Source organism: Nitrospirota bacterium (assembly GCA_016219645.1).
Classification (GTDB): Bacteria; Nitrospirota; Nitrospiria; order Nitrospirales; family Nitrospiraceae; genus Palsa-1315.
In genome coordinates, this window is the sequence record JACRLR010000052.1 from 1 (window position 1) to 115,343 (window position 115,343).

100 protein-coding genes and 1 pseudogene (1 of these 101 running past the window's edge) are annotated in these 115,343 nt (G+C 56.6%); 39 read left to right on the top strand and 62 right to left on the bottom strand.

What is annotated here, in order from left to right:
• Positions 1-206: 206 nt before the first annotated feature.
• Positions 207-1,001, top strand: a complete 795-nt coding sequence (locus HZB34_15000) for a hypothetical protein (GenBank protein ID MBI5317266.1) — start codon at positions 207-209, stop codon at positions 999-1,001.
• Between the two features lie 37 nt (positions 1,002-1,038).
• Here the strand turns inward: HZB34_15000 and HZB34_15005 are convergent, their stop codons facing one another.
• Complete coding sequence (locus tag HZB34_15005) at positions 1,039-1,617, bottom strand: hypothetical protein (protein MBI5317267.1); 579 nt, start codon at positions 1,615-1,617, stop codon at positions 1,039-1,041.
• A 141-nt stretch (positions 1,618-1,758) separates the two neighbouring features.
• Here HZB34_15005 and HZB34_15010 point away from each other — a divergent pair, with 141 nt between their 5' ends.
• Complete coding sequence (locus HZB34_15010; GenBank protein MBI5317268.1) at positions 1,759-2,217, top strand: hypothetical protein; 459 nt, start codon at positions 1,759-1,761, stop codon at positions 2,215-2,217.
• A 13-nt stretch (positions 2,218-2,230) separates the two neighbouring features.
• Here HZB34_15010 and HZB34_15015 read toward each other — a convergent pair whose 3' ends face one another.
• Positions 2,231-2,503, bottom strand: coding sequence for a DUF2007 domain-containing protein (locus HZB34_15015; GenBank protein MBI5317269.1), 273 nt, complete (start codon positions 2,501-2,503; stop codon positions 2,231-2,233).
• A 50-nt stretch (positions 2,504-2,553) separates the two neighbouring features.
• Positions 2,554-2,838: a hypothetical protein gene (locus HZB34_15020; protein MBI5317270.1), complete on the bottom strand. Its 285-nt coding sequence runs from the start codon at positions 2,836-2,838 to the stop codon at positions 2,554-2,556.
• Between the two features lie 69 nt (positions 2,839-2,907).
• On the opposite strand from HZB34_15020, the gene HZB34_15025 reads away from it, so the two are divergent.
• Entirely contained in the window at positions 2,908-3,651 is a 744-nt protein-coding gene (locus tag HZB34_15025) for an iron-containing redox enzyme family protein (protein ID MBI5317271.1), read from the top strand.
• Positions 3,648-4,544 carry an SUMF1/EgtB/PvdO family nonheme iron enzyme gene (locus tag HZB34_15030; protein MBI5317272.1) on the top strand — a complete coding sequence of 299 codons (897 nt, stop codon included), beginning with the start codon at positions 3,648-3,650 and terminating at the stop codon, positions 4,542-4,544. The genes HZB34_15025 and HZB34_15030 overlap by 4 nt, the downstream gene beginning before the upstream one ends.
• Before the next feature lie 149 nt (positions 4,545-4,693).
• On the opposite strand, the gene HZB34_15035 is transcribed toward HZB34_15030, so the two are convergent.
• The 7 genes from HZB34_15035 to HZB34_15065 form a co-directional block, all read right to left on the bottom strand.
• Positions 4,694-6,100, bottom strand: coding sequence for an HlyD family type I secretion periplasmic adaptor subunit (locus tag HZB34_15035; protein MBI5317273.1), 1,407 nt, complete (start codon positions 6,098-6,100; stop codon positions 4,694-4,696).
• 53 nt (positions 6,101-6,153) lie between these two features.
• Positions 6,154-8,352 (bottom strand): type I secretion system permease/ATPase, encoded by a 2,199-nt coding sequence (locus HZB34_15040; GenBank protein ID MBI5317274.1) that lies wholly within the window; start codon positions 8,350-8,352, stop codon positions 6,154-6,156.
• 296 nt (positions 8,353-8,648) lie between these two features.
• Positions 8,649-19,103: a putative Ig domain-containing protein gene (locus HZB34_15045; protein ID MBI5317275.1), complete on the bottom strand. Its 10,455-nt coding sequence runs from the start codon at positions 19,101-19,103 to the stop codon at positions 8,649-8,651.
• 39 nt (positions 19,104-19,142) lie between these two features.
• Positions 19,143-19,835, bottom strand: coding sequence for a hypothetical protein (locus HZB34_15050; GenBank protein MBI5317276.1), 693 nt, complete (start codon positions 19,833-19,835; stop codon positions 19,143-19,145).
• Between the two features lie 113 nt (positions 19,836-19,948).
• A complete protein-coding gene (locus HZB34_15055) occupies positions 19,949-20,278 on the bottom strand; it encodes a hypothetical protein (GenBank protein MBI5317277.1) in 330 nt (109 codons plus the stop codon).
• A gap of 241 nt (positions 20,279-20,519) precedes the next feature.
• Positions 20,520-21,554 carry an ankyrin repeat domain-containing protein gene (locus HZB34_15060; GenBank protein MBI5317278.1) on the bottom strand — a complete coding sequence of 345 codons (1,035 nt, stop codon included), beginning with the start codon at positions 21,552-21,554 and terminating at the stop codon, positions 20,520-20,522.
• A 416-nt stretch (positions 21,555-21,970) separates the two neighbouring features.
• Positions 21,971-22,426 (bottom strand): hypothetical protein, encoded by a 456-nt coding sequence (locus HZB34_15065; protein MBI5317279.1) that lies wholly within the window; start codon positions 22,424-22,426, stop codon positions 21,971-21,973.
• 521 nt (positions 22,427-22,947) lie between these two features.
• On the opposite strand from HZB34_15065, the gene HZB34_15070 reads away from it, so the two are divergent.
• On the top strand, positions 22,948-23,286 hold the full coding sequence (locus HZB34_15070; protein ID MBI5317280.1) for a hypothetical protein: 339 nt from the start codon (positions 22,948-22,950) through the stop codon (positions 23,284-23,286).
• Positions 23,267-23,797: a hypothetical protein gene (locus HZB34_15075; protein ID MBI5317281.1), complete on the top strand. Its 531-nt coding sequence runs from the start codon at positions 23,267-23,269 to the stop codon at positions 23,795-23,797. Before HZB34_15070 ends, HZB34_15075 begins: the two co-directional genes overlap by 20 nt.
• A 76-nt stretch (positions 23,798-23,873) precedes the next feature.
• Here the strand turns inward: HZB34_15075 and aroC are convergent, their stop codons facing one another.
• The 6 genes from aroC to HZB34_15105 form a co-directional block, all read right to left on the bottom strand.
• Positions 23,874-25,037, bottom strand: a complete 1,164-nt coding sequence (gene aroC, locus HZB34_15080; protein ID MBI5317282.1) for a chorismate synthase — start codon at positions 25,035-25,037, stop codon at positions 23,874-23,876.
• A gap of 218 nt (positions 25,038-25,255) precedes the next feature.
• Positions 25,256-27,019 (bottom strand): aspartate--tRNA ligase, encoded by a 1,764-nt coding sequence (gene aspS, locus HZB34_15085; protein MBI5317283.1) that lies wholly within the window; start codon positions 27,017-27,019, stop codon positions 25,256-25,258.
• Positions 27,016-27,837, bottom strand: a complete 822-nt coding sequence (locus HZB34_15090) for an rRNA pseudouridine synthase (GenBank protein MBI5317284.1) — start codon at positions 27,835-27,837, stop codon at positions 27,016-27,018. The genes aspS and HZB34_15090 overlap by 4 nt, the downstream gene beginning before the upstream one ends.
• 105 nt (positions 27,838-27,942) lie before the next feature.
• Positions 27,943-29,502 carry a glutamine-hydrolyzing GMP synthase gene (gene guaA, locus HZB34_15095; protein MBI5317285.1) on the bottom strand — a complete coding sequence of 520 codons (1,560 nt, stop codon included), beginning with the start codon at positions 29,500-29,502 and terminating at the stop codon, positions 27,943-27,945.
• A 94-nt stretch (positions 29,503-29,596) separates the two neighbouring features.
• Positions 29,597-31,063 carry an IMP dehydrogenase gene (gene guaB, locus HZB34_15100; protein ID MBI5317286.1) on the bottom strand — a complete coding sequence of 489 codons (1,467 nt, stop codon included), beginning with the start codon at positions 31,061-31,063 and terminating at the stop codon, positions 29,597-29,599.
• A gap of 124 nt (positions 31,064-31,187) precedes the next feature.
• Positions 31,188-34,157 carry an SMP-30/gluconolactonase/LRE family protein gene (locus tag HZB34_15105; GenBank protein MBI5317287.1) on the bottom strand — a complete coding sequence of 990 codons (2,970 nt, stop codon included), beginning with the start codon at positions 34,155-34,157 and terminating at the stop codon, positions 31,188-31,190.
• A gap of 514 nt (positions 34,158-34,671) precedes the next feature.
• On the opposite strand from HZB34_15105, the gene HZB34_15110 reads away from it, so the two are divergent.
• The gene (locus HZB34_15110) at positions 34,672-35,478 is read left to right on the top strand and encodes a hypothetical protein (protein ID MBI5317288.1); all 807 of its coding nucleotides are present in this window, start codon (positions 34,672-34,674) and stop codon (positions 35,476-35,478) included.
• Between the two features lie 365 nt (positions 35,479-35,843).
• On the opposite strand, the gene scpB is transcribed toward HZB34_15110, so the two are convergent.
• From scpB to HZB34_15125, 3 genes are all read right to left on the bottom strand, one after another.
• Positions 35,844-36,614, bottom strand: a complete 771-nt coding sequence (scpB, locus tag HZB34_15115; protein MBI5317289.1) for an SMC-Scp complex subunit ScpB — start codon at positions 36,612-36,614, stop codon at positions 35,844-35,846.
• An 8-nt stretch (positions 36,615-36,622) separates the two neighbouring features.
• A complete protein-coding gene (locus tag HZB34_15120) occupies positions 36,623-37,423 on the bottom strand; it encodes a segregation/condensation protein A (protein MBI5317290.1) in 801 nt (266 codons plus the stop codon).
• A 77-nt stretch (positions 37,424-37,500) separates the two neighbouring features.
• The gene (locus tag HZB34_15125) at positions 37,501-38,559 is read right to left on the bottom strand and encodes a pentapeptide repeat-containing protein (GenBank protein MBI5317291.1); all 1,059 of its coding nucleotides are present in this window, start codon (positions 38,557-38,559) and stop codon (positions 37,501-37,503) included.
• Positions 38,560-38,819: 260 nt separating this feature from the next.
• On the opposite strand from HZB34_15125, the gene HZB34_15130 reads away from it, so the two are divergent.
• The gene (locus HZB34_15130; GenBank protein ID MBI5317292.1) at positions 38,820-39,464 is read left to right on the top strand and encodes a hypothetical protein; all 645 of its coding nucleotides are present in this window, start codon (positions 38,820-38,822) and stop codon (positions 39,462-39,464) included.
• A 122-nt stretch (positions 39,465-39,586) separates the two neighbouring features.
• Here the strand turns inward: HZB34_15130 and HZB34_15135 are convergent, their stop codons facing one another.
• Both HZB34_15135 and HZB34_15140 read right to left on the bottom strand, forming a co-directional pair.
• Positions 39,587-40,042: a hypothetical protein gene (locus tag HZB34_15135; GenBank protein MBI5317293.1), complete on the bottom strand. Its 456-nt coding sequence runs from the start codon at positions 40,040-40,042 to the stop codon at positions 39,587-39,589.
• A gap of 124 nt (positions 40,043-40,166) precedes the next feature.
• Positions 40,167-40,643 carry a hypothetical protein gene (locus tag HZB34_15140; GenBank protein ID MBI5317294.1) on the bottom strand — a complete coding sequence of 159 codons (477 nt, stop codon included), beginning with the start codon at positions 40,641-40,643 and terminating at the stop codon, positions 40,167-40,169.
• 236 nt (positions 40,644-40,879) lie between these two features.
• Here HZB34_15140 and HZB34_15145 point away from each other — a divergent pair, with 236 nt between their 5' ends.
• The 3 genes from HZB34_15145 (at position 40,880) to HZB34_15155 (ending at position 43,539) form a co-directional block, all read left to right on the top strand.
• Entirely contained in the window at positions 40,880-41,251 is a 372-nt protein-coding gene (locus HZB34_15145) for a hypothetical protein (GenBank protein ID MBI5317295.1), read from the top strand.
• Positions 41,252-41,434: 183 nt separating this feature from the next.
• Positions 41,435-42,925 (top strand): hypothetical protein, encoded by a 1,491-nt coding sequence (locus HZB34_15150; protein MBI5317296.1) that lies wholly within the window; start codon positions 41,435-41,437, stop codon positions 42,923-42,925.
• A gap of 215 nt (positions 42,926-43,140) precedes the next feature.
• Positions 43,141-43,539: a hypothetical protein gene (locus tag HZB34_15155; protein MBI5317297.1), complete on the top strand. Its 399-nt coding sequence runs from the start codon at positions 43,141-43,143 to the stop codon at positions 43,537-43,539.
• Positions 43,540-43,835: 296 nt separating this feature from the next.
• Here HZB34_15155 and HZB34_15160 read toward each other — a convergent pair whose 3' ends face one another.
• The 5 genes from HZB34_15160 to recG all read right to left on the bottom strand — a co-directional run bounded on the left by HZB34_15160 (position 43,836) and on the right by recG (position 50,989).
• Positions 43,836-44,510, bottom strand: coding sequence for a formylglycine-generating enzyme family protein (locus HZB34_15160; protein MBI5317298.1), 675 nt, complete (start codon positions 44,508-44,510; stop codon positions 43,836-43,838).
• Between the two features lie 1,444 nt (positions 44,511-45,954).
• On the bottom strand, positions 45,955-46,743 hold the full coding sequence (locus tag HZB34_15165) for a DsbA family protein (protein MBI5317299.1): 789 nt from the start codon (positions 46,741-46,743) through the stop codon (positions 45,955-45,957).
• A gap of 57 nt (positions 46,744-46,800) precedes the next feature.
• A complete protein-coding gene (locus tag HZB34_15170) occupies positions 46,801-47,748 on the bottom strand; it encodes a Ppx/GppA family phosphatase (protein MBI5317300.1) in 948 nt (315 codons plus the stop codon).
• Positions 47,745-48,068: a hypothetical protein gene (locus HZB34_15175; GenBank protein ID MBI5317301.1), complete on the bottom strand. Its 324-nt coding sequence runs from the start codon at positions 48,066-48,068 to the stop codon at positions 47,745-47,747. The genes HZB34_15170 and HZB34_15175 overlap by 4 nt, the downstream gene beginning before the upstream one ends.
• Before the next feature lie 314 nt (positions 48,069-48,382).
• Positions 48,383-50,989 carry an ATP-dependent DNA helicase RecG gene (gene recG, locus HZB34_15180; protein ID MBI5317302.1) on the bottom strand — a complete coding sequence of 869 codons (2,607 nt, stop codon included), beginning with the start codon at positions 50,987-50,989 and terminating at the stop codon, positions 48,383-48,385.
• A 196-nt stretch (positions 50,990-51,185) separates the two neighbouring features.
• Between recG and HZB34_15185 the strand changes: the two genes are divergently transcribed.
• Positions 51,186-52,616, top strand: coding sequence for a hypothetical protein (locus HZB34_15185; GenBank protein MBI5317303.1), 1,431 nt, complete (start codon positions 51,186-51,188; stop codon positions 52,614-52,616).
• Between the two features lie 4 nt (positions 52,617-52,620).
• Here HZB34_15185 and HZB34_15190 read toward each other — a convergent pair whose 3' ends face one another.
• The 22 genes and pseudogenes from HZB34_15190 to HZB34_15295 form a co-directional block, all read right to left on the bottom strand.
• Complete coding sequence (locus tag HZB34_15190; protein MBI5317304.1) at positions 52,621-53,571, bottom strand: hypothetical protein; 951 nt, start codon at positions 53,569-53,571, stop codon at positions 52,621-52,623.
• Positions 53,572-54,214: 643 nt separating this feature from the next.
• The gene (locus HZB34_15195; GenBank protein ID MBI5317305.1) at positions 54,215-55,282 is read right to left on the bottom strand and encodes a methyltransferase; all 1,068 of its coding nucleotides are present in this window, start codon (positions 55,280-55,282) and stop codon (positions 54,215-54,217) included.
• On the bottom strand, positions 55,282-55,716 hold the full coding sequence (locus tag HZB34_15200; protein ID MBI5317306.1) for a hypothetical protein: 435 nt from the start codon (positions 55,714-55,716) through the stop codon (positions 55,282-55,284). Before HZB34_15200 ends, HZB34_15195 begins: the two co-directional genes overlap by 1 nt.
• Positions 55,713-56,537, bottom strand: coding sequence for a tetratricopeptide repeat protein (locus tag HZB34_15205; protein MBI5317307.1), 825 nt, complete (start codon positions 56,535-56,537; stop codon positions 55,713-55,715). The genes HZB34_15200 and HZB34_15205 overlap by 4 nt, the downstream gene beginning before the upstream one ends.
• Positions 56,534-57,136, bottom strand: coding sequence for a hypothetical protein (locus tag HZB34_15210; protein MBI5317308.1), 603 nt, complete (start codon positions 57,134-57,136; stop codon positions 56,534-56,536). Before HZB34_15210 ends, HZB34_15205 begins: the two co-directional genes overlap by 4 nt.
• Before the next feature lie 36 nt (positions 57,137-57,172).
• Complete coding sequence (locus HZB34_15215) at positions 57,173-57,412, bottom strand: hypothetical protein (protein MBI5317309.1); 240 nt, start codon at positions 57,410-57,412, stop codon at positions 57,173-57,175.
• Positions 57,413-57,682: 270 nt separating this feature from the next.
• A complete protein-coding gene (locus tag HZB34_15220; GenBank protein ID MBI5317310.1) occupies positions 57,683-58,213 on the bottom strand; it encodes a TlpA family protein disulfide reductase in 531 nt (176 codons plus the stop codon).
• Positions 58,214-58,596: 383 nt separating this feature from the next.
• Positions 58,597-58,914, bottom strand: a complete 318-nt coding sequence (locus HZB34_15225; GenBank protein ID MBI5317311.1) for a PilZ domain-containing protein — start codon at positions 58,912-58,914, stop codon at positions 58,597-58,599.
• 63 nt (positions 58,915-58,977) lie between these two features.
• Positions 58,978-60,450 carry an amidophosphoribosyltransferase gene (locus HZB34_15230; GenBank protein MBI5317312.1) on the bottom strand — a complete coding sequence of 491 codons (1,473 nt, stop codon included), beginning with the start codon at positions 60,448-60,450 and terminating at the stop codon, positions 58,978-58,980.
• 27 nt (positions 60,451-60,477) lie between these two features.
• Positions 60,478-62,745, bottom strand: a complete 2,268-nt coding sequence (gene purL / locus HZB34_15235) for a phosphoribosylformylglycinamidine synthase subunit PurL (protein MBI5317313.1) — start codon at positions 62,743-62,745, stop codon at positions 60,478-60,480.
• Positions 62,746-62,763: 18 nt separating this feature from the next.
• Complete coding sequence (locus HZB34_15240) at positions 62,764-63,129, bottom strand: hypothetical protein (protein ID MBI5317314.1); 366 nt, start codon at positions 63,127-63,129, stop codon at positions 62,764-62,766.
• On the bottom strand, positions 63,126-63,461 hold the full coding sequence (locus HZB34_15245; GenBank protein MBI5317315.1) for a hypothetical protein: 336 nt from the start codon (positions 63,459-63,461) through the stop codon (positions 63,126-63,128). Before HZB34_15245 ends, HZB34_15240 begins: the two co-directional genes overlap by 4 nt.
• 221 nt (positions 63,462-63,682) lie before the next feature.
• Positions 63,683-64,591: pseudogene (locus tag HZB34_15250) on the bottom strand (restriction endonuclease).
• Between the two features lie 265 nt (positions 64,592-64,856).
• A complete protein-coding gene (gene purQ / locus HZB34_15255) occupies positions 64,857-65,579 on the bottom strand; it encodes a phosphoribosylformylglycinamidine synthase subunit PurQ (GenBank protein MBI5317316.1) in 723 nt (240 codons plus the stop codon).
• Positions 65,580-65,703: 124 nt separating this feature from the next.
• A complete protein-coding gene (gene purS, locus HZB34_15260) occupies positions 65,704-65,946 on the bottom strand; it encodes a phosphoribosylformylglycinamidine synthase subunit PurS (GenBank protein MBI5317317.1) in 243 nt (80 codons plus the stop codon).
• 225 nt (positions 65,947-66,171) lie between these two features.
• Complete coding sequence (locus tag HZB34_15265; protein MBI5317318.1) at positions 66,172-66,396, bottom strand: hypothetical protein; 225 nt, start codon at positions 66,394-66,396, stop codon at positions 66,172-66,174.
• Between the two features lie 403 nt (positions 66,397-66,799).
• Complete coding sequence (locus HZB34_15270; GenBank protein ID MBI5317319.1) at positions 66,800-67,504, bottom strand: phosphoribosylaminoimidazolesuccinocarboxamide synthase; 705 nt, start codon at positions 67,502-67,504, stop codon at positions 66,800-66,802.
• Positions 67,505-67,681: 177 nt separating this feature from the next.
• On the bottom strand, positions 67,682-68,473 hold the full coding sequence (locus HZB34_15275; GenBank protein MBI5317320.1) for a chlorite dismutase family protein: 792 nt from the start codon (positions 68,471-68,473) through the stop codon (positions 67,682-67,684).
• Positions 68,470-69,798, bottom strand: a complete 1,329-nt coding sequence (locus tag HZB34_15280) for an adenylosuccinate lyase (protein MBI5317321.1) — start codon at positions 69,796-69,798, stop codon at positions 68,470-68,472. The genes HZB34_15275 and HZB34_15280 overlap by 4 nt, the downstream gene beginning before the upstream one ends.
• Entirely contained in the window at positions 69,795-70,250 is a 456-nt protein-coding gene (gene nusB, locus HZB34_15285; protein MBI5317322.1) for a transcription antitermination factor NusB, read from the bottom strand. Before nusB ends, HZB34_15280 begins: the two co-directional genes overlap by 4 nt.
• 48 nt (positions 70,251-70,298) lie before the next feature.
• Positions 70,299-70,829, bottom strand: a complete 531-nt coding sequence (locus HZB34_15290) for a 6,7-dimethyl-8-ribityllumazine synthase (GenBank protein ID MBI5317323.1) — start codon at positions 70,827-70,829, stop codon at positions 70,299-70,301.
• 137 nt (positions 70,830-70,966) lie between these two features.
• Positions 70,967-72,175, bottom strand: coding sequence for a bifunctional 3,4-dihydroxy-2-butanone-4-phosphate synthase/GTP cyclohydrolase II (locus HZB34_15295; GenBank protein ID MBI5317324.1), 1,209 nt, complete (start codon positions 72,173-72,175; stop codon positions 70,967-70,969).
• Positions 72,176-72,352: 177 nt separating this feature from the next.
• On the opposite strand from HZB34_15295, the gene HZB34_15300 reads away from it, so the two are divergent.
• The 6 genes from HZB34_15300 to HZB34_15325 all read left to right on the top strand — a co-directional run bounded on the left by HZB34_15300 (position 72,353) and on the right by HZB34_15325 (position 77,208).
• On the top strand, positions 72,353-73,363 hold the full coding sequence (locus tag HZB34_15300; protein MBI5317325.1) for an RNA polymerase factor sigma-32: 1,011 nt from the start codon (positions 72,353-72,355) through the stop codon (positions 73,361-73,363).
• 270 nt (positions 73,364-73,633) lie between these two features.
• Positions 73,634-73,942: a co-chaperone GroES gene (locus tag HZB34_15305; protein MBI5317326.1), complete on the top strand. Its 309-nt coding sequence runs from the start codon at positions 73,634-73,636 to the stop codon at positions 73,940-73,942.
• A 46-nt stretch (positions 73,943-73,988) separates the two neighbouring features.
• A complete protein-coding gene (groL, locus tag HZB34_15310) occupies positions 73,989-75,623 on the top strand; it encodes a chaperonin GroEL (GenBank protein ID MBI5317327.1) in 1,635 nt (544 codons plus the stop codon).
• A gap of 132 nt (positions 75,624-75,755) precedes the next feature.
• A complete protein-coding gene (locus HZB34_15315; GenBank protein ID MBI5317328.1) occupies positions 75,756-76,112 on the top strand; it encodes a hypothetical protein in 357 nt (118 codons plus the stop codon).
• 539 nt (positions 76,113-76,651) lie between these two features.
• Positions 76,652-76,873 carry a type II toxin-antitoxin system HicB family antitoxin gene (locus HZB34_15320; protein MBI5317329.1) on the top strand — a complete coding sequence of 74 codons (222 nt, stop codon included), beginning with the start codon at positions 76,652-76,654 and terminating at the stop codon, positions 76,871-76,873.
• Complete coding sequence (locus tag HZB34_15325) at positions 76,870-77,208, top strand: type II toxin-antitoxin system HicA family toxin (GenBank protein ID MBI5317330.1); 339 nt, start codon at positions 76,870-76,872, stop codon at positions 77,206-77,208. Before HZB34_15320 ends, HZB34_15325 begins: the two co-directional genes overlap by 4 nt.
• A gap of 362 nt (positions 77,209-77,570) precedes the next feature.
• On the opposite strand, the gene HZB34_15330 is transcribed toward HZB34_15325, so the two are convergent.
• Positions 77,571-79,094 carry a sigma 54-interacting transcriptional regulator gene (locus tag HZB34_15330; protein ID MBI5317331.1) on the bottom strand — a complete coding sequence of 508 codons (1,524 nt, stop codon included), beginning with the start codon at positions 79,092-79,094 and terminating at the stop codon, positions 77,571-77,573.
• 1,374 nt (positions 79,095-80,468) lie between these two features.
• Between HZB34_15330 and HZB34_15335 the strand changes: the two genes are divergently transcribed.
• Together HZB34_15335 and HZB34_15340 are read left to right on the top strand one after the other, a co-directional pair.
• Positions 80,469-81,425: a hypothetical protein gene (locus HZB34_15335; GenBank protein ID MBI5317332.1), complete on the top strand. Its 957-nt coding sequence runs from the start codon at positions 80,469-80,471 to the stop codon at positions 81,423-81,425.
• A gap of 67 nt (positions 81,426-81,492) precedes the next feature.
• Complete coding sequence (locus tag HZB34_15340) at positions 81,493-81,939, top strand: response regulator (GenBank protein ID MBI5317333.1); 447 nt, start codon at positions 81,493-81,495, stop codon at positions 81,937-81,939.
• A 12-nt stretch (positions 81,940-81,951) separates the two neighbouring features.
• Here HZB34_15340 and HZB34_15345 read toward each other — a convergent pair whose 3' ends face one another.
• A complete protein-coding gene (locus HZB34_15345) occupies positions 81,952-83,694 on the bottom strand; it encodes a hypothetical protein (GenBank protein ID MBI5317334.1) in 1,743 nt (580 codons plus the stop codon).
• Positions 83,695-83,759: 65 nt separating this feature from the next.
• Here HZB34_15345 and HZB34_15350 point away from each other — a divergent pair, with 65 nt between their 5' ends.
• Both HZB34_15350 and HZB34_15355 read left to right on the top strand, forming a co-directional pair.
• Entirely contained in the window at positions 83,760-86,045 is a 2,286-nt protein-coding gene (locus HZB34_15350) for a hypothetical protein (protein MBI5317335.1), read from the top strand.
• Positions 86,046-86,223: 178 nt separating this feature from the next.
• Positions 86,224-87,336, top strand: coding sequence for an agmatinase family protein (locus tag HZB34_15355; protein MBI5317336.1), 1,113 nt, complete (start codon positions 86,224-86,226; stop codon positions 87,334-87,336).
• A gap of 37 nt (positions 87,337-87,373) precedes the next feature.
• Here HZB34_15355 and HZB34_15360 read toward each other — a convergent pair whose 3' ends face one another.
• The 9 genes from HZB34_15360 to HZB34_15400 form a co-directional block, all read right to left on the bottom strand.
• The gene (locus HZB34_15360) at positions 87,374-88,141 is read right to left on the bottom strand and encodes a DUF3365 domain-containing protein (protein MBI5317337.1); all 768 of its coding nucleotides are present in this window, start codon (positions 88,139-88,141) and stop codon (positions 87,374-87,376) included.
• The gene (locus tag HZB34_15365) at positions 88,138-89,208 is read right to left on the bottom strand and encodes a transporter substrate-binding domain-containing protein (protein ID MBI5317338.1); all 1,071 of its coding nucleotides are present in this window, start codon (positions 89,206-89,208) and stop codon (positions 88,138-88,140) included. The genes HZB34_15360 and HZB34_15365 overlap by 4 nt, the downstream gene beginning before the upstream one ends.
• Before the next feature lie 5 nt (positions 89,209-89,213).
• Complete coding sequence (locus HZB34_15370) at positions 89,214-89,870, bottom strand: hypothetical protein (GenBank protein ID MBI5317339.1); 657 nt, start codon at positions 89,868-89,870, stop codon at positions 89,214-89,216.
• Between the two features lie 231 nt (positions 89,871-90,101).
• Positions 90,102-91,538, bottom strand: a complete 1,437-nt coding sequence (locus HZB34_15375) for an amino acid permease (protein ID MBI5317340.1) — start codon at positions 91,536-91,538, stop codon at positions 90,102-90,104.
• A gap of 200 nt (positions 91,539-91,738) precedes the next feature.
• Complete coding sequence (gene glnA, locus HZB34_15380) at positions 91,739-93,148, bottom strand: type I glutamate--ammonia ligase (GenBank protein ID MBI5317341.1); 1,410 nt, start codon at positions 93,146-93,148, stop codon at positions 91,739-91,741.
• Between the two features lie 29 nt (positions 93,149-93,177).
• Positions 93,178-95,931: a [protein-PII] uridylyltransferase gene (glnD, locus tag HZB34_15385; protein MBI5317342.1), complete on the bottom strand. Its 2,754-nt coding sequence runs from the start codon at positions 95,929-95,931 to the stop codon at positions 93,178-93,180.
• A gap of 89 nt (positions 95,932-96,020) precedes the next feature.
• Positions 96,021-96,359 (bottom strand): P-II family nitrogen regulator, encoded by a 339-nt coding sequence (locus HZB34_15390; GenBank protein ID MBI5317343.1) that lies wholly within the window; start codon positions 96,357-96,359, stop codon positions 96,021-96,023.
• A gap of 99 nt (positions 96,360-96,458) precedes the next feature.
• Positions 96,459-97,811 carry an ammonium transporter gene (locus HZB34_15395; protein MBI5317344.1) on the bottom strand — a complete coding sequence of 451 codons (1,353 nt, stop codon included), beginning with the start codon at positions 97,809-97,811 and terminating at the stop codon, positions 96,459-96,461.
• A gap of 398 nt (positions 97,812-98,209) precedes the next feature.
• A complete protein-coding gene (locus HZB34_15400) occupies positions 98,210-99,556 on the bottom strand; it encodes an outer membrane beta-barrel protein (protein ID MBI5317345.1) in 1,347 nt (448 codons plus the stop codon).
• A 548-nt stretch (positions 99,557-100,104) separates the two neighbouring features.
• On the opposite strand from HZB34_15400, the gene HZB34_15405 reads away from it, so the two are divergent.
• From HZB34_15405 to HZB34_15485, 17 genes are all read left to right on the top strand, one after another.
• Positions 100,105-101,154 (top strand): hypothetical protein, encoded by a 1,050-nt coding sequence (locus HZB34_15405; GenBank protein MBI5317346.1) that lies wholly within the window; start codon positions 100,105-100,107, stop codon positions 101,152-101,154.
• 128 nt (positions 101,155-101,282) lie between these two features.
• Complete coding sequence (locus tag HZB34_15410) at positions 101,283-101,600, top strand: DUF4258 domain-containing protein (protein MBI5317347.1); 318 nt, start codon at positions 101,283-101,285, stop codon at positions 101,598-101,600.
• The gene (locus HZB34_15415; GenBank protein ID MBI5317348.1) at positions 101,600-101,830 is read left to right on the top strand and encodes a YgiT-type zinc finger protein; all 231 of its coding nucleotides are present in this window, start codon (positions 101,600-101,602) and stop codon (positions 101,828-101,830) included. Before HZB34_15410 ends, HZB34_15415 begins: the two co-directional genes overlap by 1 nt.
• Positions 101,831-101,838: 8 nt before the next feature.
• Complete coding sequence (locus tag HZB34_15420; protein ID MBI5317349.1) at positions 101,839-102,708, top strand: hypothetical protein; 870 nt, start codon at positions 101,839-101,841, stop codon at positions 102,706-102,708.
• Positions 102,709-103,056: 348 nt separating this feature from the next.
• Positions 103,057-103,245, top strand: coding sequence for a hypothetical protein (locus HZB34_15425; protein ID MBI5317350.1), 189 nt, complete (start codon positions 103,057-103,059; stop codon positions 103,243-103,245).
• Between the two features lie 129 nt (positions 103,246-103,374).
• Positions 103,375-104,769, top strand: a complete 1,395-nt coding sequence (locus HZB34_15430; GenBank protein MBI5317351.1) for a PAS domain-containing protein — start codon at positions 103,375-103,377, stop codon at positions 104,767-104,769.
• Positions 104,766-106,124: a sigma-54-dependent Fis family transcriptional regulator gene (locus HZB34_15435; GenBank protein ID MBI5317352.1), complete on the top strand. Its 1,359-nt coding sequence runs from the start codon at positions 104,766-104,768 to the stop codon at positions 106,122-106,124. The genes HZB34_15430 and HZB34_15435 overlap by 4 nt, the downstream gene beginning before the upstream one ends.
• A gap of 612 nt (positions 106,125-106,736) precedes the next feature.
• Positions 106,737-107,351 (top strand): 2-oxoglutarate:ferredoxin oxidoreductase, encoded by a 615-nt coding sequence (locus tag HZB34_15440; GenBank protein MBI5317353.1) that lies wholly within the window; start codon positions 106,737-106,739, stop codon positions 107,349-107,351.
• Between the two features lie 51 nt (positions 107,352-107,402).
• A complete protein-coding gene (locus tag HZB34_15445; GenBank protein MBI5317354.1) occupies positions 107,403-107,726 on the top strand; it encodes a hypothetical protein in 324 nt (107 codons plus the stop codon).
• The gene (locus tag HZB34_15450; protein MBI5317355.1) at positions 107,701-107,973 is read left to right on the top strand and encodes a hypothetical protein; all 273 of its coding nucleotides are present in this window, start codon (positions 107,701-107,703) and stop codon (positions 107,971-107,973) included. Before HZB34_15445 ends, HZB34_15450 begins: the two co-directional genes overlap by 26 nt.
• Positions 107,974-108,167: 194 nt before the next feature.
• Entirely contained in the window at positions 108,168-108,452 is a 285-nt protein-coding gene (locus HZB34_15455) for a hypothetical protein (GenBank protein MBI5317356.1), read from the top strand.
• A 16-nt stretch (positions 108,453-108,468) separates the two neighbouring features.
• Complete coding sequence (locus HZB34_15460) at positions 108,469-109,950, top strand: hypothetical protein (protein ID MBI5317357.1); 1,482 nt, start codon at positions 108,469-108,471, stop codon at positions 109,948-109,950.
• A complete protein-coding gene (locus HZB34_15465; protein MBI5317358.1) occupies positions 109,937-110,515 on the top strand; it encodes a carbon monoxide dehydrogenase in 579 nt (192 codons plus the stop codon). The genes HZB34_15460 and HZB34_15465 overlap by 14 nt, the downstream gene beginning before the upstream one ends.
• Before the next feature lie 371 nt (positions 110,516-110,886).
• Complete coding sequence (locus HZB34_15470) at positions 110,887-111,276, top strand: hypothetical protein (protein MBI5317359.1); 390 nt, start codon at positions 110,887-110,889, stop codon at positions 111,274-111,276.
• Positions 111,277-111,294: 18 nt separating this feature from the next.
• On the top strand, positions 111,295-111,447 hold the full coding sequence (locus HZB34_15475; protein ID MBI5317360.1) for a hypothetical protein: 153 nt from the start codon (positions 111,295-111,297) through the stop codon (positions 111,445-111,447).
• A 94-nt stretch (positions 111,448-111,541) separates the two neighbouring features.
• Positions 111,542-111,844, top strand: a complete 303-nt coding sequence (locus HZB34_15480) for a hypothetical protein (protein MBI5317361.1) — start codon at positions 111,542-111,544, stop codon at positions 111,842-111,844.
• A gap of 345 nt (positions 111,845-112,189) precedes the next feature.
• Entirely contained in the window at positions 112,190-112,432 is a 243-nt protein-coding gene (locus HZB34_15485; GenBank protein MBI5317362.1) for a DUF2934 domain-containing protein, read from the top strand.
• Here the strand turns inward: HZB34_15485 and HZB34_15490 are convergent.
• The 3 genes from HZB34_15490 to ureG all read right to left on the bottom strand — a co-directional run.
• A complete protein-coding gene (locus HZB34_15490; protein ID MBI5317363.1) occupies positions 112,417-114,189 on the bottom strand; it encodes an NAD+ synthase in 1,773 nt (590 codons plus the stop codon). The two genes, HZB34_15485 and HZB34_15490, sit on opposite strands and share 16 nt — an antisense overlap.
• Before the next feature lie 157 nt (positions 114,190-114,346).
• Positions 114,347-115,216, bottom strand: coding sequence for an urease accessory protein UreD (locus HZB34_15495; protein MBI5317364.1), 870 nt, complete (start codon positions 115,214-115,216; stop codon positions 114,347-114,349).
• A gap of 112 nt (positions 115,217-115,328) precedes the next feature.
• Positions 115,329-115,343: the 3' portion of an urease accessory protein UreG gene (gene ureG, locus HZB34_15500; protein ID MBI5317365.1), read on the bottom strand. 642 nt of this gene lie beyond the right edge of the window; the window shows 15 of its 657 coding nt (coding positions 643-657); its start codon lies beyond the right edge, outside the window — the gene reads right to left on this strand; the stop codon is at positions 115,329-115,331.

A 115,343-nucleotide genomic window follows, 5' to 3' on the forward strand; every position in this document is an offset into this window, starting at 1 on the left:
ATCCGATGTGAAATGTTGCCACTGCTCGGTCCACGGTGCTAGCGTCGTCATGGGTGTAAGCCTCCTTGAGTGGAATGGGTTCGCCTCATCAGCGCCCAGCTTACACCCTTCGTCTTTTACACAATGAAGGTTACATCACCCGATCGTCGTGTCTTGACAGGAGGGGGCGACGCCGATACGATGCCGCGACCAGGTGGAGAGAAACTGTGCTCCTGCGTCTTCTTGTTCCTACCACTTTTTCACTGCTGCTGATTTTCCTAGCAACCACCGGCATCTGGCCTCAGCCTGCCACGGTCTATGCAGGACCCTATTTCGATGATGGATATCTTGGGCTCACACAAACAGAGCTCCATCAAAAGCTCGGTATCCCGCAAGCCGTGCGCGATCGGAAATCGGCGCTGCGCATTTTCACCTACTACGCCATTACCGATTGGAAAAACTATTTCCAGAAGCTTGTCTCGCCGGAAAATGGCGAGGATGTCTATACCTTTACCCGCAACGGAATCGATGTCCGATACTCTTTCACGTACGTCGCCGACCCCAACGATGAACGCGAGGATCGAACGTTATTCGTTCAACTCGTCGATATTGAATTCTCCCCTGCGGTCTCCCTCGCCCAGGTCCCTGCGCTTGTCCCAGAATTTCGCCCGTCCGAGGATCCTGCGTCCCCCTCTTTCCGGTCGAATATCTGGCTCTTGCTGTTTAAGGGCGCAGCGTCATCACAGGCTCGTTTTATTGTGAAAGAGGCAAACAAGGACAAGCTGGAATGGACCCTGGCCTACCAACTATTCTCGTTACAAGGCCTGCCGGACCCACTCACGACCAAAGCGCTGGTCGATCGAGTAGAAATCAGCACGCAAAGTATCGACCTCGTGAAGCAACGGCAGCGACATACCCATGACCCTATTCTGAATCCCTACTCACAGGAATTCTCCCAGCACAAGCTCACGCCTCAGCAGCCCAAGGCGAAGAAGATACCTATTCCCGAGTACGCTGAGTAGTCACGGAAGTTTCCGAAGGGAGGGAGGCTACGGGGATTTACTGCGCCTGCTTCAAACGTTCTTCCTGCTTGCCTTGAATCGCAGCGGCTTTGGTTTTCATCACGTTCGCCGGCCCATCATCGGAGATGTACAGCAAGACGGGCGTCCCGATCGCGAGCATGAGCAAACACCACGTGGCCAGAAGACGGACCATCTGGCCTTTACTCAGCTTCATCGCAGCAAGCAGGACGACCGCCGCAAGACCGGCGTAGGTCAAAATCTGCGACTGTGTGCGAGAGAGCCCGGAGATATTGGGCGCACCGCCGATCGCCATGTCTCTCAGCTGCCTTCCCCAATTCGTGATGCGATCATGTATGGCACCAGCCGTTGAAGTCCTCTGGGGAGCAGTCGGTGTCAGATCGGTTGTTTTGACCTTCGCACGATATCGTTCAGGAATCGTGTTCAAATCGTCTGTGATGACCGGCGTTCCCTGTTCATCGATATAGGAATACATCGTGGTCGCCAATGTTTCCATTGGAAAAGCCAGTGGCATGACAAAGCCACTCCCCATGGCCAAGAGCCACATCACAAGAATCCATCGCCGTTGACAATGTCCCTGCTTCAATCCAGAAATCATATGACTTCACTGCTCCTTCTCATTCGACAGTGCTGATACGTACCCAGTATAGCGCATTTGATTTATCTCGCTGATTAATAAGGAGAAACCGGATGTGTTGCTTGACTCCTCTCAATTCACGTTGCTACGATAGACGACGTCATGCCTCACTCCACCGTGGTTACCCATGAATCGATGAGCGCCGCTCCAACTGATGTGGCAGAACCGGTTCCCTTCATCCGTCGCCGTCCTGTCAGGCTCATCATCTATACCGGACTCGGGCTGTTTGCGCTCATCATGGTAGTCTGGCCGCTCATCACACAACTCGGAGACCCGAATTTTCAGAAACATATTGCGGAACATCGCGTGATGGTCGGCATGTCAAAGGAGCAGGTCCTCGAGGCGTGGGGAGGACCACAAACGATCAATACGACCTTCACCAAAGAAGGCCTACGTCGTGAAGAGTGGATTTTTGAGGATTGGGAAAGTGCCGCAGTGGTGAAACACCGCTATCTGTACTTTGAAGAGGGCAACCTCATCGGCGGATGGTTCCAGGGATCAGACGAACGGCTCCCCGCCCAGTCTCCATCAAACCCGCATACCCCAAAACCGCGGAGCTAGGGCGCGATGACAGCTACAATGAGACATCACGCACCTCCAGCCGTAATCGGCTCAGCAACATGTTTGCGTTGACCTGATCGCGCTCGTCCACCATCACACTCGAGTTGAGAATGGGGAGTCCAGGATAGAGGCTACTCATATGCTCGTTCTGAACCACGTAGGGAATACCGCTCCCCTCCAATAAGCTGGTGATCATCGCCAGCTCCCCCATGCTCTGTGGCTCAGTGAGACGAATCATCGGCATGTCGTACCCTCCAGGATCAAACCGACCACCAGTACGTGCCATTTCTCATTTCGTTGCTTTTTCTCCGCATCCCTTTTAGACTCATCCATCAGTTATGGCGTTTCTGTAATTTGTACACGGCGCTCTTTACCGGGACCGCCTGAAACGGTCAATACGCGTTTCCATTCTCGGACCTGATACACCGCCCAAGCAGGAGACTGGCCTTTGAAATAGGCGTCGGGGTCTTCCCCGGTGGCATTGAGAAAGATCGGCTCAGTGAAGCCTTCTTCCAACACATAGTCGAGGAGACAATCCGTCACAAAGCCAGACCCTCGCAGGGATACTTCGGCTAGCATCGACAAAATGTCTTCTGGATTTTGAACCGTCACAGGATTCATTGACAGATCTCCACGCCCTTGAATTGTAACGAGCCTCGTACCAGGAAGGCAACAGACATGATGCGCCGCATGACGAAAAGCCGATTCCAAGAAGAACTCTTGCGCATCATGGACCGCAAGCACCACTGGGCTTGGCCGGCATTCGCTGACGGGACGGTCACTGTCGATCAACTTGCACGACACTTTCAACAAGAATACGGCGTGTACGTACGTGACTTCCCCGTTTTCCTCGCTCACATTTACGGACAGAATCCCCCTGCGCCTGTTCGCCGCATGCTCGCCGAAAACATCTACGAAGAAGACACGGGCGGTCTCTCGTTGGGAAAGTCGCACCCGGAATTGTTCCTGACCATGATGGCAGGACTTGGTTTGCCTGCTCGTGACTTCGAGAACGTGCGCCTCCTCCCAGCCGGCCGACGTTACCGCGCCTGGGTGGACCGCGCCTCGAAGAACGGCGACTGGGTCATCGGAGCAGCGGCCCTCACCGTCTTCGTGGAAGGCAGCGTGAAGGACCGCGCTGAAATCGCCGACCCCTCCAAGCCCAAGACCGGAGAGGAAATCGAAGCCATCGTCCAACGTCATTCACTGGTGAAGTACCACGGCCTGTCCCCCGATTCCATGGATCTGATTCGCGCACATCAGATGGTCGAATCCGGCCATCGCCACGACGCCTACACCATGGTGGTGAATTACGCCACAACACAAACCCAACAACAGGCAGTACTCCGTTGCCTCAAGAAGTGCCTGACCCTCTGGCAGGCCTATCGCGACGCAGTTGCCAAAGCCTGTGGTTTAAAAAAATCTTCAAGGTGAATCAGCTCGGTACCGCTGCACCACTCTCACTTTTCTTGTCCCTCTTTCTAGCCATCAGCGATCAGCCATCAGCTCTCAGCTCACCTCTGCCGGACGACATGGCGCTGGTTCCTGCAGGAGAATTCCTGATGGGGAGCCCGGCCGGCAGCGACGGCCTTCCCGACGAACAGCCACAACGTCTCGTCTACACCGGAGCCTTTCGGATCGACCGCTACGAAGCCACGAACGATGCCTATGCGCGATTTGTCCAGGCGACCGGGCATCGCGCGCCGGCGAACGCGAACCCTGCCTCCACATTGTGGGAGAACAATGTACCGATCTCCGGCATCGGCTCCCATCCGGTCGTCAATGTCAGTTGGGAAGATGCCGTGGCCTACTGCGCCTGGCTGGGCAAACGTCTGCCGACCGAGGCGGAATGGGAAAAGGCTGCCCGCGGTATCGATGGCCGCTACCCCTGGGGAAACGAATGGGACTTCACGAAGGCCAACAGCGCCAGCTATTGGGCGGGAAGAACCATTGACTTCCAAAGCGGAGCCGACTGGGATGGTTTCTGGATTAAGGGTGGAGGCGCGAAGATTTCAAGAGAGAAGGGCATAAAGGGAGAAGTGCTCACGATGCCGGTTGGAAGCTTTCCCGAATCGGTGAGCCCCTATGGCCTCCACGACATGGCAGGCAACGTCGCGGAATGGGTACAGGATTGGTATAATCCGAACTACTACAAAGAAGCTCCCCTCTCAGACCCTCAAGGACCTCTACGCGGCGCGATCAAGGCGATGCGCGGCGGCTCCTGGCTCAAGCCTGCCATCAGTCTCCGCACGAGCGACCGCGACTGGGGCACGATGGATAGTCGTCCAAGCGGGACTGGCTTTCGCTGTGCCAAAGACGCGTATTAGCACAGGGCACTCGATAGCCTGCAGCTGATGCGAAGCCAGTCTGTCTGGTCTGTCTGGTCTGTCTGGTTCGTTTGGTTTCTTTCGTTCTTCGAGCCGAACCAACTAAACAAACGAGATAGACCGGACAGACAAGACAGACCGGCAACCTGCTATCGCTCTCTCAGACTTTCCTGTACCGACTTCAGCAACGGACTCAGCAGATATTCAATGACGCGCCGTTTACCGGTTTTGATTTCCACTGTCACCGCCATCCCTGGGGAGAGAGGCACCTGCTTGCCCTCCACCTGGATTGTCGCCCGGTCCATGCTCACTCGCGTTGGATAGACCAAGCCGACTTTTTCGATCGGGGCCGCATCGTCTGAAATGCTCAGGACCTTGCCTGGTATGGTCCCATAGAGGGTGAAGGTAAACGTTTCCACTTTCACCTCCACCACCTGCCCTGCCTTCACGAATCCGACATCTTTATTGTCGACCTGCGCTTCGACTTCGACCGGATGATCCTGCGGGACCACGATGAGCAGCGCCTGCGCCGGCGTGACGACGCCGCCCACTGTATGGACAGCCACTTGCTGCACGACCCCATCAATCGGGGCTGCCAGCCGCTGAAAGTCCGCCTTCTGTCCAGCCTTCGTCACCTCCTGCGCCAGCGACGCCACCTTGGTCTCCGTCGTCGAGAGCTCCATCTGTTTGGATTGCTGGAACTCGGACACAAGGACCTGATAGTTTTTTTGGGTTTCCGCGAGCGCGGATTGATCTTGCAGGAGCTTCTTGCGCTGCCCCGCCAATTCCTGCGTTTTGTCGATCCGCTGCTCCTCAGCTTGCAAAAAATCCATCCTCGACGCCGCCTGCTGGTCGAGGAGTTTTTTGTAGGTCTCTACCCGCTCAGTCTCTATAGGAACCGTCGCTTCCAACCGGCGAATATTCTCACGCGTCTGCGCAATCCCCGCCTTGCGCTGGTCAATCAGGTGTTGTGCCGAGGCAGCCCGGGCCTGGTATTCGGCCAGCTGATCTCTCAAGACCTGTCGTTGCAAGTTCACGTACTCAGGATTTCCATCGGTAGGAGATTCGAAGCCGGAGCTACCGGCAATGAGCGCACGGAGCCGCGCCGCGTCAACCTTCGCCGCCCGATATTCGTTGGCAACCCGATCGCGATCGGCCCGGTTCAACGTTGGATCCAGCTCGATCAGCACGTCTCCGCGCTTAACCGATTGTCCATTCTGCACATGAATCGCCGCGATCACCCCCGCCTCATAGGGCTGAATGACCTTTGAATAGCCGCTCGGAATGATCTTGCCCTGCGCCGTGGCGACAATATCGATCCGCCCGAATGTCGCCCACAACACTCCAGCGGTGAAGACCGCCAGGATGGTCCAGAGGATTGCACGCCCGATGGGCGAGGGCGGCGCCTGCTGAATTTCCAGCACAGCAGGCAGGAACTCCGGGGCGGACGAGGGGGTCAGGCACCCTGCACCCAAGGTGCCTGACCCCCTTTCCGCCTCGGCCTGCCACGCTGCCTTCCATACCATCCAATGCCGCGCGAATGTGCCGAATGCCATACCCCTTCCTCTGCCTCTCTACTCCTAACCCTTCACCCCTCACTCCTTACGCTTCACGTTTCACGCTTCACTGCCGCATAGCCATCCTGATGGGACTGCAAGCGCGCATAAAACCCCTTCACGCGCAGCAACTCTTCGTGAGAACCCTGCTCGACAATTTCGCCCTTTTCCACCACGTAAATCCGATGCGCCGGCCGAACTGTGGTGAGTCGGTGGGCGATGATAAATACGGTCCGCCCCCTGCTGATCTGTGCCATGTTTTGCTGGATGATCGCCTCGGATTCATAGTCCAGCGCGCTTGTCGCTTCATCGAAGATCAGAATACGCGGATTTGCGACCAACGCTCGGGCAATCGCGATCCGCTGCCGTTGCCCGCCGGACAGCGAGCAGCCATGCTCGCCCACCAGGGTATCATAGCCTTCAGGTAACTCGAGGATGAATTCGTGCGCGCCAGCCAGCTTGGCCGCCTGGATCACCTGCTCCATCGCCAGACCTGGATCGGTCAGCGCAATGTTGTCGCGCACGGAGCTGTTGAAGAGAAAGTTTTCCTGAAGCACCACGCCCACCTGCCGGCGAAGCCAGGCCGGGTCCACCTGCGCAAGGTCCACCCCGTCCACCAGAATACGTCCCCGCTCCGGCACATAGAGCCGTTGAATCAACTTAGCGATGGTACTTTTGCCGGAGCCTGACCGACCGACAAGCCCGATCACCTGGCCTGGCGACACAGCGAACGATACTTTGCGGAGCGCTTCCGAACTACTGGGCCGATAACGAAAAGTCACGTCCTCGAACACAATCTGTCCGTTGACTTGGGGAAGCATGGTCCTGGTTGGACTGTAGGTAGGCTCCGGCTGCGTATTGAGGATATCCCCCAACCGCTGCACAGAGATGCCGACTTGTTGAAACTCCTGCCAGAGATTCACGAGGCGCAGCAACGGACCCGTCACTTGAGCCGAAAGCATCGTAAAGGCAATCAGTTGCCCGATCGTCAGATCCCCATTGATCACTCGATAGGCCCCCAGCCAGAGTACGGAAACGGTAGTGACCTTCTGAATGAATGTCGCGGTCTGGCCGGCCACGTTCATCAGATTGGCGGCGCGAAAGCTTGCCTTCACATACCCCGCCAGCTGTTCCTCCCATTTCCGTAACAAGGGCGGCTCCACCGCCAGAGCTTTTACCGTCTGAATTCCACTGACCGCCTCCACCAAAAACGACTGGTTCTCCGCGCCACGATTGAACTTTTCATTCAGCCTGGCTCGGATCGCCGGTGTGATAACCACAGATAACAGAGCGTAGAGCGGCAACGAGCCCATCACGACCAGCGTGAGGATGGGGCTGTAGAACCACATGACGGCGAGAAAGACGACGGTAAAGAACAGGTCGAGCACCACCGTCACGGAATGGCTCGTCAAGAATTGGCGGATATGCTCCAGTTCACGAACCCGAGCCACCGTGTCGCCCACCCGGCGCGCCTCGAAGTAGGCCAACGGGAGCGCCAGGACATGGCGGAACAACTGCGCACCGAGCCCGACATCGATCCGGTTCGTCGTATGAGAGAAGAGATAGGTCCGCAGCCCACCCAAGACCGCATCGAAGAGCGCCAGGGCGATCATGCCGACCGCCAACACATAGAGCGTGGTGAACCCCTTATGGACCAGCACCTTGTCGATGACGACTTGGGTGAACAGCGGTGTCAGGAGCGCAAAGAGCTGCAAGAAGAACGACGCGACCAGCACCTCGCCCAAAAACTTTCGGTACTTGACGAGTGCTGGGATAAACCAGGTGAAGTCGAACTTGAGGTCTTGCAAACGTAGATTCGCCCTCTTGGTAAAGAGCAGCAACTCTCCCGTCCAAGCCGATTCGAACTGTTCGCGAGAGAGCACGAGCGGGCGAGCTTCCACCGGATCCTGGACCAGCGCCTTGTCACCTTCGATTTTCGCCAAGACGACATAGCGCCCATCAGTGCGCTTGGCGATCGCCGGAAAGGGCGTCCCAGGCAGCTTGGCCCACCGGCTCTTCAGCACACCGGCTTTGAGACCGATGTGTTTGGCAGCGCGGAGAAGTTCGGTGTCTGAGATCAGCTGGTTGGATTGCGCAAACTGATGGCGCAGCTGCGAGCCGTCCGCCGGCAGGTCGTAGAACCGGGCCAGGATCAACAGGCAGATCAGGCCCGTATCCGTAACTCCCGCGGCAGCAGATGGCGGTGCTGAATCAGAAGGAGAAGGAGGAAGCCTCGCTATGTCGGCCTGCATCGCATTATCTCAGTGCACGTGGGGTCAGGCACCATTTGCGCGAAGCGCCCTGCGGGTCGTTCCGACAAATGGTGCCTGACCCCATCCTCCCCTCCCGCATACTCGATAGCAGCAAATTCGCGATTGACTCGCAGGCTCTCCTTGCGGACCTTCTTTGAGGTTTCAGCGAGCCGCGTCGCCCTCTTCATGTGTCGTGTGACCTTCGTTTGCTTCACGCCCTTCCTCTCACGCCTGACGTTTCGCATCTTCCGTTTCACACCTAACCCCTCACCCCTGACGCCTTACGATCTTCCAAATTACTGCCAGCTCCCTGCCAGTACCGTCTGCACATCTTGCGGCTGTTGATCGATGGCTTGATCCCACGTGAGGCCCGATTGCGCAGAGAAGGCCGCCATCGCCTGAATCAACTGATCGACCTGCGTACTGAGCAAGGTCTGCCCATTGCCGGCTTGAATGGTCTCGGTCCGATTCGTCGTGCCGACGTACCAGTTCTGCACCGTTACAACATCTGTCGAGTCGTGGATCGCCAGTCGCAGATTGTTCGCCTGCCGGCTGATGACCAGATCCAGCGGATTGATGCCGGTATCATAGAGCAGCTTGTCGGCTGTCCCACTGTTGTCCTGGACCAGATCCTGTCCGTCGCCTCGGCCAAACAGGAACGTATCGTTCCCGCTGCCGCCGTTGACTGTATCGTTGCCCAACCCGCCACGGAGCTGATCGTCTCCTCCGGCGCCGCTCAGCACATTGTTGGCGCTGTTGCCGGTGATCGTATTGTTCAGACTGTTGCCGGTGCCGTTGACGGCGCCGAGACCGGCCAACGTCAGATGCTCCACGTTCGCACCCAAGGAATGAGTGAGCAGGCTTTGGACCGTATCGATACCTCCATTGGCCACTTCGACCACTGCGTCGCCGGCTCCAATAATATAGGTGTCATTGCCGGCTCCCCCGGTCAGGGTATTACCGCCCAAGTTGAGGAGGCCGTTCAGCACATTATCCAATACGTTACCCGTGGCACTTGCGCTACTCAACCCCAGGAGGGTCAGATTCTCCACGTTAGCGCCGAGGCTGTGCGTGACGGTACTGATCACCGCGTCTGTGCCTTCCCCAGCCCCTTCCACCACCGTGTCGCTGCTCCCAACGACATAGGTATCATTGCCGGCTCCGCCCGTCAGGACATTCGCCGCGCTGTTACCGGTGAGCACATTATCCTGATCATTTCCGGTGCCGTTAATGGCAGCTGACCCCGTCAACACAAGATTCTCGACATTCGGACTGAGGGTGTAGCTGACCGAACTGGTGACCGAATCGAGCGTCCCCTCGCCGGTTTGTTCGATCACCGTATCGCCGGGATTGTCCACCAGATACAGATCGTCCCCCGCCCCACCACTCATCTGATCGGCCCCGGCCTTGCCGTCGAGCAGGTTGGCCCCGCTGTTACCCGTCAGCACATTGGATAACGCATTGCCGATGCCCGCGCTCGGCCCGGTCCCCGTCAGAGTCAGGTTCTCGAGATTGGCGCCCAGCGTATAGAGCAGCAGATTAGTCTGCACCGTATCTGTGCCTTCGTTGGCCAATTCGGTCACGCCATCGCCGGTCGCATCGACAACGTAGGTATCGTCGCCGCTGCCACCGGTCATCGTATCGGTCCCGGTGCCGCCGTCGAGCAGGTCGTTTCTGGCTCCACCGGTCAGGGTATCGCTGCCGGCCAGTCCGAACAGTTGATCGTTGCCGACCCCGCCCGCAAGCACATCGTTGCCAGCAGTCCCGGTCAGGACCTGATCCTGACTGCTCACCGTCAGGGCAAAGACATCCGACGCGCTGAGCGCGCCGGTGTCGGTCGCGGTGACACGCACGTCGATGGTGCCGGCGTCACCGGTGCCCGGCGTCCCGCTGAACGTGCGCGTCGTGGCGTCAAAACTCAGCCAGGATGGAAGTGCGCTCCCATCGGCCAGTACGGCGTTGTACGTCAGTACGTCACCGGCATCGACGTCCGCAAACGTCTCAGCCGCCATGACGAACTGAAACGCCGTCCCGGAGGTCGCCTGCTGATCGGCAACCGGAACCGCGACCGTCGGCGCCTCGTTCACATTGGTCACGGTCAGGGTGAACTGATCTGACACGGCAAGATTGCCGGTATCCGTGGCCGTCACACGCACATCGAGATTGCCCACCTGCGCATCGTCCGGGGTCCCGCTGAACGTGCGCGTGGCGGCATCGAACGTCAGCCATGCCGGCAGCGCGGTGCCGTTCGCCAAGGTTGCACTATAAGTCAGCACATCGCCCGCATCTTGATCGGCGAAGGCATTGGCCGGGACGACAATACTGAACGGCGCGACTTCTGGGACCGTTTGATCCGCGAGCGCGTTCGCCACCGTCGGGGCATGATTGACTGGACCGCCCAGCAGTGCCGCCAAACTCGCCGTACTCCCATCGGCAAAGGCTAGGGTCTCGACGACCAGCGAGCCGTTCGCCCCGGTCGGATCGAAGTTCGTGAGCACGAGCTGGTCAGTTCCGCTACTGCCGACCTGAATGGTCAGGGTACGGGCAGCTTGGTCCTGGGTGAAGGTCAGATCACTTTGGGCAATGCCTACCCCGAACTGAATCCGGTTGCCTTCGCTGATCACCGCGACATCCTCGATCGTATCGATGCCGTCGCCGATCTTGAAGAGATAGGTGTCGTGACCAGCGCCACCACGCAGCACATCGTCGCCGGATCGAATCACTTGAGAGTCCCTGTTGATTCCGCTGCCACCCCAGAGCGTGTCGTCCCCATTCATTCCACTCAGCACATTGTCTTCACTGTTGCCAATGAGCACATTGTTCAACTCATTCCCCGTTCCGACAACAGGCCCAGGCAGATAAAACACCGGGTTTTCTTGAAGAGTGAGGTTCTCCACATGCTCTCCTAACACATAGTTCACTGTGCTCTGCACCGTATCTGTGCCTTCCCCAGCAAACTCCGCCACGGTTTGTTGTTGGCTATGGAGTATGTAGGTGTCGTTGCCACTGCCTCCGATGAAGAGATCGTCGGCTCGCCGCGGGACATTCTCACGGAATTCCGAGCCACCACCTAAGAACAGCCACTGTCCTTCAACGCCGCCCACGGCGAAGACGACGTTTCCTCCATCCGCCATGAGCACATCATCGCCCGCCCCGCCGATCAAGATGTCGCTGCCGGTCCGAAAGACGAAAAACTCTTCCGCGGATCGAAAGACTCCACCCACCAACACATCGTTCCCGTCACCTCCATCGAGAATGTTATTTCTGGTATTCCCAACGATGAGATTGTCCAACTCATTGCCGGTTCCATGCACAGGACTTGGGATCACAGAGCTGGCGCTCTGAGCGAGAATCAAATTTTCGACGTGGGCGCCCAACGAATAATCCACCAAGCTTTCGACGGTATCGATCCCCTCCCCAGCCGCTTCGACGACCGACTCACTCGCAGAATCCACAAGATAGGTATCGTCGCCTGCAAGCCCTCTGAAAATGTCGCCGGGGAAACCGCTTATCACATCATTCAGGATCGTACCCGTGGCAAAACTCAAGTTGGACGGCGACCATGCAAGATTCCACTGAGTCCCGTCTGTGAATCGGACGACAGCCTGAGTCGTTTCGAGCCCCACCGATGGGTAATTCGTCGAAAGGGACAACGTCAACTTGTCTCCGGTACTGAACACATAAAGGTCGATCAATTGATAATCCGGATAGTGGCGGCTGATCACGACATCGGCAGGAGAGAGATCTGCGGCAATTTGAATGACGTCGATATCACTGCCATTATTGTCAAGGGTGACAAAATCGGTGCCTGATCCACGGCCAAATAACACCGTGTCCTGGCCGGCGCCGAGCAACAGCGAGTCGTTTCCTGCCCCACCGTCGAACACATTGGTCCCTTGAAAATCTCGCAATACGTCATTTCCAGATCCACCGGTCAACTGATCGTTTCCGATCACAGGCGGGACAAACGGCGATTGGGAAATGGCGTCGCCGTAGATGACATCATCTCCGAGCCCGCCCGCTAACGTATCGTTGCCCGCGTTACCCACCAACGTGTCATTTCCCACCCCACCGATAAGGTTGTCATTGCCTGTGCTTCCGTTGGTCGTGCCTCCCGCGACTACTGCCCGCGCGCGCAATTCGGCCGCATCCCACAGCGTGCCATCGACGAAGCGAACTTGTTTGAAGCCCCATTCCGACGGACCATAAAAGTTGGCCAAGGCCAGCTCGTCTGTCGTCCCAGCAATGTTCAACACCAAATCTTCCCCACGGTGGAACACGGCGAGATCGCTTGGTGTCAAACCGGTCTTAATCTGCACGGTGTCCACTGCGCCCGTTTGAGTCGTGTCGGCCACGACATCCTGACCGGAGCCTAGACCAAATACGAAGGTGTCAGCCCCTTCTTCGCCATTGAGAATGTCGTTCCCTACTCCACCATCCAACACATTTGCCGCCGCGTTCCCGAGTAGGGTGTTGTTCATGCCATTGCCGGTTCCATCAATGGTTCCAGTCCCAACCAGCGTGAGACTTTCCACGTTGGCTGATAAGACATGACTCGTCGAAGACTGGACCGTATCGATGCCTTCGTTGGCCCGCTCAACCACGATGTCACCGACGTCGTCTACGACGTATGTGTCATCGCCGGCCCCACCAATCAATGTATCGGCGCCCAGACCACCATCTAGAGCATTATTCGCTCGCCCGCCGGCGAGCGTATTATCCAGATCGTTCCCATATCCGCTCACAAATATCCCTGGCGACCCATAAGGAATGAGCGAGAAGGTCTCAAAGTCGGGCACTCGAGGATCGAGCACTGTGAGATTTTCAATATGACCCGGCAACCGATAGTCGTGCGCAGCGATCACGGTATCGATCCCCCCGGTGGCCGTTTCAACGAGCATGTCGTCGTCGCCATTCGGCCCGATCAGATAGGTGTCGTTGCCATCGCCGCCGGCCAAGATGCTGACTGATCCCTCCGCTTGCAGGACATTGTCCAAGGCATTTCCTGTTCCGGTCAGCGCGGCACTGCCGGTCAGCGTCAGGTTTTCAAGATTGGCGCCCAGCGTCGCGTTGCTGCCGGTCTGAATCGTGTCAGTACCCTCTCCGGCCAACTCTACAATCGCATCTCCCGCGCCGACCACATAGGTGTCGTTGCCTGCTCCGCCGGTCAGCACGTTGACGGCGCTGTTCCCTGTCAGAACGTTATCGAGGGAGTTGCCCGTGCCATTGATAAGCCCGCCGCCAGTCAAAGTGAGATGCTCCACATTCGCTGACAGCTGATAGCTGACTGCTGACTGCACAAGATCCGTACCTTCGTTGACAAGTTCGGTTACAACGTCGCCCGCGTCATCGACCACATAGGTGTCGTTCCCTGGGCCGCCCGCGAGTTGATCGGCTCCGGTTCCACCATCAAGCACATCGTTGCCTGCCAAACCACTGAGCTGATCGTTCCCCGCCAGCCCCAACAACTGGTCAGCAGCGCCTGTTCCGACCAGCACGTCATTCCCGCCGGTTCCATTGATCGTGGGTCTCGTGAGATTCTCAATGAAGGCGTGGTCCCAGACCGTGCCATCGGCGAAGATCACCTGTTCGATTTGCAACGGACTGGCCAAGAAATAGAACGACACGGTGAGCCGATCCGTCCCACCATTCAGGCTCAAGACGAGGTCGTTGTTATTCCGTGTGACCACCACATCCGAGGGGGCCACACCGGCCGCCATGCTGATCCTGTCCAAGCTTCCCTGAAACTCGACAATCGTATCCTGACCGGACCCTGGACCGAACAGATAGGAGTCGTTGCCCTGACCGCCACTCAGCTGGTCATTCCCGGTTCCACCATCGAGGGTATCGTCGCCTAACCCACTCTGCAACACATCGGCGCCATCACCGGAAATAATCCGATCGACCACGTTCGTTCCCTCTATCTGGTCGTCGCCGGCGGTGCCGGTAAGGTCAAACCCTCGCGCGAGCAGTTGCTCGTAGGTCAGCACGCTGCCGTCATCGAAACGAAACGTCTCGACGGTGCGAAGATCCAACACAACGTCGCGATCGAACGTATCGAGCTGCACGGCGTCGCCGTTTACGCCGACACGGATCAACAAGTCACTGATCTCAGCGTCTGACTGATCGGAAGCCAGATCGAGACGAAGATCGGACGACACAATGCCTGGGCCGAAGATGATGTCATTGTCAGCTCCTGGCGCAACGGCATCTACAATCGTATCGACACCGTCTCCGATGTTGAAGACATAGGAATCGTTCCCCTCGCCGCCCTCCATGCGGTCGTTGCCGAGTCCGCCGCGGAACCGGTCGATCACATTGGTGCCGAAGAGCACATCGTCGAAGTCGGTGCCGTCGATATCGAACCCGCGCGCGACCAGGTCGGCATACGTCAAGCTCGTACCATCTTCAAACTGAAAGAGATCGACCGCATGGAATCCCAGTGCATCACTGCCATTGGCACCGATTGTCACACCTTCGAATGCCGTGTCGGGGCGCACGAGCACCTGACCAAAGTTGGTCGTCAATGTCACGGACGACGAGGTGATGCCAGGACCGAACAGCACGCGATTGGGTTCCCCCACATCAATTGAATCACTGATACTGTCGAGCCCGTCACCGAAATTGAAGCGATAGGTATCATCCCCCGTGCCACCCAACAGCTGATCGTCACCGGCTCCACCGACCAGCACGTCATCCCCCGTCTCCCCTTCAAGACTGTCGTTCCCAGCCTCGCCGTTCAACACATCGTTGCCGTCACCCCCGCGCATGAAGTCATCACCAGTCCCACCCAAAAGCTGATCAATCCCGCCTTCCCCAAACAAGACGTCATGGCCGCTCCCGCCATTAAGCACATTGTCGATCGCTCCACCTGACAGAACGTCGTTGCCATCGAGACCATAGATCTCTCGGTAGATCTCGCCTCCGTTCAAACTATCGTTACCGGCTGTCCCCACCAGATCGTATCCCCGCGCGACGAGGTCCGCTTGAGTCAGCGTGGTCCCATCGGCAAACTCAAATGTCTCGATCCCGACCGGCACCGTGGGATGCGCCGGATCGAACCCTTGAATAATAATCGCATCCCCGGTGAACCCTACGCGCAAGACAAGCGAGCCGATGCCGACGCTGATATCGTCAGCAAGAATCCCCGCGCCAAACACCAACTTGTTAGCTTCTCCCGCCGTATCGACGATCGTTTCGACCCCATCGCCCAGGTTGAACACATAGGTATCGCTACCGGCCCCGCCATCCAAACTATCCACACCGGCGCCGCCGGTCAGTACGTCATCTCCCGCGCCGCCCTGCAGATTATCGTTGCTATCGCCGCCAAAGAGAAAATCCGCGTCCGCCCCCCCAATCAGCACATCGTTCCCGTCCTCGCCCGCCAGGAGATCGGCGCCCACGCCCCCCTCGAGCTGATCGTTCCCCTCCCCGCCGAACAAGGTGTCGTCGCCCGCGTCCCCGACCAGCAAGTCAGCACCGGCCTCGCCATCCAAATTGTCGGAGCCCGCATCGCCGAACAACCGGTCGTCCTCCGTTCCGCCAATCAACACATCGTTGCCATCCCCACCCTGGAGTTCATCCGCGCCTTGTCCCCCGTCTAACACATCTTCTCCAGCCTCGCCGAAGAGGAGATCCGCCTCGGTCCCGCCAAAGAGATGATCATTCCCGCCACTCCCTTGCAGTTCATCCATGCCGGCCCCGCCATCGAGAATATCGTCTACTCCGGGATCAGTTGAGAAATCACCCACCAGGAGATCGTCTCCTCCTCCACCAAGCAGGGTGTCCGCACCAGCCCCTCCGTAAAGTTCATCGTGATCAGCACCCCCATCAAGCCAGTCGTCACCCGGTTCGGACCCGTAGCCAAACCCGTCTCCCCACAGTCGATCATTGCCCAGTCCACCGATCAAAATATCGTCATAGCCCCCGCCGTGCAGCACATCGTTCCCGTCCCCGCCATCCAGATAATCTTGCCCATCCACGAGCGGATCCCACTCGGGAGGGGTACTAGGATTTTCTGGCAGCGAAATCTCATTGTCCCCGTTCAAGAGATCATCGCCAGTCCCGCCCAGCACAATGTCATTCCCAGCCCCCCCGGTCAGGCCGTCATTGCCGGCCCCTCCGTCAAGGTAATCATTGCCCGTTTGGCGATCCAGCCGGCCAGACACCACGACCCCTTCGCCAGAAATAGTATCATCGCCCGCACCGCCGAGCAGCACATCATTCCCCTGACCCCCAGCAATGAAATCGGCCCCCAATCCTCCATCGACATAGTCGTTGTCACTCCCGCTCTGGAGCGGATTAAACGGATTATTCGCAATGATGGCATCGTTGCCTGTTCCACCAAAAATCTGGTCGTTGCCGGTTCCACCTTGCAGTTCATCGTCGCCGTCCCCGCCATCGAGCAGATCGTCGCCCAACCAGCCCCGAAGCACATCCAGATCGCCTTCTCCATAGAGGCGGTCTCGTCCGGCGCCCCCATCAACCGTGTCATTTCCCAGTCCCCCAAAGACCTGATGGTTGTAGAACTCGGGATAGGTAATGAAGCTGATTTGATCAAACCCACCCCGTCCGTAGGCGATGTGGTTGGCCCCCACCTCGAATAGAGGCGTATTGTTGCTGTCGTCGCCCTCCCACGTGATCGTCGGCTGGCCATTGGTAAAGTCGATCGTGGGCAGGGCTGGTTGCGTCGTGTCGGGGGCGGTCGTGAGCCGGATCCCCACATCTCCGGCGGCAAAGTCAAACGCTTCGATCGTCACCGTGCCATTGATACTCAGATCGGCCCCTTGCTTCACATAGGTGATGGCACCATCGGCGCTATGCCACGTATCCTGTGGGTCAGTGGTTGTGCGGAGCCCGCCACTAAGCAGCCTGGCATTGAACGTCACGGCGCCGATTCCATCCGAGTCCATGATTGTCTCGTTGCCGTCGCCCGTGTTCCAGACATAGGTGTCGAACCCTGCGCCCCCTTCGAGGCGATCATCGCCCGTGCCGCCAACCAGAATGTCGGTGCCACCGTTGCCGATCAGATGATCCGTGCCGCCCCGGCCCTCTAACCGATTCACGCCGCTGTTGCCGGTGAGGTCGTTATTGAGATCGTTTCCGATGCCCTTAATGTTGTTGGTCCCCGTGAGTGTCAGGTGTTCGAGATTGTCCCCCGGTGAGAATGTGAAGGTCACGGAGCTTTGGACCGTATCGATGCCATTGTTCAAACCTTCGATGACCTGATCGCCGACATTGTCCACATTATACGTGTCATCGCCCGATCCCCCGATCATGGTGTCGGCGCCTGCGCCACCATCCAGTGTGTCAGCCCCAGCATTGCCCACCAGCAGATCGGCCCGAGTGCCGCCGGTGAGGGTATCGGCGCCAGCACCGCCCAGCATGAACGCGCTTCGGTTATCGATGACGGTGGCATTCATGCCACTCGTTCCCGCCTGCACATACCAGTCGCGCATTGACGGCAGCAGCAATTCCATCAGCTGGCTCTCAGTGCCAGAAAACGCATCTGTGTTGAGGTAGTCCTGAAAATACAGGCTGTAACCCTTGGCGCCAGTAATTGGATTACCTGCACCGACGACCGCCTCCGTGTCGAAGTGAATGCCGTTGCTGCCGAGCCCCGCAGTAGTCAAATCAGTGAAGAGTTCGGTGGGCGTGGCACCGGCGGCGAGGTGCTCGTCGTAATACTTCTGCATGTCGAAGGCGATCAAGGTGTTGCTGACGTTGTTCAGATTATTACCGAAGAAGCTAGTGCCCTCGCTCATAGTCAGCCCGCCGTCCTGCGCGAGTTTCCACAGGTCAGAGGTGAAGCGGGTCACCATCGCATCGGCAGCAAATAAGCCTTGCACACCTACTTGATGACGGACGAGATGGTCGAGGAAATTCCTCTGATTCGTGTCTGTGTCATTTGCAAACAAGTTTTTATCAAACAGCATCTTCAGCAAGTCAGTGAATTCGCCCGTCACCTCGTTCAGCCTCTCGCCTATCACAGCAGTCTCATTGCTTTGCAGGAACGCGGTGAGCAGGGACTGCGCATGCAGGTCGTCGCCCGAAACGCCAGACGCGCTGTTGTTGATATCGAAAAGAGTGGTGCCGATGCGGTCGGGGATGTTATAGGGTACACCGGACAGAAGTTCACCTTGCACATTGATGTTGGTCACCAAGTTGGAATTGGGAATGTCGCCATTGGCTTCACGCAGTTGTAAAAAATTGGTCAGGCCGGAGAGTTCAACTTCGGTGTGGCCATTGGCCAGAAGGTCCACTTTGAGATTGGCTGCGATATCCGGAGTGAGCACATTCAGTTTTGCTGACCTGGCAAACGGGGCTTGATCGAACGTCACCGCCTGTTGACCGAAGAACACGCCCATCAGAGCGGCCAGCCCCCCGCCTAAACTGTGCCCAGTGAAGGTGATGCTCGTCGCATTGGGATTGTCGGCCTTCACCTGTAGATAGTATTCGGCCGCTTGCAAGAGTTGAGCTGATCCAACGCCTGTTGCGAGTCCAATGTCAGCGAAAATATCTCCCGCGATGTCTTTCGCGTAGGTGCCGGCATAGGAGATGACAATGTCGGTACCTTTTCGGAAGGCAACGGCTTCAAAGCCAGCTGCACCTGTAATCTGAGGAAAGGCTGGATTGTTTGGAACATGTGCGAGCTCAGCCCATCCCTGCGGAGTTGGAAATTGGTTTGTCAGTCCACGGGTGATTTGATACGCCCGTCCTGCCATCAATGCATATTCAACTGTGGTGGCCATGGTTTTTCTCCTTGAGAAAAGGAAATCTACGGACAGAGGTTATTTCCCTTTACCATATGTGTTCTTGAGCCATTCCTGCGCTAGAGGCCACCAGTTATAGTAGAGAAGCTTCCCGTCTACTTCGGGCGCGATGAGTTTTCCAGTCGCTGTTGTTGGAATTGGACAGCCCGTAGCCCCTAAGCCCTGCTTCACCATCTCCCGCAGGATGGTTTTGTATTCGGGTTGTTCCAACTCACCGTTCAGTTTCTTGACAAGTTCCGCGGTGACGATGGACTGCGTCGTGAGGATTTTTTCCTTGCCTTTGGAGTTGACGACTAAATTGATGTCCTTGAACTCTGTCGGGAGTTCTTCCAACGTGATGCGTTTCCATGCCTTGCTCTCGTATTGGAAGAACACGTACGGCGGATTCGGTCGCCCCCATTTGATGTACGACGGGCATAAATTTGGCGCGGTCACGATGTACGGGGTACCGTTGAGAATATGCAATGCCAGCAGTTCGAAGTTGGCACGCCCGATGTCTTCGCCATATTCGCTCTTAAACTCAATGGTCGTGCTGGTATTGGGCAGGGTAAACGTAATGGTTTGTTCTTTTATCGGCGATGATTGTCCGATCTCATGCCGCCCCCCATAACTTTGTGAACGCTCGACAACCATCTTGCTGCCATCGTGCAACAGCACCTCTTCTTTCCAGCTTGGATCACCAAAACCGAATAAACCTGCGTCCGCGTTCATGGTCACCCCCAAGGTCAGGACCAGGCAACTGGTCATGCATAACCGCAACCACATATGTCGATTATTCATGCCGCGCTCCCTTTTATTCCCCGTTCTTTCTTCGTACCCCCTGCTCATGCTGAGGCTCTCGGCTTCGGCTGCCGCGCGTCACGCAGGCCGACCAATACTTGCTGAATCTGCTGATGCAATCGCGCGAGCACATCCACACTCATGGCCACGCGGGTGACGAGCGCACCGTCCAATCCTTTGGGCGTCGCTTGGCCATCCTTCGCGGTCTTGGCGATGGCCGCAAGGGCGGTGGGCTCGATGAAGCCGAAATCGACATAGGCAATCCCCTGCGCCACCCCGACGTTCGTGTAGTTCGTTGCACGCGGATGGGCCGACGACTCGCTGGGTTTCAAACGCACATTCAACGAAATGGTCTGGTCTGTTGCATCACTCATGCTGGTCGGCTCCTTGTGTGACAGGCGAGGGGGCTGGTGTGTTTTCGATACGAGCGCGTGCGAGGAGGAAATACATGAATTTCCCGTTTTTCTGATAGGAAGGAAAGCGAATATATCGAGACGTTTGGCCCCTGTCAATAATTATTTCATGAGATTCTTCGCACTCTCGGTTGCATTACGTAGTACATGGAGCCGCTGTAGGACAAGCTCCCCTTCTGAAGTCGAAACAGTGTCAGTGCGCTCACGGCTCCAGCAACGGCACCAGCGCGCTGTGGCCTTGCTGGCGCGCAAAATCCACCGGTCGGTGTCCTGTTGTGGCCTTGACCGATTTGTCCGCTCCGTGGTTAAGCAGTAACGCCACGATCTCTCGATGTCCATGCAATGCAGCGACATGCATGGCGGTCATACGGTTATTCGTCGTCGCCTGCGTCACATCCGCACCGTGGTCCAACAACAGCGTGACAATATCCCGGTGCCCATTTTCGGCCGCGATGAAAAGCGGGGTCACGCCATCCATCCTCGTCTGCTTTATGTTGGCGCCGTTGGCCAACAACAGTCCTACGGTTCCCCGATGCCCGTTCTGAGCCGCGATGAAAAGCGGGGTCGTGCCGTCGTTCTTCCTCGCCTGCTCCACGTCTGCGCCATTGGCCAGCAACAGCTCCACGGTTTCTCGATGCCCATTCTGGGTCGCGATGAAAAGCGGGGTCACGCCGTCCGTTTTCGTCTGCTCCACGCCCCCGCCGTGAGCCAGCAGCAGCGCCACAATGTTCCGATGCCCCTGTTGCGCCGCCATGTGGAGCGGGGTCGCACCGTCCGTCGTCGCCTGTGTGACCTCTGCACCATGGTCCAGCAATAGCGATACGATCTTCCGATGCCCCTGCTCGGCTGCGACGATGAGCGGGGTCGTCCCCTTCGTCGTCGCCTGTGTGACCTCCGCACCGTGGTCCAGCAACAGCGACGCGATCTCCCGATGCCCCTGCTCGGCTGCGACGTAGAGTGGGCTTTCACCATCTATCGTCGCCTGCGTCACCTCCGCACCATGGTCCAACAACAGCGCTACAATCTCCCGATGCCCCTTTTTGGCTGCGACCAGGAGCGGGGTGAAGCCGACTGGATTAGCCGCATTGACGTCAGCCTCTTTCTTGATTTGTGTGTTCACCTCACCAAGGTCCCCTGTGAACGCTGCCTTAAGCAGCACTTCGTCCACCGGCCGCATGGCCAGAAGTATCGGCATCAGTCCGAGCACCGCTATCAGCACGATCCACCGTCGTGTCATCTTGCTCTCCCGGGCTTACGGGAACAGGTCCAGCACGCTTCAGAAGAGCCAGACCTGTACCCTCTTGTCAGATTTTCCCCCATGCTGAACCAGGCTGGGTGGCACTGCTTGTCCGTAACACCTTGACGGCCCGCACGAGATCAAGGCAGCCTAACTAGACATCCTCCGGCAACTGAACAATGTCTGGCACAGGTATCTATCCTTCACCCTGCCTGCCTGTACGTACAAGTACATACGCAACTCTCATGCCGAACGGGCGCAGATTATCAGGAGCCTAAAAATCATGCTGTTAGACGAGTACGCACTTGGGGTTTTCAATTGGCGCGTGCTGGAGGTCAGATACACAATGAGGAAAACCATACAGGTGGCTAGGGTGTTGTCCTCTTCACCTGATGACTTGAGCTCCTCTGAGCGAGTTATTTTCCCCGGACGATCTTGGTGGCCATGGCTTTAAACAGCAATTCTTTTCCTTCCGTGTCCTTGACGTTGTCCGATGCCACATCGATGGTCGCGTGAACGACCACCCGCTCACCTTCACCGAGCAACGCAGGAGGATCATTCGCCTGACAACGGACCAGGTAGAGGACGTCAAGCGATCCCGTGTCATCCTCCAGAATGAACCCTTGCCCACAGATCGCTCGCCCGAAGCTGTCCAGTCCGTTATAGGTCGTCACGGTTTTCGTCTTGCCTTGGAGAATTACGGCACGGCGGTTGTTCGCCATCGGATTCACGGTAATCGATCCAATGGGAATGACCTCATCGACTGGTGCGGCGAACAGCAGTGCCGCCCAAAACCACCCACAACCGAAAAATCCCCAGACCATTCGTCCAATCCATCGATACGCTGCGCTCGGCGTGGTACGAACTCCCATGTCAGGCTCCTTTGAATGAGTCATCGTCAGGATGTGGATTTGATTGCGCCCTTGCACAGTTCCCATCCGACACTCTTCTCACCCTTAGACTTTCGCTTTTGGCTGCCGCACACCGCGCATACTGATCAGCACTTGTTGAATCGGAAACCGTATGGGGTCAGACACCGCCGCGACGGTACCGGAAGGGTGTCTGACCCCACGACAAATGGTGCCTGACCCCGTTCCAATCCTGAGCATCGATTTGGCACTCACCTTCGATTGTTCGGGTCCCGAATATACAAAGCGCTCGGCTGACTGTCAATCGATTTTGGGCTGGTAGAGGAAAATTAATTTATCGGGACAGGAGGGAAGACTGAGATGCTTCCGCGCGACGTGGAATACCAGCAATATGAGGGAGAGTCCAGACGGGGTCAGACACCACCGCGACGGTACCGGAAGGGTGTCTGACCCCACGACAGATGGTGCCTGATGCTGTTCCTGTGGCGGTTCTCCTCCCACCCAGGCTGTGCTACACTGGTCCCATGTCAGAACCGATTTCCGAACACTCGACAGCGCCACTCAAACTACTCCCGGCGTATCTGGGCACAGATTCGATTAGCGAGGCCCTCCGCACTGTGCAAGGGCAACGTGTGCTCTGGCTGGAAATCCTCATAAACGATCAGCTCGATCTTGCGCCTTGGCGATCCGATCCGGCAATGCAGCAGGCCTATCAGACGGCTTGCCGGTGGTATACGCAGTATCGTCGCGTTCTCAGTTCGCTCTTCGAGCGGGCGCCATTGCCGGTCAACTCAGGCCCGATCGACTTTAGGGACTATCGTCTGTTCGCCGAGGCGGTCTACTTTGCCTACGCTCACCGCTAAACACCTCCTCGAACTCCTGACTCAATTTGTGGATGAGACCGGCACCTCCGTTGACCTCCTTCTGGTCGGCGCCTTGACGCTGCACGCATACGGAGTTTCTGATCGTGCGACTCGTGATGTCGATGCGGAGATGGACGGCCCGATCGCGCCGCTGTTGGATTATCTGACGGCGCATCAGGTCCCGGCCGACTTGACGCAGAATTTCTCAGGATGGTCGGTGGTCGCGATGCCACCGGGCTATCGTGACCGCGCCACGGACCTCATCAATCAGGCAAACCTGCGGGTACGCGTTCTGGCGCCGATTGATTTTGTGATTGCAAAGCTGCGACGTGGAACCGACCTCGATCTGGACGATGCCTTGCTGGTGGCCCGGCACTATCGCCTGTCCGCCGACGCGATTCAATCCTCCGCTCGAGCTGCCCTTGCCGCCTCCCCGCAAGACACGGCACTGTTTCTGTTCCAGAAGACGGTCGATCTCTTCTGCAAGACCCTCTCAGCCCCAGCCCCATAATTACAGGCATAATACCCCCCGCCAGATCGTCCAGAGGTGTTCGCCTGGGAAACCGGAGTCTTTGTTCACACAGAAGCTACGCTTCGGCGGGATCGGGATCGATCTTCGTGGAGGATTTCTTTTTGCCGGCTGAGGTCGTTCGTTTCACTGAACCGGCAATCTTCGGAGTTTTCGTCGAGACATCTGCGTTCTGCGCGCGATGCAATAGCGCATGGTCCATGAGCACTAGCGCCATCATGGCTTCGGCGATCGGCGTGGCTCGAATACCGACGCAGGGATCGTGGCGGCCATTGGTCTCGACTGTCACGGCGTTGCCCTGCTTATCAATTGAACGGCGGGCCACACGGATACTTGAGGTCGGCTTAATTCCGATTGTGACGACGATATCCTGGCCGGTTGAAATGCCACCGAGAATACCACCGGCATGATTGGTCACAAAGCCTTCCGGCGTCAGCTCGTCGCCATGTTCGGAGCCACGTTGTGTGACGGAACTGAACCCGGAACCGATCTCGACGGCCTTCACGGCATTGACGCTCATCATCGCGCCGGCTAGATCACCATCCAGCTTCGCATAGACCGGCGCCCCCCACCCGACCGGTACAGACTCGGCCACCGTGGTGATCCTTGCGCCGACCGAATCGCCGGACTTACGCAACTCATCCATGAAGGATTCGAGCTTCGGTACGATGTCGGCACCAGCGGAGAAGAAGGGATTCCCTCCGATAGCCTCCCAACTTTGGAACGGCACTTCAATGGGGCCGAGCCGGCTCAGATACCCGCGAATCACGACACCATACTGCTCCCTGAGCCATTTTCTCGCAATCGCTGCGGCCGCGACTCGCACCGCCGTTTCACGCGCAGAGGCTCTTCCCCCGCCTCGATGGTCTCGAATTCCGTACTTCTGCCAATAGGTATAGTCTGCGTGACCGGGACGGAAGGTATCGATCAAATTACCGTAATCCCTGCTGCGGGCATCTTCGTTTCGAATGAGCAGCGCAATGGGAGTGCCGGTGGTCTTGCCCTCAAAGACACCGGAGAGGATTTCGACTGTATCTGATTCCTGCCGCTGCGTGACGTGACGCGACGTGCCCGGCTTGCGCCGATCGAGATCTTGCTGGATGTCACCGGCAGAGAGGGCCAGACCGGGAGGACAGCCATCCACGACACAGCCGATTGCAGGACCGTGGCTTTCGCCGAACGACGTCACCGTAAAGATTCGACCGAACGTATTGCCTGCCATGAAGCGGAGTCTCCCTATCGCAGGATGTTCAAAAAGACCAACCTTCTCACCCGCCCAACCCTGGTGCGCCGAGACGCGCCCTTTCCCAAGCGCGGCCGCAGCGAATGAAGAAGGCTTAGGTCGCGGTTAAGGTTACGTGTCGAACAGGTTCTTATTTGCTCAACCTTAGCCTCAGCCTCAATCTCCCAATAACGCTGGCGGACTTTTTCAACATCATGCTACTCGACGAGATCGAGCTTGATCCGCAACTCCTTCAACTGATCGGCACTGGCGGCAGAGGGCGCGTCGGTCAACGGGCACTGTGCCCGTTGCGTTTTGGGGAACGCGATCACGTCGCGGATCGAGCCCGCCTCTCCCAATAACATGATCAGCCGGTCGAGGCCGAACGCGATTCCGCCGTGCGGAGGCGCCCCGTAGTCGAGCGCATCGAGCAAGAACCCGAACTTCGCCTGGGCCTGCTCCTTGTTGATCCCGAGCAGGTCGAGGATGCGCAGCTGGATATCGCTCCGATGGTTCCGGATACTCCCGCCGCCGATTTCACTTCCGTTCAACACCATGTCATAGGCCTTCGCCCGGACTTTGAGCGGGTCCGATTCCAGGAACGCCACATCCTCGTCCATCGGCGCGGCAAAGGGATTGTGCATGAAAATGTATCGCTTCTCCTCCGGCGAATAGTCGAGCAGGGGGAATTCGATAACCCACAGAGGTTTCCAGGCCTTGGTATCGATCAGCTTCAGTTCTTCACCCAGCGACAATCTGATGCGGCCCAGGACATCGTGGACAATGGCGGCCTTGTCGGCGCCGAAGAGGACTAAATCGCCTGGCTTGGCCTCGGGAAGGGCCGCCGCGAAGGCCTTCGCATCCAGAAATTTTGCGATCACGGACTCCAGCTGCCCTTCCGCCGTAATCTTAAGCCAGGCGAGCCCCTTGGCGCCAAAACTCTTGGCCATCTCACCGAGCGCATCGATCTTGCTTCGCGGCGTGGCCGCTCCGCCCTTCACGATCAGCGCCTTTACGATCCCGCCCTTGGTCGCCGCTTCCTTGAACACCTTGAACTCGCTGGTCGCCGCAAAGGCGGTCACGTCATATAACGGCATATCGAAACGCAGATCCGGCTTATCCGATCCGTAGCGGCCCACCGCCTCGGCATAGGTCATACGCGGAAAGGGGGTCGGCAAGTGGACGCCCCCCGCCTCACGAAACACTGTGACGATCATCTGCTCCATCAAAGTCATCACTTGCTCGCGGTCGGCAAAGGACAGCTCCGCATCGATCTGTGTAAATTCAGGCTGCCGGTCATTGCGCAGATCCTCATCGCGGAAGCAGCGGGCGATCTGATAATAGCGATCAACCCCACTGACCATGAGGACCTGCTTGAATAGTTGGGGCGACTGAGGCAGCGCATAAAATTGACCGGGGTTCACCCGGCTCGGCACCAGATAGTCCCGCGCGCCTTCGGGTGTGCTCTTGGTCAGAATCGGCGTTTCCACTTCAAGGAAACGTTCTGCGTTCAGAAATCCACGAACGGCTTGCATGATGTCATGCCGGAGGCTCAAGAGCCGCTGCATTTTCGGGCGGCGAAGATCCAGATAGCGGTACTTCAACCGGATCGATTCCGTCACTTCTGCATCATCTTCGATGACGAAGGGCGGGGTCTTCGACTCATTCAGAATCTCGACGGCATCCACGAAGACTTCAACCTCACCGGTCGGCAGGTTGGAATTTTTCGACTCGTCAGGGCGGGCCATGACCTGGCCCGTCACCGACACGACCGACTCGCTTCGCAACTCGTGGGCGCCCTGATGGACCGCGGCATTCCGCTCGGCATTGAAGACCACCTGCGTGATCCCGGTTCGATCCCGCAGATCGATGAACATGACCATGCCATGGTCACGCCGCCGCTGGACCCAGCCGTTCAGGACGACAGTCTGCCCGACAGACGCTTTCGTGAGTTCCCCGCACCGATGCGTTCTAACCTTCATACCACCTTCGCTTTCTTGGATCGTGCCCATCCTACCCGGCTCACCCGCCTCTTCGGTCTTGGCGCCTGTTTCTCTGTATCCTCTGCCAAGGCCAGCTTCTGTTCCGCAAGCTCGCGCAGAGCATTCGCTTCACGATCCGTGAGATACCTGAACTCACCCGGCCCCAGATCGCCCAACGACAGAGGGCCCATCTTGATTCTCGTCAACTTCAACACCGGATGGCCGACCGATTCCAACATCCGCTTTACTTGGTGCTGCCGTCCCTCACGGATCGTAATCTCCAGCCAGGAGTTGAGCTTGGCCTTCTTGACCTTCTTGACGATGGCCGGACCGGTCATGCCGTCGTCCAATTGCACCCCTTGCTCCAATTGCCGGATCTGTTCATCAGTCAAGACCTGCTTGATCTTGATGAGATAGGTCTTCGGCACATGGTAGCGCGGATGGAGTAACGTCTGGGCCAAGTCGCCATGATTGGTCAGGAGCATCAACCCCTCGCTGTCGAAATCTAATCGACCGACGGGAAACACCCGCACCGAAATCCCACGGAGGTAGTCCTTCACGGTCGGCCTACCTCCCGGATCAACCAATGTCGACATCACATTCTTCGGTTTATTCAAGAGCAGATAGACGAAGGGCTGGGCGGAGCTCAGGTGCTTCCCGTCCACCTTGATGTGAACGCGATCAGGATCGACCTTGGTGCCGAGTTCCGTCACCACCTTGCCGTTGACCGTCACGCGCCCGGCGGCAATCCACTCCTCGGCTTTACGCCGCGAAGCCAATCCCGTCCCGGCAATGACTTTTTGTAGTCTCACTTCCATAGTTCGTTAGGCGTGAGGCGTCAGGTGTCAGGTGTCAGGCGACCGGAGGGCCAGTAATTCCCTCTCTATCACGCCTAACCCCTCACCCCTTACGCCTCACGTCTCCTATTCCCATTCGATCGTGGCCGGCGGCTTCGAGCTGATATCGTATACCACCCGGTTCACGCCTTTCACTTCGTTGATGATCCGGTTTGAGATCCTGCCCAGGACGTCGTTCGGGATCTTGGCCCAATCAGCCGTCATCCCATCCAGGCTCGTTACGGCGCGCAGCGCCACGACATGTTCGTAGGTCCGTTGATCGCCCATGACGCCGACGGTCCTGATCGGCAACAGCACGGCCAGTGATTGCCAGATCTCCCGGTACAAACCGGCCGCGCGGATCTCCTGGTCGAGAATGGTCTCGGCTGCTCGCAGAATCGCCAGTCGCTCCCTGGTCACAGCCCCCAGTACGCGAATGGCCAGGCCGGGCCCCGGGAAAGGCTGCCGCCAGACTATTTCGTCCGGCAGTCCCAGCTCCTTCCCCAACACCCGCACTTCATCCTTGAACAGTTCCCTCAAGGGCTCGATCAATTTCAGCTTCATCCGCGTCGGCAACCCTCCGACATTGTGGTGGGTCTTGATCGTGGCCGACGGTCCCTTGAAACTCACGCTCTCGATCACGTCGGGATAGAGGGTGCCTTGGACCAAAAATTTTGCGCCGCCTGATTTCTTTTTCGCCTCGGCCTCGAATTGTTCGATGAACTGTTTCCCGATAATTTTCCGCTTCCGCTCCGGGTTGGTCACTCCCTTGAGCTTGGCAAGAAATGAATCGGACGCGTCGAGAAGCCGCAAATTCAGATGCAGCTGTTGAGCAAAGGTCTGTTTGACCTGTTCCTTCTCTCCGCTCCGAAGCAGTCCGTTGTCGACGAAGATACAGGTCAGCTGATCGCCGATGGCCCGATGGGTCAAGGCCGCCGCCACCGATGAATCCACGCCCCCGCTCAGTGCACAGATCACCCGCTCCTTGCCCACCTGTTCGCGAATCTGCTGCACCGCGCTATCCACGTAGGACTGCATCGTCCAGGTCGGTTTGCAATTACAGATGTGGTACACGAAATTGCGGAGCAGCGTCGCTCCTTCCGGCGTATGAGCGACCTCCGGGTGAAACTGGAGGCAATAGATCCGGCGTTTGTGATCGTCACGCTTCATCGCGGCGATCGGAGAATTGGCCGTATGTGCGATCGAGCGGAAGCCCGGCGGCATCCGTTCGATACGGTCCCCGTGCGACATCCAGACAACCGTCGATCCATCTGTGCCGATGTCCTTGAAAAGGTCGCTCTGGTCATCGATCGTGAGATCGGCTCGGCCGTATTCTCGATGCTTGGATTTGGCAACCTCACCACCGGACAGATGTGTCACCAGCTGCATGCCATAGCAGATGCCGAGAATGGGAATCTGTTGATCGAAGAGTTCCTTAGGGATGGTCGGCGACTTCTTCTCGTATACGCTGGAGGGGCCACCGGAGAGTACGATGCCTTTCGGGCGATAGGCGAGGATCGTCGCCAAGGAGGCGGTGCAGGGCAGAATCTGCGAGTAGACGTGGGCTTCGCGAATGCGGCGCGCAATCAGCTGTGTGTATTGGGACCCGAAGTCGAGAACCAGGATTCTATCGTGCCAGAGTTCCATCAGAATTCGTTAGGCGTAAGGGGTGAGGGGTAAGGGGTATTGGGTCACGGAACGATCAGACTGCGTTGCTGGTCGCCTAACGTTTCACGGCGTCTTACTCCCAGTCCATCCGATAATTCGGCGCTTCCTTGGTGATGATCACATCATGCACGTGACTTTCGCGGAGGCCTGCGACCGTCTGCCGAATAAATGTGGCCTTCTGCTGTAAGTCTGAGATCGTCCTGCATCCGCAGTAGCCCATGCCGGACTTGACTCCACCGACCAATTGATAGATGACGGCTGCGAGCTTCCCTTTATAAGGCACGCGCCCTTCGATGCCTTCCGGGACCAGCTTCTGCGCCGGACGCCCGCCTTGCCCGTACCGGTCTCCACCGCCTCGCTCCATTGCGCCGATCGAGCCCATGCCGCGATACACCTTATAGGTTCTGGCTTGGTACAGCTCGGTTTCCCCCGGCGATTCTTCCGTCCCTGCCAAGAGTCCGCCGAGCATCACCGAGGAGGCGCCGGCTGCCAAGGCCTTCGTGATATCGCCGGAATGTTTGATTCCGCCGTCTGCAATGACCGGCACCCCACTGCCTGCCAGGACTTTCGCGCAATCGGCAATCGCCGTCAGCTGCGGCATCCCGGCTCCGGATACAATACGGGTCGTACAAATCGAGCCAGGCCCCACACCCACCTTCACGGCATCGACGCCGGCCCGAAGAAGGTCTTTCGCCGCTTCAGCGGTGGCAATATTCCCGGCGATCACGTCGAGCTCCGGATGACGTTTCTTGATCATCTTGACCGTATCCAGCACGGCTAGCGAATGCCCGTGGGCCGTATCGACCACAATCACATCCACCCCGGCCTTCTTGAGCAACGCCACACGATCTTCTGTATCTGGCCCCACACCGACAGCGGCACCGACACAGAGTCGGCCATGTCCGTCCTTGCAGGCATTGGGATACATGATGCGTTTTTCAATATCCTTGATGGTAATGAGCCCCATCAGTTCGAAATGCTTATTGACCACGGGAAGCTTCTCGATCCGATGCTCGTGCAGCACTTCGCGGGCCTTTTCCAGGCTCGTCCCCTCGGGCGCCGTGACGAGCTTGTCGCGCTTCATGATCTGCGAGACCTTCAAATCCATCCTGGTTTCGAACCGCAGGTCGCGATTGGTAAGAATGCCGACCAACTTTTTATCTTTCGTGACGGGAATCCCGGAGATCCGGTATTTCGCCATCAACGCATGGGCATCGCGAATCGTTTGATCGGGCGCAATGGTGATCGGGTCGAGAATCATCCCGCTCTCGGATTTTTTGACCCGGTCCACTTCGGTGGATTGACTCTCCGGCGACAAGACCCGGTGGATGATGCCGATGCCTCCTTCGCGGGCAATAGCGATGGCCAAACGAGACTCGGTGACCGTATCCATCGCCGAACTGATGATGGGGATGTTGATTTTGCTGTGGCGAGTCAGCCTTGTGCGCAGATCAGTTTCAGTCGGCAGGATTTGTGACTTGGCCGGAACCAATACCACGTCGTCGTAGGTCAATCCTAATCGCGGTTCTTTATCGAGCATGTCTTTCCTTCACGAGCAGACGGTTCATTTGGTTAGTTTGGTTCATTTGGTTAGTTTGGTTCAACGAAACAAACCAGATAAACAACAGAAGCCAGCCGCTTCTCCCGCAACGGCCTCCGGCCGCTTACGTCTTCGATGTGCCTTGCGGTTGCTCGATTTCTGCCACGGTCTCGGCGTCTTCCTGAAGCCGTTCGCTTCCCTCGTCGGCCGGCATGAACTGTTCAACTCTGGTGTTCCCGCTGTCAACGGCAAACACACTGCCTCTAGCATCCACCGCAATGCCATAGGGGAAGTTGAACTGCCCCTTTCCGTTTCCAAACCCACCCCACTGGGTGATGAAATTGCCTTCTTTGTCGAACTTCTCGATGCGGTGGTTGCCTGTATCCGTGACATACACATCGCCTGCCCCATCAACCGCAACACCCCATGGAGACCTCAACTGACCTGCCTCCTGTGCGAGAGCGCTGCTGGCATGGCCCGGTTCGGCACTGCCACCCCATTTGACCAGCAACTGAGGAAGCACATTGGTGCTGGTGTCGAACTTCTGAATCCGGTGATTCCCCATGTCGACGACATACACAAATCCATCAGTCTGGTCCACAGCCACGCCACGCGGGAAGTAGAACTGGCCATCTCCGCTCCCGAAGCTACCCCAAGACATGATGAACTCCCCGTTCATGTCGAATTTCTGCACGCGGAAGTTCGCACTGTCGACGACATACATATACCCACGCACCCGATCGACCGCGATACCCCAGGGTGAGTTGAACTGTCCTTCGCCGTTCCCGCGCGACCCGAACTTCATGAGATAGCCCCCGAGCTTCCCGTCGAATTTCTGGACGCGGTGGTTGTTCGTGTCGACGACCCAGACGTCGCCTTTGCCGTCGCACGCAATCCCGGTGGGGTTATGGAAATTCGCATTGGCCGAACCGAAATTTCCCCAGAGGATAATAAAGTTTCCCGCATTGTCGAACTTTTGTATCCGGTTGTTGCCGTTATCGACCACGAACAGCGAGCCCTGTTGATCGATGCTCAGCCCGTAGATTGGAGCCATGAACTCTCCGCCATGCAACAACGAGGCTCCCCGGCCCGTGCAGCCCCATTGAGCCACACAGAGATAGCCGGATGTGTTGATCAAAATAGTAGCCGCTGCAGGGGTAGAGACGTTTCCGCCCACATCCTTAAACCACACGTAGATCGACTTCTGCCCGTCTCCAGGGGAGAGAATGAAGGGAACCGTCGCGCCGAATTTGGTAGTTGGCGTGACGTCGACCCATCCCGGTGTCCCCGCCACCGGAGTCATGGGGGCCTCGGAAATAAAGTAGGCCCCCACTCCTGTATCGACGTCGTTCGCTGAAATCGTCACGATCACTTCCGGCGTATTTGCCATGAATGCGCCATGGTTGATCACGGCATAGGGGTTCTGGGGCGCCGTAATATCGATGAGTACCGGTGTGGCTGTCACTTCACTCGACAGCCCGCTTTCTGCGCCGGTCTCGAACACCGCGGTCACCGCATAGTAGTAGGGAGTATCGTTCGAGAGACCGGTGTGCACATAGGGATTCGGCGCGCCTTCAATCTTCGTCGCTGACTGGGTTGTGAGATTCGGAACGGTATTGAAATAGACGTTATAGGACTGGGCGCCGGGAACCTCCATCCAACTGAGGAAGGTTTCCGTATCGCCGGCTTTGACCGCCACGCTGCCGGGAGGCGGAGTCTCACTCGGCGCCTGGCTGGCCGCAGTCTCTTCTTTGCCGCGATTGAGCTCTTCATCCGTCGGCACATACTTCAGGATGCGGCTATTGCCGCTGTCGACCACATATACGGCGCCTTCTTTGTCGACCGCAATGCCATAGGGATAATTCAGCTGCCCCTCGGTCTTTCCACGGTTCCCCCAGGCACAGAGGAACGTCCCGTTGCCGTCGAATTTTTGAATGCGATGGTTTCCCGTATCAACGACATAGACGTTGCCGAGCGCATCGCAGGCAAGTCCCCAGGGAGACTTGAATTGGCCGGGACCGGACCCTTCCCGACCCCACTTAGCCAGAAAACTTCCGCGGGCATCGAATTTCTGAATGCGATTATTGCTTTCATCAGCCACGAATATATTGCCGACAAAATCGACCGCTACACCACGGGGAAAGAAGAAGGCGCCATCGAAGCTCCCGTCGCGGCCCCACTTGAGTAACGCTGTTCCATCCGAGGTGAATTTCTGGATACGTGCGTTGCTCGTGTCGGACACATACAGATTACCTTCCGTATCCGTAGCCAGCCCCCAAGGCACATCGAATTTGCCCAGATCAGCCCCGCGCCAGGCAAACCCGAACTTGCCCCAGGCCTGCATCGGGTTACCACTGAGATCGAATTTCTGAATGCGGTTATTACCGCTGTCTGCCACGTACAATACATCTCTCGGTCCGACTGCCAATCCGCGAGGATAGTAGAAGCTGCCTTCCTGTGAAGAGGGGTCTCCGCCCCATCGCGCGAGAAACTTCCCCGACTTGTCGAACTTCTGAATCGAATGGTTATCAGTATCGGCGACGTAAATATTGTTATCCTTGTCAAGCGTGATCCCCGTGGGCGAGTTGAACTCGCCGTCGTCCACACCCCCTCGACCGATGCTCAGAGCCAACAGATAAGGCGAGGGAATCGCCATAACCTCCTGAGACTCGAGACTCTCCCCCTTCTGCGTCACCACAGTGACGACGTAGTGGTAACAGGTCCCGTTGGCCAGATCGTCATGGACGAACGGGCTCTGAGCACCTTCCAGACAGTTGCCTTTTTCTTTGTTCACTCCAATGACGGATTTAAAGTCGTCGTCAGAGGCTATTGGACGTGTGAGCTCGGAGGGCTTGATCATCACGCCCTTGGTCGTTTGGAAGTAGAGGTTGTAATACATGGCTTCCGGAACGGGATCCCAGGTGATGGTGATCCTACCGTTCCCCGATTTCGCGGCCACATGAGCCGGCGGTGGGGGAAGTTCTTCCTCTGCCGCAATTGAATCGCCGGCACCCCATTCTCCCTGGGTTCCGTCGATGGTGAGATGCAATCGATCGACTCGAAACATCTCGTCGAACAGCCATGCTTTGATCATAGGGTGGTGCCTTGTGTAACTAGACCGGGTGATACGGAAGAACTTCGCCTGTTTCAACAACTTAGATTGGGAAATGGAAGTCTAGCAAAGGGGCTTGAGGGGAGTCAACGGGGGACGGGGATGGAGCCTGATGATCTTCTGTGCTCGCGGAACGCGCGGTCGCAGAATGATGGGAAGGGCAGCCTAATCGCCCTCCTGCTCGCGGAACGCGCACGATAGGAATGTGCTCGTTCGACGCGCGCAATCGAGGGTCGACTAGGCTACCCTTAATAATGACCTGGGGAATTGGACTACCGCGCGCAGTGGAAGATCAATCAGCCCCCATCCCTGAAGGGGCCACGAGCAAGCTTGGAAGGATCAATTAGATTTATGGTGGTCGCTCGATGCGCGCAGTGAAGAGCAGCGAGGGGCCCCGTTTCTGGGAGAGTATAGGAGGAAGAGAACGCAGTGAGCCAGGCCGGGCGATTTTACGCTATTCTTTGCGCTCCTTGCCTCTCTGAACTACAGTCGTCTCATGCGACTGCAATCTTCGTCATCGACATGCAAGGCAGCGATTACTTGTCCCAAGTGTGGATTTGAACAAGAGGAAGGACCGGAATGCCGACGTTGCGGAATCATCTTCTCTAAGTTCAAACCGCTGGTTCCGGCAGTCGAGGAGCCGACGATCGCCGATACTGAGACCACGACGCAGCCAGCCCCGTCCGGATCGCTCGCTCAGGTATTCCGCTTGCTTTCCTGGATCTCCCTGCCCCTCACAATCGGAATCTTACTGTTGATCCTTCGCCAGGCACCGCCACTGCCGATCCAAACCGATCCGCAGGCAGCCGATCGCGTCGCAGAAAAAATGGCTCAGCTGCAAACGGCTGTGCAATCGAATCAACCTCATGCCCTTTCGCTCAACGAAGCAGAGTTGAATCAGTGGATGCGCGAGAATCTTGCCATTGCCTCCACCCATCAAGCACAGCAGGCCGATATCCCGGTGCCAGCTGGACACGAGCCGACCGTCCAAGAAGTTCAATCGGCATTGAAAGACGTCCGTATGAACCTAATGGGCAATCAACTTCGGGCCTATGCCCTCTTTGCCCTCTATGGAAAAGAGATTTCACTGCAACTCGAAGGTACGATCACCACCGAAGGGGGCTACATCAGGCTACGACCCACTGCCGGCAAACTCGGCTCATTACCCATTCCCTCCTCGACCCTCGACAGCGTCGTCCATCAACTGTTCGACTCACCGACCAATCGAGACAAATTCCAGCTTCCGCCCCAGATTGAATCCGTCCGGGTTGAAAACAACAGCCTCGTCATCACCACACGTTAGACATGGGGTTACAGAATCAGCTTGGGGTGACCAGGTATCTCTCTTGATCACTTCTTTCACCCCTCAATCCCAGGAGCACAGGAGGAGCCAATGCCTGACTTTGCCCTACTCTGCCTCGTTGGAGGTTGAAGTCGAGGCAAAGCTGATTTGGCTAATCGCGTAAGATCGTTCTCGTCGAGGTGTGAGAGCGAAATGAAGTCAGTGTGAGGCGACTTTTTTTAGGAGTGAAGGGTAGCCTGTTGATCCTCGATTTCCCCAGAAGGAGTGGGCAGATCGTTCTTCACTGCGCGCATCGAGCGACCACCGTTTTATCGTGGGGGCTCTGCGAGCAAGAAGAACGGTCTGCCTGCTCCTTCGCTTCCTGATCAGGCCTGTTCGACCGGCTCTTGGAGCATGCTCTCGCTGCTCTCGGCATCGAAGGCTAGCTCTATCGTACCGTCTGCCAGATCATTAGACTCTTCCTCGATTGGCAAGAGGGCCTGCTCAGATTCGCCGAGTTCTTTGAATTCACGTAGCGGTGGGAGCTGACTCAAATCCTGTAATCCGAAATGCTCAAGGAAAAACTTCGTGGTTCCGTACATGATCGGCCGACCCGGGACCTCCTTGCGACCGACGATCCGAACCAGTTTCCGTTCAAGCAACGTTCTCAGGACACCGGACGTTTCGACGCCACGAATCTCTTCGATCTCAGACCGCACGAGCGGCTGCTTGTAGGCAATAATGGCGAGGGATTCGAGTGCGGAGCGAGAGAGTTTTTGTGCCACCTTGGCTTTATCCATCCGTTTCAGCCACGGTCCATACTCCTGCTTCGTCACCAGCCGATACCCGCCTGCGATCTGTACAAGCTGAATGCCTCGCCCATCCTGATCTAAATCGTGCGCGAGCATCGTCAGTGTCTGAACCACTTCAGCTTTTGAGATCTTTCCCAAGATAGACGTCAGCCGAGCGACCGGGACCGGTTCGGACGACACGAACAAGACCGCTTCGAGAATGGCCTTGAGTTCCCGCTGGTCGATGGCCTCCGCTTGGCTGTCCACTACCTCGGCACCGGCATCCTTGGACGCATCCTCCAACACCCCGTCACCCTCAACAGCAGACGGTGATCCTACCGAGGTGCTGTCTGTGTCTTGCTCCATAGTTGAGCTCATGCTCCCCTCCATTCAGCATCATCCCATTCTGCCGGGTCCGGTACGAGTGAGAACGCGCGCGACACGAGAATTGGCCCGAAATGTTCTGCCTGGAATACTCGAGCCGTTCGAAGCCTCATCAGTTCCAGCAAGGCCAAGAATGTGACAATGATGACAAGACGATGGCAGGAGCGTTCGAAGAGCTCGACAAAACTGACCGACTCCCGCCCTTCCAACATTTCCAAAATCGCGTTCATCCGCTCCCGAACCGTCAAATTATCCGGCACAATCTCCAGGAGTTGCTTCCCGGGATTGCGATCGAGGATTCCCTGCAGGGCATCCACTAAATCGAACAGACCGACCTCCTCCAGCAGACTCTCATCAGATTCCAGTTGGGACGCCTGGCTCGGCTCACGGCTGTAGATCTCACGCCAGAGCCGCTCGTGCTCATCCAACTGACGGGCTGCCTCTTTGAACTTCTTGTATTCAAGCAGTCGCCGCACTAACTCTTCACGTGGATCAGGCCCATCCTCTTCATCGGGAACCGTCTCATCGGCTGGCAGCAGCATCTTCGACTTGATTTGTAGCAAGGTGGCCGCCATCACAAGAAACTCTCCCGCAACAGTCAGATTCAGCTCTTCCATCGCTTCAATATAGGTGAGGTATTGCTGCGCGATCAGATGGATGGGAATATCGTAAATATTGATCTCGCTCTTCTTAATGAGATGGAGCAAGAGATCAAGAGGCCCTTCAAAGTTTTCGATGCGAACCTGATAGGGCAGCTCTATTTGTTCCGCAGCGTCTGAGTGGTGATCCACAGATGAGCTTATACCAGACTTGGTAAGGCGGAGCAAGCATGCATCTATTAGTAGTGGTGACCAGGGATTCGCTGCCCTTATCGTGACCTTATCACATAGACAGCTAATAGGGCGATGGCGGCCAGAAGCGTGAAGCCGACCGCGTAGGGGACCATCCGATTTTCGCTCTCTTGCGCCGCCTGTACGGTTGCTGGTTTGGCTGCTCCTGTAAACTGTGGTTTCTGGTTGAAATGGGCTTTCGAAAAGTCGTCCCGTCCCTTGAATGACGCATCAGAAAAATCCGCCGTCGATTGGAATCTGGCGCCGGGAAAGTACGTGTCTCCGTCGAAAAGGGTAAAGGTAAAAAACGCTTCGCGTTCGAAGGTCACCTCGGAGAAATCCGCCCTCCCTTGAAACCGGCTTCCGGAAAACCCGGTTCCCAGGGTGAAATAGCTGTGTGACAGATCGGCATCCTTCTCGAAAGTCACTTCCAAAAATTCCGCCAGCCCGTTGAACCTCGATTGCCGGAAGGTGACCGGCCCTTGAAAGACCGATCGATGAAATCTCGTATGCGGACCGAACATCGTGCCCTCAGCGTACAAGCCGCGCAGAAACCGCCCTTGCACAAAATAGGACTCCCGCAAGAACTGTGCGCCTGACAGAGTCACTGGCTGAAGGAATACAGATCGTGAGAGATCTACCACCTGCTCAAACCTGGTCCCGTTAAACGACACAGGACCCTGTATCACCAGCAACCCTGTTGTTGATCCGTACCTGATCGTTCCTCGTACCACCGAATTGACAATCTTCATGGAGCCGGAAATCAGACGTACCTCGAAACCTTGCAGGTCCTTCGCCCCCTCAAGCTCAGGCGGCAGCCTGCCTACAGGCAACGTATCCAAAGATAGATTGCCGCGAATGACGACCCCTGCAAGATCAATCCCCTTCCCTTCTCTGAACGCCTGCAGTACCTGTGTGGCATCCACCGCTCGCGCTTCTCGCTCTTGTTCCGTGCAATCGACGCTCAGATGCCGCACCAACCCCACCCCCGGCCCTGGATCAGATGTCTCCACCTGACAGGTCGATCCGCCGGCGCCGGACGGCAGCCAAAGAATAAGCCCTCCGATCATGATCCATACACAGACTCTCTTCATCATGTAGGCCCTTATACGGAATACCCTGGCCCAACGCAAGGCAAGGACCGGCAATTGACTGTACTACCGACCAGGATTTGCTAACCTTTTTAAACGCACGTATCAGCAAATTGGTTCATCGGTTTGGTTGGTTTATTTAGTTTATTTGGTTGGTCTGATTCATTTGACTTGTTTCGTTCCTCTGATCGGAACCAACCGGACGAACAAACCAAACCAAATTAACCAAATAAACCAGATCAACCATCCTGCTCGGAGGTTTCGTGATGCCACGTCACTTTGCCGCAACCTACATATTAATTGCGGCCCTCCTCTGTGGAATTCCAGCCTCGGTTTCAGCGGACAACGTCATCGAACTCCCGGTCCTGGCAGCCATTCGCCAAAACAATCTTGGCGTGTTTGAAATCCTTATGATCTGGTGGGACAAGAAAGCGGAACCGAATCCCGTTCAATTGCAATGGCTCTTCGGCGGCGTACGACTGGGAAATACTCATTTAGGAGCCATGGCCCAAGCCTTTGCCTACGCCGTCGAACGGACCCCCTCAATCCAGCACAGCGGGACCGTATCAGTGCAAGGGGTGGCCTATCAGCCGGCAGGCAGCGACGGGCCAAGCGCCGGCGCAGCCATGGCCGTGGGCTTCATCGCTATGTTCAAAGGAGAGCACATTCAGCGGGGCATCGCGTTGACCGGAACTTTTGAACCGGGTGGGCACATCGGCCCCGTGGGCGGCATCCCAGATAAGATTCGCGCCGCCGCGCGGGAAGGGTATCGAACCATATTAGTTCCACGCGGACAGATTCACGACCCGCGATGGAACTTGAACGAACTGAGCTTTCAACTCAATGTGACGGTAAAGGAAGTCGACACAATCGATGAGGCGTATCAACTGATGACGGGCCAAAAGATATAACAAAAATGTTCATCCGGTTTGTTTGGTTTATTTCGTTTATTCGTTTAGGGTTGTTCAACCAAACAAACTAAACAAACCAAATAACGGTCTTCATACGCTGGACGGCCTTTTTGAGCATACTGCTATTTCAACTCTCCTGTGGCTCCACTTAAAATCCCGTCGTACTCCGCCTGCGTCAACCGATGCATGCCCAATCTCAAGCGTCGGGCGAGTTCGGCCTGATCGGCTATTTGGAGCACATTGAGCAACAATGCCTGACTGGCTGCAGACGAGTAGGCTATGCGACGCACCCCCTTGATTCGCACGAATCCAAATCTGGCCTCCGTTCTGAGATCGTCTCTGAGGAATGCATCCAGCGCCGGAAAGTCCAGCGCAGGCGGCACCATCTGAAACTCGGCATAGATTCCGACCTTCAGCACATACACAAGACCTCGGGATTCAGCATCAAGATATGTCTGAAGATTTGTCCGTATCAGCTCAGTGCAGAGTCCCCAAAGGCCATGCCCGAGTTGCAGCTCTGCGCTTTCCTCCGAGGTGCGTTCGCGCAAAGCCCCGGCCACAAACAAAAAATGACTCATTGGAATTCATCACAGAGAACACATCAGGAGGGCGGCTTACATGGGAAAGGCGCCATTCGACCGAGACAGCCTACGACCGAACGACTCGACCAAGCTCTAATAGAGGCGGCATCCCCTGCAAGCGTCAGTGGGTATGATAGTCGTCTGCGTCGTCTAGCAGTCCTTCGGGTTTTTCGGGGAAACCCTCGTCTTCATCGTCCCCGTCCAGCGTCAATTCTTCTTCCACGTCTTCATCGGCCTCAACGGCAATATCTACATCCTCATCGCCCAGTTCCTCGTCGAGATCGGCATCTTTCAACATCGACGCCCCCATCAACTGCTGCGACACTGACCTCTTCGATTCCTCTTCCCCGACAGGCTTCACGGATTTCTTGTCTGAGGCTGAAACAACCGGTTTCTTCTGGGCTGCCTTGGACACCGCTGCCACGCGTTTCTTAGCAGTCTTCTTGGGGGCAGATTTCTTGATCCTCGGTTTCTTCGCGATCTTTTTGGCCGATTTCTTGGCAGCCGGTTTCTTGCCAGCCTTCTTCACTTTGGACTTTGGTTTGGCCTTCGCCTTCGCCGCATTTTTCTTTCCCGGTCGCTTTTTGTTCTTGGCCATCGAATTTCTCCTCTCTCATCTGTTAGATGTCAGACACATCCTCCATCTAGCATGAACCTAAGGGTTTTGCAACTTACACTTCTGCTCCATCCGGTCACTTCCGGCAGGTGGGAGAATCCTATAATTGGGTGACGCCGTCAAGGGCAAAACCAACGAGTGCAGCCAGAGTGCCTCTACATTCCTCAGAGACCAAAATGGTAGAATAGCCACCTGTACGATCAACCAGCAGGAGGACTATGAGCCTTCGGATTCTCATCACCATCTTCTCGCTTGGACTATTCACAGCCTGGCCAACCACCGCCATGCCCCCCTATACCGCCATCATCATCGATAGCGGGTCACCCTATTTCGTCCCGAAGTCCGCCACCGTCGCCAGCGGGGCTCCAATCAGATGGGACAATCCCACCGCGACCGAACACACCATCACTCATGTAGACTGTCTGAAAGAACCAACCGCTTGCGCCTTCGATTCCGGACTCGTCCTGCCGAACGGTAGTTTTACGGTGCCAGGACTCGCTCCAGGTCGCTACCCCTATCTCTGCCGAATCCATCCCATCATGCATGGGATCATTATCGTCACCGACCAGATTGTTCCTTCGCAGCTTTAGCCCATGGTCTGTCTGGTCTGTCCGGTCTCTCTGGCCTATTCTGTCTATCCCGTCAGACACCAGACAGACCAGAAAGACCGGGCGACAACGAGACCGACCAAAGTCCCGCTTCACATCCCTTGAGGCCTTGCGAGAATCTGACCACCCGTGTAGGCTTCGGCGCTTCAACAGATCACGTCGATCATGAAACCAGCTGTCGCCACTCACGAACCCCTCAGCCTTACTGGAGAAACACTCAATCGCCTGGCCTGGCACATCCCCGATCTCGTCGCATACCAGCACAACGCAGACGAATGGTGGTTTGCACCCCTCGATGACAACCTGCCGATCATCCGACTGAATCGCACCGGCCTGGAAATGTTACAGGCGATGAATGGCCATACAACAGTGGGCACGCTGGCGGAAAAGTATGGGCAGCTGGTCTGCGGACCCGACGGGCAGCCGGGACGGTGGCATTTGGAACGTTGGGCCCTGCCTACTTATTCCTTATGCTACTACGGCACAGAACCCCCTGGCGGGCACCGCCACAAGGCCAAGTGGGATCTGCTCCTCCAACAAATCCGGGAGGGCTGGTCGGGGCAGGAAGGGTTTGAGGGAGAGGAGCATCTTGAAGACTTTCATCAACATGCACTGACCGACAGTGGTACAGACGACGGCCACTTCGATCTGATCGAAACCACCGTTTCCCACCTCTTTCGAGAGCCGAATGACGCACTCAACGGCTTGACCTACGGCCGGCTACTCATGCGGCAATTGCGCAAGCTCGGCTGGTTCACCCCCAAACCCCATGTCATCGTAGAAGTCGGCGGCGGCCTCGGATACCTGGCCCGTGAGGCAGGCAAGGAACTCTTGCCCTTTGAGAAGCAGACCATTCGGTACATCTCCCTCGACATCACCGAGCCTTTCCTCGCGCTGCAAGTCACTCGTGCCAAGGCAGGAGGTTGGGGCGGCATCGGTACCCGTGCCAATGGCGAATGGCTGCCCTTCAAAGATCATTCGGTCGATCTTGTGATCGACAACGAGAACATGGCCGACATGACTCCGGTGAGGTTGTCCAGAAAGGAACTGCTCGAAGGAACCGGCGACAGCCCGCAGCATCAGGAAGCGTTGGATTGGATCAGACGGGTGCGGGTGCCGTTGGGCAGGGACCTGCCTGAAGATGTGATTTTCAACCTCGGTCCTTTTCGATTCGTGGCGGAACTGTGGCGGGTATTAAAGCCGGGCGGCAGGGCATTTCTTACCGAGTTCGGAATTGAAGAGGGCTGGCCGGCGCCGGTTAAACTGCCAGGCCACACGGAATACGAAGTCCAGTACAGCCACTTGCGCCTCGCCACTCGCTGGCTGGGGTTTCAAGAGCGTTACCTCTCGCTGCCACAATTCCTCGCCATCAAACCAGACAGTAAAGTGCTCTGCACCGGCGCAGCCTATACCATTCAGCGATTCTGCCGGGCCATGAACAAACCCTTCATCGTGCGAGCTTACACCGAAAAGGAACTGCAGCAGACACTCGGCGACATGCTCCAAAAACTCCATGGCTGCCATTACCACGACGTAGCAGATCCTGCCTGGTTCGGGCTCATCGACTTCAAAGTTTTGTTATTGGAAAAGCCCGGCGGGGTTCAGAAAGCCAACTTCACCGAACAAAAAGGCTATCGATGGTATTCACAGCGGTAGGACTGCTACGCAACCGTCATCGTGATATTTTAGTTCCGATCGTCTCACATCGGACACAACGCAATTACTACGATACATCCCTTCCCGTCTCTTGACCGCTGCAAAATCATCAATACCTCGAAAGGTATGATTTATGCCTATTGTGCTGTCTGCGTATCTCCCCCTAGTGATCCCTGGAAGCGCCAGGTGTCCCGTCCGGTCAGGAGGTGTGAGCCATGAACACTCATTTCAAGATTCTGGGAATTATTGCTCTTACGGTTGCGCTCGCATGGAGTCAGTCAGATACAACGCTCGCTGCTCCTACTCTCATAGGCACCAATAGCGGCACCCTCTCTCTACAAGAACGTGCCGGACCTATGGTTGCTACGAAGCCTGTCACACCTTCTGCCGGTTCATTATTCCGCGATGTGCCGTCACTCAGTGAGCGCTACTCTGTCAGGGAGATGAGATTTCTTCCGTATATCGGGGCAGGCTTTGGCGCCGGCTACACCTCTGAACTCGACCGTACACTTGCACCGAATGTACCACCTCAACACAACCTGAATCTCGGCGGTCAATTAGGGCAAAGTATGGTCCCGAATGAATTTCAACTGGGCATTCGAATCCCCTTCTAGCAGACTGCAGAAAAACTCGGTTTACACACAATATGCTGTTGGAATCTTCCATGTTGGCGCCGATGGCAACAACGCCGCAGGATGCTCAAAATGGCCAGACTTCTCACCCGCCCAACCCTGACGCGCCGAGACGCGTCTTGGCCCAGGCAAGGCCGCAGCGTCTGAAGAAGGCTGAGGTTGAGGTCAAGGTTGAGCAAAGATTCTGAGGTCCCTCATCTCAACCTTAGCCTCAGCCTTAACCTTCCAATAACGCTGGCGGACTTTTTCAGCATCCTGCTAGGGACCAGAGCCTGGAGTTACGGAGTCTTGGCGCAGCGGAACCCTGTGCCGAGGCCTCCGAACGACGGCAAACGGCTTTCCCGATCCGCACTACGCAGGTCTTTCGGACTGCTGCCCCAGGAGCCGCCACGGACCACTTTGTAGTCGCCTTTTGGCGGTCCTGTCGGGTTCCTCGCTGGACCGGTCTTGTAATAGTCCTTGCTATACCAGTCGCTGACCCACTCCCAGACATTCCCGGCCATGTCGTACACACCATAGGGACTCTTGCCAGCTTCATAAATCCCCACCGGCGTTAACACCACGTGGTTGTTCCATACTTCTTTCTTCATATTCGCGTGAAAATTCGTCGGGAGTTGATTCCCCCAGGGATAGGTCCGGCCATCCGTCCCTCGCGCCGCCTTCTCCCACTCGGCCTCTGTCGGTAGGCGCTTGCCTGCCCATCTGCAATAGGCATCTGCATCCGCCCAATCCACATTGACGACCGGACGCCTTTGGTTCACGGGTTTGTTCATGATATGCCAGTCAGCCGGTGCTTCACGGGCTGTCGCATCCAAGAACACCCCATATTTCCCTACTGACATCTGGTCCTTATCCATCCAAAAGGGATCCAGATAGACCTTGCGCACCGGCTGTTCGTCCGGGTCTCCCCCCAAACTCCCCATCGTAAACTCTCCCGCTGGCACCAGCACCATTGACGAATCCTGAACCTTGCTTGATGCAGTCTTCTCATAACTCCGTTTGTGGCTCTGTGGGATTCTCTGTTGCAGTTGAGAGTAGACCAGCTGTTGCTCGTCATCGAGGCCCAGCTTGTAGGCAATGTCCAGGGTATCCTCGGCCTGACTGACCTGCTTTGGTGAAGGGTTTGGCTCGTTGATGGCCTGCTTCGCATCGTCCAGCAAGCGCCAGACTTTGGATTTTTGCCCCCGTTGTTTGGCCAGGCTGGCCACTGAGGATTTCGCATCGAGCTCCAGCGATGTCCGGTAATGCTCTTCTGCGCAGGCCCAGGCTTTCAAGCCTCGACAGGCATCGCCAAGATAGAAGTGCACCATGGCATTCCCGGGGGTTTTTTGCAGATCGGCTTCAAAGGCTGTGCGCGCCTCCTGGTACTTCTGTTGATTCAGAAACTCCATACCAGTGGAGGGTTTCTTGGCACCCTTATCAACCGGCACCCCGGCCATCGCCGTGTTCGCATCAAGGCCGAGCAAGATGACGAGCAGGAGGGCTTTTCTCATATCCGACTCCCTTATTGAAAAATACCGGCGATTGCACCGGCTCTGCTTAATCTGACGCGAGGAATATATGCCTCACGCATTAGAAACACAACTTTGCTGGATCATGGGGCATCCCGCTAGGGTACCTTTGCAAAAATTGACAGGATATTTCCTAACCATACACCGGTAAGGTCGCCTTTCTCTCTCTCTGAATATCCGCAATCCCCATACCAGCCACGTTTTGGAAGGGCACATGTCACACAGTTCACGGCAACTCTCATGACAAGCCCTGGATTCTCCCACAGTCACAAGTCATTGCGCATTTGTATGATGAAACGATCCCATGGCGCGTAGAGAGTGCGACCCTGGTCCCATCATGTGGTGAATCAACGCCGCAGGATCAAATATGATTCAGCCTGAATCATTTCATACTCGCATTCTTGAAGTCTCGTTCTTCGTCGATCCCTTGCTCCCGGAGCAGAGACGGGATGAAGCCTGATGATCTTCTGTGCTCGCGCAACGCGCGGCCTCCGAAGGGTCGGAAGGGGAGTGGCCAGGTGCCCTTTTTGCTCGCAGAACGCGCACGATAAAGCGGTGCTCGTCCGATGCGCGCAGTAAAGGGCAGCCTTGGCCACTCCCCTAAATGGAGGTTGGGCAAATTGGTAGGCCCTCGCCAGGGCTAGTGGCACGTCTCGGGAAATCGATAGCGAAGCAATCGGAGGGTAGGGCGGGTGAACAATATCTGCCAGTGGGCGGGTGAGAAAGCCGCGCGCAGTGAAAGATCATTTAGCCCTCATCCCTGAAGATCACGAGCAAGCTTGGAGGGATTAGCTTCGCCTCATTCGACAGCCGCACGTAGGCCAACAGGGTGCCATTCCCTGAGAGGAGTTGAAGTGCCGGAAGGGCCTTCCTCAGAAGGCTCTCGTTACTTTTCCTTTTCATCGAGCAGGCGGTCAATCACCTGGCTAAAGACCGAGGCCGGTAGGGCGCCCTTCATGGCAGTCGCCGAAATCATACCATCCTTCCTGGACTTGCCGATGAAGAAGCCGGGCGTGCCGGTCACACCAGCCGCAGAGCCGGCTGTCACGTCCGTCCCGACTGATGTTGCATACTTGCCACCATCGAGGCAGGCATTGAACGCATCGAGTTCCAGCTGCATCGTCCGCGCAAAATCCCGCAGGTTATCGGGCTTTAACGCGCCCTGGTTCGTGAACATGACATCATGCATCTCCCAGAATTTCCCCTGATCTCCCGCACAGTGCGCAGCTTCCGCTGCCTTGCGGGCGTAGGGGTGGATCGAATCAATTGGAAAATCCCGGAAGAAATACCGCACCTTGCCCGTATCGATATAACTCGCCTTCAGCGCCGCAAAGGTGCCAATGAAATGTTTGCGGCAGAAGGGGCACTGGTAGTCGGAGAACTCCACGATGGTGACCGGCGCATCCTCCCTCCCGAGCGCCGGACCGTAGCCCACGCTCATCATCACAGGCCCTCGGTCTATCTGGACAGGCGGGGCAGGGCGCTGGGTGAGCTGCTTCTGAATCTCCTCTAGTTGTTTCTTGATCGCTTCCATGTCCGCCTTGAGCACATCGACGTCCTGCCGCACGGCGCCGAGGTCGCTCGTTCCGGTTTCAGCCCACCCGGCGGGGCCCGGCAAGGCGCAGGCCAAGGCAAGAAAGAGAATCACGGAGATGAATCGCCGATGCTGTATCATGTTGCCTTGTACGGGTGAAAGATGTGAAGAATATCTGTCGCCATCATCTTCTGGTCATCATCGTGACCGTTTCGCCAGCTCGATCAGCACTCCTTCTCGCAATCCTAGATCGCTCACAAGGACCGCCGACATCCCCAACGTCTCCATCACAGTATGAATGACGATCGCGCCGGCGGCAATCACGTCTTCTCGGCATTTTTCTAGGCCTGGCAGGCCGGCACGGTCGGCTTTTGTTCGGCTCAATAGCGTCTGTTCGAGTTCTTGAATCGTGCTGAGTTGCAACTGATATTTCTGGATTCTGGCCGGCTCATAGGAAGGGAGTTTTTGGGCCATGGCTGCCAGGCTGGTGATAGTGCCCGCTGTGCCGACGAAGGTTGCAGTCTGAAAGTTACCCATGACGGCGACTGCTGATTTGGTTTCTCTCGCGACCCACTCACGCGCCTGGCAGATTTCTTCACCGGTCGGAGGATCGTGGTGCAGAACCCGTTCGGAAAGACGCACGACCCCGATGTCTATGGATCGCACGACCGGACTCAGGCCAGATCGACTCAGGATGAATTCGGTGCTGCCGCCGCCGATATCGAGCGCCAGCAGGTCAGTCACGCCGGCAGGAAGACCAGAACGAATACCAAGCAACGTTCGACGTGCTTCTTCGTCACCTGTGAGAACCTCGACCTCGAAGCCCGCTTCGCGCTTTACCCGATCGAGAAATTCATCACGGTTTGTTGCGTCCCGCGCCGCACTCGTCGCGACAACCGCCACAGCATCGACAGAAGAAGCCTCGATGATCTCGCGCCATTCCCTGAGGCACTGCAGCACCCGTTCCATCGCGGCAGCGTTCAACTGCCTGGTCTGATCAACAGCCTCGCCCAGGCGAAGGATTCGCCGATCAGATCGTACTTCCTTGAGCCGTCCGTCAGGCAATAGATCGGCAATCAGCAACCGGCAGGTGAGGGTGCCGATATCAATCCCGGCGAGACGCATCCTTCGCGACGGGCCGGTCATGCCTCGCTCCTGATTTCCGCCACCTCCGACTCAAGCCTGTCGCGCGTCTCCTTGAGCTCCTGAATCTCCTTAACGAGTCGACCGACTTCCGCGTCGTACAGGACCCGCTCAGCCGATTCGCCTCCCTCGCCCAGGCTGATCGCTCGTTCGCCGACATCCCGATAGAGCTCCTGCAATTTCTCGTCGAGTTTGCGGATTTCGAGCCGGATCCGCAGCAGTTCAGTTTCCTGCAATGCACGGATCGCTGCCTGCGCCGTCCCATGACGCAACGTCGCAAACCCCGCCTTCAAATCATGCGTCAATCTTTGTAGAAGACCCATGCCCGTTGCTCATCTTTCTTCACAATCCAGTTATGACAGGGTACAGGAAAACAGTTTTCAACCACCACGAAGTCGTCGAACGGAATCATGTTGGACAATAAAGAAATCTCCGCAGGATGCTCAAAAAGACCAACCTTCTCACCCGCCCAACCCCGGCGCGCCAAGACGCGCCGTTACCGTTGGCAAGGCCGCAGCGGATGAAGAAGGCTGAGGTCGAGGTTAAGGTTAAGCGTCGAACAGGTTCTTGTTTGCTCAACCTTAGCCTCAGCCTTAACCTTCCCCAAAACCGCTGGCGGGCCTTTTTCAGCATTCTGCTAGCTGATCGACCCCAATTCCAACTTTGTTTCCCACCGCCGCAACATTGCCTCCCGCACAGCACGGTGAGCCGGTGCTTTCAGCTGCGGGTCCTGCGTTAAGAGTGCAAAGGCCTCTTGCCGCGCCTGTTGAAGCAGATCAGCATCCCGCACCAGATTCGCAACTCGAAACTCCGGGATGCCCCATTGCCGGAATCCAAAAAACTCTCCCGGGCCGCGAATACGGAGGTCTTCTTCGGCAATCACAAACCCGTCGGTCGATCGCACCAGGGCCTCCAGCCGCTCCCGGGCGGGGGATAAGGGGGTAGGGGGATGGGAGGATAGGGGTAAAGGGATAGGGGGGTAGGGGGATAGAGGGGTATTACCCCCTTGCCCCCTTACCCCCTTACCCCCTGATACCCATGAGGCCATCAGAAGACAATAGGACTGCTGCTCGCTTCGCCCAACCCGCCCGCGCAATTGGTGCAACTGCGCCAACCCGAACCGCTCAGCATGTTCGATCATCATCACCGTGGCATTGGACACATCAACCCCGACTTCCACCACAGTCGTCGAGACCAGGACCTGGATCTCTCCCCTCTTATACGATGCCATGACCCTTTCTTTCTCTTCCGACGGCATACGACCGTGGACGAGCCCGACGCGAAACTCGGCCAATTCATCCGCTTGCAACTGCTCCGCCCCTTGCATGGCCGCCTGCAGATCGGTCTTCTCCGATTCTTCGACGAGCGGATACACGACATAAGCCTGCCTTCCGCGCCGCAATTCATCTCTCAGAATCTGATAGGCCCGCCCTCGTTGGCTATCACGTAAGAGAAAGGTCCGCACCGGCTTTCGCCCCGGCGGCATCTGATCAATGACCGAGACATCCAGATCCCCGTACACCGTCATGGCCAGCGTGCGTGGGATCGGTGTCGCGGTCAGCACCAGCACATCAGGCCGATACCCCTTCTCTACGAGCGTCTTCCGTTGGAGTACACCGAACCGATGCTGTTCATCCACTACCGCCAGCCCGAGCTTCGCAAAGGTCACGCCCTGCTGAATGATCGCATGGGTTCCGATGACAATCTGTGCAGTCCCGGAGGCCACTTGCTCGCGCACGGCTTTGCGCGCTGCGACACGGCCACCTCCGCTCACGAGCACCACGGAAAGCCCGAGCGGTTCCAACAGCCCCTTCATCGTTCGATAGTGCTGCTCGGCGAGAATTTCCGTCGGCGCCATCAGTGCCGCCTGGTAGCCAGACCCGCAAGCCAGCACCATCGCTTGCACCGCCACGATGGTTTTACCGGAGCCGACATCACCCTGCACCAGGCGGTTCATCGGCCTCCGCGAGGTCATGTCAGACAGAATCTCGCGAATCACTCGCTCTTGCGCAGCAGTCAATTGAAAGGGCAGCGCCCGATCCAATTTGCCGAGGAGCGGCGTCTTCGGATTGAACGACACCTGCTTCACCTCTTCCTTCATCACCCGTTGCCGCGATGCCAGTGCGAGTTGCAGCACAAACAGCTCTTCGAACGCCAAGCGACGATGCGCAGGGGTGATACCACGATCGAGTTGTCCCCCATCAGTCCCAGGCTGAGGGAAATGCACGTCCTGAATGGCTTGTTGAATGGGCAGCAATCGATAGCGGGCGCGAAGCGGAACCGGCAACAGCTCTTGCGCTTCCGCGGCATGCGCGTCAAGCAAGCTTTTCATGAGTGCACGCATCTGCCGGGACGTCCACCCCTTGGTTTCGTGATACACCGGAACGATACGCCCCACGTGCAACGGCGCTTCAGTTGCGGCGCCTATCACTTCATATTGCGCAACCTCCATCCTCATGGCCACCCACCCCTGTGCGCCTGCCATCACCCGTCCAGTCAGCATGATGCTGGTTCCAACCGTGAAGAGTGGCTCGAGAAACGGCTGATTGAAGAATACAGCCTGGAGGCGCCCGGTTGAGTCTTCCACCACAATATCGAGGATCGTGAGGCGGCGCCTGCGGGCGTTCTTCGCCTCGCTTCGGATGATCGTGCCGCAGATCGATGCCTGCTCACCGGGCACGAGCTGCCCGATCGGGGTCATGACCGAACGATCCTCATAGCGCCACGGTACCGTCCACAGAGCATCTTCAACCGTCTCGATCCCGAACCGTTGAAGCAACAATGTGCGTTTCGGGCCGACTCCCTTCACGAAACGAATGGGCTGCTCCCACCATGACCGCGATGGAGCGGGATCTATGACAGGCTCGCGGACCGCGACAGGCTCCGGCCTATTCCACACTTGAGCAGGATCGTGAGCCGCCTTACGCAAGACCCCAAGAATAACTTTGGCTTCCCGCAGCCGACGCTGCTCATCCTCTGCCGGCAGCCGTTCCTGATCGTGAAGAAACAGCCCCCGCAATTCGAGCAACGCCGCTTCAATTGCGCGTGGATAGACGTGATCGGACAGGGCCTGCATGACCTGTGAAGAGACGAAACGATTCAAGTTCTTGACGGTGGGTAGATGGGCGAAGGCATCGCGCGTCGCAAAATCGATCGGGCGAGCGACACGGTCCAGCCATCGCTGAAACTGTTCCGGGGGGTTGGGCTCGGAAGAGCGCCGTATCACAGCGCTGGATCGTATCATAGCTTCTCTTCCTCCTCAACGAGCAGAACTGGTTCATCTGGTTTGTTTAGTTAATTTGGTTGTTTGGTTCGTCTGGTTAATTTCATTCAACCAAACAAACCAAATAACCAGATCAACCAGTCTTGCCGATTAGCTGACAATCCTATGCCGAGCCTACTCAGAGTGATAGATTGAATCTTATCTGAATAGGGCTCGTATGTACCGTCGCAACATCTTTCACATTTTGTATCCTGTCGCCTGTCTGATCGGACTGTTCATCCTCTATCAAGCCTGGTTCAAACCGACCTATCTACCCACGCCGGCACCGAGTCCGCTCAATGACATCGTGGAAACCTCACGGGAGGCGCCTCTGGAACCACGCCGTGATGGCCGAGCTGAGCTGGAACAGAAACAGGCTCGCCTGATCGATCCCAGTGTGGTTCCTAAAACGACACATCACGAACTATTGGAGACGATCCGCGACGAGATTGAAAGAGGTAACGTCAAATCCGCGGAAGCCACACTCACCAATCTCCCGGCCACTGCATTAACCGAGACCAAGACCCGCCTCTACACTGCCGTGCTATGGAACAATCTTGGCATTCAGCTGGAAAAGGCGGGCGGCACCGCAGCCTCGATGTATGCCTTCAAGAAGGCATCGTCGTTGGATGCCACTAACCCGACCATTCACCTCAACCTTGCCCATGCCTACTGGGAATTGCGTGATCCAGGCATGACGCAGGACTTCCTGGAACAGCTGGTTGCCATGGCCCCCAACGAGCCCTTCCCTCATCTGGCACTGGCCGAACTTTTTCAGGAACGGGATGAGCTCGGCGAAGCAGCTCGTCATCTCGAGCAAGCCAGTGCGCGCGCGGGCAAAGACCCTGCTGTCCAATCCTATCTGCGAACCGTCACGGCCAAAGTCCGTGGAGCCGAAAAGAGCGAAGAGCGCCTCACCAGCCGAAACAGCGCGCACTTTACCGTGAAATTCAACGGGGAAGCCGATCAAACCACTTGGGCCGCTGTGTTAGAGATTCTTGAAGAGGCCTACCGGGAGATTGGGCAAAAGTTCGGGCATTTCCCGTCAAAAACCATCGTCGTCGTCCTACACGCCAAGTCCTCATTCCAAAGCGCAACCGGCAGCCCCATATGGGCCGATGGGCTCTTCGATCCTACGCTTGGCCGCATCCAAGTTCCAACCCAGGACGCATTGGCAGACCGTGCCTGGCTCAGGCGCGTGCTGCGACACGAATTCGTACATGCCCTCCTGCACGACCAACTCGGCCCCGCCGGTAGCGCCATTCCAACCTGGCTCAATGAAGGTTTGGCCATGGAATTGTCCGGGGATCACTGGTCGGATCTCGACCAGACTATGACGCAGAACTTTACACCAATCCCTCTGCCTGCCTTAGAGGGAGCTTGGGGAGGATTGTCCAGTGACGCCGCGACCGTGGCCTATCTGGAGGCGAACTCGGCCGTGCACTATCTCATCGACCGATTCGGCATGCATCGGGTACAAGAACTCCTCACACGGCTCAAGGCGAAGCAGGCGCTTTCTACCGCCATGCAATCGCAGCTCTCGCTGTCGTACGAGCAGTTCCAGTCCATGTGGGTAGATCAACTGCGGGAGCAGGGGAAGAAAAGCTGACTCTCTAAATCTTTTCGTATTCGAATCCGCCGGGACCCTCGCTATGCCAGACCGGCAGATTCTCAGCTGCAGCGTCGTGACTACCTGCCAGATCTATCTCCTCTACAGTCGGCTCGATCGTGTCTTCCCACAAGATCTTCTGACCCCGATCATCCATCATCCGAATCCGAAATTCGATCAACTGCGAGAGCACACCCCCCTCTGTCTGATCGACAACGGCCCTACTGATCCGCTCTGGACGGGCCACGGCGCCGGCCCCGGGTGAAAAATGATCGGCCCACACAAGCTGTCCGGTTAACAAATCGATGGTGCTGAGGAAAAACTGAGGTTGACCATCGATTGCGCTTCTGGCGCGGACTTTGGTCACCGTAGCCTGTGGCGCGCCAAGATGGGCCACGACTCGACGGGTAGAACCAGAGTCTTGGTTGGGGGCATTGAGGTTCAGCAGACCTTCCCAGAGAAACCGACCAGTGGCAGCGTCATAGACCCGGAGCGTGAATTCTGAAAGTCCGTCAGCTCCTGCGCCAACTCCTCCTGCAAAAATCCGCTCACGCGGCTGGCTATCAGCTGACGCGGCATCCTCTCGCACATTCAATTCATACGTTTCATTGGAGAGGATCTCGCCGTTCTCGGCATCGTAGGTTTTAACAGTAATGATCGATGTCTCGGCATCCTCATACCCGACACCAGCTGCCACGACCTTCCTGGGTTTCGCCGGTGCAAGAGACGAGGGGTCTGCAGTCCAAGCTGTCATAGGCAGGCTGGAGCCGACCATGGCACAGGCGATCAACGCGACTGGGAAAACTTTCCTTTTTCGCCCATCGATCTGTAGCCCCTGCCATACCGGATTCACCCGCACAGACTCGCGCCACTCCCTCAATTCGTGGATCGTCGCAGAGAGCCACTTGATGATCGTCATGTGCGCTTCTCCCTTGTCTGTGCTGCAGTTTCTCATTGGCCCCCCTTTAGGGTAAATTCCCCACTATGGGGGAAACCCCTACGAAAGAGGGGGCTAAAGGGAGACGAGGGAGGAGTTCATCTGGTCTGTCTGGTCTGTCTGGTCTATCTTGTCGGTCTGATTGATTTTGGGTTGTGGTTGAACCAGGCTAACCAGATAGACCAGACAGACCGAATAGACGAGATAGACCCTCTCTGGAGTGAGGTTCGTCGCCGAGCAGGAAAGTGGTTACTTGCGTGCTGCTTCTCGACAAGGGGGAGGCGGATTTTCAGAGGCCCCCGCTAGGGGAACCGTGCCGAAGATGGAATACCCCTGCTGTTGCTGTGCGGAGCAGATGCCGGTATTATCCTGTCCATGCGACATACCTGGCTGCTCATCGTCCTGCTCGCGGGGCTCTGCTTCATCGGAGCCAATACCACCCAACTCATACCGGCGGCGACAGACACGGGCCGAATCGGATGGATGGTCTATCTAGTCGCATGTCCTGCCGCTCTCGCGGGCGTCGTGTGGTTCGGATGGGCCTGGACCGCCATGGCCTGTGTTATCTATGGAACGGTGGGATTGGCTCTCGACCTTGCTACAGTCACGAGCATCCTGACTGGACAGGGGGAGACCGGCGCTCTCTTCCTCTTCAGTGCGATCAGCGGGGTTGTGAACTTTTTCCTGATCCTGCTCGGCGGGAGCGCATTTTTCCGTTCGTCCCTGGGCAACGCGCTTCCAGTATCCCGTCCTCCCAATCCTCCGTCCCCTTCTTCATCCGCAAGACCTTGACCCGTTCAAATCCGGCATCAGTCAGCCAGGCCTTCGTCGCCGCAGCAGAATAGGTATTCCCATTCTCGGTAAACAGCAACATCGAGACCGCGAAGAGGCTGGCTTCTTCGGGAAACAGCCCGTTCCGGTCATGGAGGAAAGCATCTTGAATCAGCAGCCTGCCTCCGGGATTCAGTGCCGTCAAGACACGACGAAACAGCGCCTCGTTGTCTTTCGGTCCATAGATGTGCAGGACGTTTGAATACCAGATGACATCGTAGGTGCCGGGAATGTCTTCCATCATTATATCCAGCGGCACGTAGGAGAGTCGCGCAGCAGCCTTGTGCGTCGCGGCAATCTCCTTCGCCACGTCGAGGGCTGCGGGACGGTCGCAGACCGTGGCCCGAAGCGTGGGATTCTTGGCCAGGAAGGCCATGGCATAGGTACCGGGGCCGCCGCCAAGGTCGAGGAGGGTTCGTGCGCCATGCAGGTCGATCTGGGCTGCAACCTTCGGAGCCGTTTCCAGGGTCCGGTGATGCATGGCCCACGTGAACCGGCGACGATAGTCCGGCTCGTCCGGTTGATCGTGATCGAGCGGCAAACCGCTCTTCACCGATTCGAGCAACCGCCCCCAGTCAGCCCAATGGCTCACGATCAGCTGGAGATAGTCTCCTCGATAGGCGGGATGCTGCCCGTTCAACGCGGTGGCGCTCAACCGGCTGTTTCTATAGGTCTCGCCGTTTTTCTTCAGCAGGCCGGCCATGGCGAGATTCCGGCAGAGGATGGCCAGACCCCGCTCACTGGCTTTTACCTTGCGAGCCAGATCAGGAACCGTCCATGTGCCCGCATCGATGGCCGTGAAGAGATTCAATTCAAGAGCGGCAATGAGCACCCTCGGCAACCGGTATGCCGTAATCGCATCACGCAAGTCATTGAACGTGGCGATCCGTCGGCTCATCACGCAACGCCGATTGTCCGCACGCACCAGCGCATCAGGTCCTGTACCGCCGTCGGATTGGTCACGTCCACGCTCCGCTCGAAGCGCGCTGCGACATACTCATCGGTAATCTCGGTTTGTTCGGAGAATCCTGATTTCAGCAGAATCGCCCGATACTTGGACACCGCCGGTTGGATGTAGTACTTGGCCTGCTTCGCGATCTCATCCGTGCCGAGATCCTCCGGCGTTCCATCGGACAAGAGAGCCATCACATCGTCAATCGCCATGCCGTACTGGCACAGCAGCTGTCCGTCAGGAGTCAATTCCAGCAACCATCCGTCGGAACCAAGTTCCATCGACAAAGCCCCGCCGGCTTCGGATTCCTGCAGTTGGGGAAAGGCAGGGGTCAACGAGGCCCTGAGGGCATCCCACTCCCTCGAGGTTTCATCACTCATCTCGGTGCCTTTCGATGAGGCGGCGCCCCGCCCTGCCCCAGGAGGCCGGCACGCAGCGCCGCCAGACGTTTCGTATTCTCTTCAAGTTTCGGCAACTGATACTTGCGATCCATCTGCACCACCAGTTCGAGAAGATCCGCTGCCTCACGCAACTTGCCGAGCTCTTCGTAACATTGAACCAGCACATAACGAGCGCCGCCTGTTCTCAGCTCATCATGCGACCGCTCGGCAATGGACTGGCTGGTTTGGCAACAGGCAATAGCATCGTCATAGCGCCGCTGGAGCAAAAACGTACGGCCGATCATACGCCAGGCATCGGCCACCCCGCCCTCATTCCCCAACCGCCGCATGAGGACCAGCGATTGTTCATAGTATCCGATCGCCTGCTCATACTCTTTCGCCTCGCGCGCGACCAGGCCAAGATCCGAAAACAGCACGGCCTTGCCCGCCTCGTCGTGAGTCTTAGACATGAGGTCCAATGCTTCGAGATAGTAGGCTTTGGCGCGGTCCCATTCACCCGCATCAGCCCTCAGATTTCCCAAATTTCCCAAGGTCGTCCCAATTCCCTTCTCGTCACCAAGAATCTTTTGAAGTTCCAACACTTCTTGGTAGTGAGTCTGGGCCGCTTCCCGACGCCCACTGACCGCGCAAATATTTCCGAGATTTCCCAGGGTGGCAGCCAAGGCCCGTTGGTCCCCGGTCAGCCGATCGCATTCCAACGCTTTCGCATAGCAGGTATAGGCGTCGGTATAGAGCCCGCGGGCGAAATGTTCGTTTCCCTGGCGATTAAGCTCCTCTGAAAGGCCGTTGCGTAGCGTCATGATGAAGGCTGGAGCAGCCGGTCGACCGCCTGCTTGGCGCCGGTCAGAATCGAAACGCCGTCTCCGACCAAGAGACTATCGAAGTTATACTTGAGGAGACGACGCAGCCCTTCCCTGGCTTTCCCCACATCGGCATACTTTTCAGCCGGCAGGAGACTGACGGAGCCGGCCGGCTTCCCGATCAACGCGTCGCCGACGATCAACACACCCTTCCCCTGCTGAATGAACAACGCCGACTCGCCGGGAGACTTCTGGTCTTTCAGTTGTATCACCCAGATCCCGCCGGTCAGCAATTCCCCATCCTTGAACGTTTTGGTCGGCTTCAGATCCATCTGCGGCGCGTCAGCCTCCGGTACGTGCAGTTGGCAGCGAAACTCCTCCTGATACTTCACCGCTTCTCGCGCATGATCACGATTCGTCACAACGATGTAATCGACGGGTCCGTTACGGAGAATCACAGAACTCGCCTCCCCCGTCATTGGCGGAGGATCGATGAGAATCTTGTGCTGCCCGACCGTCAAGAAGAGGCCGTTGAAATCGAGCTGCTTCTCTTCAGAGAACCAAGACCATTGCCAGATGCCTGGGAGCAGGTTTTTCATTGCGTATCCTGAACCTCAGCCTTAACCTCAACCTTCCTAAAGAGCTGCGACCGCATCTTTGACGGTCTTTGTGACCTTGGACAGAATGCTCGCCTCATTCGGCAGATCGATGATGTCGTCTTCCGAAACCGTAATGAATTTTCGATTCGGCCCCTTCGTGAGTGAAATCAGAAACATGCTATTGGAAGGCGTGACAGGGATCACGACCTGCACGGCCGCATCAGCCCCCTTCACCACCTCTAGAAACCTCTGTTTCCCCTCTTCCATCTCGTCCATTGTCTTTCCCTCTCATTCGCGGAAGTCGGTTGCTTTCCAAACTGGGCGGAGGAGTCTCTCCAACGCGCGCATCAAACGCCCCGCATCTTTCTAGATACTCCCTCCAACCTCGCTCGTTCACTTCTCAGGGATGGGGGCTGATTGATCTTCCACTGCGCGCGTCCAACGAGGGGAGTCCGCGACCGCGCGTTGCGCGAGCACAGAAGATCAATCAGCCTCCATCCCCTCTTCTGTTCTGCGAGCAGGGAGACGGCCCGACCGCTGCTGCTCTTACATTTTATTTCCGCCAGCCAACAACTTTTCAACTTCCGCCACAATCACCTCTTCGCCGGCCAAATCCATGTTGCCGACACGCTGCCACCGGATCACACCCTGTTGATCGATTACATACACGTTGGGGATAAACTTGCCTCCGCCATATAATTTGTCCGTCAACTTGGTCGGATCAAGCAGATAGGGATAGGTCACCCTCACAGGAAAGGCGGACAAAAACTCACCGACGCTTTTCTTGGAGTCGCCTGAAGAATTCACGCCGAGCACTGCCACGTTTTTTCCCTTCATCATCTCGAAAACTTTTTGGAGCGTGGATCCCTGGATCATACAGGGTTCGCAAATATGAAAGAGTCCGAGCACCACGACTTTCCCCTTGTAGCTATCCAGACCGACAGTTTCACCGGTGATGGCCGTCAAGGCAAACGAGGGCGCCTTCTCGCCGACCTTAAACAGTCCTGCGGCAAGAACCAGTTGGGTAGCAAGAACAGGAACCAGCAGCGTCCCAAGGATGAGGACCCAACGTTTCATCACATCCTCCTTCACGCAAGAGTCAACGTCGAGCTTCAAATGTGACGTGGCACGATCATTCAACATTCACAATTCAGCATGTCACATTTCGTGAGTGGCATCCTAGCACGCTGATTTTTCATGGAGCAACTGAGGGAACAGCGGAGCTAGCAGGCTGCGGAAAAACTCAGTTTATACATAAGACACTGCTGCTGCAATTTTCACAGAATGGCGCTGATGTCACAATCGCTCAGGATGCTCAAAAAGACCGTCCAGCAAGGCCGCAGCGGATGAAGAAGGCTTAGGTCGAGGTTAAGGTTAAGCATTGAACAGGTTCTTGTTTACTCAACCTTAGCCTCAACCTTAACCTTTCAATAACGCTGGCGGACTTTTTCAGCATCCTGCTAGGGAGAGGATGAATCGTGCGGGTTGAGCATATCTTCAAGTTGCTGCTTAGACCGGCCGTCGAAACCGACAAACTCCAAGCCGAATCTGTCGCCGTGTTTCCAGCGAACCACCGCGACAGTGACCACAATAGGAGGCCGGGCGCCTGAGGCATGGATACTCAGTGAAAGACGGCTGCCGATAGCAAGGTCAGCCTGACTTTGTATTTCTGCCCCGGCAATTGTCAAATTCTTCAGCGTCACGCTTCCGGACAGCTGATCGGTCGTGAACGTAGCAGGGTAATCCACCTCGATTCTCGGTCTGGCCCTCGGCTGCATACGCGGTTTCTCGTCCATTGCACAGTGCGAAGATCTGGTTTGTCTGGGGTCCTGGGTCTTGGGTCACCGCGCTGGTTCAAATAGACCCAACTGCATTTCTTCTGCGCGGGTCAAGGGAATCGGGTAGCGTTCCGTAAAGCAGGCATTGCAATATTGGCCTGGCGCACCTGGAGAGGCGCCCAGCATGCCATCGAGGCTTAAATAGGCCAGGCTATCGGCCGTAATGTACTTTCGAATCTCTTCGGTCGTGTGGCTGGAGGCAATCAATTCCCTCCTGGTAGGCGTATCGATTCCGTAGAAGCAGGGGGAGGTGATCGGTGGAGAACTGATGCGCATATGCACTTCTTTAGCCCCGGCATTCCGAAGCATCTTGACGATCTTTCGGCTCGTCGTACCCCGAACCAGTGAGTCATCGACCACGACAACCCGTTTCCCCTCCAGAACTTCCGGCACAGCATTGAGCTTGACCTTGACACCGAAGTGGCGAATTGATTGCTCTGGTTCAATGAAGGTACGACCGACATAGTGGTTCCTGATCAGCCCGAGTTCGAACGGAATCCCCGCCCCTTCCGCATAGCCGAGCGAGGCAGGCACCCCGGAGTCCGGCACCGGAATAACGATGTCAGCCGGCACAGGCGATTCCTTCGCCAACTGTCTGCCCAACGATTTGCGCGTAGCATAGACCGTATTTGCGCCGAAAATTTTACTGTCCGGGCGAGCAAAGTATACATACTCAAAGACGCATAGGGCCGGACTCACCGGCGTAAAGGGTTTGTGACTCGTCACACCCTTGTCGTTCAGCACAACCAATTCGCCTGGCTCGACCTCGCGAACAATTTCAGCTCCGAGCAGGTCGAATGCGCAGGTTTCTGAGGCCACGAGATAGGTATCGCCTAGGCGACCGAGACAGAGCGGCCGGAACCCATGGGGGTCGCGCGCTGCAATGATCCCGTCGTCTGTCTGCAGGACGATAGAAAATGCCCCGCGGACCTGGCTCAACGCATCGATGATCCGAGCCAGCAACGTATTGGCCCTGGAATGCGCGATCAGATGGATGACGACTTCGCTGTCCGAGGTGGATTGGAAGATGGCGCCGTACGCTTCGAGCTCGTGGCGCAGCACTTGCGCGTTGATGAGGTTGCCGTTATGCGCGAGCGCGAGATTTCCGAATGCGAAATTGACCGAGAACGGCTGGATGTTCTTGAGGTCGCTCCCGCCCGCCGTGGAGTAGCGATTGTGACCGATCGCCATTGAACCGGTCAATTGCTCGAGCACCTGGGTATTATAGATATCCGCAACGAGCCCCTTCCCCTTATGAACGTAAAACTGCTCGCCATCGCCTGAGACGATACCGGACGCTTCCTGTCCTCGATGCTGCAAGGCATAGAGCCCGAGATAGGTAAGATTTGCCGCTTCCTTGTGGCCATAGATGCCGAAGACCGCACATTCGTCGTGAAACTTGTCGGGAGTAATCAGTGGTAAGGGGTGAGGGGTAAGGGGTGAGGCGACCGGAAGAACTAGTCGATCCTGACTCATAACCCCTCGCCCCTAACGCCTAACGCCTTACCCTTCACGCCTGACCTCTCCCGCTTCATTCAGCCTTCGTTCGATCGAAAAGGCCCACCGGTCGTGAAGAATATCCACCGGAAGATCGATGCGGCACCCCTCGCTCCATTGCCCTTCCTCCACATCGATGATAAAGCGGTCTCCGCCTACCGTCCCGATCTTCATCGCTGGAATACCGGAATCCCAAGCTCGATTCAATACTTGACCGGCCACCTCGGGCCTCACTGACAGGACCACCCGCGACTGGCTCTCACCAAACAAGAGCGCATCACGCCTCGATTGATCAAGGGACAATCTTACCATAGCCCCTCGCCTGCTGTCCGGGGCAGAGATACAACATTCGGCCAGTGCGACAGACAGACCGCCATCTGAACAGTCATGGGCGGACTGCACCAAGCCCTCACGAATGATGTGCAGTAGGAATTCATGAAGCGCCTTCTCTGCCTCCAAACTCAGGAAGGGGGGCGATCCCTGTTCCCGGTGATGAAGCACTTTCAGGTATTCACTGCCGCCCAGGTCCTCTTTCGTCTTGCCCAGGAGAAGAATCGCATCGCCGTCCTGCTTGAACCACTGCGTCATCGTCTTATCGGCCGATTCGATCAAACCCACCATGCCCAGCATCGGTGTCGGGTAGATCGAGAGACCATTGGTCTCATTATAGAAACTCACGTTGCCGCTGACGATAGGAATCGCGAAATGTTCGCAGGCATCCTTCATCCCCTCGATCGCCAGCACAAACTGCCACATAATCTCCGTCCGCTCGGGGTTCCCGAAGTTCAAACAGTCCGTGAGCCCGATCGGTTCCGCCCCGGAACAGGCCAGATTTCTCGCCGCTTCGGCCACCGCAAGGCGCGCCCCTTCATACGGATGCAGCAGGCAATAGCGACTGTTACAGTCCACCGTCATCGCAATGGCCTTGTTCGTTCCCTTGATCCGCACCACCGCGGCGTCGGAACCTGGCCGGACCATCGTGTTGGTCCGCACCATATGATCATACTGTTCATAGGCCCACCGTTTGCTCGCAATCGTCGGCGACTCAAGCAAGGACAACAGCGCCGCACTCGCATCCTTCACATCGGGAAGCGCATCGTAATTGAGGTTGGTCAGCATGTCCTGATAACCAGGCGGCTGATAGGGACGCTCATAGCGGGGCCCCTCATCGGCCAGTGCTTTCGCCGGGATCTCCGCCACCACGTTGCCCTGATCTCTCACACGGAGAATCCCATCGCCAGTCACCCGTCCCACCACCGCCACATCGAGGTCCCACTTCTTGCAGATCCTGACGCACTCGTCTTCCTTCCCAGCCTGCGCGACCATCAGCATACGTTCTTGCGATTCCGACAACATCAATTCATAGGGCGTCATGCCAGGCTCACGCCGAGGGACATCGGTCAGGTCCAGATCGATTCCATTGCCGGCCCGCGATGCCATTTCACAAGACGAACTGGTCAACCCTGCCGCCCCCATGTCCTGAATGCCGACGAGCAAATCGCCCGCCATCAATTCAAGACAGGCTTCCAACAACAGCTTCTCGGTAAAGGGATCGCCCACCTGCACCGTAGGCCGCTTCTGTTCCGACTGGTCGTCGAAGGAATCGGACGCCATCGTCGCGCCGTGAATCCCATCGCGGCCCGTCTTCGATCCGAAATAGATCACCGGATTGCCGACCCCGGCTGCCGTTCCCAGAAAAATCTTGTCTTTGCGCGCGATGCCGAGGCAAAACACGTTTACGAGCGGATTCTGCGAATAAATATCGTTGAAGACGATTTCGCCTCCGACCGTCGCTACCCCCATACAATTCCCGTATGCACTGATGCCGGATACCACACCCTTGAGCAGACGTCGGTTATTCGCGTTGTCGAGCTCGCCGAACCGCAGCGCATTGAGCAAGGCGATCGGACGCGCGCCCATCGTAAAGATGTCGCGCAGAATCCCCCCCACCCCCGTCGCCGCCCCCTGATAGGGCTCGATGAACGAGGGATGGTTATGCGACTCCATCTTGAAGACCACACACAGTCCGTCGCCAATATCCACCGCACCGGCATTCTCCCCTGGCCCCTGCACCACCCGCGGCCCAGTCGTCGGCAATTTCTTCAAGTGCACACGCGAACTCTTATAGGAGCAGTGCTCCGACCACATGACTGAGAACATGCCCAATTCAGTGATATTCGGCTCCCGCCCCAAAATCTCGACGATCTTCTTATACTCATCGTCCGTCAGATTATGCTGCGCGATGAGATCTTTCGTAATCACTTGGGCTTGCATGAATCATTCACTCCGACGCTAGACAGGCGCGGCACTAGTGCGTAAGAGACCGGACAGTTCCAATACTCGCTTTGACCAGACACTTGAGGCCTCAGCAACTTGCCCGCGACGAAAGGGATCTGACCAGATTTGAACCCACTGACATTGCCATCGCGCAAGCTGAACTTGCAATCCAACAAGTTCCGCTGACACTTCGACTTCAGCTTCAGCCGCCGTCCATTCGATAAAGTACTTACTCTCATCGATCAAGCTTTCCACAGCATCACGGCCGGCATCATGCGCAGCAAACGATTTAATCCGGCTCAAATTCGCCGCCAACCCACCCAAGCGAACAGGAAGGGTGTCGCGAAGATAACGTTCTTGAATGGCAGACTTATCTTTCATGCGCGACCTAGTAAAGGCCTAACGATCTCTACCACACGCTCTCTGACACCAGAATCCAGTATCTCCAGCGAGGGATTGTTCTGGCGTGGCCGAATGTTGATCAAAGACTCAAACGTGATTTGCTGCGCACTAGGAATCCCGTCCGCACCCCACACATCTTCCTGGCGACTCCCATCTTCAAGCAAGGCCGCTTCACAATCTGCATGCAATGCCCCACCACCAGCAAGAATTCTTCGCTCAAGATCAACAGCCAACTTCACGTATGTTTCAAGGCCCTGGAGCATTTCTTCCATCTGCTGTTTTGTGGCCCGAGTACGAATGATATGGATCACAGCAGCGTCTTCAACGGCCTCTCTCCGTCCCCTCGTCCCCAGGAAGAAACCAAATCTTACTCCATTTCCGTCAGATTATGCTGCACGATGAGATCATTTTTGATAGCTGCGTCTCGCCTAACTGTCTAATTCCGCATTGGGTACTACTCCCGATGCTCACTCAGCAAATGTGCCCACAGAGTTTCTTGAGTGATTTATTCCAGATCCGCACAGGGTTAGGATCAACCTTCTTCAAAGTAGTCGGAATCTACCCTGCTTACCACGTAACTGCACACCTCTGTAACGCCAATTCTGTGATCAATCATGAGCTGAGCAAGTTGTTCGCCATCGATTAAAACGATTTTCTTTTCTATCCTCCCCACATACTCCTTTGCTTCCTGAGAGAACCTAGAAGTTGTTAGAAGAACGCCTTTCCTGGCTCTATGCCCTTCTAGGCTACCTGCAAGCTCTTAAACTGTGGGCCTACCAACCGTTGATTCCCATCTTTTTGCCTGGATATAAACCACATCGAGCCCCAGTTTGTCTTCTTTGATAATCCCGTCAATACCATCGTCTCCGGAACGCCCTACAGCCTGCCCCGCGTCCTTTCTCGACCCTCCATACCCAATAGCAACAAGCAGATCTACGACTAGAGTTTCAAAGAATTTCGGAGAGCAAGTCCTAATACGGTCGAGAAGGTCCTGAGCTAACGTTTTTCGTAAACTTTGGTAGGCCACCTCAAGGGTTTCATAGGGTGTTCCGACGTTGTCTTTTTCGGCCTCATCCTCTTTCTTAGTTTGGACCCGTGTCCCTCGCGTAAATTCGACGAACTTCGGAAATTGTCGCAGAAACTTATTGTCAAGTTCGGTTGGATTCTTTTGGAGTACCTGCAGGCCTCGCTCAGAAATTCGAAATACCCCACGCGCTACTCTATCTAGAAGCCTGGCCTTACTAAGGTCCGTAATTGTCCAAGCAACTCGATTTTCGAATTTCCTAGCTGTACCACTAGGAAGAAGCTCTGCACGATCATCCTCGGTAAGACTGAACTCTTTGGCGACTAAGTTATACATCTCCCCATATGAATGATCTTTCGTGTCTCCAGCGATCCTGAGAACCGGCAAGAAAAACTTTTGATACTCAGGAACGGCCACAACTATTCGCCTTCTATAAATTTTAGTGAGGGCATGGCCAGAGCGACTTTACCGAGAGCGGTCGGGACCCTACACTTCTGATCAAGAGAGCCATGCTGCCGTGAGCGGAATTGGCCGAAGGAGCGGGGCCCCACCGAGACTCTGCCAGGAAGGAAAGCGGAAACTGACCGAGTCTGCGAGGGAATTTCCGATGGCTTCCGCCTGGCAGAGTCCGGAAGGGTCGCTCCGAGAGGCCCTGAAGCGAACGGCAGCATGGCTCTGCCCCTCACGCCCCCACCATTTTCAATCGCTTCTTATTTCCCTTCAACGCCTCCAGCATCGATAGGAAAATCAGTCTCCCGTCGACATTCCCCAGCATCTCTTCCGCACAGCGCTCCGGATGCGGCATCATGCCCAGCACATTGCCCTCGGCATTGATGATCCCTGCAATATTATCTAAGGACCCGTTCGGATTCGCCTCCGGCGTCACCTTACCCTCCGGCGTGCAATAGCGCAGCACGACCTGTGCGTTCGCCTGCATCGCAGCCAGCGTGACCGGATCGGTGTAATAGTTCCCGTCTGCGTGGGCGATTGGAATCTTCAATACCTGACCAGACTCACAGCTCCCCGTAAACGCGGTCGCCGCATTCTCTACTTTCACGTAGACATCCCTGCAGATGAAATGCAGCGAGCGGTTGCGCAACATCGCGCCGGGCAATAACCCCGCCTCCAGCAGAATCTGGAACCCGTTACAGATACCGAGCACCAACCCGCCCTTCTTCGCAAACTCCTTCACCGCTCCCATCACCGGCGAGAACCGCGCGATCGCGCCCGTCCGCAAATAGTCGCCGTAGGAAAACCCCCCCGGCAGCACAATCGCATCCAGCCCCGCGAGCAGAGTCTCCTTATGCCAGATCATCTCCACATACTGCCCCAGCACATCCTTAAAGATATGCTGGCAGTCGTGATCGCAATTACTACCCGGGAACACCACCACGCCAATCTTCATTTCACCTACCCTCACTTCGTTACAGCGAGATGGCAGGATTTGGTTTTACTGCGCGCGTCCAACGAGGGCCTTCTGAGGCCGCGCGTTGCGCGAGCACGAAACCAAGTCCTGCCGTCTCGCCATCTCACTGCAACTCGTACCGATATTCTTCAACGATCGTATTTGCCAGCAGCTTCTCACACATGGCCTTAACCTGTGCGTCCGCTTTCGCCTTGTCCGTTTCGATCACGTCCAGTTCCATATACTTCCCGACCCGCACATTGCCCGCATTCTTGAACCCCAGTGAATCAAGCGCATGCTCAATCGCCTTCCCTTGCGGGTCCAAGATGCCCTGCTTCAACGTCACATGAATTCTTGCCTTCACCACACCCTCCTTAGCTCTTCTCACACCCCTCGACAAAGGGCGGCACGAACGCTCTCATCCAGACGCATCGAACGGCCGTCACCCTTCTAAATGATCACTCTAAGCTCGCTCGTTACTGCTCAGGGATGGGGGCTGATTGATCTTCCACTGCGCGCGTCCAACGAGGGCCTTCAGAGGCCGCGCGTTGCGCGAGCACAGAAGATCATCAGCCTCCATCCCCTCTTCCTTTCACTGTTGATCTCCCTGCTCCGATGCTTTGGTCTGTCTATCCACATACCTTCTGATCCAGAAAATCCCAGCGATCGTCCCGAACCCGGCCACGATGACCGCCAAGAGCGGCCAGCGCCAGGGTGAGTCCCCCATCCGATAGGTCAATATACCGACCACCGACATGACCGCCAAAATGGAGGCCACCAACCCATACAGCATGAACAACCGCCGAAACCCCTTCACGACTCTCTCCCTACCCTTCCTTTACCAAAGGATTTGGTGCAGCCTTCGCAGGGGATGGTGGGGTTGTCCTCGACTGCGCGACCTTCTCACCCGCCCACCCTGGACGCGCCAAGACACGTCCTTTCCCCCTGCGAGGGCCTCCCTCATCTGCTACGCGCTCGCATCCTCACGCAAGAGAGTGGCCAACTGCTTCCCTCTCTATCCTTCTGAGGCCGCGCGTTGCGCGAGCAAGGAGGACCGCCCCCACGTCTCCCTCTTCCACACTCTCCCCAAAGGATTGGGAGATCCTTGAGGGGGCGGAGGGGTTGGCTTCCACTGCGCGCATCGAACGAGCACAGCTTTACCGTGCGCGTTCTGCGAGCAAAGAAGCCACCCCTCCGCTCCCTCTATCCGTTCCGTCCCCTCATCCACAGACTCTCTTCAGCACCTCCCGATACGCCTCTTCAATCTTCCCCAAATCCTTCCGAAACCGATCCTTATCCATCGACTCCTTCGTCGTCTGGTCCCAAAAACGGCAGGTATCCGGCGAAATCTCATCGGCCAGGATGAGCCGGCCGTGGTGCAGCCCGAATTCCAATTTAAAATCGACGAGGATCATCTGCCGTTCTTGGAAGAATGGACGAAGAATCGCGTTGATTTGTAGCGCAAGTCGCTTGATTTCCACCAGTTGCTCCGGCGTCGCCAGCTTGAGCAGGCGAATATGTTCATCAGCGATGAGCGGATCGCCCAGCCCATCGTTCTTGTAGTACCACTCCACGATAGCCGGCTCGATGGGATCACCCTCCTTCAACCCCAGTCGCTTCGCCAAGCTGCCTGCGACGATATTGCGGACCACGACTTCCACCGGCACGATCGTCACCTTCTTCGTGAGCAATTCCCGGTCACTCAGGCGCTCGACAAAATGCGTCGCCATGCCGGCCTGCTCCAACAACCGGAAGAGCCGTTCAGAGACCTTGTTATTGACCACGCCTTTGTCGACGATAGTCCCGCGCTTCTGAGCGTTGAAGGCCGTCGCATCGTCCTTGAAATACTGGACGACCTGATCGGGATTGTCGGTTGCAAAAAGCTTCTTGGCTTTACCTTCGTAAAGAAGCGTGCGCGTTGTCATAATCGTTCCTTCAACTGCATTACTGAACACTTCTGCTGCAATCGCCTATCTGCTGCGTGACACGTCGTTCGTGAAGCGTGAAGCGTTTTTCGTTCCGGATTCAGAGGTCTCACTCCCAGGAGACGTTTCAGGCATCTTTCGCATCTCCTCTGGCGCTTCACGAGGAACGCGGGCTATTTACTGCGCCAACACTTCGATAATTTCATCCAACGATCTGACCGTCCCCAGCAAGGTCGGATGACCGAACCGCCGGTTATACTGGAACTCTTTCACCTTCTCTAACGCCAACACCAAGCTGTGGAAATCCTCCAACTTAGACGTTTCGAAATAGGTAATGAAATCTAGATCGTCGAGTCCGCTGGAGTAATAGAGTTTCCGCTTCACTGTCTTGATGTAGGGCACCGTAACTTCCGTATGCTCCTTCATCATCGCCGCGCGCTTGTCCTGATCCAGCCCCCACCATTCTGCGTTCTTCCGGATCGGAATCACGATGACGTAGGGCTGGGGGCCCGGCTCACTGGGAGTCTTCAGTTCGTTCTTGAGACTCTCCGGCATGCCCGGCACATAGTTGGCCTTCTTCGTCAGACCGGAAAAGATCGTGCTATCGGTCAGGTGTTTGCCGAAGACACTACTCTGGAGATCCAGGAGAAATTGTTGGGTCTCGCGCAGCTCGGTCGCGTGGACGCGAAACAGCACATCGGCGCGATCGGAGAGTCCACGGAGAAGATAGACATCGATCGCCACTTTTTCTCGATGCTGCTCGACCACTCCCTTCAACGTCAGCAATTGCGTGATACGCGTTGTCTGACCCTGTTTGGCCCAATCCGCATCGAGTCGGAACGCGGCAAAGGTGCCATAGACACCCGGTTCACTCAGAAGCTTGTCGCGATCAGCCGCCCCAACGGACGGCACCATCACCACACCTACCAACATCAGCATAGCCAAGCGCATGAACATGGACGGCCTCATGGCTTCCCTCCTTTCCCAGGTTTACGTGCGCCCGATCCAAATACCCGCTGGAAAATCTTGTCAAGATGGCGCAGGTAATACTTCGGATCGAAACAGGAACGAATGTCCGTTTCCGTGAGATGCTTCGTCACAAATGGATCCCGTCCGACTAATTCCTGCAGTGCCCCGGCCCCTTTCCAGGAAGCCATGGCATTGCGCTGAACAGCCTCATAAGACTCCTTGCGTTGTGCCCCCTTCTCAATGAGCCGCAGCAGCAGTCGCTGCGAGTAGACCAGTCCCCCGGTGAGGTCGAGATTGCGCTTCATATTCGCCGGGTAGACCACCAGATGCTTGATGACATCGGTCATCCGCGCCAGCATATAATCGATCAGAATGGTGCTATCTGGCATGATCACTCGCTCGACGGAGGAATGGCTGATGTCGCGCTCATGCCACAGGGCGACGTTCTCCATCGCCGCGAAACTATTGCCTCTCACGACCCGGGCCAACCCACAAAGATTTTCCGAAGCGATCGGGTTCCGCTTGTGCGGCATGGCAGAAGATCCCTTCTGCCCCTCGGAAAAATACTCTTCCGCTTCGAGCACCTCGGTCCGTTGCAAGTGACGAATTTCGGTTGCGAACTTTTCGATGCTGGCAGCCAGCAACGCCAAGGCCGAGGCATAGGATGCATGCCGATCGCGCTGCACGATTTGATTGGAGACAGGGTCCGGTGTCAGCCCCAGCTTGGCGCAGACGTACGCTTCTATCTCAGGCCCTTGATGCGCAAATGTGCCCATCGCACCGGAGAGTTTTCCGACCGCAATCTCTCTCCGCACATACGTCAACCTCTCCCGGTGCCGGCAGGCTTCTTCGTACCAGATGGCGAGTTTGAGGCCGAACGAGATCGGTTCGCCGTGGATGCCGTGGGAGCGGCCAACCATGACCTGTCTCTTGTACTTCAGCGCCTGCCGCTTCAGAACGGCGATCAGCCCTTCAAGATCGTCGAGAATGAGGTCGAGCGCCTCGGTCATCTGCACGGCTAAGGCTGTGTCTACAATATCCGACGAGGTCAGCCCCATATGAAGGAACCGATGCTCAGGGCCGACCGATTCCACCAGGGATTCGAGGAAGGCAATCACGTCGTGCTTCGTGACCTTCTCAATCCTGGCGATCCGCTTCACATCGATCGTGGCTTTCTTCCCGATACGGGCTGCGGTGCCGCGCGGGACCTGTCCTGCTCGTTCAAATGCCGCACAGGCGGCCAGCTCGACATCGAGCCAAATCTCGTACTTGTGTTTCAGGTCCCAGATGGCTTTCATCTGGGGACGAGTGTATCGGTCAATCATCTCTTCTCGTCGCCCTTCACGCCTGACGCCTCACGTCTTTTCGCGGTCAGCGTCGATTCCTTGGTTAAGACCTGATCCAGGAGACCGTTCACGAATTTCGAGGCTTCGTCGTCGCCGAAACTTTTCGCCAATTCGATGGCTTCGTTCACCGTCACTTTCGCCGGCACATCTTCCATCCACAGCAGCTCATAGAGACCAGATCGCAGGATATTGCGGTCTACGATCGGCATGCGACTCACTTTCCAATTGGTCGCGTATTTTCCGATGAGGCCATCCAACTCTTTCCTCTTGCTCAGCACCCCTGCCACGAGTCGTTCGGCAAAGGCCTTCACCTCATCCGTTGACTTGTTCTCCTTCCAGAAGACATCCAGCCATAAACCCGGCTTGCCGTGAATATCATACTGAAACAGAATTTGGAGCGCCCGCTCCCTGGCTTGATGGCGGCTACCCACAGAAGCCTCGGTGATGAGCTGACAAGAAACCAGGCCGACAAGCAGGCATTATCGCTTCCTCCTGGCGTTCTTCACCCCTGTCGGGCTGTCACTTGCCGCCTTGTTGCCCTTGTTGCCCTTGATCCCCTCCATCACCCTCGCCATTTCGATTGCGGACTTGGCTGCGTCTCCACCACGATTAAACCTCGTCGGCTCTGCCCGCTCGATCGCCTGCTCCATAGTATGCGTCGTCAACACACCAAAGATGATCGGCACATCGGCATCCAACGCCGCCTGCCCGATCCCCCGGCTCACTTCCGCGCTGATATAGTCGAAATGCGGCGTGTCTCCCCGAATGACTGCACCCAAACAAATCACCGCATGAAACCGGCCGGACTTGGCCATCGTTCGAGCGACAAGGGGAATCTCGAATGCCCCCGGCACCCGCACCACCTCGATATCCTCAGCCTTGACCTTCTGCTTCGTCAATTCCTCAACGCAGGAACTCAGTAGCTTGCTCGTCACGGACCTATTGAACTTTGCAACGACAATCCCAACCCGCAACCCCGTCGCATCATGAGAACCCTTCCGCAATTTCATCCCTCTTTACTACTTCCTTCCCCCTTGGCACATCAATACGTAATCGGGTGGTTGGGTTGGGCTCACTGCGCGCGTCCAACGAGGGCCTTCTGAGGCCGCGCGTTGCGCGAGCAAGAGACCGACCCAACCGTCCCTTCTCACACCTTTTTCAGAATGTGCCCCATCTTCTTCTTTTTCGTTCGTAAGTACTTCACATTCGCCGCACGCGGCTGAATTTCAATCGGCACACGCTCGACCACTTGCAGCCCATAGCCTTCGATTCCGACAATCTTGCGTGGATTATTCGTGATGAGCTTGATCTGGTGGAGCCCGAGATTGACGAGAATCTGCGCCCCTACGCCGTAATCCCGCAGATCAGCTTTAAATCCCAGCTTCAGATTGGCCTCCACGGTATCGCTCCCCTGGTCTTGCAGCCCATAGGCTTTGATCTTATTGAGCAGGCCGATGCCGCGCCCTTCTTGATTGAGATAGAGCAGGACCCCACGCCCTTCCTTTTGAATCACCTCCATCGCCCTATGGAGCTGGTCGCGGCAGTCACAGCGCAGGGATCCCAGCGCATCGGCCGTCAAGCAGCCGGAATGCACCCGAACAAGCGTTGGCCCCCCGCTATCGACCTGCCCCTTCACCAAGGCAATGTGCGTAATACCGTCGATTTCGCTCTCAAACGCCACGGCTTCGAACTCGCCGAACATTGTCGGCAGCCTCGCGCTGGCCATCCGCCGCACATAGGTCTCCCGCTGCATGCGGTATTCGATGAGTGCCTTGATCGTGACCATCTTCAGTTTGTGGGCTTTGGCAAATCTGGCCAGTTCCGGCACACGAGCCATGGTGCCGTCCTCATTCATGATCTCGCAGATCACACCGGCGGGAGAAAGCCCTGCCAACCGCGCCAGATCGACAGACCCTTCCGTTTGTCCCGCACGCTTCAAGACCCCTCCCTGCTGCGCCTTGAGAGGGAAAATATGGCCAGGCCGCGCCAGATCGCCGGGCTTGGACTTCGGATCAATCGCCACATGGATCGTCGTGGCTCGATCCGCCGCAGAGATCCCGGTTGTAATGTCGTGCCGCGCATCGATGGACACGGTGAAAGCCGTGCCAAAAGTCGCCGTGTTCTCCACCGCCTGTTGCGGGAGGTGGAGTTCTTCCACCCGTTGAGGCGTCAGGGCAAGACAGATCAACCCACGGGCGTATCGGGCCATGAAATTGATGGCCTGGGGCGTCACATGGTGGGCCGCCATGACAAGGTCCCCTTCATTCTCCCGATCTTCGTCATCGACGAGAATGATGAACTTCCCCTTCTTGATGTCCTTGATGGCCTCTTCGATACTGTGAAAAGGAGTCGGCATAGTTTCCTGTCGTGAATGTCTGATCGTCTCTCTTCGAAAGATGACCAATTTATCATTTAACATTGAGTATTTGACATCCCTTTTTCACGTGTCACGGTCACCGGGGAAAATAGCCTGCCACCTCCATAGGAAATGCGGGAGAAAGGGATTATTTCGGACAGACTCCGACACCTTCTTATGATAATCTCGACCCTCATGAGTCCACGCGACCAGGACCTCGACAAAGAACCGATCGAACCGGAGATCATAGATCCCTCCGAAGAGGAGATCACTGAGATCAGTTCGCCTCCCGAGTCGTTTCACCCTGCAGCGGCGGAAGAGCATCACGCCACCGACTCCACAGCCGTGGTGCCAGTTACAGCTCTCCAGCAATATCTCGCCGAAGTCCGACGCCATCCCTACCTGTCCAAAGAAGAAGAGCTGGCCCTCTTCCATGAATATCGGATCCACGGAAACCGCGATGCCGCCGTGAAGCTCATCATGGCCAACCTTCGCGTATCCATTTCCATCGCCGCCGAGTACCTTCACACCGGCGTCGACCATATGGACCTCATTCAAGAGGGCAATGTCGGATTGATGCATGCCATCAAAAAGTTCGACCCGTCGAAGAACGTGCGTTTTTACGCCTATGCTGCCTGGTGGTCGCGAGCCTATATCCTTCGCTATTTACTGAACAACTATCGGCTGGTCAAGATCGGAACGACTCAGGATCAAAGGAAACTGTTCTACAACCTGAAAAAAGAGAAGGCCAAGCTGGAGCGGGAAGGGTTCGCCCCGGACACGAAATTGCTCGCAGACCGCTTGAACGTCCGAGAACGGGACGTCATCGAGATGGGGCAGCGGCTGGGCAATTGGGAACTCTCGCTGGATCAGCCAATCGGCGAGGACCAGGAAGGCAGCCTGTTGGATGTGCTCCCCTCCCAGCAGACTCCGGCAGACGAGCAACTCGCGCAGACCCAATTACAGACACTCTTCCGCACCAAGCTCGCCGAATTCGCCAAGACGCTCGATGAGCGGGATGAAGACATATTACGGAACCGGATTCTCTCAGAAACCCCTCTCACCCTGGACGACCTCGGCGCGAAATACTCCATCACGAAAGAACGGACCAGGCAACTGGAAGCCCGCATCATCAAGCGCTTGCGCGACTACATTAAGAAAGACATCAAAGATTTCGACCACTTGTGAATTTAATTTCGTCTAGTCCCCCGTTGAAATAAATGTCTGGTATCCCCATGCTTCAATCGGGTATGGTTCCCTCTGTCCCTGTCAGACGAGTGGGGAAAAATTTCCCCGTTTTTCCCCCTTGACTTGGACGAACACGAGGCTATCTATGCCTCCGTGTTCAGCGGATCAGGACTTCTGCTCGTTCTGGAGTACCACGATTACGCCATCGAGTTCGAACCTGTTCTATATCGTTCATATTCACTTGTTTAACATCACGAGGAGGGTGTTGCTATGAGCACTGCGGCCAAGGAGAAGACAGAGAAGAAGCACGTCGCCAAGGGGTTCCAGCCTCTGGGTGACCGGGTATTCGTCACCTACACCGAAGAATTGGATCGAACCGCCGGCGGGATCTATGTGCCGGACAGCGCGAAGGAGAAGCCGCAACGAGGCATCGTCCAGGCGATCGGCAAGAAGGTGGAGCATGTGAAAGTCGGCGATCAAGTCCTGTTCGACAAATATTCCGGCAGCAAGCTCCGGATCGAAGACGAGGAATGTTTGATCCTCAAGGAAGAAGACATCCTGGGCGTCTTCGCCAGCTAATCATCAAACCTATACACACTACGACGACCATAAAGGGGGAATGACCATGGCAAAGCAACTACTGTACGGTGACGCAGCGCGCGCGTCCATCCTCAAGGGGGTGAACCAGCTCGCCGACGCTGTGAAGGCAACACTCGGTCCCAAGGGCCGCAACGCAATTCTCGACAAGAAGTTCGGCGCCCCGACGATCACCAAAGATGGCGTGACCGTGGCCAAAGAAGTCGAGCTCAAGAATCCGTATGAGAACATGGGCGCCCAGCTCGTGCGCGAAGTGGCCAGCAAGACCAGCGATACGGCCGGCGATGGCACCACGACCGCGACCGTGCTCGCACAGGCCATCTATCGCGAAGGCGCAAAGAACATCACTGCCGGCGCGAACCCGATGGAGATCCAGCGCGGCATCAACAAAGCCGTCGAGGTAGTAATCAGTGAACTCAAGAAGCTGAGTAAGCCCTGCCAGAACAAGACCGAAATCTCCCAGGTCGGAACTATTTCAGCCAACAACGATAAGACCATCGGTGATCTCATCGCGGAAGCGATGGAAAAGGTCGGCAAAGACGGCGTGATCACGGTCGAGGAAGCCAAGTCCATGACCACATCATTGGACGTGGTCGAAGGAATGCAGTTCGACCGCGGCTATATCTCCCCCTACTTCGTCACCAATGCCGAGCGGATGGAAGCAGCCTTGGAGGACCCCCTCATTCTCATTTCGGAAAAGAAGATCAGCAGCATGAAGGACTTGCTGCCGGTCCTCGAACAGGTCGCGAAGATGGGCAAGCCGCTCGTGATCCTCGCGGAAGATGTGGAAGGTGAAGCCCTGGCGACGCTGGTGGTGAACAAGCTCCGCGGCACGCTCAATGTAACGGCCATCAAGGCCCCTGGATTCGGCGATCGCCGCAAGGCCATGCTGGAGGATATTTCGATCCTCACAGGCGGCCAGGTGATCTCGGAAGATATCGGCATCAAGCTGGAAAACGTGAAGCTCACGGACCTCGGGCGCGCCAAGCGCGTCACGGTGGACAAGGACAACACCACGATTGTGGAAGGCTATGGAGATCCGAAGAAGATCGAAGGCCGCGTGAAGCAGATCAAGGCCCAGATCGACGAGACCACCTCAGACTACGATCGGGAGAAGCTCCAGGAGCGGCTCGCGAAACTCGTCGGCGGTGTAGCCGTCATCAACGTCGGCGCCGCGACCGAAACTGAAATGAAGGAAAAGAAGGCGCGCGTCGAAGACGCCTTGCATGCCACCAAGGCAGCCGTCGAAGAAGGAATCGTCCCCGGCGGTGGAACGGCGTATCTCCGTTGCCTCGGGGCATTGGATTCGCTCAAGCTGGAGGCGGAGCAGCAGGTGGGTGTCAATATCATCCGCCGGGCGCTCGAAGAGCCGATCCGTCAGATCGCGGTGAATGCAGGGATGGAGGGTTCGGTCATCGTCGAGAAAGTGCGCAATGACAAGAATTCCAACGGCGGGTACAACGCCGCGACCGAGGAATATGTGGACATGATCAAGGCCGGTATCATCGACCCCACCAAGGTGTCGCGTTGCGCGTTGCAGAACGCCGCGAGCGTGGCGGGATTGATGCTCACGACCGAGGTGATGATCACCGAGCTGCCGGAAGAGAAGAAAGAGCCGGCCGGCGGTGGTGGACATAACCACGGGATGGAAGGGATGTACTAAGCGGCCCACAGCAACAGGCTGAAGGCTGACGGGTATCGGAAGGGCCCGGTGGGAGACCGCCGGGCCCTTTGTGTTTACGGGCTTCTCCGTGAGTTAGAATGAGTGCCTCCTGGGATGTGGCCGAGGACTCCCGTGATCGTGGAAGTCGAATCAAACGATAATTGCGAGGCGAGTGTGTTCGCGCGTTTCAAGGAGGTCGGCCCTGCCAGACCGGTCGCACAAGTCAAGCTCTATGACCGGAACCCCTCCGGGGAATGGTACTGGATCACCGGCTGGAGCGACGACACACAGGCGCCCGCCTGCCAAGCCTATGCGCAGCTGGTTGAAGATTCTGGCGCGGGGCTGACGCATCTAGTCTATGGAGGACTCTACGGCCTGCGATTCAAGCCGATCACTATCGAGGAAGCCTGGAATCTCGACAGTCCTCGTCAATGGGGAGAAGCGTACCTGTCACTGTCCAGTGACCGTGATCTACGGTTTGCCGAGTAGGGGCACGCTTGGTCTTCTGTGCTCGCGCAACGCGCGGCCACCGAACGATGCGAGGGAACAGGCAGAATGTTCTTCTTGCTCGCAGAGCCCCCACGTTGAAACAGTGGTCGCTCGATGCGCGCAGTAAAGAACAATCTGCCTGCTCCCTCTGGGAAAGTTGAGGAACCAGAAGGCTCTCTTTGGACGCGCGTGCAACATGACCGAACCAGGCTCTACTTTTCGATGCGGAGGCTGAGGCTCAGAGCGAACGTCGCTGGCGGAGCGGGGACCCGCTGAGACTCCGCTGGAAGGAAAGCGAAAACTGACCGAGTCTGCGAGGGAATTTCCGAAGGCTTCCGCTCAGCGGAGCCTGAGTGGGTCGCTCTGAGAGGTGCGGGAGCAGTCGAGTCTCATTCCCCACGCAGTTGAACTCGGTCTAGTTTGGGAACGGGACTACTCTTTCCTTTGTTTTCTCCCCGTACGGGGGCTCCTTATGGCAGCTTGATTTTTAGCCTGTTGGGGCTTAGCCTATCGACCAGTGAACCTGTCGAAGGATACTCATGGGGAAGATCACTCAACTCAAGATCGAGCTGGAACAAGAAGAAGATGGCCGGTGGATCGGCGAGGTGCCGACCCTACCTGGGGTAATGGCCTATGGCCAGACGAAGGCTGCTGCCCTTGCGGCGGTCCAAGCTCTGGCGCTTCGGGCAATGGCCGATCGCCTCGAACATGGCGAAGCCGTACCTGAGGACCTACTGAACGTGTCGTTCATTGCGGCATGAGCCGGTGGCCTTCGACCCAGTCCTCGCGCGTTCTTTCCGCCCTCCTTCGCATCGACTGGCAGATTAAGCGTACAAGTGGCTCCCATCGCACGTTGCAAAAGACCGGCTGGCCGGATGTCGTCTTTGCTTTTCACGAGCGTGATGAAATCGGCCCGCGCATGTTGGCGCGCCTTTCGAAGGTGACCGGTCTCACACCTGACGATTTATGCGGAGTGCAGAAACCGCTTACCTGCACCGTCGAAACAGGAGGGCTGGAAGTCTCTGCTGATTGCTCTCCAGCCCTCCACCGAGCCTCATTCAAGAATCACTTCTCTGCAACCATCCCCATGCCATAGCTAAGACTCCAAGCAAACAGGCATACAGCACGCCATTGAACAACATTGCGATCTCCATGATGTTCCTCCTTCCAGGAAACGTTTGCAGTCTTTACTCATCTCCAGTGATGAGTTGAATTGTGCCTGCAGTATCCCGGTAGGGCACAGGCCGTGCCGTGCTCATTCTTTTCAACCGCTCGGTCACAACTCATTGGAATACAGGGATTTCTTGCAGTGACTAATAAGGGGAAGTGCATGAGGACGAAGGTAGCCCACGATGAGTCGCGTCTGCTCGCGAGCTCGGCGCGCGAAGGATCGCGTGCTGTTCCTTCAAAAAGGAGAGATGAGATAGGCAGACCATGCGGAGCGGATGTTCTGGGTCTTTAGCCGGCAGGCGATCGCTTCATTCCAAACTGCTTCATCCGGCTGCGCAACGTGCTTGGAGGGATTCCCAAACGCACAGCCGCGCCATCCGGACCGGCGATACGCCAATCTGTCAGTGCGAGGGTCTGCAGAATATGCCGGCGCTCGAGTTCTTTGAGATCCGCTGGTGGCTGGGTAGGAACCGATGAGGTCTGTGAACCCAAGACATGGTCGTCGATCCGCAACACCGGTTCACGAGAGAGGATCAGCGCACGCTCGATCACATTTTCCAGTTCACGGACGTTGCCAGGCCAAGGGTATCGCATCAATCGCTCGAGCGATTCCTGATCGATGTCTTTGCACGAACGTCCGAATTTCACGCAGTACTGTTTCAGGAAATGTCGCGCCAACGGGGGGATATCCTCCGGACGATTCCTGAGTGGAGGGACGCTAAGAGGAAAGACATTCAGACGATAAAAGAGATCAGCGCGAAATGTCCCATGCTTGACGGCTGCGGGTAGGTCGCGATTGGTGGCGGCGATCACCCGAACATCAACACGAATGGGCTGTTTCCCACCCAGACGGTCCACCATGCCATCTTGTAAGACTCGCAGGAGCTTGGCCTGTGTTTCCAAGGGCATTTCACCGATTTCATCCAAGAACAGCGTTCCACCATGGGCCAGTTCAAATCGGCCTTCGCGGGTTCGGTCCGCTCCGGTGAATGCGCCTCGTTCATGGCCAAAGAGTTCGCTTTCGACCAACCCAGCCGGGAAGGCAGCGCAGTTCACCCGCACCATGGGTTTCGAGTGCCGCGGGCTCCAATCATGGATCGCTTGTGCAATCAGTTCCTTGCCCGTGCCCGTTTCACCCGTAATGAACACGGTCGACGGAGTAGGCGCCACGTCGTGAGCAAGGTCTATCACATGCCGAAAGGCAAGGCTCTTTCCTACCAAGGAGTCGGTATCCTGCCTAAGCCTCAGTTCTTCGACGAGGTAGTCTTTTTCTTTGGCCAGCTGGGCCCGCAGACAATCGATCTGTTCGTACGCCTGGACATGATCGATCGCATAGGCGATCTGCGTCGCCACCTGTGCCAGAAACTCGAGGTCCCCCGGGTCGGGAGCGCCCGACTCAATAGTGCCGATATTGAGAATGCCCAGACACTTGTCTCCCACGAGTAGAGGGAGATTGATGATGCGTCCGAGCCCTTCCTGCACATACATTTTGTCTTCAGGAAACACTTGTACCTGTTTCAGCTCCGGACGACAGTGGACAGTTTTGTGATCATAGGCCCACCCCATCCCGCTTCCGATACGGGGAATCACGGCATCGCGTTGGAGCACTACCTGTGCCATCGTCGTGGCCATGACATAAAACCTGAACCCATCGGCCTCAGGATCGTAAAGGGTGACAGATGCCCGTGCCCAGGGAATCACCTTCGTGATCTCAGCGGTGATCGCTTCCCATAGGCTGTGCGTATCCCGCTGAGAATTGAGCACCACCGCGACGGCTAAGAGGGCTCGATAGTTTGTTTCAATTTGTTCCATAGGCCATCACACTCTTTAGCAGGATGCTGAAAAAGTCCGCCAGCGTTATTGAAAGGTTAAGGTTGAGGCTAAGGTTGAGTAAACAAGAACCTGTTCAATGCTTAACCTTAACCTCGACCTAAGCCTTCTTCATCCGCTGCGGCCTTGCCTGGGCCAAGACGCGTCTCGGCGCGTCAGGGTTGGGCGGGTGAGAAGTCTGGCCTTTTTGAGCATCCTCCGGCTTTGTTGCCATCGGCGCAATTTACTAGATTCCAATAGTATATTGTGTGTAAACCGAGTTTTTCCGCAGCCTGTTAGACCGATACACTGAATCACGGGGCCTTCGCTTATGTTTCCGACATCCTATCAGAAAGCTACCCCCTCCATTCCACACATACGTTGTCGAGCTGGAGATGGTGCTGATTCAAATACCCGATTGGCTGACTATTGTCTCGAATCTCGAAGCCTGCTATCTTTGCATCGATTCTGCTCTTGTTGGTGTGTCACCCTTCCCTGGCGGAGAACAACCCTGCGGCTATTGCCCGTACCCCATCAGCACAACTGTTTTGTATGGTACCCGCATTCTCTTTGACACCTAAGGCACAACTGCTGCTCGATAGACCCTGGTGGTCTGGACCCGTGCTCCCCCTGGCATCGTTCCTATCTTTTGCTATTGCGGTAGGGGTGGGACTCTATACATTAACCTCTTTGAAAGCTGTGATGGTCCAGGAGAGAGGAGCTGACCTCAGCAGGACCGCGGTCAGGGCCGCTAACACTCTCGATCGGGTTTTGTTCGAGCGGTTCAGTGACATCCAGGTGTTTGCAAATGACAGAATTCTATTCGAGGGCAAACAGGAGGAGAAGAGACAGAGACTACGGCAATACAAGAAGCTGTATCGGTACTATTCCTGGGTAGGAGTGACCGATGCGGCTGGTCGAATTGTTGTGGCGACCGACTCGCCTGCCGGGCCGGACACAGGTGAGATAACAGAGGCGGAGGGTGCGGCGCAGGGCAGCCTGGGTTTCACGCAGCCGCATTGGTTTACGCTGGCGAGACAGACAGGCCAGGTTCAACTTGAGGAAGCCAGGGTCTCACCAGAGTCAGAGGGCATGATGGCTGTGGGCTTCTCGGCTCCGATCTATGGGCCACGAGGAGACTTTCGCGGAGTGGTGACAACCAAGGTCCCGCTTGAGAATCTACGTGCCATTCTTGAGCAAGAAGGGAAACTCCAAACCGGAGAAGACACTCACGACTGGTTGCTGCTGGATCGCCAAGGAGCGGTGCTCATCGAGAAGAACCAAGCGAGCGGTATGAACAGCAGCCTGCAAAAATTGGAGCTGCTTTCCGCAAGTCGAGCAGCCGGGGATCGTGAGAAGCCGGGTTTTGTAGAGGAACTGCACCAGCGCCGCCAGATTCCTGTGGTGACCGGCTTTGCCAGGACACAAGGTTACAGCAACTTTCCAGGATTTGACTGGACCGTATTGGTTCGGCTGGACCGTGAACATGTCCATGCTCCGATCAACCGGCTCATTTGGACATTCGCAGGAGTGGGGCTCCTGCTCGTCACGCCGCTGGCCGGATTCGGCTTGTGGGCGTCATGGAGACTGGTCCGCGATAATCGCGATCTGACTCTGTCGCGGAAAGCCTTGGAAGAGTCCATCGCTGAGCTGGCTCGCTCTAACGCCGATTTGCAGCAGTTTGCGTATGTAGCCTCGCACGACCTGAAGGAGCCGCTGCGGATGGTCGCCAGTTACACACAGCTCCTGGCGAGGCGTTACAAAGGCAAGCTCGATTCCGATGCCGACGAGTATATTAGGTATGCCGTAGATGGAGCCAACCGCATGCAATGGCTGATCAATGACCTCCTGGCGTACTCACGCGTGACCGTGCAGGAGAAAGTGTTTGAAGAGGTGGATTGCAATAGCGTGCTGGAAGAGGTGCTGAGCGATTTACGGGTTGCGGTCGAGGAGAGCCGGGCGGTTGTAACCCGCGCCCCCCTGCCCAGAGTGATGGCGGACAGGGTACAACTGGGACAGCTCTTTCAGAACCTGATCGGCAATGCCATCAAGTTCCACGGGAAGGAGGCGCCACAAGTTCATGTGTCGGCTGAACGCCGGCCCACTGAATGGTTGTTTTCGGTCCGCGACAATGGCGTCGGGCTGGACCCCGAGTATGCCGAGCGAATCTTTGTCATTTTTCAGCGATTGCACAATCGAGAAGAATATCCCGGCACCGGCATCGGCCTGGCGATATGCAAAAAGATTGTTGAACGCCATGGTGGACGAATCTGGGTAGTATCCCAGACAGGCCAAGGAGCGACTTTTCATTTCACTCTGCCGATAATCGGCTAGAGCCGACATGCTCGTGATGCTTGATGGATCATCCGTCACGGAGGATTTACACGCAAGGAGACCCCGTATGCACACGCCCAAGAATGTCAAACCAGTGCAGATACTCTTAGTGGAAGACAATCCCGGCGATGTCGGTCTGACGCTTGAGGCGCTCAAAGAGGCGACGCTGCCCAACAAGCTCACCGTCGTCAAAACCGGTATAGAAGCTTTGTCGTTGCTGCGCCGGCAGGGGCAGCACGCAGGCGCTCCGCGACCGGATCTCATCCTGCTCGACCTCAACCTTCCCAAGAAAGACGGACGAAAGGTGCTGGCTGAGATCAAGACCGATGAGAACCTGAAACGCATCCCCGTGGTCATTCTCACGACGTCGGAGGATGAACGAGACGTCGTGGAGAGCTACAACCTTCACGCGAATTGCTACATTGTCAAGCCGCTGGATTTGGACCGGTTCATCACGGTGATAAAAACGATTGAGGACTTCTGGCTCAGGATCGTGGTGCTGCCGAAGAATTGAAAAAGCAGTGGACTATTTCGCCGGCTCTTGTCCGATCAGCCGCAAGGTTTTTTTGAGGATCGCTGAGGTCTTGGGTGTTTCAAAGAACGACTGAAAGATGTCGTGCACAACGGTCCTATGGGCGGCATGGTCGGCCTGAAATTGCATGAGGGCCGCAGATCGACTCGCCCCCCTGTAGCCCATGCGGATCGCGCAACGCTCGAGTTTATCCTGTTGATCCGGCAACGCGTGTGTTTGCATATCGTGCACCATCTGCAATTTATGCTCCACGTCCCGGAGAAACCGATAGGCGCGGGTCAAATCGACTTGTTGGTTTTTTGACAGAATACCGACCTTCTGCAAACGCGCCAACGAACCCAGGGTTCCCCGCGCCAGAATACCAGGCAACCGCCGGCCTGCCAGCACCTGGATCGTTTGGATGAGAAACTCGATTTCCCTGATCCCGCCGACACCTAGTTTGACGTTGCGCTGCTCATGCCCGCGCTCCGCCATCTTTGCATCGATCCGCTCCTTAACCGATCGAACCTCCTCCACGATCTTAAGCCACGGTTCGACATCCAACCCCTTCGATAATGGCGCCAGCACAAAGGGCCGCACCATCTTGAGGAACGATCTCCCGACCTCTTTGGACCCGGCCACGGGGCAGGCTTTCAGCAAGGCCAACCGTTCCCACACTTGCCCTCTCGTCCGATAGTACTTGGCATACTCGTCGAGCGAGCGAGTGAGCTGCCCCACCGAACCTTCCGCTCGTAAGCGGAGATCCACTCGATACACGTATCCTTCATGAGTCTGTACGGTCAGCGCTTTCGTGAGTTCCCGCGCGAGGATTTCAAAGTATTCTTCATTGGACAGCCTGCGCTGCTTAGGCCCCTTCGCCTTCGCGCGTCCGGAGGCAGCCGGTCTGGTTGCCCCCTCATGGGATTCGCAGGCATAGAGCACGTCGACGTCGGAGCTGTAGTTGAGCTCGTGTCCGCCCAACTTCCCCATCGCAATAACCGCAAACCCGGTCTCGACCCACTTCCCCTGCCGATCCTGATGCATGGGAATGCCATGCCGAGCCCGTAGATCGGCATCCACAATTCGATAGGCCGCATCGATGAGGACCGAGGCCAAATCCGAGAGGGAGGCGGTCGTTTCCACGACGTCCGCTAACCGCACGAGATCTCGCACGCCGATGCGCAGTATCTCTCGACGACGGAATCGTCTGAGCAGGTCCAACTTGAGTTCGGTCTCGGTGACAGCCTCCAAACCCTGCCGGATTGTCCGCTCCATCCCCGCCCTGGTCGGCGCGGTGGACAACACATTCTGCTGGGCCAGCCAGTAGAGCAGCAGAGGATCTCTGACAAGGGTGAAGGCGAGTGAATCACTGTTCCCGAAGATCGTACAGACCAGGTCCAACATGCGGGGTGCGCTACGAAGGTATTCCAACACAGCAGACCGGCTGACTCCACTCGCGAGCCAACGTTCCCAGTGGTTTAAGGCTTTATCCGGATCAGCGGTCCGCCCGATCGTTTCGAGCAGCGAGGGCAGTATTTCCGCTAACTGGCGCCTCTGATCTGTATCACCCGCCATCGACTGCAGATTCGCATAGGCATCCTGAATGCCATGGAATCCATACGGTTTAAGAATCGCGGCAAGCTGTTCCGGTCCCAGCCCTGACGCCAAGAGGACGGGGGTTGGATCCGGTCGAGGAGCCCACTCGAGCTTTGGAAGAGCGCAATAGCGCGGCACTTCCTTCTTGGGATGAGCGGTCATGGGCAGGTATTATACTGACGTATAGAAGCTAGTACAACGAACCTACTTCGGCTATACTTCCGGCCATGACCGATGGGCTTGGATCACATGAGTCGATCATCGAGTCCCTGACCTCTCTCTGTCCGGATGTGGATGATGAGATACTCCGGGACTTCGTCTCGCGGATAGACCCCGAGTACTTCGAGCGGTTTCAGCTGGATGCGGTCGCGCAGCATATCCGGCTTGCCAGCCGTCTCACACCGGATCATCCCTGCGAATTGTCGGTGCTCGACAAGGGACAGGGGCGATCCGAAATCAGCGTCGTCGCCTACGATTACTTCTCGGAATTCGCCGCCATCTGCGGTGCGCTCTCTGCCTTCGGACTCAATATCGAAGAGGGACGGATCTATACATTTAGTGAGGCCGTTCCCTCTCCATCGATGCGCCGTGAGACTCACCCGGCGGCTCGGCGACCCAGACGCCGGCCTGGCCTGAGCCGCAAGAAAATCGTCGATGTCTTCCTGGTCCATCCCCTAGAAGGCACGGGCTTTCCCCTCCCCCAGCAGAACGCGCTTCAACAGACCGTCACCGAAATCATTCGGCTATTGGATGCCGGTCGCTTCGACGAGGCGCGCCAATATGTCAACCGCCGGCTTGTCGAACGATTGGACAAACATCGAAGTGCCTTCACCGGCCTGCTCCATACGGTGCAGATTACCTTCGACAATAGCCAATCACCGACCGATACGATCATGGACATCCACTCGGACGACACTCCGGCCTTCCTCTATGCGCTCGCGAACGCCCTGGCCATGCGCAACATTTATATCACCAAGGCCCAGATCGAGTGCGACGGGTCCAAACTGCACGATCGGTTCTCTGTCAGAAATCGCGATGGGCAAAAACTGCTCGACCCAGCCGATCAACAGCAACTGCGGCAGACCGCCGTCCTGATCAAACAATTTACCCATGCCTTGACCTGGGCTTCTGATCCGGCCAAGGCGCTTGCATCGTTCGACCGTTTTCTCGATCTCATCGTCGCGGGAACGGGCAAGAAAGGAAAAAACAAGGCCTTCGACTTCATCAGCGACAAGAAAACGTTTCCCCTGCTCGCGCGGCTGCTCGGCGCCAGCGACTTTTTGTGGGAGGACTTTCTTCGACGCCAACATGAAAACCTTCTGCCACTGCTCACGGAATACCGAGATTCGCCCCTCATCAAATCACAGGACATCCTCCGGAAAGAACTCGACCGTGTGGTCTCCCGCGCGAAAACAGACGAGGCGCGAAAAGACGCCCTGAACCGGTTTAAGGACCATGAGCTGTTCCGGATCGACATGAAACATATCGTCGATGCCGCGCCCAGTTTGACTGATTTCTCCCTGGCCCTCACCCAGCTCGCCGAAGTCATCCTGGCCCGCAGCGTCGTCGACTGCCAGACAAAGCTGGGCCGCCTCTATGGCCGCCCCCTTCTCCGGAACCGGAAGCCCTGCCCTTTTGCAGTACTGGGCCTGGGGAAGTTCGGCGGCCGGGAACTCGGTTATGCGTCGGACATCGAGCTCTTGTTCGTGTATGGCGGAGAGGGCGCCACGAACGGTAAGACGAAACTGGAGAACTCAGAATACTTTGAACGGCTCGTTCAAGAACTGCTGCAGTGGATCGAGGCGAAACAGGAAGGTATCTTTCACCTCGACGTGCGCTTGCGTCCGCATGGAGGGAAGAGTTCGCTGGCCAATGTGCTTGAGGCAGGCCGTACTTATTGCAGTCCGACCGGATTAGCCGCGCCATTCGAGCGGCAGGCCCTCATCAAACTCCGGCACATTGTCGGGGATGAGTCATTGGGCCGGCAGATGGAGGCACACCGCGACTCCTTCGTCTATGGAGAAGAGCCTTGGGACATTCCCGCCGCAGTGGAGCTGAGGAGACAACAGTTCAGGCAGCTGGTCAAGCCGGGGCAGATCAACCTGAAGTATGGAATGGGAGGGTTGATCGACATTGAATATGCCGTGCAATATCTGCAAGTGATGCACGGACACAACCATCCGGGCCTGCGTACGCCGAACACCCTGGAAGCACTCGCCACGCTGGTGCAAGCCGGCTTAGTCACCCGCGCCGACGGAGAGACCCTCCGTAAAGCCTACATCTTCATCCGTATCCTGATCGATGGATTACGCATGGTCCGGGGAAACGCGAAGGACCTGGTGCTTCCCCCCCCCGATTCGGAAGAGTTTGTCAGTCTTGCCCGCCGTGTCGGCTACACGACAGACGACTGGCAGGCCTGCGCGCGTCACTTACAAACAGACATCGCGCACCACATGCGGGCGACCAGTGAATTTTTTAAAAAACAGTTCAGCGCGCTCTCGCAGGCTGGATGAGGGAGGCTGGTTGATCTGGTTTGTTTAGTTTCTTTGGTTTATTTCGTGCGAATAGCGTCTCTCGTTTTGAACCAAATCAACCAAACAAACAAAATGAACCAAACAAACCAGAACCTTTGATGGGCGTAAGGAGGAGACTATCGTGGCTGATAAGGCAAAATACAGAGGCAAGGTTCCCCTGCATGACAAATACGGTCCTGAGGCAAAATTCGCCGTCGAAGCGGAGGCACTGCTCCCAACGACGAAGCATGAAGAAGAAATCGCGCGGGGCCTTGAACTGGGCCTACCGGCCGCTGAATCTATTAAGGATCGCCGGATTCCCACGTTCAGTCGGGGAGAGCTACCCCACTTTGCCGGGATCAATACATTCGGCAAAGCGCCCTATGTCGAAGACGTCCGCAAGTGCGGCCAGTACGATGTCGCGATTCTGGGGGCCCCGTTCGACGGCGGCACGACATACAGGGCCGGCACGAGGTTCGGCCCCCAGGGCATTCGCAAGATCTCGGCTCTGTATGGATCCTATAGCTTCGAACTCGGCGTGGATCTGCGGGAATCGATTTCCATGTGCGATCTCGGCGACGTGTTTACCATACCTGCCAACATCGAAAAGACCTTTGATCAGGTCAGTAAGGGTGTCTCACATGTCTACGCCAGCGGAGCCTTTCCCGTCGTGCTCGGCGGCGACCATTCTCTCGGGTTTGCGACGGTGCGGGGGGTCGCCAAGAATCTCAATGGAGGCAAACTCGGCATCATTCACTTCGACCGGCATGTAGATACGCAGGACACCGATCTCGACGAGCGTATGCACACCACACCCTGGTTCCATGCGACGAACATTCCCAACGTGCCGGCAAAAAATCTTGTCCAGATTGGGATCGGCGGCTGGCAGGCGCCGAGGCCCGGCGTGAAGGCCGGGCGTGAACGCCAAACCACCATCATGACCGTCACCGACTGTGTGGAGATGGGGATTGAGAATGCCGCCAAACAGGCGCTCGAAGTGGCCTGGGATGGCGTCGACGCAGTCTGGTTGAGCTTCGATGTCGACTGTTTGGATGCGGCCTTCGTGCCTGGAACCGGCTGGCCTGAGCCCGGCGGGTTCTTGCCGCGCGAAGTGCTGAAGTTCCTCCAGATTATTGCGGACTACAAGCCGTTAGCCGGAATCGAGATCGTGGAATGCGCTCCTCCCTACGACGCGGCAGAGATCACTGCCTTAATGTCGACCCGTGTGATCTGCGACGTTCTGGCCTGCCAGGTGCGTTCCGGCCATCTACCGAACCGCAAAAAGCCCTAAGCCGCGTTCATCGTGAATCAAATGGGCAGGCGGCTTGCTACCGATTTTTCACTGGGATCTGAATACTGATTGCTCCGGCGAGATCGCCTTCTTGGGCGCCCTCACGTGGATAGCCAGAAATATCCAGGATGCCTTTGGGATTGCCATGACAGGCCAGACAATCTTGTGAATAATATATTGGGGCCAACGCTCTCAGGGTCGTGTCATTGTCGATCCATTCGGCGATGAAAGTGCCTGAGGCCGGTTGCGTAGCCAGCCGTTTCAACACGCGTTCTTCGTATTCATCGGGCGTGTTTTTCAAATTCCTGGGATTGAGCGTGGTTTGCTTGATTTTCACGTGAGAGCGATTGGAGAACTTTCTAGCGGCTTGGCTGCCAAATGTAGCCGGAATAAAATTCTTATATCCGATGCCTCGTTGATTGATCACAAGTTGTGCATCAGCCACCACCTGCTTACTCGACTCAAGCAATAGCGGCAACAGTTCCTTCGCAAGAGAGGGAAGATGCGTGGGGAGATCCTTCAGGTCAATGTGTGTCTGACGGATAAACTCATTGGCAACCTCATGTTCAAACGCCTCCGGCGTAAATCCTTTATCGCCTTTCCGGGGATCATTAATCAGTGCTTGATTGCGTTCGACGATAAGACGTCCCACATTGAGCAATACCGCTAGATGTTGGGCGGTTTGTTCGGTTTCTTCACGAAGTGTCTGCGCCCACCCACTACTTGACCACGTAAGAAAGCTCATCAGGCTCAAGAATATGAAAAAAAACGCGCGCGCGTTCATCAGTCTGCCTTTCTTGCTCACCTTCCGGCTCCGAAACGGCACTGTCCCTGATCGTAATGTTCCGGCACTTTTGAAACTTCAAACGGCAGGCCTTCTGTGGCTGCCCGTCGAGTCGGCGCATAGTCTTCTTCCAACCAACGCCTGCGCATCCGCTCCAACCGCCCTGACTCCTCTAATCGATACAGCAGGTTATTGAGGAACCATTGCAGCCGTCTGTGTTCTTCAATCGTGACAACGGAGAAGTGTTCCTGCGTCAGGATCAAAGGCGTTCCATCATTCCGCGTGAGAAGGCGCCAGTCAGGCCAGACGTGCTTCGTCACATAATCGAGGATGGAATGTTTGGATATAATCACATCGATGCTTGGGTCCTTCGTCTCGACGGCGGCTGGAAGAGAATCGCATATGAGCAACCGGGTATTCTTAAGATTGGCTTCTGCATAGAGTTGAGAGGTTCTTCCTTTCTGGGCGGTCACGGTCAAGCCGGATAGCCCTGCTTGGATCGCCCCAAGTGTGTCAGGATTCTCAGCTCGTTTTTGAAACTGCGCCCGGACTCTCTCAGCCACTTCCGGTTTTTGGGTCATGGCTCCGATGCCGCCGTTATGAAAATACGGAATTGAATACCATAGGCCTGCAGGTCTTGCACCCGGCACATTCCCGCCGATCGTTGAGACGAAAAGATCGAGGTGCCCTTCATTCATCTCGATGAAGAGATCACGGAACCGGGTGAGGTGCAATGTAGGAACGACGGGTTTCTGTCCGCCACAATATGCGGTCAGAGCGTCGGCCACCTCACGGATCAGCTCCACATCGAGGCCTGTGACACGAACCCCTTCATCGGTGAAAACAGCGGGAAATACAAAGGGCCGAAACGGTTCCACGGAGATTCCCACACGCACCTGCCCTCGCGAGCAAATAGCAGATAGTTCATCGCGCGCAAGAGGTTGTACCAGTTCCACCGCATCGAAGACGAGTCCGCATCCTTGCAGAAGGTATCCGAGAGCGATCAAGAACAGGACGATGGCTTGTGAGCCCAATTGCTTGAGGCTCCAGACCCTCCCTATGATCGACCTGGATCTGCCGACAATCATACTGTTTAGAAACGAACTCCAGTAGTAAAGAGCCATTGTTCTGACAAGTTGGATTGACCTTGGAAGTGAATTTCAAGTCGCATGTATTGGAGCCCTATATCGAGCGAAATTCCCCGAGCCACAGGGAACCGCACTCCCATCTGGCCCCCATAGAGATAGCCTGGGGAATCAGCATCTCGCCCCGGGATCGTTCCTCCAGCAAGTGCGCCAAGATATGGCACCGCCCGGTCCTCCAGCGGTCCAAAGAGAACATGTCGAATCATCCGATTGATCGGGTAGCCCTTTGGAAAATCCAGAATATCAATGAAATTATTCCAGCGAGGATTCAGGTACAAAGAATTTTGATCTGTCGTAAATGTAGGGGTATGCTGACTATAGTATTGATAGACGGTTCGCACTTCAAGGTTGTCATAGCGAAAGGCTGTGAGGCCGGCCTGGGCGGCAATGACTCTGGTCTCAGGCGCGAACGATCGCTCATTAAACGACACGTCGAAACTATATGGACGAAGCGGGAAAAACTCTGGGACCGAGTCTCCGGCTACTGCGTAAGACGGAAACGCCGTCACAAATATAACAATGCCGCCTGCCGCAGCTGCGAGGGGTGGAAATCGCCGGATGCATGTTCGCAGCCACTCCCTGCTGTTGTTAGATAATCTCCACATTGAATTCTTTTCAACGATATACCGCCGGACGCCCCATCAGCAAGGTTCGCTTCTGAGCGCATGCTGTTAACCCGCATTATTCACGAGCGCTTCTGTTGCAATCGCCAATGTTCAGTTTTTCCCTCTAGCCCCTCGCCTCGTACCCCTCGCCTGGCTTGTTGGCACGATTTCTCGACGAACCGTCATGAATTGTGCGGCCTGGGTATTCAGCGAAGGAGAATAATTCATTCGTTAGTTCCGGCGCATCTTATTGATCAGAATGTTCAGCGTCGTGGCACCTAGAATATTGCCCAAGACCAGCGGCACGGCCCACAACTGCCACCAGGGGGCATTGGGTGAAACGGCATAGGTCCGCGGCCAGGCGATATTGACGAATTCAAACAGCGACCAGATAAAGGCCATTGCATTGATCACCAATCCCCAGGCACCCAACTTCAGCTCCCCCAGCGCAGGGTTCCAGCGTCCCGTCAGGCGAGTATAAAGCCCGACCCCGGTGGTCATAGCGAACATGGCATACAGCCCGCCTGTACCGAACGCGATCACCGTGGCCACTGCTCCATCGTTCAGCCCGAACAGCAATCCGAGCCCAGCCAGCAGTACCACGCAGATCACCGCATTACGCGGAATCTTGGAGCCCGTCACCCGGCTGAACACCATAGGCATGTTGCCCTCGCGGGCCATGGAGTACACAATGCGCGACGTGTATTGCACCATGGATGCCCCGCAGGCCAGGAACGCGATCATCACGATCGCCAGAAAAGGTGATTCAGCCCAGGCTCCAAAGTTACTGGCGATGACAGGTGTGACGGGATCTGACGTGGCGCTCGTATGGACCAATGTGTCTCGATTGAAGCTCAAGGTCAGGGCGGCGGAGTTGAAGAGCACCACCCCTCCCACCATACAGAGAGACAAGAAGATTGCGCGTGGAACCATCCGTTTGGGGTTATGAGTTTCTTCGGCGATCGTGGAGCACGCATCGAAGCCGATGAAGGCCCAACCAGAAATGGCGAGCGCCGCCAGAAATGCAGCTGTCTGGCTGGGTGCGGTGCCCGTTCCTAGGTGCTGGAATAGCTCGGAAAAAGAATGCTGTCTAAAAAAAAGAAACAGCAGCAGTGCCACGCCGAACGAACCGATGATTTCCGCATACACACCCAAGGAAATAACGAGCTTAAACACATTCACGTGAGACAGGTTGAGGAGCGTGCAGAGCAACAAAAACACGACGCCCCATATGACTAAGGTGAGCCCTCCTTCACTCTCAAACCCGAAAAACAGCGCAAGCCACACCCCGCCGGTATAGGCGGTCGTGGTGAGCATGGCAATCGTGGAACTGACGTAGATGACTCCGGCATACTTCCCGGTGGTGGCGCCTCCGAGCTGCCGTGCCCACTTGTATGCGCCCCCCGCAATCGGAATCTGCGAGGACAGCTCAGCATAGACGGTTGCTACCAACATCTGCATCACCAGACAGAGCGCCAGGGCACCGAACCAACCGCCTCCCGTCACCACTGTCTGCACGCCAATGATGGCATAGAGTCCCGCCACCGGTGAAACGGTTGCGAAGCCGATCGTCAGGCTATTCCAGAGAGTCAGACTGCGATTGAGCGTCGTCGCCGGAGGCGTGGCAGTTGCAGAAGGGGGCGTATCCTGACTCACTGTGGTTGACATGACACTGCTCGTTTGTTTGGTTTATTTGGTTTGTTTGGTTGATCTGGTTCAATCAACGGGAAAAGCCCTGTGCACAAAATAAACAAAACAAACCAAATAAACCAGATAAACCAAATCAACCAAAAAAAAGCGTCCGCCTCCCAGCCCGAGAGACGGACGCCCCGCTCAACCTTAACCTGAGCCTCAGCCTACATCAAGTCCTACGCATCATAATACAACACGTACTCGTACGGATGGGGGCGCAACCGCATGGGGTCGACTTCCCTGGTGCGTTTGTAGTTGATCCAGGCCTCGATCAGATCCTTGCTGAAGACCCCGCCCTTGAGCAGAAACTGATGGTCCTGCTCCAGACTTCGCAACGCTTCATCCAGGCTGCCAGGCATCGTGCGGATCTTCGCCGCTTCCTCCGGCTCGAGATCGTACAGATCCTTCTCCGCTGGTTCACCGGGGTTGATCTTGTTTTCGATTCCGTCCAACCCTGCCATCAGCATGGCTGGAAAGGCCAGGTAGGGATTGGCGGTCGGGTCGGGAAAGCGCACCTCGATCCGCTTGGCCTTCGGGCTGGGAGAGTACATGGGAATCCGGACTCCAGCCGATCGATTCCGGCTGGAATAGGCCAGCAGGACCGGCGCTTCAAATCCAGGCGTCAATCGCTTGTAGGAGTTGGTGGTCGGATTGGTGAAGGCCGCCAGGGCCGGCGCGTGCTTCAGAATGCCGCCGATATAATAGAGACAGAGTTGCGAGATACCGGCATACTCCTTCCCCGCAAACAGAGGCTTCCCGTCTTTCCAGATGCTCTGGTGCGTATGCATGCCGGTACCGTTATCTCCGAAGATCGGCTTGGGCATGAAGGTGACGGTCTTGCCATGGCGGCGGGCCACATTCTTGACGATGTACTTGTACATCATCAACTTGTCAGCCGTCTTGACCAGCGAGTCGAAGCGCATATCGATTTCCGCCTGGCCCGCCGTCGCAGTCTCGTGGTGGTGCTTTTCAATGTAAATCCCGGCCTTTTGCATCTCCAGGACCATCTCGCTGCGTATATCCTGTTGCGTATCGGTCGGCGGGACTGGAAAGTACCCTTCCTTGTGACGGATCTTTCCGCCCAGATTATGACCTTCCTGCCCGATGTTCCAGGCGCCTTCTTCGGAATCGATATGGTAGAAACCGCTGTGGCCGGTCTGATCATATCTGACCTGATCAAAAATGAAGAATTCCGCTTCGGGCCCCCAATAGGACGTATCGCCGATCTTCGTGCTCTGGAGATATTTCTCCGCCTTCTGCGCCACAAACCGTGGATCGCGGTCGTAGGGCTCGCGCGTAATCGGATCGAGCACGTTACCGACAAGGCTCAATGTCGGAACCGCACAAAAGGGATCGAGACTGGCCGTGGTCGGATCCGGCACCATCAGCAGGTCGCTGTCGTTGATCGCCTTCCAGCCTCGGATCGATGAACCGTCCAGTCCGGATCCGTCCTTGAACAACCCTTCAGTCAGTTCTTCTATCGGGATTGAGAAGTGCTGCCAGGTGCCGAGCAAGTCTACAAACTTCAAATCCACGACCTGAGCTTTATGCTTCTTCGCAAACTCCGATACCTCGCGGGGATTCATTCCAACCAACCCTCCATGTCAGCTTCGATTTAAGATGCGGATACTGCTCCTACGCTCTCTGCTGTGCCGGCCTGCCGGTCCATAAACAGATCGACATCCTCCTTGATAGTCTCGCGGATCGCCTCCAGCCGGCTGTGGTCCTCGATCTTGGCTCCCTGCTGGTCCGTCACGTAGAACACATCCGCCACCTGATGTTTACCGATCGTGCGCAAGGACTGTTTGATATCGTCATCGATTCTCGTCGAGATCCGGGCCGCTTGAACCGACAGGCCGAGCTGAAAAATGCTGCGGGTGATGGCATACAACAATCCTTGCGTATCGTCGGCAAACACATCGACGATCGTGGACCGATCGCAGGTTTCATTATCGACCTTCACCTCGGTCGCATGGCGACCGGCAGACAGAGGGCTCACGGAGGACAATCGGGTATGTCGGCTCATCACCCGCTCGACCTCCTCCTCTCCCTTCAGCACATGGATAATCGCCTCTGCGATGGAAGCCCCGCGCTCCTCCGGAGGAGCGCCCTCAAAATCAGGATCGGATGCCTGGAAGGTATTCACCACAACTCCGTCTTCCCGGGTGGTGATCTGGGCGTCTACGATCTGAAGCCCATGAGCCGCCATCACGCCGGCAATTTTGAACACGATGCCGGGAGTGATGTTATCGTGAGTAATGACCGTGTATTCGCAGACACCCAGTTCCTCATTGAAGCGATCCTCAACTATCACATCCCCTGCCTGCAGCTTTCTGATCGCCTTCAGATGGGCCACGATCCGCTTCAGAGGCGTCCCATACAGATACCGCATTGGAAACTGGCTCAATTGCAGCTCGATCCAGTCGATCCCCGCTTCCGCTGTGTCTGTGAATTCGCTGGCTACCTCGCCGGCCAGTTGCTTCAGATGGTCTGAATCGTCCGTGTGGGCCTGCTCGCCCGAGACCACCGGCAGCGTACGCAGATAGAGTTCGGTGAGCAAGGACTCCTTCCACTTGGTCATGACGCCAGGCCCTACTGCCGCAATGTCGGCAACGGTGAGAGCCAACAACTTTCGAAGGACCTCCGGCGTCCCCACCGCCTTGGCGAAAGGCACGAGCACCTTCTCATCGTACGGATCGCGCCGGAAAGCCGTGTGGGACATTAGTAAGTGCCGGTGCACAAGAAAGACCAGCGTCCTGGTTTCCTGGGGATCACACCCCAGCCGCGCCGCCGTCTCCTCGGCAATCACCTTGCCCACTTCGCAATGATCTTCCTTCCGCCCCTTCCCCAGATCATGCAACAGGATTGCCAGGTGCAACAGATCCTTCCTCCTGATCTCCTGGTAGACGGACCCGATGATACCGGACTGCAGGGCGAGCGCTTCCGCCCTGGCCACTGCCCGCAGGGTATGTTCATCCACCGTGTACTTGTGATCCTGGTTAAACTGCATCAGGCCACGGAGCGTGGCAAAAACCGGGATCACCTTCTCCAACAGGTGGACCCTGTGCATCGCCTCAAGCGTAGCGGCCACGGCTTCCGGTCCGGCGAGAATTTTCAGAAAGACCCGGCTGACCTCCGGCGTCCGGAAGGCCTCACTCGACACACTATCCATATGACTATGAATCTCATCCAGCAGGCCGGTATCGATCTTGAGACGCCGCGACCGCGCCAGGTCAAACAACTGGAGGAGCAAGGCAGGACTATCCAGGACCCGAGCCCGCAGCTCAGAGGGAACCGTCAGCTGGCGGCCGGTCACCACAAAATAGCCTTCTACCATATTCGCGGCCGGCAGGGCGCCGGACGGTCTGCGCTTCGCAGACACGGCCCGGCAACGGTCGATAAACCGGATCAAGGTTTCATGCAGCCCCATCGTATGCCGGTAATACTGCTGCATGAACTGCTCCACTCCGAGAAGGTGGGGCTGATCCTGGAATCCGTAGAGGGAAGCCAACCGGACTTGCTCGTCGAACGACAGAATTTCCTCCGCCCGCCCTGCTTCAAGATGCAGAAAGGCCCGGACGCGCCATATAAAATCACGGGCTTCGGTCAGCGAAAGAAGGTCCTGTCGGGAGAGGAAGCCACGATCCGCCAAATCCTGTAGCGTCGCGGCTTGAAACCGCGCCATCCCGGCCCACCGGAGCAGATGGAAATCCCGTATCCCGCCTTTGCTTTTCTTGACGTTGGGCTCCAGGAGATAGACCGTCTGCCCGAACTTCTCATATTCACGGCGACGCTCTTCTACCTTTTGCTCGATAAATTGCCCTCTCCCACGGCCGACCACTTCCTTCGCATAGCGGCGATTGAACTCCTGGAACAGGTGCGGGCTTCCCGCCATAAATCTGGCCGACATCATGGCAGTGCGAATCGTCAGGTCCTTCCCGGCCATATCGATGCAATCGTCGATCGTCCTCATACTGTGGCCGACCTGAAAGCCGAGATCCCACAAATAATGCAGCACCTCGCGGAACAGAGTCTGCGCCGTCTCCCCCGCCTCCTCGCGAAAGAGGAACATCACATCGATGTCCGAATAGGGAGCCAACTCCCGGAAACCATAACCTCCAAGCGCCACCAGACAACAGTGCTGGGTTCCCGCGGCCTGCGCCCCTTCCCCGGCCTGTCGCATGGCATTCTTGTACTTGCCGATGATCAGCCCGTCCACGAACTCCGTCAGGGCCGCCATAACTTCTGCCCCGGAGCCCCCATCCAATAACCGCTGCCGGAGGGCCTGCCGCTTCCCGGCCAGGGCGGAGGCCGGCGTGGCCTCCGCCCCATGCAAGAGTCCTGGCTGAGTCCTGTTATCTGATTCCATCGTCACAACGCGCGCATTTCCCTCTCGCCTGTCAAAATCAGGGACTGGCACCCCCCCTTAGCCACGCGACGGGGGGAGCCAGTCCCCGGTCACAGAGCGTTTTCCCCCGTCTCACCGGTCCTGATCCGCACGACGCTACTGATATCCGACACGAAAATCTTCCCGTCCCCGACGCTGCCGGTCTTCGCAGCCCGTGTAATGGTTTCGACCACACGGGACACCTGATTGTCCGCCACGTAGAGTTCAATCTTCACCTTTGGCACGAAGTCAGTCGTATACTCGGCGCCCCGGTAAGTTTCTTTCGTCCCCTTCTGGCGTCCGAATCCCTTGACTTCCGAGACAGTCATCCCCTGAACCCCTATTTCTACCAGAGCATCCTTGACGTCGTCCAATTTGAACGGCTTGATAATCGCATCGATCATCTTCATGTCCATAACCTCCCTGGCAGGCCCCCTGCGACAGAGATCATCCCTGTCGCAGGGAACTGCCGGCACGATCGTTTTGCCGATTGTACCATGGCCCGTTTATTATACGTGATAGGCTTTCTCACCGTGCTGACTGGTATCCAAGCCTTCCTGCTCCTCATCTCCCGTCACACGCATACCGAAGATGGCATCGAGGATCTTGAGAATGATCCAGGTGCAGATCCCCGTATAGGCCGCCACAGCACCCACCATCACGAGCTGCGCTCCCATGAGAGAGAAGCCACCGCCGTAGAACAGCCCATCGGCCGCAGAGCCCATCGCCTTTGAATTGAACAACCCGCCGAGGATGCAGCCGGTCGCTCCGCCGACACCGTGAACCCCCACGACATCCAACGCATCATCGTAACCACACGCGCTCTTCACGAAGACCACGCAGATATAGCAGATAATCGCCGCGCAGCACCCGACGATGAACGCCGGGAACAGGGAGACATACCCTGCAACAGGGGTAATGGTGGCCAGCCCCGCGATGGTTCCCGTGGCCGTGCCGAGCGCGGTGGGCTTGCCGCGATGGGCCCATTCGATCAACATCCACAACACCGTCGCAGTCGAGGCGGCGATGTGGGTCGCCACGAAGGCGCCGACCGCCTGGCCATTCGCCCCCAGCGAACTGCCGGCGTTGAACCCGAACCAGCCGAACCAGAGGAGACCTGCTCCTAATACCGTGAGGGGAAGGTTATGAGGTGGCATTGGAGTGGTCGGGTAGCCTTTTCGTTTTCCCAACATAATGCAGGCAACCAGCGCAGCCATGCCGCACGTGACGTGCACGACCGTGCCTCCGGCAAAGTCTAAGGCTCCCATCGCTCCAAGCCAGCCCCCGCCCCAGACCCAATGGGCCACAGGGTAGTAGACCACCACGGACCAAATACCGAGAAACCAGAGCATCGTAGAAAACCTGATACGTTCCGCAAGGGCCCCTGTGATCAGGGCCGGAGTAATGGCAGCGAACATGAGTTGGAAGACCATAAAGAGTTCGTGTGGAATCGTGGTGCCGTAGGTCGGACTGGGATCGGCGCCGACCCCATTCAACATGAAATGATCAAGGTTTCCGATAACCCCTCCCACATCCGGGCCGAAGGATAGGCTGTACCCGAACACCACCCAAGCCATACTGCCCAGGCAGAGACAGATAAAGCTATGTAAGAGGGTGCTCAGGATGTTTTTTTGCCTGGTGAGTCCTCCGTAGAAGAGGGCCAATCCCGGCAGGGTCATCAACATGACCAGCGCCGAAGAGACGAGAATCCATGCCGTGTCCCCCGGATCAGCCTTCAGCGCGGCCGGAGCCTCAGCTGCAGCCTCCTCCGCAGCGACACCTGGCACATTGAGAGCCGTCCATCCTGCCACCATGACAAGGCAGATCAGAAGGACCGGCAGAATCTTCATCGATTTACTCATAGCCGATAGCATAATTGCATCCTTTCATCTCCTGGTCAGGACGAGGTTGTCATTGACCATCGTCACATTGTTCTGAGCGGCTCTCAGAAGCTGTCTCACGCGACCCCCCGAATGCAGGAGGACAGGCCCCTCTCTCGAAGCCCACCCTGCTTCATCTGCTCTCTCTGTCTCTGTCGAGGGATCGGCCTATCCGATTGGACTAATACACCAGCGGTTCTGACGACTGTTCTTTGCACGAGATCACCCTCAATCCCGCACAGGCTGTCCTGCGCCTATCCGGACAAGAGGTCGGTACCCTTATCGTGAGCGCCTCCGTGGCCCATGCCACGGAGGCGCCTCAACCGAGATCAGCACAGATGCTCTACTTCAACGTTCAACTGACTTCCGTATCCCTCCGCTTACCACATGTACGCGACTGAGAATGCCAGGGTGTTTTGATAGTTCACTGCTCTGGTGCCATACAGGTAGACATTCTGGTCGGCATGGTCATATCTGTACTCGACCCTTGTCTGCAATGCTGGAGCCGGCTTCCACTGAAGTGTGAAGGTCGTCTCCCAGCCGGTAAAACCACCCCCCGTGTAAGGGCCGCCACCAACGGTGGTCGGGAAAGCAATTGTCCCCGCTTGGCCAGTACCAGAATTAGAACAGGTATTGGTACCGCCATTAAAATTCACGCCTCCTGCGCAGGCACGGACCCCGTTTGCATCTTCCCAAATTTCTCCCCTGAGCCTGAGACTGAATGCATTGGGCTTCGTCTGATCATTGAAGTCATGAATCAAATAGGCAACTAATCCGTTCCAGCGGCCGCTTCCAACAGTACCATTAGCGTTGGCAATCAAATTGGTCTCATTCCCGTAATAGGGCTCCAAGATGAGGGTGGTACTGGCGATGGGCTTGATCGTGATAATCGAGCCGACCACCACCCGCTTGCCGGTAGAATCGCACCCAGGGGTACCATTTTGACAGCTGCCAAGGGTGGCAACCCCAAGGCTAGCATTTCCATTTGCCTGTTCTGGTCCGTAGGACCCGAAGAAGGCGATTCCAAACTGCTCCATGGGAGTCAGATCAACTTTCCACTCGAACGATTTGCCCCTATTGTTATCCTCGATGTTGTCCCATCCATTGATGAGTCCGATTGCCGCAGTCCCCCAACTCGCAAGGGGATAGGTGAACCGGATACCGGTGGTCGTGAAGGCCTGGCTCAAACCGAACATCATGGTGCGTGAAAAGTTCGGATTTTCCCAGGCGTTGATCACTTCATACCCGATCAACGTGTTGATCTTTCCTGCTTGAATCTTCAGACCGTTGCCGATCGGGGCGATGTACTCTGCATACATTTCTTGGAAGTCCAGCTCGTTATTGTCCGTACCAGGTTGGAAATTCGTGCGAGCACGCGAGAACCTGGCATCGGTCCCAAAGTTGAGCCTAGCGCGAAAGCCCACCCGATCCATGCCACTGCCTGAGGCATTGGCCGGCCGTTCAAATACAACCTGCGCCAAGTTCGCCATGAAGGAATTGGCCGCTGTGTCGAAGATACGCAGCTGATTGTTGTTGGTATAGGGATTATTGAAATTCTGTGTATAGGATGTCAGCACGGTCCCGGAGATCTGAAAGCCTGCCGCCTTCCACAAGGACTCGGCATCCTTTACTACTGTATCCTCGGCTGATACAGCATTGCTGCCGAGCAGCGAGGCGATCGCACAGACACCTATTCCTAGCCCGATACGTTTACTTGCTGACTTCATGCCATCCTCCTCATCCGATTAGAGGTAATTCGGTTGCCTCCTCGCTCCCTTACATCGACGTCGTTGTCGCCACGCACGCCATTGTGCGCAAACCGTCGGCCCCTCCCCGTCTACTCGACTCTCCTATCCACATCGATTCCCACCAGCTTTACTTACCGGTTGCATCTCAGCACCCATTTAATTCCTAGATACCGGTTGCTGTCCAGCTTTTCTCATTATTCTACGTAGCTGCACCAGTTACGGTGCGTTTTCATGAAGCAGGACAAAATAAAAATGTCCTTTAGCCCAGATTCGGACCAAAGGACGTCATTGTCCATTCCGTACTATTTCTTAAAGCCGGTGGGAAACGCCGTTGTTTCCCCTATATTTTTACACAGGTCACGGATTCTGACCCCCGAAACTCCGCGCCCTTATACATGGCTCATAGAAATCTGTCAATGGAAATTACGGCGAGGAAATTACGGCGAGGAAGGCTGAAGGGGTTCAGGCTGAAGGTGGGGAGACTGCTTCCTCGCCTTCCACGTTATTTCTATGCTAGATTCGCCCCTATGGCTCTCTCACCTCAGCAGTCTCATGTCCCTCGCTTCACGCTTCACGTTTCACGCTTCACGTCTTCTGCCCTTCGCTTCACGCTTCACGCCTCACGCTTCACGAAATCTTTACTGGCCCTGCTCTGTGTGATCAGCACCGCCTGCAGCACGACCGCCCCGACCGGCAAAATCCTCTTTGACGATCCGCGCGGAACCGTGTCTCTGCAGACAATTTCCGACCGGTCGATTCAGGCCAACCATCCGATCACTCTGGATCAGGCCCTTCTCGCCCAGCTACTAACAGGCATCGAGCTTCATGATGAAGGTGCTGGAGAACACCATGTCAAGGGCATTCAGAGTTTGATCCTAGGAAAGGACGCTACCTATCCCCTCTTTTTAGAAGACCAGGTTCAGTTCCTCGCCCCATTACTCGCGGAGGGTTTACGCAAGGCAACCCCTAATGAGTCTGTCGAATTTCGTGTTGTGACGACGCACGAAGGTTCGAATAGATTTCAATCGTCGTCCACGGAAACGACCGCCGGGTCTCTCTACGCCTATGGCCGGCAGCTGTACGTGATCCTCTCTCAATATCGCTACAACCCGATGCTGGCGAACCTGGCCAAAAACGAGGCCAGCCACCGATCAGAGGATCCACTCGACTATTCAGGCCTCAAGTACCGCACGCTGCGGTTCACTCCGAAAGCTGCTCTCCGAGCCGATAGCCCGGATCCGCCGACCGTGGAGAAGCCGACAGACAGGTTTCTTGCCGTCGACTATCAGCTGCTGCAACAGGCCTGGCGAAACCTCGAAGCTAAAAGGCAAGCTGCGCCTCAGGCAGGAGGCGAGGCTCTAGAAGCCGCTCGTGCAGCCGAAGCTCAGGCACGCGCAGCTGAAGCCCAGGCCCGCACGGCCGAAGCCCAGGCGCGTGATGCAGCTGAAGCCCAGGCGCGGGTAGCCGAAGCCCAAGCTCGTAATCAGGCGGCCTTGGCTCAGGAGGTGGAGACCCTCAAGAAGCAACTGGAATCCATTCAAAAACAACTCGGGAGCCAGAATCAGCAGCAAAAATGAATGAAGGTTGATCAGTCTTCAGCCTATTGACCTTCGGCCTAGCCTCCCCCTCCAGCCTATGCGCTTGGTCTGAAGGGGCCGGTCAAAGCAGAAAGTCCTGTTTCTGCTTGTAGGAGAGTCGATGCTCGATGGACTACGCTGAAATTCGGCGATGTGCGGCCAATTGCCGATTCACCGACCATGCTCGAAGGGAGATGGAAGAAGAGCCGTTTGGCCGCATTCACGTCGAAGAAGTCTTGCAAGCAATCGAAACCGGTGAGATCATCGAGCAGTATCCTGACGATACCCCGTACTCGAGCTGTTTGATCTTGGGACATACACGATCCGGAAGACCACTACATCTTGTTTGTGCGCCTGTTTCAGACGAGGAACGATTGATTGTCGTCACCACCTACCAACCGGACCCACACCGATGGGAGCCTGACTTCCGAAGGAGGATACGCTAATGCACTGCGTCATCTGCAAACGAGGCACGGTGAAACCGGGAAAAGTCCAAGCGGAGATTAAAGTAGGCACAGACCATCTCTTGGTGCCGGTCGAAGCCGAGGTGTGCAAGGAATGCGGGGAGGCCTATTACTCAACGGAGACCATGCGCTATCTCGATCAGGTGCGAGACAACTTCGTTCGAAAAGTCATTACCCCACCCTCAATTGGGCACGTGTACCAGGTTTCCTGAAGATCGATATGCCTCCTTCACCACAGCATCAGGCTGACCCCCGCTTCACGCTTCACGGTTCACGTTTCACGCTGAACAATATACTTTTATCCCTGCTCTGTGTCGCCGGCACTGCCTGCAGCACGACCGCCCCGACCGGAAAAATCCTCTTTGAGGACCCTCGCGGATCCGTGTCGCTGCAGACATTTTCAAACCCCTCAATTCAGGCCAGTCATCCGATCAATCTGGCACCAGCCCTTCTCGCCCAGCTCTTGACAGGTCTAGAGATGCATGACCATGGCATTGGGCCCCATCGTCGTGTCGTCGAAGGTTTTGCAGGACAGCCGTCCACCTACCCCCTCTTCTCAGAAGATCAGATCCAGTTCCTCGCTCCACTGCTTGCTGAGGGCTTACGTACTGCAACCGCCAACCAGGCGATCGAGTATCGTGTCGTGACGACGCGGGAGGGGTCGAATAGATTTCAATCGCCGACCAGGGAAATTACCGCCGGTTCTCTCTACGCCCATGACCGAGAGCTGTATGTGATCCTCTCTCAATATCGCCACAACCCGATGCGCACGAACCTGGATATTGGCGATATCCCCTACCGATCACAGGAGCCACTTGATTATTCAGGCCTCAGGTACCGTACGCTGCACTTCACTCCGAAAGCCGCTCTCCGAGCCGATAGCCCGGATCCGCCGACCATGGACAAGTCGACCGACAGGTTTGTTGCCTTCGATTATCAGCTACTGGACCCAGCGTCACTAGAAGCCGCTCGTGCGGCCGAAGCCAAGTCTCGCTCCACAGAAGCCTTGGCTCAGGAAGTGGAAACCCTCAAGAAACAACTGGAGTCCATTCAAAAACAACCCGGCAGCCAGAATCAGCAGCAAAAATGAATGAATGAAGGTTGATAGGCTGAAGGGGTTCAGGCTGAAGGGGGTTAACCTTCAGCCTTCCCCGCACTGCAGAGAAAAAGACATCTCGCCCCGTAGTTTTCATCCGAGCCTGCAAACATTGCAGGCTCGGACTATTGTCACTCTTCTCAATGTTGGGGGGGCCACAATAGAAAGTCTCCTCACCTTCTATCTCTTCATAAATTCAATGACATACCGAAAACTGCTGTTGCTGGCACCGTGTGGCACCGGCGTTGCTTTCATGAGGAGAGGAAGTGCGGCAATCACGCCTGAGCCAGTACAGAGTGGTCCGCCGTTGAAGATGTCCGAGACACATAGGAGGCGTCACGAATGAAACAATCTCCCGGTTGGTCGAGCGAAACCCAGGCACGAGCGATGAAATATTGCGACCGGTGCGCCCGCCGGTCTCTGGCACTCTTTTATGACGACCTCACGTTGCAGGAACTCTGTCAGGAGTGCTGCGAGCGGTTGAAACGCAAGCGCGACATGGCTCCTCGTCGAGCGGACTTGAAGGTGTGAGAAGGGCAGAGTGCTTGGTATACAGCCTCCGCTCTGAGTGTTACGATAAAGCTCCCCGCAGCAAAGCTACGGGGTATTCGGCAAAGGAGAATAAAACACTCGCGCCGCATCCGTCTGCGTGATACTGAGATGTTTAGACCTACTCAAGACACCCTCTTCCGAAGGATTCCCTATCGGCTCATCGCGTCCGTCCTCGTGATTCTGGCTTTGGTCGTATCTGTCATTTTGCTCTTTAGTCTGGAACGGGACAAACTCCTCCTCCAGGGTTTCGCTCAAGGCGCCACGGTTCCCACGGAGCTGTTTCCGGCACTCTGGCAGTCCCGCAGCGACCTCATCCTCGTGACACTCCTCGTATTTCTGGTCAGTGCGATCGGCATTACGGCGGTCATCACCTTCCTCCATTACGACAGCACCAAACGGACTCTCGAAGAAGTGAAAGGGCTGGCAAGGAACATTCTGCAGAGCATTCCGACAGGTGTGCTGACGGTAAATCCCAGCGGAGTGATCACGGCGGCCAATCCGGCGGCAGAGGCTGTACTCACACGATCGGCGACGGATTTGCTAGGAAATTCTTACGAATCCGTCTTTGCCGAGGGAGAGACCATCCGGGCGGTGCTTGAAGGAGCACTCCGACATCAACAGCATGTCAGTCAGAAAGATCTGACCTATGAGAGCCAGGACCGAACCCCGCACACTATTCGGGTGAGCACGGCCGAGCTCACAGGGGACGATGCAGAACCAGCCGGCGTCATCCTGCAGGCTCAGGATGTCACCGACTGGCTTGCGCTCGAGCATCGAGTCCGCGTCGCGGATAAACTGGCCGCATTACACACGTTGTCGGCGGGAGTGGCCCATGAGTTGCGGAATCCCTTGAGTGCCATGGACTTGAATCTTCACCTCTTGGAAGAGGAACTCAGGGAGCGCGCATCCCTGCCGGAGCAGGCAACGCGATATCTCCATGTTTTGAACGCGGAATGCCACCGCCTCTCAGTCATTCTCGACAACTTTATGAAGTTCGCCCGCCCTGGGTCGCTCGGCCTACACGAGGTGAACGTCTCCGCTCTGATCGACCACATCATGGCACTGATGCAATTCGAGGCAGAGGAGCGGAAGATCCGCCTCGCGCGGGCAGTAGAGGGCCCCTTGCCGGCTGTTCTGGGTGACGAAACGGCCATCAGTCAGGTCCTGGTGAACGTCGTCGTCAATGCGTTTCATGCCATGCCAAACGGCGGCCTCTGCCGCGTCGGGACCGAAGCCCGTCAGGCTAACGACACGCGCTGGCTCGTTGTGTCAGTGAAGGACACGGGAATCGGCATCAAGAAAGAAGAGCTCGCGCGGGTGTTTGAACCGTTCTATACGACGAAGTCCAGCGGAACCGGCCTGGGCCTCGCCATTGCCTATCGCATCATGGAAGATCATGGTGGAACCATTCAGGTATCCAGCACGCCGGGGATCGGCACCACCGTGGTGCTGTCGTTCCCTGTTACAGTCGCAGAATCACAGCCTCTGGTGGTGACATCATGAAGCCCTGCGCGCACATCCTTGTCGTGGAAGACGAGATCAATATTCGAGGGGCATTGGTCACAATGCTCGAAAAGAAAGGATACCAGGTGCGAGGAGTGGCCACAGCAGAGGAGGGGGTGGCGCAACTGGAAGCAGTGCCCGCCGAGTTGGTCATCACCGATCTTCGGATGCCGGGGATCGGGGGGATGGAGTTTCTGCGACGCCTGAAAACAACATGGCCGGATACGGAAGTCGTGGTCATGACCGCTTACGGATCCATCGATACGGCAGTCGAAGCGATGCGCTGTGGAGCCTATGACTATCTTACGAAACCCATCGATCGCGAGCGGTTTCCCATTGTCGTCGAGAAGGCGCTGGAACGACACGCGTTATCTGCCGAAAATAAGCAGCTCCGAGATCGTCTCGAAACCAGGACGCAATTCGACCAAATGGTCGGCAAGAGCGAGCCGATGCAGCGGGTCTACACGCTGGTGGAGATGGTGGCGGACAGCGATGTTACGGTGTTGCTCACGGGAGAAAGCGGAACCGGCAAGGAACTCATCGCCTGGGCGATCCACCATAAGAGCCCCAGAGCTGACGGCCCGTTCATCACGATGAATTGTGGGGCCCTGCCGGACACTCTCTTCGAAAGCGAGTTGTTCGGCTATGAAAAGGGCGCGTTTACCGGCGCCATGTCGACCAAGATGGGTCGGTTCGAACTGGCCGATGGCGGCACGCTGTTGCTGGATGAGGTTGGTGAGCTCTCCCTCAAGTCGCAAGTCGATTTTCTCCGCGTGTTGGAGACGAAGGAGTTCAGACGCCTGGGTGGAACGAAGCTCCTCAACGTCGACGCCAGGATCATTGCCGCCACCAATCGTAATCTTGAAGAAGCGGTCAAGCAGGGAGACTTTCGGGAAGACCTCTACTACCGGCTCAATGTTGTGCCCATCCGCCTCCCGCCGCTCCGGGATCGAGCAGACGATATTCCCCTGCTGGTTGACCGGTTTCTCACTGAGTGCTCTACTCAGCATCACCGTGAGCCGAAAGACGTGTCACAGGAAGCGATGCGGCTCTTGCGGTTGTATGGGTGGCCCGGAAACATTCGCCAACTCAGGAATCTCATGGAGCGGTTGGTGGTCACGGTGAAAGATCCGATGATCCAGCCGGAACACTTGCCGGAAGAAATCCAGGCCGGCAAGGAAGACGCGCGTACGATGGTGGTGACGCTGGGAACTTCGCTGGATCAACTTGAGCGAGAGGTGATTCAGCGGACGTTAACAGAAATCACCAACCACCGAGAGAAAGCCGCCAAGCTGCTGGGTATCAGTCTTCGGGCCCTCCACTATAAGATCAAAGAGTACGGTATTCGGGACTAAGCACGCGCTTTGTTAGGCCGTTCGATTCGAAATTCCCTCATCTAACCCGTTGCCCTGCCTGATTCTCACTCTTATGTCTGTGCACTCGTCCCTATGCTGATGGGCATAGGATGATTGCTGATTCTCCAAGAATGACAGTGTCTGATTGCCTAGGAGGAAGCGTTACCTGCAATTCTTGCGCATGTCTGAGCGCCTGATTGCCGGTCAGGCTCTCGACCACACCTTGTTTCTACAAGAACTGCAGAGGCCGGACGCTTGCGAAGAACATTGATCTGCAAATAATGCAGAGGGATCTCCAGCAGCTGCCACACAATCTGCCTTGCTCTATACGCCTATGTCGTAAGTCCCTGAATTTCATCACCACAAGCCCGTCCAGACGCTCATTCGTTCTGCGGCACTTTCCGTGCATTACTCCTATTTGTGTCACGACCAATCGATCGGAGATGGAGGGCGTCATGTCCAACAGGGCTGGGCTGACCCAGAACTCCCCCGGGTTGGCGCAATCACCACGGCACACAATGCGGAAAGGAACGACTCATGGACCCATTAAATAGCGCAAAGTGTGAACGACTGATCGACGTAGGGCCGGCAGGATTCCATCCGCCCTGTGCGATGCAGCTTGGTGTCACACATCCCGACTCCGGATTCGGGCTGTTGTACGGTCACCACGCCCCGGAGGATGAGGTCATCGCTGAGTCCGCAAGGGAACTGTTTACCCGGAAGAATCCGACGATTTTCCCTGGGCCGTTGTATCTATGGGCCTGGCATCCGGAATGGATGGCGAAAGGGCAAGCGTTGTTAAAACTTGCGGCGGAGATCCCGGGCGTCATGATCATTCCGATGCCGGACTATCGGCCCAAGTACCCCAAGATCGATCCGGAAGAGGTCCTCAACCCGAATCATCCGAACCTGACGATCTGGGCAAACAAAATCGAAGTGGCCCTGTTCATCGGCATTCACTGCCATTACGCCAATCTGGCGTTGCGGATGGTGCGGGCCGGAACGAACTGCCTCACGATCGCCTACTGCCATGACATTCATGAAGATGCGATGCTCAGCGTGCAGGATCTCGATGTGAAGAAGATGGACCATGTCATCGACATTTTTCGAACCGTCCGGAAGGAACTGGGCATTGAGATGCCGAAAGACGGGAAAACCGTCCGACTGACCGGGACACAGGTTCGCGCGAACCATGGGGTCGAGCGAGTGAATCCACAGCCGGCGTAAAGGTTAGATTCCAGCGTGGGAAAGAAGGCCGAACAAAAGATGAGCGAGAGCATGGCAGTGAAAGCGGAACGCTCGGTGGAACCACCAACACTCTTGCGCCATGCACTGAGGGAGGAATGGATCGCACGAATTGGTCAGCTTCAGGATACCCTGGCAGTTTGTCCAACAGATATCTCGACACGGTGCGAACTGGCAACGTTGTTGGAGAAACTGGAGCAACCGGAAGAAGCCCTGTGTAATTGGTACGCAGTCCTGGCTTGCGATCCCAACAGTCTGAAGGCTCGGGAGGGGTTGGTTCGATGCCGGCAACGAACCGGGCGGCCCCTCAGTCCGTTCTGTGAGAGGGACTATGCCCACGATCTGGGGACATCTTGAGAACGTAGACAAAGCGCCGGCGCGTTCCTCGCATATCCAGGTGAGGACATCATTACCTGGCGGAATCGTCATACGGGTCCGCGCCAGCATTGGGGTACAGACTCTCATTGCCAGAGGAACCGATGCGGTTGATGTGTCGGGTCTACGGGATGGCGAGTTCGTGGAAGTGTCCTATCGGCATGGTAGGGAGGGAAGGCTGGATGCCGACACGATCTACGTTCGACCGGAGCAGTCCGTCGTTAGCTAGCCCGGCCACGGGCGGTTGAGTCTCGCCACTCCTCAGCATCGGGTGAAGAGGGATCATCATCAACCCAACATAGGAGGAACTCATGGCAGTCAAACGTAAGGCGGCAGCGAAGAAATCTAAGCCTGCGGCGAAGATATCCAAAAAGACCAGCGCGGCGCGGAAAAAGAGGAAAAAGTAATCCCGGAACCACCGTTATGCTCATGAAGAGAGAGACCGACGTCCTGGTCGTGCAGTACCCGAGAGGCTGTACGGCGATCGTCTGGTTCGACCCGATTGCAGGGTCAATCACGACAAGTCATGCCGGTCTGCGCGCCACCCTTCGACGAGGAGTTCAGACCTGGGAAGGGTGTCTGGTGTGGCCTTACGATGGGCACGCCTTCTTGGTTGCGGTCTATGACTATCTGTTCCTCAACAGGTATGCCGTCCAGTGGATGAAGGTGGAGGCGGTGCTAGAGGGGGACAATAGTTATCGTGTCTAGTATGGAGCAGATCGACATGGCCCCGTTTTCAGCATGGCTTCCCGCCCGTCCCAATCTAGACTTCGATCTGACGGTGGAGGTCGTCGGGAGAAGTGCATCTGGTCTCATCGATGAACTTGCGTCCATTGTCCAGGCCTTGAGCCTTCACGGTTGCCAGGTCATAGCTCAGACCGGCAGATTGAATGGTGGCTCAGGGCACGTGATGCTGCGCCTCAGAATCGCATCGCGCCCGTTCTATTCAATGGGGCATGGATGCGATGTGGCCGTGTATCTGGATCAGGACCCTCCGAAATTCGGGCAATTCGGGATGCAGCCTGGCAGCGTGCTTGTCTGGGATCCGCCTGAACAGTCGCGTCTTCACCCTCCCCTGCCTGACGGGGTCATTGTCTACCGAGTTCCTCTTCGGGGACTGAACTCGCAGTACGGCCTGGACGCAGGAGGGAAAGGATATGTGGCGATGGGAGTGCTGGCCTCTCTGCTCGGCTTCTCCGAGGAGGCCCGGCGGGTCTGTCTGAAATCCATCTCGGCATCCACTTTGTTCGACAGCGGCTATCAGTTTGCCTCCCGCTCGCTCATCAAACACGACATCTATTCCCTTCCACTCGCCACCCGCGGTGATGCGCGCATCGTATTGAATCCTGAGAACGCCGTGAAACTCGGGTTTGCCGTGAGTCATTGTGGGTCTGGAATGAAATGTGTCGGTGATCTGGAACGATCACCGACACAATGGATCACCAGACATCTCGCGATGGCCGACAAGATGGTCTCGGGACTGCACAGCGAGCAGTTTCCAGGCGCCCAGGTCTATCGAGGTCCGCAGGGGAAAGTCTTCGCGCTGTTTCGTGGAGACAATGCCTCGATCTTGTCCTCGCTGAACGGCTGTTCCGATCAGAGAGTCCTTGTCGCGGCTGATGCAGCCGACGCATTGCGACTGTTGGTCGTCGGGCAACGATTGATTGAGACGAACCGAGCTGATGTGGTGGGAGTCGTGGTCGAAGAGGCCCTCACGGCACGTCTCGAAAGCGTCGGGGTCGAAGCCTTGGCGGCGGCCATGAGTGGGGGACAATTGGATGCCGGAAACGGATTCGATGGAGGTGCAGAAGTTGGGAGCGCGCCCGTGCAAGCCGAGCGTGAGGGGGAGGACGACGCGGAGGTAGGTTTTATCGCCTGGGGGGCGACCCAAGGTGTGGTTCGTGACGCACTGATGCTGTGCCGGAATGTCGGCATGAGCGTAGCTGCCTTGTACCCCAAGCAGATTGTGCCGTTGCCGGTGGAGCAGTTGGAGTCGTTCGCAGGTACGGTAAAACGCGTGGTGGTAGTGGAGTCTGATCAGACGAGGACCTATGCGGATCGCATCGAGAGGGCCTGCTCATTTCGACCCTCTGTGGTGATGCCAAATAAAGGAACAGCCCTGACGGCGATGGACTTGTTTATGAGGGAAGACCTTGGAGCAGCACATGACGACCGATTGAAAGGAGTCCAGGATGAGTCAGTATGAAATGACCGTTGGTCCGGAAGGCTATTTGGCTACTCCCGTATCATCACGGGGGGTTGTGCTGCCGTCGAAGGGGGAAGGCCTTGTCTTGGGCAAGATCGTCCCTGAGCAACAGGCCATTGACGAGGCAGCGCGGCGGCTCCTCAACGCCAAGAACCCCACGATTTTCCCCGGACCGTTGGTGCTGTGGGCCTGGAATGACCAGGCCACACAAGAGGGGAAGGTCGTCAAGGCATTGGCCAAGGCGATTCCAGCCAAGCTCATTCCGATGCCGGATTATCGCCCGAAATATCCGAAGATCATAGCGGAAAAGGAGATCAACCCGAACCATCCGAATCTGACCATCTGGCAGAACAAGATCGACGTCTGTCTTTTCGTCGGCGTCCATTGCCACCAATCCAATATCGCCCTCAAAATCATTCGTGGCGGCACAGACTGCTTCACGATCGCGCTCTGCACGTTCAACGGGGACGATGAAGCGCACATCACGATTCGTGATTTAACCGCCGATACCATCCAGCGCATTGTGGATTCAGTGCATCGGCAAAAACAAACGCGGTCCCGATAAGTGCACAGGATGTCCGTCTTGGTATCTACCCTCATCTGCGGTCCGATCTCTCAGAACACTCGAGCCGACGATCTGAGGGGCTCGAAACCATAGACAGAGGTATCACACTGCCCAGTTGGATCCAGTTCAAGGCCGCTGCCCCCTGCCAGAGGAAAGCCACGCCAGTAAAAAGGCGCATGTACCATGAGAGTCCACCTCCAGCATCAGCATCAAGGCATAATCTGCAAATCTTGCATGTCTCGGTATTGCAGGAGTCGATCCGGTTCATGACAGCCCCTCACAGAAAACGTAAGTCCTGAATTTCTAGTGAGACTGCTCGTCATCGGCCCTGTGTATCATTCACGGCATTCTCCATGCATTGGCCTTGCTGCATGAAAGCCATTCTACAAGCGGCGGAAGGCACCGTTTTGGAACCGAGCCTACGACCTAGGCCGGCTGTGGGAATACATTTCGGCGCAGCGCGCCAATCAATCGAGAAGGGCGATTATCTCGGTTGGGAGGTACAAGCCAAGATGTTGAAGGAAAAAGGCCTGGCTGTCTCCAGGGAAATCAAATGCACAATCCATAAGGCTACGGGAGAGAAACCCACCTCCTGTGGATGCAGTTGGTTTGGACACCATGACGTTCGACTAATCCTATTCAACCACTCGACATGCGAGGCCGACCCATTATCCCCGATGCGGAAAACTGTCATCCGTGCTGTTGATCGCGCCCCACTCATGGGGCGAGTCTATGCCGGTTGTCATGATGAGTTGCCGTAGGTGCGTCCGAGGTGTGGCATGGAACAGATATCACAACAGAAACAGACGAAGGAATCCTGCGAGCCGGCTGTACGACTGGCGTATGAGCGGGAACCGACGATCCCCCAGGCGGCCAACGGGCTGTCCGTATCAGACCAGACCGCGGATCTAGAGGCGAGGTTACTCGATTGAAACGCGAACTCACGGAGGCCCAGGTCGAGTCCAACATTCTAAAACAAACCGTCGCGTACTTTGCCAAGGCGAAGCTGCCTGGCGGGGGCTCATCGTGAACAAACGCAAGAGCCTGGCGATACAAGCTGAGTGCTCGGTGGAACCGTCAGCGAGCGTGCACCATGTCTTGAACGAGGAGCGGATTGTACGGATCGGTGAGCTTCAGGCGGTCTTGGCAGTTTGTCCCATTGATATCTTGGCAGCAAGTGAGCTGGCAAGCTTGTTGGAGCAATTGGGACTGCTGGAAGAGGCCTTGTGTCATTGGAACGCAGTCCTAGCCTGCGATCCCAACAGCTTGAACGCTCGAGAGGGAGTGGCTCGATGCCGGATGAGCCAGCTCCTGCAGCCTGGACTGTGAGAGGGGTCATGCCCACGATCTGGGTCATCTTGAGAAACCAGAGGAACGGTCTGTGTCTGCTCCGAGTATTCAGGTGAGGACATTCCTGTCTGACGGAACTGTCCTACAGATCCGCGCCAAGATCGGGGCACAGACAATCATCGCCAAAGGAATCGAGACAATTACTGTGTCAGACCTGCGCTAGGGCGAGTTTGTGGAAGTGTCCTACGGGCATGGCCTGGAAAGACGGCTGGATGCTGACACAGTCTACGTTCGACCAGAGCTGGGCACGCGCCGGGCAGGGCGAAGCCTACAGCCAGTTCCTCTAAGCCATCACCGCCACCAGGGAGCAAAGGAGAACATAACATGAAGTCACAGACCTCATTCCGGAAAGCAGAAAAGCAGCCACACGTTCTACCGGCACACCAGCATGCCACAGCCGCGTCGCTGGTGAAGCCCGCGCGTCAATTGCGATCTTCGAACGAGGATCTGCATGAGCGCATTACCGCACGGGCCTATGAGTTGTATGCCCAGCGGGGATGGCGTGAAGACCATGCATTGGACGATTGGTTAGATGCCGAACGGGAGGTTCTTCACGAATTGCGGTAGCCGTTCGTAATCGGCATCCGCCTGTCCTTCCCCAATGCTCGATGGGTGATTTTGATGCCGATTGGCGCCTGCCGGCGTTTGTATTCGCTGCCATCCACCAGCCTCATCACCAACGCCACCGTGGTTCGGTCATACCCTGCTTCGACGATCTCTTCGAGGGACCGGTCTTCCTCCACATAGGCCTGGAGAATAGGATCCAGAATCTCATAGGGCGGCAGGGAGTCTTGATCCTTTTGATCCGGTCTCAGCTCAGCGGTTGGCGGACGGTCCAATGTCCGTTTGGGAATTACCGGGGTTGCCCCGCGGAGGTTGCGGAGTCGCGCCAGGCCATAGACCATCGTTTTGGGCACGTCCTTAATCACAGCAAATCCGCCTGCCATGTCCCCGTACAAGGTGGCATAGCCGACACTCATTTCGCTCTTGTTGCCGGTCGTCAGCACCAGATGGCCGAACTTGTTGGAAAAGGCCATGAGGAGATTGCCCCTGATCCGGGCCTGGAGGTTCTCTTCCGTCGTATCCGGCTGACGCCCCGCGAACGTCTCCGCGAGTTCCTGCAGATAGTGGCCGAAGAGTCTCGTGATGGAGATCGTCTGGACTGAGATACCGAGTCTTGTCGCCAGTTCGAACACGTCCGCGTGACTGTCCTGCGACGTGTAGGGGGACGGCATGAAGAGGCCCTGGACATTTTCAGCCCCGAGCGCATCGACCGCAAGCACGGCAGTCAGCGCCGAGTCCACTCCACCGCTCAAGCCGATGACGACACGAGTAAATCCGTTTTTCTTCACATAATCGCGCACTCCCAACGTCAGCGCCAGATAGACCTCCTCCAGCTGGTCCGAAACCGCTGCCACATCGGGAACGACGCGCACGCGATGTCTATGAACAGGAACGGCCGCTGTATGGAGCTCCACCGCCGTGGCAATCCGCCGCGGCAAGGGCTTTTTCCTTCCGGTTCTTCGTATCCGTGCGACGGATTCCATATTCAGATCTGCAACGATCAAGTCTTCTTGAAAGGCTTTGCCCCGCGCGATGACTTCGCCGAGGTGATCGACAATCACGCTGTTTCCATCGAAGACCAATTCATCCTGACCTCCGACCGCATTGCTGCAGGCAAGCAACACTCCGTTTTCTCTCGCGCGGGTTGCCAACATCTGTTCGCGGACCAGGCTCTTGCCGACATGAAACGGCGAGGCGCTGATATTCACAATGACCTCTGCCCCTGCTGCAGCCTGGAATCCTGTCGGACCTTCCGGCAACCAGATATCCTCGCAGATATTCACCCCGACCACTGTGCTGCCCATGCGAATGAGAGGCAACCGCCGGCCCGGATGAAAATACCGGCTCTCGTCGAACACGCCGTAGTTCGGCAGATACCATTTGCAGTAGGTCGTGATGAGCCGCTGATCTGCGAAGACCGCCGCTGCGTTAAAGAGCTCATGCGCGCCGGCAGATACCACCGACGAGCGAGCCTGTTTGGGATCGACGCCATCGCGCTCGCTGACGCAGCCGACAATAGCGGCAAGGCCACGGCAGTGACGGGCGATTTCCTGGAGCGCCTTGCGATTGTCCGCGACAAAACGTGGCTTGAGTAACAGGTCCTCGGGTGGATAGCCTGTGATCGCCAGCTCCGGAAAGGTCACCAGGTCGGCCTTTGCCTTCTTCGCCTCCCGCAGCCAGGCAGCAATCAGGCGAACGTTCCCGTCGATGTCACCGACCGTCGGATTCATCTGGGCTATGGCGATTCGAAAAGTACGCATACGGCTTTATACCATAAAGCCTTGGCTGAAGGAGCGGAAGGCTGAAGGGGTTCAGGCCGAAGGTGGAAATACGAGGACCAAAACGGAAGCTGTTGAAGCGTCGGACTCCGAATCCCAACCTTCAGCCTTGATCCCTTCAGCCTGAACCCCTTCCGCTTCAGTACCTTCGTAAATTCGGAACCGGAAGATCCCACAGTTCTTTCCGAACTGCCCCCCAGAGCGATTCCAGCGTTACAGTCAAGTCCGGCGCGGAACGGGCAACCAATTTGACGGCTAGCCCCGGCGCGGCAGGGGTTGACACTGCGCCCAGCACCGAGCCGGGCCGCTCTTCTAGAATAACGGCGAGCATGATATCGAGGCGTTTCCAGACATCGGCGCCGACCGCCTCGCCGATGATAAAGAGGGAAGCCACATAATCCCAGCTCCCAGCGAGACCTACCGATTCGATCCATTGGTCAGGGGCTATGCGATACCGCTCGACACAGGGGACTGGCGCCCTTCTTCTTGGCGCCTGTCCCCTTATGCAGATCTCGTTCTCGACCGAGGTAAATGCCCAGCGCTCCTGCTTGGCAACTCGACCCGATGCCATCGCATCCCACAGGACCACCGTCGCGCCCGGCGCAAGGTCTACATGGATCGATTGGCGAAAGCGGGATCCGGCAAATGGGATCGTGACTTCAGGCAACCATTCCAGTCGAGCGTCAGGGCCTACCGACAGACTAATCTCTTGCGCTGCCGGCTCAGCCAGGCTTCGATAGACACGATTCGCAGAAGGGCTGGTCAACAGGACATGCGACCGAGCATGGAGTTGCACCTCCACCGACAGACGGTCGCCGCCGACCAAGCCACCCGACGGATTCACGAGCCATGTATAGGCGCAGCCGCTGTCGTCGAGGTACGAAGGAGGAAAATGGTGCCAGGGACTGGTGCAAAAGGAGCGAGTGAGGACCGTGCGTGGCCCCTCTCGCTCGAACTCATAGGACAAGGCCCCACGCCGGCCAACAGAATCGAGCAAGGGGACAGGCACCCTTCTTCCTGGTGCCTGTCCCCTTCGAGACACAGTCTTGTCTGTTTGGTTCATTTGGTTTGTTTGGTTGGTCCGGTTTAACCAAATAACAAGACAAACCAAACAAACCAAATCAACGAGATAAGAG

Excerpts from the sequence above, each read along its gene's own strand:
- HZB34_15005 (MBI5317267.1), bottom strand. The coding sequence starts at position 1,617 with ATGATTTCTGGATTGAAGCAGGGACATTGTCAACGGCGATGGATTCTT.
- HZB34_15010 (MBI5317268.1), top strand. The coding sequence starts at position 1,759 with ATGCCTCACTCCACCGTGGTTACCCATGAATCGATGAGCGCCGCTCCA.
- HZB34_15015 (MBI5317269.1), bottom strand. The coding sequence starts at position 2,503 with ATGGCACGTACTGGTGGTCGGTTTGATCCTGGAGGGTACGACATGCCG.
- HZB34_15020 (MBI5317270.1), bottom strand. The coding sequence starts at position 2,838 with ATGAATCCTGTGACGGTTCAAAATCCAGAAGACATTTTGTCGATGCTA.
- HZB34_15025 (MBI5317271.1), top strand. The coding sequence starts at position 2,908 with ATGACGAAAAGCCGATTCCAAGAAGAACTCTTGCGCATCATGGACCGC.
- HZB34_15035 (MBI5317273.1), bottom strand. The coding sequence starts at position 6,100 with ATGGCATTCGGCACATTCGCGCGGCATTGGATGGTATGGAAGGCAGCG.
- HZB34_15040 (MBI5317274.1), bottom strand. The coding sequence starts at position 8,352 with ATGCAGGCCGACATAGCGAGGCTTCCTCCTTCTCCTTCTGATTCAGCA.
- HZB34_15045 (MBI5317275.1), bottom strand. The coding sequence starts at position 19,103 with ATGGCCACCACAGTTGAATATGCATTGATGGCAGGACGGGCGTATCAA.
- HZB34_15050 (MBI5317276.1), bottom strand. The coding sequence starts at position 19,835 with ATGAACGCGGACGCAGGTTTATTCGGTTTTGGTGATCCAAGCTGGAAA.
- HZB34_15055 (MBI5317277.1), bottom strand. The coding sequence starts at position 20,278 with ATGAGTGATGCAACAGACCAGACCATTTCGTTGAATGTGCGTTTGAAA.
- HZB34_15060 (MBI5317278.1), bottom strand. The coding sequence starts at position 21,554 with ATGACACGACGGTGGATCGTGCTGATAGCGGTGCTCGGACTGATGCCG.
- HZB34_15065 (MBI5317279.1), bottom strand. The coding sequence starts at position 22,426 with ATGGGAGTTCGTACCACGCCGAGCGCAGCGTATCGATGGATTGGACGA.
- HZB34_15070 (MBI5317280.1), top strand. The coding sequence starts at position 22,948 with ATGTCAGAACCGATTTCCGAACACTCGACAGCGCCACTCAAACTACTC.
- aroC (MBI5317282.1), bottom strand. The coding sequence starts at position 25,037 with ATGGCAGGCAATACGTTCGGTCGAATCTTTACGGTGACGTCGTTCGGC.
- aspS (MBI5317283.1), bottom strand. The coding sequence starts at position 27,019 with ATGAAGGTTAGAACGCATCGGTGCGGGGAACTCACGAAAGCGTCTGTC.
- HZB34_15090 (MBI5317284.1), bottom strand. The coding sequence starts at position 27,837 with ATGGAAGTGAGACTACAAAAAGTCATTGCCGGGACGGGATTGGCTTCG.
- guaA (MBI5317285.1), bottom strand. The coding sequence starts at position 29,502 with ATGGAACTCTGGCACGATAGAATCCTGGTTCTCGACTTCGGGTCCCAA.
- guaB (MBI5317286.1), bottom strand. The coding sequence starts at position 31,063 with ATGCTCGATAAAGAACCGCGATTAGGATTGACCTACGACGACGTGGTA.
- HZB34_15105 (MBI5317287.1), bottom strand. The coding sequence starts at position 34,157 with ATGATCAAAGCATGGCTGTTCGACGAGATGTTTCGAGTCGATCGATTG.
- HZB34_15110 (MBI5317288.1), top strand. The coding sequence starts at position 34,672 with ATGCGACTGCAATCTTCGTCATCGACATGCAAGGCAGCGATTACTTGT.
- scpB (MBI5317289.1), bottom strand. The coding sequence starts at position 36,614 with ATGGAGCAAGACACAGACAGCACCTCGGTAGGATCACCGTCTGCTGTT.
- HZB34_15125 (MBI5317291.1), bottom strand. The coding sequence starts at position 38,559 with ATGATGAAGAGAGTCTGTGTATGGATCATGATCGGAGGGCTTATTCTT.
- HZB34_15130 (MBI5317292.1), top strand. The coding sequence starts at position 38,820 with ATGCCACGTCACTTTGCCGCAACCTACATATTAATTGCGGCCCTCCTC.
- HZB34_15135 (MBI5317293.1), bottom strand. The coding sequence starts at position 40,042 with ATGAGTCATTTTTTGTTTGTGGCCGGGGCTTTGCGCGAACGCACCTCG.
- HZB34_15140 (MBI5317294.1), bottom strand. The coding sequence starts at position 40,643 with ATGGCCAAGAACAAAAAGCGACCGGGAAAGAAAAATGCGGCGAAGGCG.
- HZB34_15145 (MBI5317295.1), top strand. The coding sequence starts at position 40,880 with ATGAGCCTTCGGATTCTCATCACCATCTTCTCGCTTGGACTATTCACA.
- HZB34_15150 (MBI5317296.1), top strand. The coding sequence starts at position 41,435 with ATGAAACCAGCTGTCGCCACTCACGAACCCCTCAGCCTTACTGGAGAA.
- HZB34_15155 (MBI5317297.1), top strand. The coding sequence starts at position 43,141 with ATGAACACTCATTTCAAGATTCTGGGAATTATTGCTCTTACGGTTGCG.
- HZB34_15160 (MBI5317298.1), bottom strand. The coding sequence starts at position 44,510 with ATGGTGCTGGTGCCAGCGGGAGAGTTTACGATGGGGAGTTTGGGGGGA.
- HZB34_15165 (MBI5317299.1), bottom strand. The coding sequence starts at position 46,743 with ATGATACAGCATCGGCGATTCATCTCCGTGATTCTCTTTCTTGCCTTG.
- HZB34_15170 (MBI5317300.1), bottom strand. The coding sequence starts at position 47,748 with ATGACCGGCCCGTCGCGAAGGATGCGTCTCGCCGGGATTGATATCGGC.
- HZB34_15175 (MBI5317301.1), bottom strand. The coding sequence starts at position 48,068 with ATGGGTCTTCTACAAAGATTGACGCATGATTTGAAGGCGGGGTTTGCG.
- recG (MBI5317302.1), bottom strand. The coding sequence starts at position 50,989 with ATGATACGATCCAGCGCTGTGATACGGCGCTCTTCCGAGCCCAACCCC.
- HZB34_15185 (MBI5317303.1), top strand. The coding sequence starts at position 51,186 with ATGTACCGTCGCAACATCTTTCACATTTTGTATCCTGTCGCCTGTCTG.
- HZB34_15190 (MBI5317304.1), bottom strand. The coding sequence starts at position 53,571 with ATGAGAAACTGCAGCACAGACAAGGGAGAAGCGCACATGACGATCATC.
- HZB34_15195 (MBI5317305.1), bottom strand. The coding sequence starts at position 55,282 with ATGAGCCGACGGATCGCCACGTTCAATGACTTGCGTGATGCGATTACG.
- HZB34_15200 (MBI5317306.1), bottom strand. The coding sequence starts at position 55,716 with ATGAGTGATGAAACCTCGAGGGAGTGGGATGCCCTCAGGGCCTCGTTG.
- HZB34_15205 (MBI5317307.1), bottom strand. The coding sequence starts at position 56,537 with ATGACGCTACGCAACGGCCTTTCAGAGGAGCTTAATCGCCAGGGAAAC.
- HZB34_15210 (MBI5317308.1), bottom strand. The coding sequence starts at position 57,136 with ATGAAAAACCTGCTCCCAGGCATCTGGCAATGGTCTTGGTTCTCTGAA.
- HZB34_15215 (MBI5317309.1), bottom strand. The coding sequence starts at position 57,412 with ATGGACGAGATGGAAGAGGGGAAACAGAGGTTTCTAGAGGTGGTGAAG.
- HZB34_15220 (MBI5317310.1), bottom strand. The coding sequence starts at position 58,213 with ATGAAACGTTGGGTCCTCATCCTTGGGACGCTGCTGGTTCCTGTTCTT.
- HZB34_15225 (MBI5317311.1), bottom strand. The coding sequence starts at position 58,914 with ATGCAGCCGAGGGCCAGACCGAGAATCGAGGTGGATTACCCTGCTACG.
- HZB34_15230 (MBI5317312.1), bottom strand. The coding sequence starts at position 60,450 with ATGAGTCAGGATCGACTAGTTCTTCCGGTCGCCTCACCCCTTACCCCT.
- purL (MBI5317313.1), bottom strand. The coding sequence starts at position 62,745 with ATGCAAGCCCAAGTGATTACGAAAGATCTCATCGCGCAGCATAATCTG.
- HZB34_15240 (MBI5317314.1), bottom strand. The coding sequence starts at position 63,129 with ATGAAAGATAAGTCTGCCATTCAAGAACGTTATCTTCGCGACACCCTT.
- purQ (MBI5317316.1), bottom strand. The coding sequence starts at position 65,579 with ATGAAGATTGGCGTGGTGGTGTTCCCGGGTAGTAATTGCGATCACGAC.
- HZB34_15270 (MBI5317319.1), bottom strand. The coding sequence starts at position 67,504 with ATGACAACGCGCACGCTTCTTTACGAAGGTAAAGCCAAGAAGCTTTTT.
- HZB34_15275 (MBI5317320.1), bottom strand. The coding sequence starts at position 68,473 with ATGAGGCCGTCCATGTTCATGCGCTTGGCTATGCTGATGTTGGTAGGT.
- HZB34_15280 (MBI5317321.1), bottom strand. The coding sequence starts at position 69,798 with ATGATTGACCGATACACTCGTCCCCAGATGAAAGCCATCTGGGACCTG.
- HZB34_15290 (MBI5317323.1), bottom strand. The coding sequence starts at position 70,829 with ATGAAATTGCGGAAGGGTTCTCATGATGCGACGGGGTTGCGGGTTGGG.
- HZB34_15295 (MBI5317324.1), bottom strand. The coding sequence starts at position 72,175 with ATGCCGACTCCTTTTCACAGTATCGAAGAGGCCATCAAGGACATCAAG.
- HZB34_15300 (MBI5317325.1), top strand. The coding sequence starts at position 72,353 with ATGATAATCTCGACCCTCATGAGTCCACGCGACCAGGACCTCGACAAA.
- HZB34_15305 (MBI5317326.1), top strand. The coding sequence starts at position 73,634 with ATGAGCACTGCGGCCAAGGAGAAGACAGAGAAGAAGCACGTCGCCAAG.
- groL (MBI5317327.1), top strand. The coding sequence starts at position 73,989 with ATGGCAAAGCAACTACTGTACGGTGACGCAGCGCGCGCGTCCATCCTC.
- HZB34_15320 (MBI5317329.1), top strand. The coding sequence starts at position 76,652 with ATGGGGAAGATCACTCAACTCAAGATCGAGCTGGAACAAGAAGAAGAT.
- HZB34_15325 (MBI5317330.1), top strand. The coding sequence starts at position 76,870 with ATGAGCCGGTGGCCTTCGACCCAGTCCTCGCGCGTTCTTTCCGCCCTC.
- HZB34_15330 (MBI5317331.1), bottom strand. The coding sequence starts at position 79,094 with ATGGAACAAATTGAAACAAACTATCGAGCCCTCTTAGCCGTCGCGGTG.
- HZB34_15340 (MBI5317333.1), top strand. The coding sequence starts at position 81,493 with ATGCACACGCCCAAGAATGTCAAACCAGTGCAGATACTCTTAGTGGAA.
- HZB34_15345 (MBI5317334.1), bottom strand. The coding sequence starts at position 83,694 with ATGACCGCTCATCCCAAGAAGGAAGTGCCGCGCTATTGCGCTCTTCCA.
- HZB34_15350 (MBI5317335.1), top strand. The coding sequence starts at position 83,760 with ATGACCGATGGGCTTGGATCACATGAGTCGATCATCGAGTCCCTGACC.
- HZB34_15365 (MBI5317338.1), bottom strand. The coding sequence starts at position 89,208 with ATGATTGTCGGCAGATCCAGGTCGATCATAGGGAGGGTCTGGAGCCTC.
- HZB34_15370 (MBI5317339.1), bottom strand. The coding sequence starts at position 89,870 with ATGTGGAGATTATCTAACAACAGCAGGGAGTGGCTGCGAACATGCATC.
- HZB34_15375 (MBI5317340.1), bottom strand. The coding sequence starts at position 91,538 with ATGTCAACCACAGTGAGTCAGGATACGCCCCCTTCTGCAACTGCCACG.
- glnA (MBI5317341.1), bottom strand. The coding sequence starts at position 93,148 with ATGAATCCCCGCGAGGTATCGGAGTTTGCGAAGAAGCATAAAGCTCAG.
- glnD (MBI5317342.1), bottom strand. The coding sequence starts at position 95,931 with ATGGAATCAGATAACAGGACTCAGCCAGGACTCTTGCATGGGGCGGAG.
- HZB34_15390 (MBI5317343.1), bottom strand. The coding sequence starts at position 96,359 with ATGAAGATGATCGATGCGATTATCAAGCCGTTCAAATTGGACGACGTC.
- HZB34_15395 (MBI5317344.1), bottom strand. The coding sequence starts at position 97,811 with ATGAGTAAATCGATGAAGATTCTGCCGGTCCTTCTGATCTGCCTTGTC.
- HZB34_15400 (MBI5317345.1), bottom strand. The coding sequence starts at position 99,556 with ATGAAGTCAGCAAGTAAACGTATCGGGCTAGGAATAGGTGTCTGTGCG.
- HZB34_15405 (MBI5317346.1), top strand. The coding sequence starts at position 100,105 with ATGGCTCTCTCACCTCAGCAGTCTCATGTCCCTCGCTTCACGCTTCAC.
- HZB34_15410 (MBI5317347.1), top strand. The coding sequence starts at position 101,283 with ATGGACTACGCTGAAATTCGGCGATGTGCGGCCAATTGCCGATTCACC.
- HZB34_15415 (MBI5317348.1), top strand. The coding sequence starts at position 101,600 with ATGCACTGCGTCATCTGCAAACGAGGCACGGTGAAACCGGGAAAAGTC.
- HZB34_15420 (MBI5317349.1), top strand. The coding sequence starts at position 101,839 with ATGCCTCCTTCACCACAGCATCAGGCTGACCCCCGCTTCACGCTTCAC.
- HZB34_15425 (MBI5317350.1), top strand. The coding sequence starts at position 103,057 with ATGAAACAATCTCCCGGTTGGTCGAGCGAAACCCAGGCACGAGCGATG.
- HZB34_15430 (MBI5317351.1), top strand. The coding sequence starts at position 103,375 with ATGTTTAGACCTACTCAAGACACCCTCTTCCGAAGGATTCCCTATCGG.
- HZB34_15435 (MBI5317352.1), top strand. The coding sequence starts at position 104,766 with ATGAAGCCCTGCGCGCACATCCTTGTCGTGGAAGACGAGATCAATATT.
- HZB34_15440 (MBI5317353.1), top strand. The coding sequence starts at position 106,737 with ATGCAGCTTGGTGTCACACATCCCGACTCCGGATTCGGGCTGTTGTAC.
- HZB34_15445 (MBI5317354.1), top strand. The coding sequence starts at position 107,403 with ATGGCAGTGAAAGCGGAACGCTCGGTGGAACCACCAACACTCTTGCGC.
- HZB34_15450 (MBI5317355.1), top strand. The coding sequence starts at position 107,701 with ATGCCCACGATCTGGGGACATCTTGAGAACGTAGACAAAGCGCCGGCG.
- HZB34_15455 (MBI5317356.1), top strand. The coding sequence starts at position 108,168 with ATGCTCATGAAGAGAGAGACCGACGTCCTGGTCGTGCAGTACCCGAGA.
- HZB34_15460 (MBI5317357.1), top strand. The coding sequence starts at position 108,469 with ATGGCCCCGTTTTCAGCATGGCTTCCCGCCCGTCCCAATCTAGACTTC.
- HZB34_15465 (MBI5317358.1), top strand. The coding sequence starts at position 109,937 with ATGAGTCAGTATGAAATGACCGTTGGTCCGGAAGGCTATTTGGCTACT.
- HZB34_15470 (MBI5317359.1), top strand. The coding sequence starts at position 110,887 with ATGAAAGCCATTCTACAAGCGGCGGAAGGCACCGTTTTGGAACCGAGC.
- HZB34_15475 (MBI5317360.1), top strand. The coding sequence starts at position 111,295 with ATGGAACAGATATCACAACAGAAACAGACGAAGGAATCCTGCGAGCCG.
- HZB34_15485 (MBI5317362.1), top strand. The coding sequence starts at position 112,190 with ATGAAGTCACAGACCTCATTCCGGAAAGCAGAAAAGCAGCCACACGTT.
- HZB34_15490 (MBI5317363.1), bottom strand. The coding sequence starts at position 114,189 with ATGCGTACTTTTCGAATCGCCATAGCCCAGATGAATCCGACGGTCGGT.